Origin of the sequence: Angustibacter luteus (assembly GCF_039541115.1) — a bacterium.
In the GTDB taxonomy this organism is placed as follows: domain Bacteria; phylum Actinomycetota; class Actinomycetes; order Actinomycetales; family Angustibacteraceae; genus Angustibacter; species Angustibacter luteus.
The window spans coordinates 1,185,420-1,295,952 of record NZ_BAABFP010000002.1 but is presented as its reverse complement, the minus strand read 5'-3'; the positions used below and the strand labels follow the sequence as shown (position 1 = coordinate 1,295,952).

The 110,533-nt window shown below is 72.8% G+C and carries 107 protein-coding genes; 68 read left to right on the top strand and 39 right to left on the bottom strand.

What is annotated here, in order from left to right; translation table 11 throughout:
* Nucleotides 1–57 precede the first annotated feature (57 nt).
* Together ABEB17_RS06320 and ABEB17_RS06315 are read right to left on the bottom strand one after the other, a co-directional pair.
* The gene (locus ABEB17_RS06320; RefSeq protein WP_345715747.1) at nt 58–645 is read right to left on the bottom strand and encodes a pentapeptide repeat-containing protein; all 588 of its coding nucleotides are present in this window, start codon (nt 643–645) and stop codon (nt 58–60) included.
* Between the two features lies 1 nt (nt 646).
* A complete protein-coding gene (locus ABEB17_RS06315; protein WP_345715746.1) occupies nt 647–1,552 on the bottom strand; it encodes a coiled-coil domain-containing protein in 906 nt (301 codons plus the stop codon).
* A gap of 109 nt (nt 1,553–1,661) precedes the next feature.
* On the opposite strand from ABEB17_RS06315, the gene clpB reads away from it, so the two are divergent.
* Nucleotides 1,662–4,256 carry an ATP-dependent chaperone ClpB gene (clpB, locus tag ABEB17_RS06310; RefSeq protein ID WP_345715745.1) on the top strand — a complete coding sequence of 865 codons (2,595 nt, stop codon included), beginning with the start codon at nt 1,662–1,664 and terminating at the stop codon, nt 4,254–4,256.
* Between the two features lie 3 nt (nt 4,257–4,259).
* Here the strand turns inward: clpB and ABEB17_RS06305 are convergent, their stop codons facing one another.
* The 4 genes from ABEB17_RS06305 to ABEB17_RS06290 form a co-directional block, all read right to left on the bottom strand.
* Entirely contained in the window at nt 4,260–4,847 is a 588-nt protein-coding gene (locus tag ABEB17_RS06305; RefSeq protein WP_345715744.1) for a hypothetical protein, read from the bottom strand.
* 208 nt (nt 4,848–5,055) lie between these two features.
* The gene (locus ABEB17_RS06300; RefSeq protein WP_345715743.1) at nt 5,056–5,874 is read right to left on the bottom strand and encodes an SDR family NAD(P)-dependent oxidoreductase; all 819 of its coding nucleotides are present in this window, start codon (nt 5,872–5,874) and stop codon (nt 5,056–5,058) included.
* Nucleotides 5,871–7,427, bottom strand: a complete 1,557-nt coding sequence (locus tag ABEB17_RS06295) for a flavin-containing monooxygenase (protein WP_345715742.1) — start codon at nt 7,425–7,427, stop codon at nt 5,871–5,873. Before ABEB17_RS06295 ends, ABEB17_RS06300 begins: the two co-directional genes overlap by 4 nt.
* Nucleotides 7,424–8,320, bottom strand: coding sequence for an alpha/beta fold hydrolase (locus ABEB17_RS06290; RefSeq protein WP_345715741.1), 897 nt, complete (start codon nt 8,318–8,320; stop codon nt 7,424–7,426). Before ABEB17_RS06290 ends, ABEB17_RS06295 begins: the two co-directional genes overlap by 4 nt.
* A gap of 105 nt (nt 8,321–8,425) precedes the next feature.
* Between ABEB17_RS06290 and ABEB17_RS06285 the strand changes: the two genes are divergently transcribed.
* Entirely contained in the window at nt 8,426–9,046 is a 621-nt protein-coding gene (locus ABEB17_RS06285) for a TetR/AcrR family transcriptional regulator (protein ID WP_345715740.1), read from the top strand.
* Here ABEB17_RS06285 and ABEB17_RS06280 read toward each other — a convergent pair.
* Both ABEB17_RS06280 and ABEB17_RS06275 read right to left on the bottom strand, forming a co-directional pair.
* Nucleotides 9,043–9,951 carry a proline iminopeptidase-family hydrolase gene (locus ABEB17_RS06280; protein WP_345715739.1) on the bottom strand — a complete coding sequence of 303 codons (909 nt, stop codon included), beginning with the start codon at nt 9,949–9,951 and terminating at the stop codon, nt 9,043–9,045. The genes ABEB17_RS06285 and ABEB17_RS06280 overlap by 4 nt on opposite strands.
* Before the next feature lie 14 nt (nt 9,952–9,965).
* Nucleotides 9,966–10,748, bottom strand: coding sequence for an exodeoxyribonuclease III (locus ABEB17_RS06275; RefSeq protein WP_345715738.1), 783 nt, complete (start codon nt 10,746–10,748; stop codon nt 9,966–9,968).
* Nucleotides 10,749–10,823: 75 nt separating this feature from the next.
* On the opposite strand from ABEB17_RS06275, the gene ABEB17_RS06270 reads away from it, so the two are divergent.
* The 4 genes from ABEB17_RS06270 to ABEB17_RS06255 all read left to right on the top strand — a co-directional run bounded on the left by ABEB17_RS06270 (nt 10,824) and on the right by ABEB17_RS06255 (nt 13,754).
* Complete coding sequence (locus tag ABEB17_RS06270; protein WP_345715737.1) at nt 10,824–11,597, top strand: SDR family NAD(P)-dependent oxidoreductase; 774 nt, start codon at nt 10,824–10,826, stop codon at nt 11,595–11,597.
* A gap of 25 nt (nt 11,598–11,622) precedes the next feature.
* Nucleotides 11,623–12,165 (top strand): orotate phosphoribosyltransferase, encoded by a 543-nt coding sequence (gene pyrE / locus ABEB17_RS06265; protein ID WP_345715736.1) that lies wholly within the window; start codon nt 11,623–11,625, stop codon nt 12,163–12,165.
* Nucleotides 12,166–12,267: 102 nt separating this feature from the next.
* On the top strand, nt 12,268–12,999 hold the full coding sequence (locus tag ABEB17_RS06260) for a hypothetical protein (RefSeq protein ID WP_486304045.1): 732 nt from the start codon (nt 12,268–12,270) through the stop codon (nt 12,997–12,999).
* 86 nt (nt 13,000–13,085) lie between these two features.
* Nucleotides 13,086–13,754, top strand: a complete 669-nt coding sequence (locus tag ABEB17_RS06255) for a LemA family protein (protein ID WP_345715735.1) — start codon at nt 13,086–13,088, stop codon at nt 13,752–13,754.
* Between the two features lie 106 nt (nt 13,755–13,860).
* Here the strand turns inward: ABEB17_RS06255 and ABEB17_RS06250 are convergent, their stop codons facing one another.
* Together ABEB17_RS06250 and ABEB17_RS06245 are read right to left on the bottom strand one after the other, a co-directional pair.
* The gene (locus tag ABEB17_RS06250; protein ID WP_345715734.1) at nt 13,861–14,493 is read right to left on the bottom strand and encodes a DedA family protein; all 633 of its coding nucleotides are present in this window, start codon (nt 14,491–14,493) and stop codon (nt 13,861–13,863) included.
* A complete protein-coding gene (locus tag ABEB17_RS06245; RefSeq protein ID WP_345715733.1) occupies nt 14,490–15,131 on the bottom strand; it encodes an ArsR/SmtB family transcription factor in 642 nt (213 codons plus the stop codon). Before ABEB17_RS06245 ends, ABEB17_RS06250 begins: the two co-directional genes overlap by 4 nt.
* 53 nt (nt 15,132–15,184) lie before the next feature.
* On the opposite strand from ABEB17_RS06245, the gene ABEB17_RS06240 reads away from it, so the two are divergent.
* Together ABEB17_RS06240 and ABEB17_RS06235 are read left to right on the top strand one after the other, a co-directional pair.
* Nucleotides 15,185–16,465 carry an MFS transporter gene (locus ABEB17_RS06240; RefSeq protein ID WP_345715732.1) on the top strand — a complete coding sequence of 427 codons (1,281 nt, stop codon included), beginning with the start codon at nt 15,185–15,187 and terminating at the stop codon, nt 16,463–16,465.
* A 135-nt stretch (nt 16,466–16,600) separates the two neighbouring features.
* Entirely contained in the window at nt 16,601–17,857 is a 1,257-nt protein-coding gene (locus tag ABEB17_RS06235) for an LCP family protein (RefSeq protein WP_345715731.1), read from the top strand.
* 12 nt (nt 17,858–17,869) lie between these two features.
* Here the strand turns inward: ABEB17_RS06235 and ABEB17_RS06230 are convergent, their stop codons facing one another.
* Entirely contained in the window at nt 17,870–18,493 is a 624-nt protein-coding gene (locus ABEB17_RS06230; protein WP_345715824.1) for a DedA family protein, read from the bottom strand.
* 50 nt (nt 18,494–18,543) lie between these two features.
* On the opposite strand from ABEB17_RS06230, the gene ABEB17_RS06225 reads away from it, so the two are divergent.
* Nucleotides 18,544–19,173 (top strand): TrmH family RNA methyltransferase, encoded by a 630-nt coding sequence (locus ABEB17_RS06225; RefSeq protein WP_345715730.1) that lies wholly within the window; start codon nt 18,544–18,546, stop codon nt 19,171–19,173.
* An 83-nt stretch (nt 19,174–19,256) separates the two neighbouring features.
* Here ABEB17_RS06225 and ABEB17_RS06220 read toward each other — a convergent pair whose 3' ends face one another.
* From ABEB17_RS06220 to ABEB17_RS06205, 4 genes are read right to left on the bottom strand one after another with little or no spacing between them, the layout of a single operon-like run.
* A complete protein-coding gene (locus ABEB17_RS06220) occupies nt 19,257–20,216 on the bottom strand; it encodes a lysophospholipid acyltransferase family protein (protein ID WP_345715729.1) in 960 nt (319 codons plus the stop codon).
* Nucleotides 20,213–21,793, bottom strand: a complete 1,581-nt coding sequence (larAH, locus tag ABEB17_RS06215) for an NPN-dependent hydroxyacid isomerase, LarAH14/15/16 family (RefSeq protein ID WP_345715728.1) — start codon at nt 21,791–21,793, stop codon at nt 20,213–20,215. Before larAH ends, ABEB17_RS06220 begins: the two co-directional genes overlap by 4 nt.
* Nucleotides 21,794–21,830: 37 nt before the next feature.
* Nucleotides 21,831–23,039, bottom strand: coding sequence for a zinc-dependent alcohol dehydrogenase (locus ABEB17_RS06210; protein ID WP_345715726.1), 1,209 nt, complete (start codon nt 23,037–23,039; stop codon nt 21,831–21,833).
* Nucleotides 23,036–25,372: an HAD-IB family phosphatase gene (locus ABEB17_RS06205; protein WP_345715725.1), complete on the bottom strand. Its 2,337-nt coding sequence runs from the start codon at nt 25,370–25,372 to the stop codon at nt 23,036–23,038. The genes ABEB17_RS06210 and ABEB17_RS06205 overlap by 4 nt, the downstream gene beginning before the upstream one ends.
* A 96-nt stretch (nt 25,373–25,468) precedes the next feature.
* Between ABEB17_RS06205 and ABEB17_RS06200 the strand changes: the two genes are divergently transcribed.
* Together ABEB17_RS06200 and ABEB17_RS06195 are read left to right on the top strand one after the other, a co-directional pair.
* Complete coding sequence (locus ABEB17_RS06200) at nt 25,469–26,083, top strand: class I SAM-dependent methyltransferase (protein WP_345715724.1); 615 nt, start codon at nt 25,469–25,471, stop codon at nt 26,081–26,083.
* Nucleotides 26,084–26,112: 29 nt separating this feature from the next.
* Entirely contained in the window at nt 26,113–26,496 is a 384-nt protein-coding gene (locus ABEB17_RS06195; RefSeq protein WP_345715723.1) for a hypothetical protein, read from the top strand.
* Between the two features lies 1 nt (nt 26,497).
* Here ABEB17_RS06195 and ABEB17_RS06190 read toward each other — a convergent pair whose 3' ends face one another.
* A complete protein-coding gene (locus ABEB17_RS06190) occupies nt 26,498–27,304 on the bottom strand; it encodes an HAD-IIA family hydrolase (protein ID WP_345715722.1) in 807 nt (268 codons plus the stop codon).
* Between the two features lie 39 nt (nt 27,305–27,343).
* Between ABEB17_RS06190 and ABEB17_RS06185 the strand changes: the two genes are divergently transcribed.
* The 12 genes from ABEB17_RS06185 to ABEB17_RS06130 all read left to right on the top strand — a co-directional run bounded on the left by ABEB17_RS06185 (nt 27,344) and on the right by ABEB17_RS06130 (nt 40,404).
* Nucleotides 27,344–28,705: an FAD-dependent oxidoreductase gene (locus tag ABEB17_RS06185; protein ID WP_345715721.1), complete on the top strand. Its 1,362-nt coding sequence runs from the start codon at nt 27,344–27,346 to the stop codon at nt 28,703–28,705.
* An 80-nt stretch (nt 28,706–28,785) separates the two neighbouring features.
* Nucleotides 28,786–29,817, top strand: a complete 1,032-nt coding sequence (gene fbaA, locus ABEB17_RS06180; RefSeq protein WP_345715719.1) for a class II fructose-bisphosphate aldolase — start codon at nt 28,786–28,788, stop codon at nt 29,815–29,817.
* 28 nt (nt 29,818–29,845) lie between these two features.
* Nucleotides 29,846–30,532 (top strand): GAP family protein, encoded by a 687-nt coding sequence (locus ABEB17_RS06175; protein WP_345715718.1) that lies wholly within the window; start codon nt 29,846–29,848, stop codon nt 30,530–30,532.
* A 225-nt stretch (nt 30,533–30,757) separates the two neighbouring features.
* Nucleotides 30,758–31,723 (top strand): type IV toxin-antitoxin system AbiEi family antitoxin domain-containing protein, encoded by a 966-nt coding sequence (locus ABEB17_RS06170; protein WP_345715717.1) that lies wholly within the window; start codon nt 30,758–30,760, stop codon nt 31,721–31,723.
* Nucleotides 31,724–31,859: 136 nt separating this feature from the next.
* Complete coding sequence (locus ABEB17_RS06165; protein WP_345715716.1) at nt 31,860–32,267, top strand: DUF3151 domain-containing protein; 408 nt, start codon at nt 31,860–31,862, stop codon at nt 32,265–32,267.
* Nucleotides 32,268–32,618: 351 nt separating this feature from the next.
* Nucleotides 32,619–33,599, top strand: a complete 981-nt coding sequence (locus ABEB17_RS06160; RefSeq protein ID WP_345715715.1) for a helix-turn-helix transcriptional regulator — start codon at nt 32,619–32,621, stop codon at nt 33,597–33,599.
* A gap of 86 nt (nt 33,600–33,685) precedes the next feature.
* Nucleotides 33,686–34,975: an adenylosuccinate synthase gene (locus tag ABEB17_RS06155; protein WP_345715714.1), complete on the top strand. Its 1,290-nt coding sequence runs from the start codon at nt 33,686–33,688 to the stop codon at nt 34,973–34,975.
* Between the two features lie 6 nt (nt 34,976–34,981).
* Nucleotides 34,982–36,403, top strand: coding sequence for an FAD-dependent oxidoreductase (locus ABEB17_RS06150; RefSeq protein ID WP_345715713.1), 1,422 nt, complete (start codon nt 34,982–34,984; stop codon nt 36,401–36,403).
* A 51-nt stretch (nt 36,404–36,454) separates the two neighbouring features.
* Nucleotides 36,455–37,012, top strand: a complete 558-nt coding sequence (locus tag ABEB17_RS06145; protein WP_345715712.1) for an AMIN-like domain-containing (lipo)protein — start codon at nt 36,455–36,457, stop codon at nt 37,010–37,012.
* A 66-nt stretch (nt 37,013–37,078) separates the two neighbouring features.
* Nucleotides 37,079–37,798 (top strand): hypothetical protein, encoded by a 720-nt coding sequence (locus ABEB17_RS06140; RefSeq protein ID WP_345715711.1) that lies wholly within the window; start codon nt 37,079–37,081, stop codon nt 37,796–37,798.
* A 20-nt stretch (nt 37,799–37,818) separates the two neighbouring features.
* A complete protein-coding gene (locus ABEB17_RS06135) occupies nt 37,819–38,457 on the top strand; it encodes a GNAT family N-acetyltransferase (RefSeq protein ID WP_345715710.1) in 639 nt (212 codons plus the stop codon).
* 123 nt (nt 38,458–38,580) lie between these two features.
* On the top strand, nt 38,581–40,404 hold the full coding sequence (locus ABEB17_RS06130) for a DEAD/DEAH box helicase (protein WP_345715709.1): 1,824 nt from the start codon (nt 38,581–38,583) through the stop codon (nt 40,402–40,404).
* Here the strand turns inward: ABEB17_RS06130 and ABEB17_RS06125 are convergent.
* On the bottom strand, nt 40,401–41,144 hold the full coding sequence (locus ABEB17_RS06125) for a flavodoxin family protein (protein ID WP_345715708.1): 744 nt from the start codon (nt 41,142–41,144) through the stop codon (nt 40,401–40,403). The two genes, ABEB17_RS06130 and ABEB17_RS06125, sit on opposite strands and share 4 nt — an antisense overlap.
* Before the next feature lie 35 nt (nt 41,145–41,179).
* Here ABEB17_RS06125 and ABEB17_RS06120 point away from each other — a divergent pair, with 35 nt between their 5' ends.
* The 4 genes from ABEB17_RS06120 to ABEB17_RS06105 all read left to right on the top strand — a co-directional run bounded on the left by ABEB17_RS06120 (nt 41,180) and on the right by ABEB17_RS06105 (nt 46,378).
* Nucleotides 41,180–42,352, top strand: coding sequence for an acyl-CoA dehydrogenase family protein (locus ABEB17_RS06120; protein ID WP_345715707.1), 1,173 nt, complete (start codon nt 41,180–41,182; stop codon nt 42,350–42,352).
* Between the two features lie 201 nt (nt 42,353–42,553).
* Nucleotides 42,554–43,963 carry an aspartate aminotransferase family protein gene (locus tag ABEB17_RS06115; protein WP_345715706.1) on the top strand — a complete coding sequence of 470 codons (1,410 nt, stop codon included), beginning with the start codon at nt 42,554–42,556 and terminating at the stop codon, nt 43,961–43,963.
* A gap of 235 nt (nt 43,964–44,198) precedes the next feature.
* The gene (gene purD, locus ABEB17_RS06110; protein WP_345715705.1) at nt 44,199–45,488 is read left to right on the top strand and encodes a phosphoribosylamine--glycine ligase; all 1,290 of its coding nucleotides are present in this window, start codon (nt 44,199–44,201) and stop codon (nt 45,486–45,488) included.
* The gene (locus tag ABEB17_RS06105; RefSeq protein WP_345715704.1) at nt 45,485–46,378 is read left to right on the top strand and encodes a phosphoribosylaminoimidazolesuccinocarboxamide synthase; all 894 of its coding nucleotides are present in this window, start codon (nt 45,485–45,487) and stop codon (nt 46,376–46,378) included. Before purD ends, ABEB17_RS06105 begins: the two co-directional genes overlap by 4 nt.
* Nucleotides 46,379–46,471: 93 nt before the next feature.
* Here the strand turns inward: ABEB17_RS06105 and ABEB17_RS06100 are convergent, their stop codons facing one another.
* Together ABEB17_RS06100 and ABEB17_RS06095 are read right to left on the bottom strand one after the other, a co-directional pair.
* Nucleotides 46,472–47,137: an MBL fold metallo-hydrolase gene (locus ABEB17_RS06100; protein ID WP_345715703.1), complete on the bottom strand. Its 666-nt coding sequence runs from the start codon at nt 47,135–47,137 to the stop codon at nt 46,472–46,474.
* Nucleotides 47,138–47,156: 19 nt separating this feature from the next.
* A complete protein-coding gene (locus ABEB17_RS06095) occupies nt 47,157–48,560 on the bottom strand; it encodes an ATP-binding protein (protein WP_345715702.1) in 1,404 nt (467 codons plus the stop codon).
* A gap of 141 nt (nt 48,561–48,701) precedes the next feature.
* Here ABEB17_RS06095 and ABEB17_RS06090 point away from each other — a divergent pair, with 141 nt between their 5' ends.
* The 6 genes from ABEB17_RS06090 (at nt 48,702) to ABEB17_RS06065 (ending at nt 54,385) form a co-directional block, all read left to right on the top strand.
* Entirely contained in the window at nt 48,702–49,070 is a 369-nt protein-coding gene (locus tag ABEB17_RS06090; protein ID WP_345715701.1) for a YciI family protein, read from the top strand.
* A gap of 3 nt (nt 49,071–49,073) precedes the next feature.
* Nucleotides 49,074–50,306 carry an RNA polymerase sigma factor gene (locus ABEB17_RS06085; RefSeq protein ID WP_345715700.1) on the top strand — a complete coding sequence of 411 codons (1,233 nt, stop codon included), beginning with the start codon at nt 49,074–49,076 and terminating at the stop codon, nt 50,304–50,306.
* 200 nt (nt 50,307–50,506) lie between these two features.
* Nucleotides 50,507–50,812 (top strand): phosphoribosylformylglycinamidine synthase subunit PurS, encoded by a 306-nt coding sequence (gene purS / locus ABEB17_RS06080; RefSeq protein ID WP_345715699.1) that lies wholly within the window; start codon nt 50,507–50,509, stop codon nt 50,810–50,812.
* A complete protein-coding gene (purQ, locus tag ABEB17_RS06075; RefSeq protein ID WP_345715698.1) occupies nt 50,812–51,513 on the top strand; it encodes a phosphoribosylformylglycinamidine synthase subunit PurQ in 702 nt (233 codons plus the stop codon). Before purS ends, purQ begins: the two co-directional genes overlap by 1 nt.
* Entirely contained in the window at nt 51,510–53,795 is a 2,286-nt protein-coding gene (purL, locus tag ABEB17_RS06070; protein WP_345715696.1) for a phosphoribosylformylglycinamidine synthase subunit PurL, read from the top strand. The genes purQ and purL overlap by 4 nt, the downstream gene beginning before the upstream one ends.
* A 5-nt stretch (nt 53,796–53,800) precedes the next feature.
* Complete coding sequence (locus ABEB17_RS06065; RefSeq protein WP_345715695.1) at nt 53,801–54,385, top strand: ribonuclease H family protein; 585 nt, start codon at nt 53,801–53,803, stop codon at nt 54,383–54,385.
* Between the two features lie 29 nt (nt 54,386–54,414).
* Here the strand turns inward: ABEB17_RS06065 and ABEB17_RS06060 are convergent, their stop codons facing one another.
* Together ABEB17_RS06060 and ABEB17_RS06055 are read right to left on the bottom strand one after the other, a co-directional pair.
* On the bottom strand, nt 54,415–55,671 hold the full coding sequence (locus tag ABEB17_RS06060; protein ID WP_345715694.1) for a multidrug effflux MFS transporter: 1,257 nt from the start codon (nt 55,669–55,671) through the stop codon (nt 54,415–54,417).
* Nucleotides 55,672–55,829: 158 nt separating this feature from the next.
* Nucleotides 55,830–56,696, bottom strand: a complete 867-nt coding sequence (locus ABEB17_RS06055) for a thioesterase family protein (RefSeq protein WP_345715693.1) — start codon at nt 56,694–56,696, stop codon at nt 55,830–55,832.
* A 57-nt stretch (nt 56,697–56,753) separates the two neighbouring features.
* Between ABEB17_RS06055 and ABEB17_RS06050 the strand changes: the two genes are divergently transcribed.
* Complete coding sequence (locus ABEB17_RS06050; RefSeq protein ID WP_345715691.1) at nt 56,754–57,125, top strand: sterol carrier family protein; 372 nt, start codon at nt 56,754–56,756, stop codon at nt 57,123–57,125.
* Between the two features lie 48 nt (nt 57,126–57,173).
* On the opposite strand, the gene ABEB17_RS06045 is transcribed toward ABEB17_RS06050, so the two are convergent.
* Both ABEB17_RS06045 and ABEB17_RS06040 read right to left on the bottom strand, forming a co-directional pair.
* Complete coding sequence (locus tag ABEB17_RS06045) at nt 57,174–57,989, bottom strand: cache domain-containing protein (RefSeq protein WP_345715690.1); 816 nt, start codon at nt 57,987–57,989, stop codon at nt 57,174–57,176.
* A gap of 14 nt (nt 57,990–58,003) precedes the next feature.
* The gene (locus ABEB17_RS06040; protein WP_345715689.1) at nt 58,004–58,738 is read right to left on the bottom strand and encodes a FadR/GntR family transcriptional regulator; all 735 of its coding nucleotides are present in this window, start codon (nt 58,736–58,738) and stop codon (nt 58,004–58,006) included.
* A 138-nt stretch (nt 58,739–58,876) separates the two neighbouring features.
* On the opposite strand from ABEB17_RS06040, the gene ABEB17_RS06035 reads away from it, so the two are divergent.
* From ABEB17_RS06035 to ABEB17_RS06020, 4 genes are read left to right on the top strand one after another with little or no spacing between them, the layout of a single operon-like run.
* Nucleotides 58,877–59,935 (top strand): ABC transporter ATP-binding protein, encoded by a 1,059-nt coding sequence (locus ABEB17_RS06035; RefSeq protein WP_345715688.1) that lies wholly within the window; start codon nt 58,877–58,879, stop codon nt 59,933–59,935.
* Between the two features lie 36 nt (nt 59,936–59,971).
* Nucleotides 59,972–61,174, top strand: a complete 1,203-nt coding sequence (locus ABEB17_RS06030) for an extracellular solute-binding protein (protein ID WP_345715687.1) — start codon at nt 59,972–59,974, stop codon at nt 61,172–61,174.
* A gap of 47 nt (nt 61,175–61,221) precedes the next feature.
* On the top strand, nt 61,222–62,130 hold the full coding sequence (locus ABEB17_RS06025; protein WP_345715686.1) for an ABC transporter permease: 909 nt from the start codon (nt 61,222–61,224) through the stop codon (nt 62,128–62,130).
* Between the two features lie 10 nt (nt 62,131–62,140).
* Nucleotides 62,141–62,947 (top strand): ABC transporter permease, encoded by an 807-nt coding sequence (locus ABEB17_RS06020; protein WP_378227036.1) that lies wholly within the window; start codon nt 62,141–62,143, stop codon nt 62,945–62,947.
* Between the two features lie 21 nt (nt 62,948–62,968).
* Here the strand turns inward: ABEB17_RS06020 and ABEB17_RS06015 are convergent, their stop codons facing one another.
* On the bottom strand, nt 62,969–63,250 hold the full coding sequence (locus ABEB17_RS06015) for an excalibur calcium-binding domain-containing protein (protein WP_345715685.1): 282 nt from the start codon (nt 63,248–63,250) through the stop codon (nt 62,969–62,971).
* 133 nt (nt 63,251–63,383) lie between these two features.
* Here ABEB17_RS06015 and ABEB17_RS06010 point away from each other — a divergent pair, with 133 nt between their 5' ends.
* Nucleotides 63,384–63,716: a hypothetical protein gene (locus tag ABEB17_RS06010; RefSeq protein ID WP_345715684.1), complete on the top strand. Its 333-nt coding sequence runs from the start codon at nt 63,384–63,386 to the stop codon at nt 63,714–63,716.
* Here ABEB17_RS06010 and ABEB17_RS06005 read toward each other — a convergent pair.
* Nucleotides 63,694–65,616 carry a heparinase II/III domain-containing protein gene (locus tag ABEB17_RS06005; protein ID WP_345715683.1) on the bottom strand — a complete coding sequence of 641 codons (1,923 nt, stop codon included), beginning with the start codon at nt 65,614–65,616 and terminating at the stop codon, nt 63,694–63,696. The two genes, ABEB17_RS06010 and ABEB17_RS06005, sit on opposite strands and share 23 nt — an antisense overlap.
* Nucleotides 65,617–65,711: 95 nt before the next feature.
* Between ABEB17_RS06005 and purF the strand changes: the two genes are divergently transcribed.
* Both purF and purM read left to right on the top strand, forming a co-directional pair.
* Nucleotides 65,712–67,271 (top strand): amidophosphoribosyltransferase, encoded by a 1,560-nt coding sequence (purF, locus tag ABEB17_RS06000; RefSeq protein WP_345715682.1) that lies wholly within the window; start codon nt 65,712–65,714, stop codon nt 67,269–67,271.
* Complete coding sequence (gene purM, locus ABEB17_RS05995) at nt 67,268–68,410, top strand: phosphoribosylformylglycinamidine cyclo-ligase (RefSeq protein ID WP_345715681.1); 1,143 nt, start codon at nt 67,268–67,270, stop codon at nt 68,408–68,410. Before purF ends, purM begins: the two co-directional genes overlap by 4 nt.
* A 97-nt stretch (nt 68,411–68,507) precedes the next feature.
* Here purM and ABEB17_RS05990 read toward each other — a convergent pair whose 3' ends face one another.
* Both ABEB17_RS05990 and ABEB17_RS05985 read right to left on the bottom strand, forming a co-directional pair.
* Nucleotides 68,508–68,705, bottom strand: coding sequence for a DUF3073 domain-containing protein (locus ABEB17_RS05990; protein WP_345715680.1), 198 nt, complete (start codon nt 68,703–68,705; stop codon nt 68,508–68,510).
* A gap of 120 nt (nt 68,706–68,825) precedes the next feature.
* Entirely contained in the window at nt 68,826–69,926 is a 1,101-nt protein-coding gene (locus ABEB17_RS05985; protein ID WP_345715820.1) for a Glu/Leu/Phe/Val dehydrogenase dimerization domain-containing protein, read from the bottom strand.
* Between the two features lie 143 nt (nt 69,927–70,069).
* Here ABEB17_RS05985 and ABEB17_RS05980 point away from each other — a divergent pair, with 143 nt between their 5' ends.
* From ABEB17_RS05980 to ABEB17_RS05930, 11 genes are all read left to right on the top strand, one after another.
* Nucleotides 70,070–70,906, top strand: a complete 837-nt coding sequence (locus tag ABEB17_RS05980; protein ID WP_345715679.1) for a DUF8083 family protein — start codon at nt 70,070–70,072, stop codon at nt 70,904–70,906.
* A gap of 169 nt (nt 70,907–71,075) precedes the next feature.
* Nucleotides 71,076–71,276 carry a BldC family transcriptional regulator gene (locus ABEB17_RS05975; RefSeq protein ID WP_345715678.1) on the top strand — a complete coding sequence of 67 codons (201 nt, stop codon included), beginning with the start codon at nt 71,076–71,078 and terminating at the stop codon, nt 71,274–71,276.
* Between the two features lie 139 nt (nt 71,277–71,415).
* Nucleotides 71,416–72,399 carry a pirin family protein gene (locus ABEB17_RS05970; protein WP_345715677.1) on the top strand — a complete coding sequence of 328 codons (984 nt, stop codon included), beginning with the start codon at nt 71,416–71,418 and terminating at the stop codon, nt 72,397–72,399.
* Nucleotides 72,400–72,448: 49 nt separating this feature from the next.
* Nucleotides 72,449–73,462, top strand: coding sequence for a LacI family DNA-binding transcriptional regulator (locus tag ABEB17_RS05965; protein WP_345715676.1), 1,014 nt, complete (start codon nt 72,449–72,451; stop codon nt 73,460–73,462).
* A 324-nt stretch (nt 73,463–73,786) separates the two neighbouring features.
* Nucleotides 73,787–75,454 carry a glycoside hydrolase family 13 protein gene (locus ABEB17_RS05960; protein WP_345715819.1) on the top strand — a complete coding sequence of 556 codons (1,668 nt, stop codon included), beginning with the start codon at nt 73,787–73,789 and terminating at the stop codon, nt 75,452–75,454.
* A 93-nt stretch (nt 75,455–75,547) separates the two neighbouring features.
* Entirely contained in the window at nt 75,548–76,927 is a 1,380-nt protein-coding gene (locus ABEB17_RS05955) for an ABC transporter substrate-binding protein (RefSeq protein ID WP_345715675.1), read from the top strand.
* Nucleotides 76,928–76,942: 15 nt separating this feature from the next.
* Entirely contained in the window at nt 76,943–77,899 is a 957-nt protein-coding gene (locus ABEB17_RS05950) for a carbohydrate ABC transporter permease (protein WP_345715674.1), read from the top strand.
* On the top strand, nt 77,896–78,885 hold the full coding sequence (locus ABEB17_RS05945; protein WP_345715673.1) for a carbohydrate ABC transporter permease: 990 nt from the start codon (nt 77,896–77,898) through the stop codon (nt 78,883–78,885). The genes ABEB17_RS05950 and ABEB17_RS05945 overlap by 4 nt, the downstream gene beginning before the upstream one ends.
* A gap of 19 nt (nt 78,886–78,904) precedes the next feature.
* A complete protein-coding gene (locus tag ABEB17_RS05940; RefSeq protein ID WP_345715672.1) occupies nt 78,905–80,470 on the top strand; it encodes a Na+/H+ antiporter in 1,566 nt (521 codons plus the stop codon).
* Nucleotides 80,471–80,567: 97 nt separating this feature from the next.
* Nucleotides 80,568–81,386 (top strand): PP2C family protein-serine/threonine phosphatase, encoded by an 819-nt coding sequence (locus tag ABEB17_RS05935; protein WP_345715817.1) that lies wholly within the window; start codon nt 80,568–80,570, stop codon nt 81,384–81,386.
* 136 nt (nt 81,387–81,522) lie between these two features.
* On the top strand, nt 81,523–83,820 hold the full coding sequence (locus ABEB17_RS05930) for a putative bifunctional diguanylate cyclase/phosphodiesterase (RefSeq protein WP_345715671.1): 2,298 nt from the start codon (nt 81,523–81,525) through the stop codon (nt 83,818–83,820).
* Here the strand turns inward: ABEB17_RS05930 and ABEB17_RS05925 are convergent.
* The 5 genes from ABEB17_RS05925 to ABEB17_RS05905 all read right to left on the bottom strand — a co-directional run bounded on the left by ABEB17_RS05925 (nt 83,797) and on the right by ABEB17_RS05905 (nt 87,700).
* Nucleotides 83,797–84,567, bottom strand: a complete 771-nt coding sequence (locus ABEB17_RS05925) for a hypothetical protein (RefSeq protein ID WP_345715669.1) — start codon at nt 84,565–84,567, stop codon at nt 83,797–83,799. The two genes, ABEB17_RS05930 and ABEB17_RS05925, sit on opposite strands and share 24 nt — an antisense overlap.
* Nucleotides 84,567–84,908: an S-adenosylmethionine decarboxylase gene (locus ABEB17_RS05920; RefSeq protein WP_345715668.1), complete on the bottom strand. Its 342-nt coding sequence runs from the start codon at nt 84,906–84,908 to the stop codon at nt 84,567–84,569. Before ABEB17_RS05920 ends, ABEB17_RS05925 begins: the two co-directional genes overlap by 1 nt.
* Before the next feature lie 136 nt (nt 84,909–85,044).
* Entirely contained in the window at nt 85,045–85,809 is a 765-nt protein-coding gene (locus ABEB17_RS05915; protein WP_345715667.1) for a DUF4097 family beta strand repeat-containing protein, read from the bottom strand.
* Complete coding sequence (locus tag ABEB17_RS05910) at nt 85,809–86,456, bottom strand: response regulator (protein ID WP_345715666.1); 648 nt, start codon at nt 86,454–86,456, stop codon at nt 85,809–85,811. Before ABEB17_RS05910 ends, ABEB17_RS05915 begins: the two co-directional genes overlap by 1 nt.
* Complete coding sequence (locus ABEB17_RS05905; RefSeq protein WP_345715665.1) at nt 86,444–87,700, bottom strand: sensor histidine kinase; 1,257 nt, start codon at nt 87,698–87,700, stop codon at nt 86,444–86,446. The genes ABEB17_RS05910 and ABEB17_RS05905 overlap by 13 nt, the downstream gene beginning before the upstream one ends.
* A 187-nt stretch (nt 87,701–87,887) precedes the next feature.
* On the opposite strand from ABEB17_RS05905, the gene ABEB17_RS05900 reads away from it, so the two are divergent.
* Nucleotides 87,888–90,125 carry an MMPL family transporter gene (locus ABEB17_RS05900; protein ID WP_345715664.1) on the top strand — a complete coding sequence of 746 codons (2,238 nt, stop codon included), beginning with the start codon at nt 87,888–87,890 and terminating at the stop codon, nt 90,123–90,125.
* A 91-nt stretch (nt 90,126–90,216) separates the two neighbouring features.
* Here ABEB17_RS05900 and ABEB17_RS05895 read toward each other — a convergent pair whose 3' ends face one another.
* A complete protein-coding gene (locus tag ABEB17_RS05895; RefSeq protein ID WP_345715663.1) occupies nt 90,217–91,275 on the bottom strand; it encodes a hypothetical protein in 1,059 nt (352 codons plus the stop codon).
* Nucleotides 91,276–91,374: 99 nt separating this feature from the next.
* On the opposite strand from ABEB17_RS05895, the gene ABEB17_RS05890 reads away from it, so the two are divergent.
* Genes ABEB17_RS05890 through ABEB17_RS05880 form a run of 3 tightly spaced genes read left to right on the top strand, consistent with a single transcriptional unit; the run spans nt 91,375 to nt 93,066 of the window.
* Entirely contained in the window at nt 91,375–91,797 is a 423-nt protein-coding gene (locus ABEB17_RS05890; protein ID WP_345715662.1) for an MmcQ/YjbR family DNA-binding protein, read from the top strand.
* A gap of 52 nt (nt 91,798–91,849) precedes the next feature.
* Nucleotides 91,850–92,017, top strand: coding sequence for a hypothetical protein (locus tag ABEB17_RS05885; protein WP_345715661.1), 168 nt, complete (start codon nt 91,850–91,852; stop codon nt 92,015–92,017).
* Nucleotides 92,014–93,066 carry a UbiA family prenyltransferase gene (locus ABEB17_RS05880; protein ID WP_345715660.1) on the top strand — a complete coding sequence of 351 codons (1,053 nt, stop codon included), beginning with the start codon at nt 92,014–92,016 and terminating at the stop codon, nt 93,064–93,066. Before ABEB17_RS05885 ends, ABEB17_RS05880 begins: the two co-directional genes overlap by 4 nt.
* Here the strand turns inward: ABEB17_RS05880 and ABEB17_RS05875 are convergent.
* Nucleotides 93,063–94,253, bottom strand: a complete 1,191-nt coding sequence (locus ABEB17_RS05875) for an ABC transporter ATP-binding protein (RefSeq protein WP_345715659.1) — start codon at nt 94,251–94,253, stop codon at nt 93,063–93,065. The two genes, ABEB17_RS05880 and ABEB17_RS05875, sit on opposite strands and share 4 nt — an antisense overlap.
* 41 nt (nt 94,254–94,294) lie before the next feature.
* On the opposite strand from ABEB17_RS05875, the gene ABEB17_RS05870 reads away from it, so the two are divergent.
* From ABEB17_RS05870 to ABEB17_RS05860, 3 genes are all read left to right on the top strand, one after another.
* Nucleotides 94,295–94,978, top strand: coding sequence for an ABC transporter permease (locus ABEB17_RS05870; protein WP_345715816.1), 684 nt, complete (start codon nt 94,295–94,297; stop codon nt 94,976–94,978).
* Entirely contained in the window at nt 94,975–95,664 is a 690-nt protein-coding gene (locus ABEB17_RS05865) for an ABC transporter permease (protein ID WP_345715658.1), read from the top strand. Before ABEB17_RS05870 ends, ABEB17_RS05865 begins: the two co-directional genes overlap by 4 nt.
* A 128-nt stretch (nt 95,665–95,792) precedes the next feature.
* Nucleotides 95,793–96,791 (top strand): glycine betaine ABC transporter substrate-binding protein, encoded by a 999-nt coding sequence (locus ABEB17_RS05860; protein WP_345715656.1) that lies wholly within the window; start codon nt 95,793–95,795, stop codon nt 96,789–96,791.
* A 19-nt stretch (nt 96,792–96,810) separates the two neighbouring features.
* Here the strand turns inward: ABEB17_RS05860 and ABEB17_RS05855 are convergent, their stop codons facing one another.
* The gene (locus ABEB17_RS05855) at nt 96,811–97,467 is read right to left on the bottom strand and encodes a DUF1684 domain-containing protein (protein WP_345715655.1); all 657 of its coding nucleotides are present in this window, start codon (nt 97,465–97,467) and stop codon (nt 96,811–96,813) included.
* Between the two features lie 127 nt (nt 97,468–97,594).
* Here ABEB17_RS05855 and ABEB17_RS05850 point away from each other — a divergent pair, with 127 nt between their 5' ends.
* A complete protein-coding gene (locus tag ABEB17_RS05850) occupies nt 97,595–98,077 on the top strand; it encodes a hypothetical protein (RefSeq protein WP_345715654.1) in 483 nt (160 codons plus the stop codon).
* A gap of 101 nt (nt 98,078–98,178) precedes the next feature.
* Here ABEB17_RS05850 and ABEB17_RS05845 read toward each other — a convergent pair whose 3' ends face one another.
* Entirely contained in the window at nt 98,179–99,282 is a 1,104-nt protein-coding gene (locus ABEB17_RS05845; protein WP_345715815.1) for an NADH-quinone oxidoreductase subunit D, read from the bottom strand.
* 128 nt (nt 99,283–99,410) lie between these two features.
* Between ABEB17_RS05845 and ABEB17_RS05840 the strand changes: the two genes are divergently transcribed.
* From ABEB17_RS05840 to ABEB17_RS05830, 3 genes are read left to right on the top strand one after another with little or no spacing between them, the layout of a single operon-like run.
* Nucleotides 99,411–99,905: a PH domain-containing protein gene (locus ABEB17_RS05840; protein WP_345715653.1), complete on the top strand. Its 495-nt coding sequence runs from the start codon at nt 99,411–99,413 to the stop codon at nt 99,903–99,905.
* Nucleotides 99,902–101,326: a PH domain-containing protein gene (locus ABEB17_RS05835; protein ID WP_345715652.1), complete on the top strand. Its 1,425-nt coding sequence runs from the start codon at nt 99,902–99,904 to the stop codon at nt 101,324–101,326. Before ABEB17_RS05840 ends, ABEB17_RS05835 begins: the two co-directional genes overlap by 4 nt.
* Nucleotides 101,323–102,558, top strand: a complete 1,236-nt coding sequence (locus ABEB17_RS05830; protein WP_345715651.1) for a cytochrome P450 — start codon at nt 101,323–101,325, stop codon at nt 102,556–102,558. Before ABEB17_RS05835 ends, ABEB17_RS05830 begins: the two co-directional genes overlap by 4 nt.
* A gap of 20 nt (nt 102,559–102,578) precedes the next feature.
* Here the strand turns inward: ABEB17_RS05830 and ABEB17_RS05825 are convergent, their stop codons facing one another.
* The 3 genes from ABEB17_RS05825 to ABEB17_RS05815 are packed head-to-tail and all read right to left on the bottom strand — an operon-like array spanning nt 102,579 to nt 104,877.
* The gene (locus tag ABEB17_RS05825) at nt 102,579–103,157 is read right to left on the bottom strand and encodes a hypothetical protein (RefSeq protein WP_345715650.1); all 579 of its coding nucleotides are present in this window, start codon (nt 103,155–103,157) and stop codon (nt 102,579–102,581) included.
* Nucleotides 103,154–104,155 carry an SAM-dependent methyltransferase gene (locus ABEB17_RS05820; RefSeq protein WP_345715814.1) on the bottom strand — a complete coding sequence of 334 codons (1,002 nt, stop codon included), beginning with the start codon at nt 104,153–104,155 and terminating at the stop codon, nt 103,154–103,156. Before ABEB17_RS05820 ends, ABEB17_RS05825 begins: the two co-directional genes overlap by 4 nt.
* The gene (locus ABEB17_RS05815) at nt 104,155–104,877 is read right to left on the bottom strand and encodes a methyltransferase domain-containing protein (protein WP_345715649.1); all 723 of its coding nucleotides are present in this window, start codon (nt 104,875–104,877) and stop codon (nt 104,155–104,157) included. Before ABEB17_RS05815 ends, ABEB17_RS05820 begins: the two co-directional genes overlap by 1 nt.
* 64 nt (nt 104,878–104,941) lie before the next feature.
* On the opposite strand from ABEB17_RS05815, the gene ABEB17_RS05810 reads away from it, so the two are divergent.
* From ABEB17_RS05810 to ABEB17_RS05790, 5 genes are all read left to right on the top strand, one after another.
* The gene (locus tag ABEB17_RS05810) at nt 104,942–105,865 is read left to right on the top strand and encodes a Rossmann-like and DUF2520 domain-containing protein (protein WP_345715647.1); all 924 of its coding nucleotides are present in this window, start codon (nt 104,942–104,944) and stop codon (nt 105,863–105,865) included.
* Nucleotides 105,862–106,785 (top strand): pantoate--beta-alanine ligase, encoded by a 924-nt coding sequence (gene panC, locus ABEB17_RS05805; RefSeq protein ID WP_345715646.1) that lies wholly within the window; start codon nt 105,862–105,864, stop codon nt 106,783–106,785. Before ABEB17_RS05810 ends, panC begins: the two co-directional genes overlap by 4 nt.
* Entirely contained in the window at nt 106,782–108,455 is a 1,674-nt protein-coding gene (locus ABEB17_RS05800) for an L-aspartate oxidase (protein WP_345715645.1), read from the top strand. Before panC ends, ABEB17_RS05800 begins: the two co-directional genes overlap by 4 nt.
* The gene (gene nadC, locus ABEB17_RS05795) at nt 108,452–109,348 is read left to right on the top strand and encodes a carboxylating nicotinate-nucleotide diphosphorylase (RefSeq protein ID WP_345715643.1); all 897 of its coding nucleotides are present in this window, start codon (nt 108,452–108,454) and stop codon (nt 109,346–109,348) included. Before ABEB17_RS05800 ends, nadC begins: the two co-directional genes overlap by 4 nt.
* Nucleotides 109,349–109,510: 162 nt before the next feature.
* Nucleotides 109,511–110,533, top strand: a 1,023-nt coding sequence (locus tag ABEB17_RS05790; RefSeq protein WP_345715813.1) for a lysine--tRNA ligase, incomplete at its 3' end; no start/stop codon positions are given.

The window sequence follows — 110,533 nt, the reverse complement described above, 5'->3', positions numbered from 1 at the left end:
CGCACTCGGCGGCCAACCACCGGCCAGTCGCGTCCCCAACCTGTGTGGTCAGTACAGCTAGTCGGCGTCCGGCCGCACGTCGAGTCCCAGCGCCTCGGCGAGCTGCACCGCCTGGTCGATGGTGATCCGCGCGCCCCGCAGTTGCGCACCCACCGGGTCGAGCGTCGACAGGTCGCTACCCCGCAGGTCGCACCCGCTCACGTTCGCCCCGCGCCACGACGCCCCCGAGGTGTCGCACCCGCGCAGGCTCGCGTCGTCCAACCGCACCCGGGACAAGTCGGCCTCGCGCATCCGCACGCCGCTGAACGTGGCCGAGCGCAGGTCGGCACCGGCCAGCGTGACGAACGACCAGTCGCCCCGCTCGACCCGCACCGGCCCCCAGTCGCAGCCGTCGAAGGTGCTGCCGGTCAGCTTGCAGCCGGTGAACCGCGCGTCGAAGAACGAGCACCGCACGAACGTGCAGGACAGGAACGCGGAGTCGGTGTACTCGGACACGTTGAACCGCACGCCGCGGAAGGTGCAGCTGTCGAAGACGGCGCCCTGGCCGCGCGACTCGGTGAGGTCGACGTCCAGCAGCTGCTCGTTCTCGAATCGCTCGCCGGACAGGTCGCGGGCGTACCAGTCCTCGCCGCTGATCGGTGGCACGTCAGTCCTCCCCGAGGATGTCGCGCTGCCGCTTGGCCTTGTCCCGCGCCTTCTCGGCCGCGCTGACCGCGCGCTCGGCGGTGGCGCGGTCGCTGTGCGCGGTGGTGAGCTGCTGCTGCGCGGCGCGGACGGCGAACCGGGCCTGGGTGAGCTTCTCGCGCAGATCCTCGACCTCGCGCTCGGCCGTCTGCTGCGCCTGCTCAGCGTCCAGCTCGGCCTGCATCGACGCCTGGACGGCGCGCGCGGCCTCGCGGATGTCCTCCTCGGCCTGGCTCAGCCGCTCGTCCGCGGCCGTCCGGCGTTCGGCGAGCTGGTCCTCCTTGGACCGTCGCCGGGTCCCGTCACCGGACGCCGGCGCCGGGCTGGGCGGCGGCCCGCCGGACGTCGTCCGTGGGGCCGGGGAGGTCGAGCTGAGCGGCGTCGCGGTGGCCGCGGTGATGTCGACCTCGCCGAGGCCGGCGTACGACAGGGCGCGCGTCAGGGCGCCGGATACGACCGCCTGGCCGGCCGCCGGGTCGGCGACGGCGGCCAGCAAGGTGGCGTCGAGCTCCCCGCACACGGCCGGGCTGACCGGTCCGGCGGACAGCAGGACGGCGCGCTTCACCAGCGTGGCGGCGGCACGTTGGCGCTCCTGGCCGAGGCGGCGCAGGTCATCGCCGGACAGGTTGGCCTGGGCCTCGCGCAGCTGCTCGCCGAGCTCGAGGTAGTCGGCCAGGGAGTCGGATTCGTCGCGGGCCAGCTGGTTCATCAGCGCGGCCGAGGCGGTGGGACGGCGCAGCGCCTTGACCTGCTTGGCCAGTGCGGCGTCCCCGTCGGCCTTCGCGTCGGCGGCCAGCTCGTCGCGGCGTCCGGTGAACTCGTCGGGCGGTAGCCGGTACAGCTCGTCGACGACCGCCTCGATGTCCATCCGCCCATCCTGCCGGTTCTGCGCCGATCCCGATAAGGTTGAGCGGAACACACTCAACTTTGTGCGCGTTGACCAAGGTGACCACCGAAGCACGATCAGGAGATCACGCATGGAGCTTGCCCTCACCACCCGCAGCCAGGAGGCGCTCGGCGACGCCGTCCGGCGTGCTGCAGCGGCCGGACACCCGCACGTCGAGCCCGCCCACCTCGCGGTGGCCCTGCTCGGCCAGCGCGAGGGGACGACCCGCCCGCTGGTGCAGGCGATGGGCGTCAACCCGCAGAACCTGACCGCCGAGGCCGAGCGCATCGTCGCCGGACTGCCGTCGGCCAGCGGCGCCACGGTGAGTGCCCCGCAGCTGTCCCGCGGCGCCCTCACGGTGCTCGAGGCGGCCAAGGAGGAGGCGGACGCCCTCGGCGACCAGTACGTCTCCACCGAGCACCTGCTGCTCGGGCTGACCCGCGACTCAGGCGCGCTCGGCACGGCACTCAAGGCGGACGGCGTCACCCGCGAGGGCGTCCTCGACGCGCTGCCGCAGATCCGCGGCAGCGCGAAGGTCACCAGCCCCGACCCGGAGTCCACCTACGACGCCCTCACCAAGTACGGCGTCGACCTGACGACGGCCGCCGAGGAGGGCAAGCTCGACCCGGTGATCGGCCGCGACGCCGAGATCCGCCGGGTCATCCAGGTGCTGTCCCGCCGCACCAAGAACAACCCGGTGCTGATCGGCGAACCCGGCGTCGGCAAGACCGCCGTCGTCGAGGGCCTGGCCCAGCGCATCGTGGACGGCGACGTCCCGGAGTCGTTGCGCGGCAAGCGGTTGATCTCACTCGACCTCGGCGCGATGGTCGCCGGCGCGAAGTACCGCGGCGAGTTCGAGGAGCGGCTCAAGGCGGTGCTGGAGGAGATCAAGGGCTCCGACGGGCAGATCGTCACCTTCATCGACGAGCTGCACACCCTTGTCGGCGCCGGTGCGTCCGGCGAGGGCGCGATGGACGCCGGCAACATGCTCAAGCCCATGCTCGCCCGCGGCGAGCTCCGGCTGGTCGGCGCCACGACGCTCGACGAGTACCGCGAGCGCATCGAGAAGGACTCCGCGCTCGAGCGACGCTTCCAGCAGGTCTTCGTCGGCGAGCCCAGCGTCACCGACACCGTGGCAATCCTGCGTGGCCTCAAGGAGCGCTACGAGGCACACCACAAGGTCGCCATCGCCGACGCGGCCCTGGTCGCGGCCGCGACGCTGTCCGACCGCTACATCAGCGGCCGCCAGCTGCCCGACAAGGCGATCGACCTCGTCGACGAGGCGGCGTCCCGGCTGCGGATGGAGATCGACTCGTCCCCGGTCGAGATCGACGAGCTCCGCCGCGCCGTCGACCGGCTCAAGATGGAGGAGCTCGCCCTCGCTCGCGAGGACGACGCCGCCTCGCGTGAGCGGCTCGAGCGGCTGCGCAAGGACCTCGCCGACAAGAGCGAGCAGCTCGCGGCGCTGAACGCCCGCTGGGAGCACGAGAAGGCGGGCCTCAACCGGGTCGGCGACCTCAAGAGCCAGCTGGACGACGTCCGCTCGCAGGCCGAGCGCCTGCAGCGCGAGGGTGACCTCGGAGCGGCGTCCGCGCTGCTGTACGGGCAGATCCCCGACATCGAGCGCGAGCTCGCCCAGGCCCAGGTGGCCGAGGCGCAGACCGACGTCGAGGACCTGATGGTCAAGGACGAGGTCGGCCCGGACGACGTCGCCGACGTGGTCGCGGCCTGGACCGGCATCCCCGCCGGGCGCCTGCTCGAGGGCGAGACCGAGAAGCTGCTGCGCATGGAGGACGTGCTCGGCGGCCGGCTGATCGGTCAGCGCCGCGCCGTCGAGGCGGTCAGTGACGCCGTCCGGCGTTCTCGTGCCGGCATCTCCGACCCCGACCGGCCCACCGGATCGTTCCTGTTCCTCGGCCCGACCGGCGTCGGCAAGACCGAGCTGGCGAAGGCGCTCGCGGACTTCCTGTTCGACGACGAGCGCGCGATGGTGCGGATCGACATGAGCGAGTACGGCGAGAAGCACTCCGTCTCCCGGCTGGTCGGCGCCCCGCCCGGGTACGTCGGCTACGACGAGGGCGGCCAGCTGACCGAGGCCGTGCGCCGTCGTCCGTACTCGGTGGTGCTGCTCGACGAGGTCGAGAAGGCGCACCCGGACGTGTTCGACATCCTGCTGCAGGTGCTGGACGACGGTCGGCTGACCGACGGCCAGGGCCGCACCGTGGACTTCCGCAACGCGATCCTGGTGCTGACGTCGAACCTCGGCTCGGTGTACCTGGTCGACCCGTCGCTGGACGACGATGCCCGGCACGAGGCCGTGATGGGCGCGGTGCGGGCGGCGTTCAAACCGGAGTTCCTGAACCGGTTGGACGACGTGGTGATCTTCGACGCGCTGTCGCTCGACGAGCTGTCGCGCATCGTGAACCTGCAGGTGGACCGGCTGGGGCAGCGGCTGGCCGAGCGGCGGCTGACCCTCGTGGTGAGCGACGCGGCCCGGGAGTGGTTGGCGCTGACGGGGTACGACCCGGCCTACGGCGCCCGTCCCTTGCGGCGGCTGGTCGCCAAGGAGATCGGCGACCGGCTGGCGAAGGCGCTGCTGTCCGGCGAGGTGCGCGACGGCGACACCGTGCTCGTCGACCGCCCGGCCGACCAGCACGCGCCGGGCCTCACCGTCACCCGAGCCTGACGCTCAGGGCCGCCGCACGGCACAGGCGCTGGGCGGCAGGTGGAGGGCCGCACGCAGGCGCTGGCTGGCTGCGGAGCGATCGTTGTTGTACGCGTGCGCGACGGGCGCATTGCTCTGCCAGATCTTGTCGCCCTTCGAGATCGTGAGGACCTTGTCGTAGTTGGACACGGACCTGATGAGAGCCGTTGCCGCCTTGGCCAGCTCGGGGTCGGCCTTGATCGCCGCGAGCTTGATCGTGTCCAGCCGCAGCTGCTCGGCGCGCTCCGTGGCATCGGCCGGTCCGTCGTCGAGGGCCAGGGTGAGCAGCAGCTCCCCCGGCAGCGCACTGTTGGTGGCGTTCACGTAGGCGGCTACGGCGGGGCTCGCGTCAGGTGGCATGACGGTCCGGCACTCGCGGTACCTCAGCGTGAGGTCTACCGGGGTGAGGCCGAACTGCTCGACGGTGAACGGCGATCCGGTGGCCACCACGGGCGGCTCGCCGGCTGCAGCAGCCGCCTTGATCGGTGCGGACAACGCGCCGGCGGAGCAGCCGGCAGTCGCGCCGGCCAGGATCAAGGGAACACACAGCAGGCCGATGGGCGCGCGTCGCACGGACAGGTCCTCTCCAGGCGGGACGCGGGCACCGAGCGGGCCCGCGTGTGGCGCACATCGGCTCGAATCGGGCTCCGCTGAAGGGGCCGCTCGCGGCCTTCACCCACCTGCTTCCGCCCCTCAGGCCGGTCTTGTGACTCCAGAACCGGGTTGGGTGGCGGAAACCGGGTTGGGTGGCGGAAACCGGGCTGGGTGGCGGAAGCGAGGGTCAGGCGGGACGGCGGCGGGCGCGGTAGGCGCGGACCTCCTGGCCGATGAGCCGGTCCACCAGGCCCGGCGCCCAGCGCTGCGCGGCGACGACGCCCCACTGCGCGCGTGGGAACACGATCAGCGCCTTGTTCCGCGCCACCCCGGTCAGCACCGCCTCGGCCAGCTCGTCCGGCCCGGGCAGCCCGCCCGGCTGAAGGCGCGCGGCGGACGTCCGCACGCTGCGCGTCGCCTCGTTCTCGCCGAGCCCAGGGTTGAGGTTGTCCAGCAGGGGCGTCGCGATGAATGCCGGGCACACCGCACTGACCCGCACGCCGACCGGCGCCATCTCGGCGCGCAGCGCCCGGCTCAGCGCGACGACGGCGTGCTTGGTCGTCGTGTACGGCAGCATCATCGGCACGGTCATCAGTCCGGCCATGGACGCCGTGTTCACGATGTGCCCGCTGCCCTGCTCGGTCATGATCGGCACGGCCGCCTGCACCCCGTGCACCACCCCGTGCAGGTTGACGGCGAGACACCGGTCCCAGTGCTCGTCGCCGAGCTCGTCCACGAGTCCGCCGACGCCGATGCCCGCGTTGTTGAACAGCAGGTCCAGCGATCCGTGGTCGGCCACCACCTGCTTGGCCACCGCGGCGAACGCCGTCCGGTCCGTCACGTCGAGCGCGACGGCCTGGCCGCCGAGCGAGGCCGCGGCTCCCTGCGCCGCGGTCTCGTCGACGTCCGCGATCACCACCGTGTGCCCCCGTCTGGCCAGCGCCGCGGCCAACGACCGCCCGATCCCGGACGCGCCGCCGGTGACCAGCGCCACCTGGCGCTTCACGCCGACACCCCCTCTGTTGGGCTGGCTGCCGGGCTGGCCGCCGCGCGCCCCAGCTCGGGATCCAGGACGACGTGCCGCGGGTCGACGCGCCGGGTACGGCGCCAGAAGTTGACCGTGGACGCCGGCCACAGCACCCGGTTGTTTCCGAACCGGTCGATGTACCAGCTGTGGCAGCCGGACGCCCACACCGTGTGCTTGCTGCGCTTGGTCAGCTCGGCGTTGAACTCGTCCTGGACCTGCTGCGGGACGCCGATGGAGCGCGCTCCGGCCTTGTCCCGCAACGAGATGCACTGCGCCAGGTAGCGGGTCTGCGTCTCGATCATGAAGATCATCGAGTTGTGGCCCAGTCCGGAGTTCGGGCCGACCACGAAGAACAGGTTGGGGAAGCCGGCGACCGTGACCCCCAGGTGCGCCTGCATGCCCTCGGCCCAGGCCTCGCGCAGCGTGCGCCCGCCCGGACCGGTCACGGTCAGGTGCTGGAACGGCTCGGTGACGGCGAACCCGGTGCTGAGCACGAGCGTGTCGACCTCGTGCCGGACGCCCTCGACGGTCACCACCGCGTCGGGCTCGATACGCGCGATCGCGGCGGTTTCGAGGGTGACGTCCGGCCGGTTGTACGTCGGCAGGTAGTCGTTGCTCAGCAGGATCCGCTTGCAGCCCATCCGGTACTGCGGGGTGAGCTTCTCGCGCACGACCGGGTCGGTGACCGCCTTGCTCAGCGTCCGGCGGCTGAGCTTCTCCATCACCTTCATCACGCCGGGCTTGGAGGTGAACGCGATGACCTGGGACTCGTTGCGCCAGTAGATGCCCGAGCGCACCAGCCAGTTGAGTCCGGGCACCTTCTCCAGCCAGCGCTGCTCGCGCTCGCTCACCGGCCGGTCCGCCTTGGGCAGGATCCACGGCGGCGTGCGCTGCAGCACGGTCAGGTGCGCGGCGCGCGGGGCGAGCTGGGGCACCGCCTGCACGGCGCTGGCCCCCGTGCCCAGGACGGCGACCCGGCGTCCGTCGATCGCCGCGGTGTCGTCGTCCGGCCAGTTCGCGGTGTGGAAGATGGTGCCGCCGAACGAGTCCAGCCCCTCGATGGACGGCAGGGACGGCTCGTGCAGCGCGCCGGTCGCCAGCACGAGCGAGCGGGTGCGCAGCGACGTGCCGCGGGCCGTGGTCAGCTGCCAGGTGCCGTTGACGTACCGGGCGTCCACGAGCTCCTCGCCGTACCGGATCCGTTCTGCCACACCGAAGTCGGCGGCGACCGTGCGCAGGTACTCCCAGATCTCCGGCTGCCGCGCGAACGTCCGGGACCACTGGGAGGACGGTGCGAACGAGAACGAGTACAGGTGCGAGCGGACGTCGCAGGCACAGCCGGGGTAGCGGTTGTCCCGCCAGACGCCGCCGAGGTCGTCCGCCTTCTCCAGCAGGACGACGTCCTGGACCCCGGTGCGACGCAGCTCGATCGCCGCGGCGAGACCGCCGAAGCCGGTGCCCACGACGACCGCCTCGTGCACCACGTCCGCGGGAGTCGAGCCAGTCGCGAGGGTCGCGTCCTCGGTGCTCATCGTGGTCCCTCCAGCAGAGCGCACAGGTGGTCGGTGATCGTCTCGGGCGCCTCGTAGCCGAGCATGTGGCCGGCGCCGGGCAGCACGACCAGCTCGGCGCTCGGAATCCGCTCGGCCAACCGTCGCGCGTGCGAGACGGGTGTCAGCTTGTCGCGGTCGCCGACGAGCACGGTCGTCGGGATGTCGGTGAGCTCGTCGAGCGCGGCGTACTCGTCGTGTCGACCCAGGGCTGCGTAGTAGGCGCCCACGGACGACAGTCTGGTCCTGGCCACCATCGCGCGGGTAGCGGCGACGTCGGCCGGGTCGGCGACGTCCCCGAACAGCAGGGCGCGCTGGCCGCGGGCGGTGATCGCCCGGCCGCCGCGCAGCGCCGGGACGTGCGCGAGCGCCCGCATGAGCCCCGCCTCGCCGCGGCGTCCGAGGCCGGACAGGTCGCCTGCGGAGGTGCTCACCAGCAGAGCCCCCCGGACCCGGTCGCGGACGACGTCCGGATGGGTCCCGGCGAACGCCATCACGGTCATGCCGCCCATCGAGTGCCCGGCGAGCACGAGCGGCCCGTGCGGTGCGACGGCGCGGATGACGGCGTCGAGGTCATCCCCCAGGTCGTGCACGCTGGCCTCGTGCCGGCGCCCGTGCCGCCCGGACTCGCCGTGCCCCGGCTGGTCGTAGCTGACCACCCGGACGTCGCGGCGGTCCAGGAGCCGGTCGGTGACCCGGTCCCACGCGCCGTGGTTCAGGGTCCAGCCGTGCGCGAGCACGACGGTGGGTGCGTCGTGCGGCAGCGGATCGGCGGGCTGGCGAACCCACGTGGCCAGCCGCGTGCCATCCGGCGCGAGCACGGTGATCCGGCTGCTGACGGCGTGTTGCGTCGACCCGGCGTGTTGCGTCGACACCGTGTGGTCCGGCGGCGAGCCTGGTGCCCTTGCGGCCACGCGAACTCCGATCTTCGGCCCCCTGCCTACTTACCTGAGGTAAGTTACCCGAGGTAGAGTGCCGCTGTGAAGACCCCCACCCGGCGGCGCGTCCCCCGCGCCGAGCGTGAGCAGCAGATGCTCGAGGTGGCCGAAGCCGTCTTCGCCGAGCGCGGCTACCAGGCGACGTCGATGGACGAGATCGCCACCCGGGTCGGTGTCACCAAACCCATGCTCTACGAGTACTTCGGCAGCAAGGACGGCCTGCTCACCGCCTGCCTCGCGCGCAGCCGCCAGCAGCTGCACGACAAGACCATGGCCGCCGTCTCGGCCGGTGGCGAGCCTCGGGCGATCATGCTGAACGCCGTCCGCGCGTTCTTCGAGTTCGTCGACGACCACGCCGCCGCCTGGGCGGTGCTGCAGTCCGAGGCCATGCTGAACGCCGGACCCGGCGCGGCCGAGATCGAGGAGATCCGCCGCCAGCAGAGCGACTACACGCAGGCCCTGCTGGGGTCGATGCCCGGCGCGGCCCAGGTCAGCCCGCTGGCCCTGCAGGTGCGCGCCGAGCTCGTCACCGGCGCGTGCGAGCGGGTGGCGATCTGGCGCTCGGGGCAGGAGGCACAGGTCAGCGCCCAGCAGGCAGCCGACCTCGTCATGGCCGCGCTCTGGCCCGGCCTCGGCGGCGAGACGGGTCCCGGAGTCGGCTAGTCGCGCCGCCCGAGCCAGTCCTCGACGAGCGACCGGTACCGCTCGGGCTGCTCCCAGAACGGCAGGTGCGAGCAACCGTCCAGGACCACCTGCTCGACCTCGACGCCGTTCCCCCGGATGCCGTCGACGAGCGGAACCTGCAGGGCCGGCGTCGCCTCGTCGAACTCACCGCTCAGCACGAGCGTCGGGACGGCGATCCCGCCCAGCCGTGAGTGCGACTCCCAGTCGCGGATGGTGCCGATGACGTGGAACTCGGACGGCCCGTTCATCGTGTGGTAGACCGTCGGGTCCTCGTCGATCTTGGCGAAGCCGGCCGCGACGCCGTCCGGCCAGGGGTCGAGCCGGCAGACGTGGCGCAGGTAGAACACCATGCACGCCTCGGCGTACTCGGCGGTGTCCGTGGTCTCGTCGGCCTCGTGCCGGCGCAGCGTCGCCTCGACGTCCGGCGGCAGGTCCGCGCGCAGCCGGTTCGCCTCGGCGACGAAGTCCGGGAACGATGCCGCCGTGTTGGACAGCACCAGGGAGCGCAGCCCGGGCGGCGACGTCAGCGCGTGCTCCTGGGCCAGGAACCCGCCCCAGGACTGGCCGAGCACGTGGTAGCGGTCGCCGATCCCCAGGTGCTGCACCAGGTTCGCCAGCTCCCGGACGAACAGCTCGACCGTCCAGTAGTCCCCGCCCCGGTCGGGGTGGTGCGTCGAGTTGCCGTTGCCCGCCTGGTCGTAGAGCACGACGGCACGGCCGCCGCGCGCCAGCTCGGCGAGCGGCAGCAGGTAGTCGTGCGTCGCGCCCGGACCGCCGTGCAGCACCACCAGCGGCGCCGGCCCGTCGGCCGACGGCGGCCACTCGCCGTCGATCCGGTACCAGGTCTGCGAGCCCTCGAAGTCGGCGTAGCCCTCGGTCGTCATGACGGCAACCTAGGTCAGTCGAGCTCGACGACGACGGGCGCGTGGTCACTGGCGCCCTTGCCCTTGCGCTCCTCGCGGACGATCTCGGCCCCCGTGACGCGTCTCGCCAGCGCCGGCGAGGTGAGCGCGAAGTCGATCCGCATGCCCTCCTTGCGGGGGAACCGCAGCTGCGTGTAGTCCCAGTAGGTGAACTGGCCCTCGGTGTACGGCCGGACGACGTCCGCGTACCCGGCGTCCACGACGGCCTGGAAGGCGGCGCGCTCGGGCGGGGAGACGTGCGTGCTGGTCGCGAAGACCGCCATGTCCCAGACGTCCTCGTCGCGCGGGGCGACGTTCCAGTCGCCGCCCAGCAGCACCTGCGCGTCGGGGTCGTCCGCGAGCCAGCCCGCGCCCGCCTCGCGCAGCTTGGCCAGCCAGTCCAGCTTGTAGGTCAGGTGCGGGTCGTCCAGCGTCCGGCCGTTCGGCACGTACAGGCTCCACACCCGCACCCCGTCGCAGGTCGCGGCGATCGCGCGCGCCTCCGCCGCCACCGGGTCACCCCAGCCCGGCTGACCCGGGAAGCCGATCTCGACGTCCGCCAGCCCGACCCGGGACACCACGGCCACGCCGTTCCACTGCGAGTGCCCGACGTGCGCGACCTCGTACCCGAGCCCCACGAAGGGCAGGTCCGGGAACTGGTCGTCCCGGCACTTGGTCTCCTGCATGAGCAGGACGTCGATGTCGGCCCGCTCGAGCCAGTCCACGACTCGGTCGACCCGCGCTCGGATGGAGTTCACGTTCCAGGTGGCGATTCGCACGGTCCCGAACCTACCTGGCGGCTCCGACAGCGTGCGCAGGCCCGCGCAGCCCGGCGGCGACTAGGGTCGGCGTCCATGACGACCGCACTCGTGACCGGCGCGACCGCCGGGATCGGCCACTCCTTCGTCCGCCACCTCGCCGCCCAGGGCTACGACGTCGTCCTCGTCGCCCGCGGGCGGGAGCGGCTCGACGAGGTCGCCGAGGAGGTCCGCACCGTCTACGGGCGCGAGGCCGAGACGATCGCGGCCGACCTCACCGACCGCGCCGACGTGCAGCGGGTGGCCGACCGCCTCGCGGACTCCGGCCGGCCCGTCGACCTGCTCGTCAACAACGCCGGCTTCGGGCTCGGGCACGGGTTCCTGCGCGGTGACGTCGCGGCGCAGGAGCGGCTGCTCGACATCCACTGCCGCGCGGTGCTCGTCCTCAGCCACGCCGCGGCCGAGCCGATGGTCGAGCGCGGCCACGGTGCGATCGTCAACGTGTCCTCGGTCGCCGGGTTCGCGGCCATGGGGACCTACTCGGCGGTCAAGGCCTGGGAGACGACGTTCAGCGAGGCGCTGGCCGGCGAGCTCGGCCCGCGCGGGGTCCGCGTCATGGCGCTGTGCCCGGGCTTCGTGAAGACGGAGTTCCACGAGCGCGGCCGGATCAACATGTCCCGGCTGCCGGCCGCTGGCTGGCTGGACGTGGACGACGTCGTCTCGGCGGCGCTCGCCGACCTCGACCGTGGCCGGGTCGTCAGCATCCCGAGCCGGCGCTTCAAGACCCTCTCGTTCCTGTCCCGGCACGCGCCGCGGTCGTTGGTGCGCAAGGCGTCCAGCACGATCCAGTCCCGTCGCGCCGGCAACTGAGCCGCACCCGATAGGCTCGGGGCCTGTGACGACTCCTCGCGAAGCCCTCCTCGCCCACATCACCGACTCCGCGATCGTGCGCGGCAAGGTGACCCTGTCCAGCGGTAAGGAGGCCGACTACTACGTCGACCTGCGCCGCATCACCCTGGACGGCGCCGCCGCCCCGCTGGTCGGCGAGGTCATGCTCGACCTGGCGGCCGACCTCGAGTTCGACGCCGTCGGTGGCCTGACCATGGGCGCCGACCCGGTGGCCGCCGCGATGCTGCACGCCGCAGCCGCGCGCGGAGAGCGGCTGGACGCCTTCGTCGTCCGCAAGGAGGGCAAGGCGCACGGGCTGCAGAAGCAGATCGAGGGGCCGGACGTCTCCGGACGGCGCGTGCTGGCCGTCGAGGACACCTCGACCACCGGTGGCTCCGCGCTCACCGCCGTCGAGGCGCTGCGCGCGGCGGGCGCCGAGGTCGTCGCCGTCGCGGTGATCGTGGACCGGGACACCGGCGCGGCCGAGAAGGTGCGCGAGGCAGGCCTGGACTACCTGTTCGCCTACGGCAAGGACGAGCTCGGCCTGTAGCCGCCAAGGTGACGCGGTGCGCGAACAGGCCCCCTGGCGGCGGCTGACCCGGCAGACTGACCGTCAGACGTCCGGAGCGACCGGGCAGGTGGGGGTGTCGCCGTGAGCATGATGCTGTTCCCGCTGGTGGTGCTGATCGGCATCCTGATGGTCGGCGGTTTCGTCGTGGCCCTGGTGCTGGCCAGCAAGCGCGAGAAGGGGCGGAAGGCGGCGCTGCAGGCGTTCGCCCAGGCCGGCGGCTGGCTGCTGGCCGGGCGGGACGACCGCTGGGTCGGCGCCTTCCAGGGGGCCCCGTTCGGGCAGGGTTCGGACCGGCACGCGGACGACGTCTGCGACCGGGTCGTGGGCGGCCAGCGTCAGGTGGCCTTCACCCACCGCTTCACGACCTACGAGACCGTGACGAGCACCGACGCGAACGGTCGGACGGTCACCACCCAGCAGCGTCGCGACCACGCGTACCGGGTGCTCGCGGTGGCCTTGCCGGTCCCCCTGGGTCGGGTCGTGGTGAGCCGGGAACGGCTGGGAGACAGGCTGTTGCGGGCCTTCGGCGGTCAGGACATCGAGATCGAGCACGCCGACTTCAACCGCCGCTACCGGGTCCGGGCCGATGACGAGAAGCTCGCCGTGGACCTGCTGAACCCGCGCACCGTGGAGCGGCTGCTCGCGCGTGACGACGCGTCCCTGCGGGTGGACGGCGGCTGGGTGATCGTGGTCGACGCCGGGCAGCTCGTGCCGGAGTTCGTGGAGGACCGGCTCCGGCTGGTGGCCGACCTGCTGGCCGGGGTGCCCCGCTTCGTCTGGCTCGACCACGGCTACCAGCCCGAGCAGGTCTGACCCGTTCGGCGCCACGGGAACCGCAGCGCCGGTCCGCACGTCTGAACGACCGGTAGCATCGCGCTGCACCCTCGGGAGGGAACCCCATGACCGGTGGCATCATCGCCCTGATCGTCGTGATCGTGATCGTCGTCATCCTGGCGCTGTACTTCGTCAGCCAGTACAACGGCCTGATCCGGCTGCGCAACGTCGTCCAGGAGTCGTGGCGGCAGATCGACGTCGAGCTCAACCGGCGGCACGACCTGATCCCGAACCTCGTCGAGACGGTGAAGGGTTACGCCTCGCACGAGCGAGAGACTCTGCAGGCCGTCACGAACGCGCGGGCGGCCGCCGCGGCGCCGGGTGCGTCCCCGGCGCAGCAGGCCCAGCAGGAGAACGTGCTGACGGCGGCCCTCGGGCGGCTGTTCGCGGTGGCCGAGGCCTACCCGGACCTCAAGGCGAACACGAACTTCCTGCAGCTGCAGCGCGACCTCACCGACACCGAGGACCGGGTGGCGGCGTCCCGGCGCTTCTACAACGCCAACGTGCGCGCGCTGAACACCAAGGTCGAGACCGTGCCGTCGAACATCGTCGCCGGCATGTTCCACATCACGACCGCCGAGTACTTCGAGGTCGAGGACGCCGCGACCCGGGCGGCCCCGCAGGTCTCCTTCGGGACGTCGACCTCGGCCGCCGCGGCGCCCGCGACGACCGCCCCGCCCGCGGCGGCGCCCGCGCCGTCCGCGCCCCAGGACTCCCCGCCCGCGCCCTCCTGACCACCACGCCTCACGCCCCTTCGCTGTTGATCACGTTCAGTGGGTGAACACCCGCTTCTCGAGGCGAACGACCCTCGAGAAGCGGGTGCAGACCCACTGAACGTGATCAACGCCCGGGGGCGGTGGCGGCCTGTCGACGGCGGCGCCGGCGGACGACGAGCGGCCCGATGATCGACGCGAGCACGGACGCCAGCGCGATCCCGTACGCCACGTAGCGCACCCAGGGCACCGAGTAGGCGACGTACCCGATCAGCACGAGCCCCGACCCCCAGGCCAGCGCGCCCACGATGTTGGCCGACAGGAACCGCGGGTACGGCATGGCAGCGGTCCCGGCCACGATGGGGGTGAAGGTGCGCAGCCACGGGACGAACCGGGCCACCACGACGGCCGACCATCCCCAGCGCTCGAAGAACGCCTCCGTCCGCGGCAGGTGCGCGGCCAACCGCCCGGCCCGACGCTCGACCCACGGGCGGCCGAGCCGCCGTCCGCACCAGTAGCCCACGGCGTCGCCGAGCACTGCGGCGGCGGCCACCCCCACCGCCAGCACCACCAGCGACAGCGGCGACGACGGGTGGGCGGCGAGCAGGCCGGCGGTGAAGAGGACCGTGTCGCCCGGGAGGAAGAACCCGACGAGCAGCCCGGTCTCGATGAAGACCAGCCCGAACAGGACGGCGTACAGACCGGCCGCCGTGTACTGCGCCAGGTCCGGGTGCAGCAGCTGGCTGAGCCACTCGCTCACGGGCCGTCGTCCGAGCCGCTCGGTTCGGCGTCCTCGACGAGCGGCGCGGTCGCGAAGAGGTAGGCGACCCGGCGGCCGCCCTCCGGGTGGTTCGTCGCATCCCGGACGAAGTACGGCTCGAAGACGGCCATGACCGCAGCGTTGACCTCGCGCAGCTCGTCGGCGGTCAGCCACGGGAAACCGCGGCTCACCTGCGAGGTGTCCGACCACTCGCCTTGCGTGGGCTCGGCGCGCCGCCACGTGGCCAGGTCGCGCCCGAGCCGGTCCAGGTAGAGCCCGACGACGGTGTCGGTCGCTGCCTGGGCGGCGTCGCGCCCCGACAGCGAGAACCCCTTGGCGGCTGCGGCCCACGGCCGCTCCCGACCGTCCACCGACTCGGCCCGGACGACGATCCCCCACTTCTCGAGGGCCCGCAGGTGGTAGCTCATGGCGCTGGGGGTGAGCCCGGTGAGCTCGGCCAGCTGGCTCGAGGTGCGCACCTTGCCCTGGTACAGCTCGTCCAGGACGGCGGTGCGCGCCGGGTGCGCCAGGGCGCGCAGGGCGCGGGGGTCGGTCAGGACGATCCGGTCGCCCTCCCGCTGCGGCTCGTGCGGGTCGTCGGACGGGTCGTCCTCGGACGGGGCGGGGACGTCGGGCACGACCCCAGCGTAAGGGGTTGCCAATCCAGATGTGAAACAGTACCTTCAGAAGTATGAAGCGACTGTTTCAGACCTCGACCGAGTCCGTGTGGCGGCACCGCGACCTGCGCATCGCTGCCCCGGCTCGGGCCCTCAGCATCCTCGGTGACGAGATCGCACTGGTGGCCCTCATGCTGCACGTGCACGACCTCGGCGCCGGCGCTCGCGGCGTCATGCTGCTGCTGATCAGCGCCGCCGTCCCCACCGTGCTGCTGGCCCCGCTCGCCGGTAGCCTCGCCGACCGGGTCGACTCGCGGCTGCTGCTCGTCACGGCCTCCCTGCTCCAGGTCGTCGTCTGCGTGGCGCTCGCCTTCACAGCGCCGCTGTGGGGCGTGTACCTGCTGGTCATGGCCCTCCAGGCCGGCCAGGCCGTGGTGAACCCAACCTGGCAGGCGCTCGTGCCGCGCATCGTCGGCGAGGCCGAGCTCGGCCAGGCGATGGGCGCCACCCAGGCGCTGTCCACCCTCGCGGCCGTCGCCGGAGCGCCCCTCGGTGGGCTCCTCAGCGGGCTCGGCGGCCAGCGCCTCCCGCTGCTCGTGGACGCCGGGACCTTCCTCGCCCTCGTCGCCGCTGCCCTGCTCGTCCGGACCCGGCGCGCCGGCCGCCACGACGCCGCGCTGCGCACCGCCGACCGCCCCAGGGCGCTGGACGGTCTGCGGGTGATCCGCGCCGACCGGCTCCTCTGGCCGATCTTCGTCGCGCTGTTCGCCTACATCGTGGTCGGCGAGGCCACCAACGTCGTCGAGGTCTTCCTGATCCGCGACCACCTGCACGGGACGTCGGTCCAGTACGGGCTCGTCGGTGCCGTGACCACTGCCGGGATCGTGGTCGGCTCGCTGCTCGCCGGGCGCATCCGCCGGACGCCGCGCCGGGTCGTCGTGGTCGTCGTCGGGGCGGCCGTGCAGAGCCTCGCGCTGCTGCTGGCCGGGCTGGTGCCGTCGGTGCTGGCGCTCGCGGTCGTCTACAGCACGCTCGGCGTCGCCAACGGGGCGCTCAACACCAGCACCGGCACGCTCGTGTTCACCCGGGTGCCCGACGCCGTGCGCGGCCGGGTCGGCGCCGCGCTCAACGGGGGGTCCCGCGCCTGCTCGATCGTGGCGCTCGCGCTCGGCGGGCTCGCCGGGTCCGAGCTGGGGGCGGCGCCGTCGTTCGTGCTCTTCGGCTCCCTCGCGCTCGTCGTCGTCGGGTGGTTGGCGCTGCGGGTGCTGCCGCTGCGGGACGTCGCGCCGCCGGAGCCGGCCGAGTCCACCGCGCCCGCCGAGCGTGCACCGGTGGGTGCGGCGAACGGGTCGTGATCACGACCACCTCGCCGCACCCACCCCCGCACCCACCCACCCCGCACCCACCCGCGCACGCTCACCCCCGGTTCACCACGCCGCCTTCACATCGATGGCCGAGCCCGTGCTCGCCGATCGCCTAACCTGTCGGACATGGCGGACCAGCGACCCGGCGACGACCCGACCCGGGTGATCCGCACCCCTCCCAGCCCGAACGGGCCCTCGCGCCCGTCCTCGGGCGGCTCGGGCCGCGCGCCCGACGCGCCGCCCGGTTTCGGCGTCCACGCCCCCGGCGCCCAGCCGCCCGCTCAGCCGCCGTACGGGCGCCGCCCCAGCCAGCCGCTGGCTCCGAAGGGCCCCGGTGGACCGTCCGGACCCACCGGCCCAGCCGGCCCCGGTCCCCAGCCGCCCGCGCAGCCGGCGAAGGCCCGTCGCGGCTTCCGGCCCGGCTGGAAGGCGATCGTGCTGATCGTCGTCCTGGCCCTGATCGTCTACCCGGTCGCGCTGTTCTTCGTCGCGTGGCGGCACCTGGGGCGCGTCGACGCCCTGCCCGCCAACACCGCCGCCACACCCGGCCGCACCTATCTCGTGGTCGGCTCGGACTCGCGCAAGGGACTCACCAAGGCCCAGCGCAAGAAGCTGCACACCGGCGGCGACTTCGGCCAGCGCACCGACACGATCATGCTGCTGCACCTGCCGGCCAACGGTGGGCCCAACGTCCTGATGAGCATCCCGCGCGACAGCTACGTCTCGATCCCCGGGCACGGCAAGAACAAGATCAACGCGGCGTACGCGTACGGCGGCCCCAAGCTGCTCGCGCGGACCATCGAGCAGGCCACCGGCGTGCAGATCGACGACTACGCCGAGATCGGGTTGGGCGGCTTCGCCTCGATGGTGGACGCCGTCGGCGGCGTGCAGATCTGCCCCAAGCGCAACATGAAGGACAAGGACGCCGGACTCAACGTCAAGAAGGGTTGCCAGCAGGCGGACGGGGCCACCGCGCTCGGGTACGCCCGGGCCCGCCACTCCGACCCGCGTGGCGACCTCGGCCGGGTGGAGCGTCAGCGTGAGGTGCTCGGCGCCATCGTGGCCAAGGCCAGCACCCCGACCACGCTGATCAACCCGTTCAAGGCGTTCCCGCTGGCCTCCAGCGGCGCCGCGACGCTCACCATCGACGAGCACACCGGGCCGGTCGCGCTGCTGAAGTTCCTGCTGGGCATGAAGTCGGCGGCCGGCGGTGGGGGACTGTCCATCACCGTGCCGGTGTCGGGCACCGGCAACCGGCCGGGTGCGGGGTCGGTCGTGCTGTGGGACAAGGAGCAGGCCAACATCGTCTTCAAGGCCCTGCGCGAGAGCGACACCCGCCCGATCATCCCGATCGCCGCCGAGCAGAAGAAGCTCATCGGCTAGCTCCGTGCGGGCTCAGCCCTGCGAGGACCGCTCGGCGCGCCGGTGCCGCAGGTACTCGAAACCGATCGGGATGACGGAGACGAACACGATCAGGATCGCGATCGCCTCGACGTTCTTGGCGACGAAGTCGATCGTGCCGAGGAAGTAGCCGGCGAGCGTCATCGTCGTCACCCAGAGCACGGCACCGATGGCGCTGTAGACGTAGAACTGCCGCCGGTCCATCCGGCTGACGCCCGCGATCAACGTGATGAAGGTCCGGACGATCGGCACGAAGCGGCCGAGGATCAGGGCGCGGGCGCCGTACCGCTCGAAGAAGGCGTGGGTCTGGTCCACGTGCTTCTGCCTGATGAGCCTGGAGTTCGGCCCGGTGATCCTCGGCCCCATCGCCCGGCCGATCTCGTAGCCCGCGATGCTGCCCGCGAACGCTGCCACGATGAGCAGCGGGATCACGTACGCCAGCGAGTGGTGCAGCGTGCCCTGGGAGATCAGCAGTCCGAGGGTGAACAGCAGCGAGTCGCCGGGCAGCAGGAAGAAGAAGAGCCCGCACTCGATGAACACCACCAGCAGCGTGCCGGGCAGCGCGTAGGTGTCGATCAGGTGCTGGGGGTCGAGCCACGACGGGCCGAGTGCATGCATCACGCGCACCAGCGTAGGTGTCCGCGAGGTGTGCGCCCTACGCTCGCTGCGTGGATGCGGTGGAGATCGGGTGGGAGAACGGGTCGGAGATCGGCGTGGGTCCGTGGGTCGGGCCGTGGCCGGACGACGCGCGGTACGACCCGGAGCTGCTGGCCGAGGGTGACGCGCGCAACGTCGTGGACCGCTACCGCTACTGGCGGATGGCGGCCATCGTGGCGGACCTGGACACCCGCCGGCACCCGTTCCACGTGGCCGTCGAGAACTGGCAGCACGACTTCAACATCGGGTCGGTGGTGCGGACGGCGAACGCGTTCCTCGCCGCGCAGGTGCACGTCGTCGGGCGCCGCCGGTGGAACCGTCGCGGCGCGATGGTCACCGACCGCTACCAGCACCTGTCGCACCACGACGACGTGGCCGCGCTGATCGCGTGGGCGCACGAGCGGTCGCTGCCGCTGATCGGCGTCGACAACCTGCCGGGTGCCGTCCCGCTGGAGGGCTACCGGCTGCCGCGAGCGTGCGTGCTGCTGTTCGGCCAGGAAGGGCCAGGACTGTCGCCGGCGGCGCACGAGGCCTGCGACGACGTCCTGTCGATCGCCCAGTTCGGCTCGACCCGCTCGATCAACGCCGGCGCTGCCGCGGCGATCGCCATGCACACCTGGATCACCCAGCACGCGACCTAGCCCGTGCCCCCCACCCGCACCATTCGCGCTAGACGTGGTTCTTCGGCCCGAATAGCCACACCAAGCGCGATTGGTGCGGGGGGTCAGCGGGACCAGACGCGGCGGTGCGACCGGACGTCGGGCGACGCGGTCTGCGTCCACACCCGGCGCCAGCGGGCGACGTCCGGGCCGGACGTCGTCGGCGTGACCCCCTGGGCGGCCCGCCGGGTCGCGTCCCACCAGGAGGTCTCGTCCTCGTCCATGAGCTGCGCGACGGCGCCCTCGAGCCGCGCGCCGAGCTCGCGCGCGCCCTCGCCCTCGCGGGCCTTGATCGGGTCGCCGAACCGCATCGTGACCGGCGGGCGGCCGGGGACCGGCCAGCCACGACCACGGGGCATCGCGGCGAACGAGCCGCGGATCGCGATCGGGACCACCGGGACGTCGTGCTGCACCGAGAGGAAGGCCGCACCGTGCCGGAACTGCCGGGTCCAACCGTCGGGGGAGCGGGTGCCCTCGGGGAACACGACGATGGACCAGCCGTCCTCCAGCAGGTCGCCCGGCGTCGACGACAGCGATCCCGAGCGCCGCTCGATCGGGAAGGTGTTGAACACCATCGCCGAGCTCGTCGCCCGCCACCAGGTGTCGAAGAAGTAGTCGGCGGCTGCGGCGACGGCGGTGCGCCGCCGCCAGCGGTCCGGCAGCGAGCAGAGGATCAGCGGGGTGTCCAGGTGCGAGGTGTGGTTGGCCACGAAGATGACCGGACCGCCGACCCGGTCGAGCACGTCCAGCCCGTGCACGGTCGGCTTGATCTCGTGGCGCAGCAACGGTCCCAGGCCGAAGCGCTGGATCCCGTCGCGGACCGCGATGGCGGCCGGCCCACGCGCCCAGGACGTCGGGAAGGGCTCGCTCTGCTTCGGCGGCACGAACGGCTCCGCCGAGCGCGGCACCATGGAGCGACGACCCCAGCGCCAGCCCTTCGACACCATCTTGATGTCCTGCCGGGCGCCGCGCAGCAGCTGCCCGGACAGCACGTGCCGGGTCACGTGCACGACGGGGCCGGTCATCGCACGTCCGCGATCAGGTGCGGTGGGTTGCGCAGGTAGGTGATGGACGGCGAGCGACCGACGGTGCCGGACGCCATCTCGAGCGCGTCCTGCAGCGAGGACGCCGCCCGGAACCCCATGCGCTCCACCGCTCGCCGGTTCGCGCCGACCCAGATCACGTCGCCCACGTGGTCCATGGCGTGCGCCGCCCAGTACCACATGTAGAACGGGTGGACGCCGTGGTAGGCGTGCGACGTCCGGTACAGGTGGATGTACCAGGGGTCGGTCGCGTACTGCTCCTCGAACTTCGCCTCGATCACCGACGGCTCGGTGGACGTCGTGAGGACCTCCTCGTAGAAGTCCACGTACGACGGGTGGTGCAGCTGGTTGAAGTCCTCTTCGACCGGGTGGTAGAGGATCACCGCGCCGCCCTTGCGGACGACGGGCTGGCCCCGGTAGCTGTTGAAGTAGTAGCCGAGCCCCATGCAGGTCGCGAGGATCGGGTTCATCACGGAGTTCACGTTGTACGGGCCGAGGTACGGCACGCCGAGCACCAGCACGTCGCTCTGCCCCTGCACCTCGACCATCTGCTGCTCGTGCACCTTCGCGACGGTCAGCTCGTGCACGGCCTCGGTCTCGCCGGCATTCACCCCGGTCAGCCCGTACGGCGCGCGCATGCCCTGGAAGATGTTGTGCCGCAGGCCCTTCGGGGCCACCGCCAGCCCGCGGCGGGCGGCCAGCATGGACGCCTGGTCCTTGACGCCCCACTCCCACTCGCGCTTCATCAGGAACTTGTAGTTGGTGGGGAAGACGTCGTTGTTGAGCGTCGTCTCGATGGTGAAGATCTTCAGGTGGTCGGCCAGCATCCGGCCCATCCGCCAGGCGCTGTGGTGCATGGCCGACTTGGTGTGGTCCATGAACGAGCGCGAGTGCACCATCGTGTGGCTGTTGTGGTGGTGCCGCAGCGACTTGTACGACGCGAGCCCGATCGGCACGGACTTGTGGCCGCCGTCCATCGCCACCAGGTTGACGTTGACGTAGATCAGCAGGTCGGACTCGGCCGCCCGCCGGTTGATCTCGACGTCCTCACCGCGGTCGGTCTGCCCGACGTGCAGCAGGTTCGCCTTGTCCTCGGCGTCGTGGTTGTAGAGCGCGCCCTGCGGGAAGAACGAGCGGAAGACCCGCTCGCCCACGATGTCCTTGAGCTCGGCCGGTGTGAGCCGGCGGTGCAACGCGTTGGCGGACACGATCTCGACGTCGTCCACGCCGGAGGCGGCGGCCATCGTGAGGACCTGCTCGATGATCCGCTGGCGGATGTCCGGCTTCACCATGGGCGGCAAAGGCAGCGAGATGTCGTCGAAGGCGATGGTCAGGCGCATGCCGGAGAACAGCAGCGCGGGCAGCGGGTCGCTGCCGACCGGCTCGAGCAGCGCGCGGCGGATCGCGCCGTCGACGTCCCGGATGCCCGGCATCGCCTCCGGCGGGTAGACGACGCGGGTGCCGCGCGGGAAGGTCTCCAGCCGGAAGCCCTCCCCCTCGTGGACGACGAGCGGCGGGGTGCGGTCGTCGACCTCCAGGACGAAACCGGGGCGGGTCACGAGCTTCTCCTTGCCTGGGAACGGAACTGTCCGGTGCTCATGCGCGGCTCCGGACGTCGAAGCAGACCTTGACGGCACCGAGCCGGCCCGCGGACTGGGCGTGGTCCAGCGCCTCGCGCCAGCGGTGCAGCGGGTAGCGACCGGCCACCACGTCGTCCATCGGCGCCTGCTCGGCCAGCCGCATCGCGACGTCGAAGGCGTCGCCGGACGACGCGTACGTGCCGGCCACCTCGAGCTCGCGGAACCACGCGGGGGACAGGTCGGCGCCGGCCGGCATGCCGGACAGCACCGCCCGCCCGCCGGCCTTCGTGGAGCGCAGCACCGTGTCCAGCGACGACGTCGAGCCGACGGCGTCGACCGCGACGTCCACGCCGCCGAGCAGCATCTCGCTGGCGCCGGTGAGCCGGGCGGCGGGAGCCGGAAGTCCTTGCGGCGCAACGCGCAGCGCCCGGGTGGTCCGCCGCACGGCGCGCATCGCCTCGTCCGGTGCGGCGACGTCGCTGGCGCCGAACCGGCGGGCCAGGTCGGCCTGCCGTCCGTGCTTGGCGATCACGGTGATCCGCCCCGCGTCGGTCAGCTCGCGCAGCGCCAGCACCGCGAACAGGCCGACGGCGCCGGCTCCGGAGACGAGTACCGAGCCACCCGCCGGCACCTGCGCCCGCCGGGCCAGCTGCACGGCGCAGGCCAGCGGCTCGACCAGCACCGCGCGCTCGTCGGTCAGCGAGTCCGGCACCGCGTGCAGCTGCGAGCGGTGCACCGTCAGCCGCTCGCCCCAGCCGCCGCCGGTGTCCTGGCAGAAGCCGGTCTGCAGCCCGGGCGAGATGTGTCCGACGGTCACGTGGTTGCACAGGTTGGTGCGGCCCTGCTGGCACGGCTCGCACGGGTCGACGCCGCGGGCGGCGCAGGCCAGCACGGGGTCGACCACCACGCGGGTGCCGCGGGGCAGGTCCTCGCAGTCCTCGGCCAGCTCGCCGACCACCTCGTGGCCGGGCACGAACGGCATCGAGACCAGCGCCGAGAAGTACAGGGACGTCTGCCCGGTGATGGCGCCCAGGTCCGACCCGCAGATCCCGGAGAGCAACGGCTTGACCTGCGCCCAGCCCGGACGGCGGACGGCCGGCTCGTCGCGGGTGACCAGGCGCAGCGGCGCCATCGGGCCCACGAGCAGCCCGGGCATCCGCCCGCCGCTCACCTTCGCGGCGGCGAACCGCGGGATCGAGCGGAACATCTCCAGCGCCAGCATCACGGCAGGCTCACCCCCGTGGTGTCGTGCCGGACGTCGGGCACCCGGCCGCGTGAGGTCGCGGGCGGCGTCCGCCACGTCTCGACGGGCCAGCGCGCGGCCCGGGCGGCCCGGTACAGCGGGACGTCGGGCGAGACCGCGGTGGGACGGCCGACCGCGCGCAGCAGCGGCAGGTCGGAGTGGCTGTCCGCGTAGCCGAACGAGCGCGACAGGTCGTAGCCGTTCACCTCGGCGTACCGGACCAGCCAGGCGGCCCGCGACTCACCGACGAGCGGGGGCGAGGCGAGGTAGCCGGTGGCCCGGCCGCGCTCGTCCACGGCCAGCTCGGCGGCGACGACGTGGTCGAACAGGGGCGCCAGCGGGCGGGTGAGCGGCCGGATCGCTCCGGTGAGCAGCACCGTGTGGTGGCCGGCCGCGCGGTGCTCGCGCACCCGGCGCATCGCCGCGCCCGACACCCGCTCCAGCACGTGCGGTGCGATGACCTCGTCCACGAGGGAGTCCAGCTCGTGCAGGTCGGCGCCGGCGTAGCGGCGGTAGACGGCGCGCAGGAACCCGCCGCGGTCGCGGCGCTCGGCCCCGACGTACGACGGCATGCGGCGCAGCAGCCGGCCGATCTCGCGGGCCCGCCCGGCGCCGTCCAGCTCGGGCAGCCGCAGCCACAGGTACGTCTCGATCACGTTGCTGGACAACAGGGTGCCGTCCATGTCGAAGACCGCCAGCACCTTCTGGCCGGGCTCGCCCGCGTCGCCGTCGATCTTGCGTCGCCCCGGGTCGCCGGCCGCCTGGCGCTTGCGCCGGATGACGTCGTACTTGCGCATCGGCTCGGTGACGCTGGGGCAGTGCACGTCGCGGATGTAGTGCGTCCAGTCCACGACCGCGGTGTCGAAGCCGAACAGCTCGAGGTCCGCCGGGTCGAGCGCACGGTGCAGCGCCAGGGTGTGGTCGTCCATGAACTGCAGCTCGACCTGGGTGTACGAGCGGTACAGGTCCAGGTAGCGGCGCAGGAACTCCAGCCGGCGCCGGGTGCGGTCCAGGTCGCGGGAGAACTCGCGAGCCCGGTCGCTGCGCGGCAGCAGGCCGAGCGCGCGGTCGGCCAGCCGGTGCACGGCCTCGCCCTGGGTGAGCAGTCGTTCGGCCTGGTGCGAGCCGGGGAAGTGCCACGTCGCCAGCGGCACCGCGCCGCGCTCGCCGAGGTCGAACGGGTGGTGCTCGAAGTACTCGCGGACCAGCTCGTAGAGCAGCCGGAAGGTCAACGGGTTGCGCGCGCCCGACGAGACGTGGAAGTAGTCGGGCCTGCCCGGCTCGGGGCTCGTCGCGCACACCGCCAGCAGCGCGTTGACGACGTGGTCGACCGGCACGATGTCGACGATCGAGTCCGGTGCGGCGGGCATGTCCGGCAGCTCGCCGCGGCCGTACGCCAGGATGATGGGCTCGGCCATCTTGAAGCCCTCGATCCAGCCGGGGTGCGGCCAGACCAGCGCGGACTCGATGATGGATGGCCGCACGATGCTCACCGGGATCGCGGGCGCACCGGGCGCGTCGACCGACGTCCCGCTGGTGAGCTCCTCGACGACCCGCTCACCCATCGCCTTGGTGAAGGTGTAGACGTCCGTCCAGCCGAGGCTGCGGGCGCGCTCGCCACCAGCCTTGAGCTGCTCCTTCTTGACCCACTCGCGGCGGCGCCGCTCGGCGTCCTGCGCGGCGGTGATGGGGCCGGCGCGACCGTGCTCCTTCTCGGCCTCGGTGCTCAGCCGCTTCAGCACGTCGCCGCGCCGCGAGTCGTCCTCGATCTGCTGGGCGAGCCGCAGGCCGGCGTCCCGCTCCGCACGCCAGTCGACCTCGTGCGCCACCGAGCGCTCGGGGATGGCGCCGCGGCGACGTCCACCGACGTAGGCGGTCGAGACGTGCACGTAGTGCACCGGGTGGTCCGCGCTGGCCTCCAGCACCCGCTGCAGCAGCGAGTGCGTGCCGACCACGTTGGTGGTGAACGCCTCCTGGATCGGCGGGTCGAACGAGACGTCGCCCGCGCAGTGGATGACGACGTCGAGGTCCGTGGGCAGGACGGGCAGGTTGCGCAGGTCACCCTCGATGACCTCGACGCGGTCGAGCAGGGCGTCGACGCCGCCCGCGCGCTCGGCGGCGGTCTGGAAGGTCGGCTTGGCGAGCAGGCCGGCGATGCGGTCGCGTCCCGGTTGGCCCGACTTCGGTCGGACGAGGACCACGGGCTGGGTGCCGGGCAGCTCGGTCAGCATGCGCTGGAGCAGCGCCTCGCCGACGAAGCCCGTCACGCCGGTGACCAGGATCCGCCGGCCGTCGAGCTGGTCCTGCAGTCGCACTGACCCCTCCTCGCCCGGAACACCTGTCCGACGCATCCAACCACTTCGGCGCGCCGGGGCGCCCGGATGGGTGCCGATCCGGCGTACGGTCGGCCGATGGTGACGACGCAGGCGGGCGCGACCGAGCCGGATTGGTCCGGGTACTACGCACGCCGGGCCGACCGCCCGCCGCGCGAGCTGCTGCTGCGGGCGCACGCGACGTACGAGCAGGGTGGTCGCGGCCCGGGCGAGGCGGTCGACCTGGGCTGCGGGGACGGCGCGGACACCGGCTGGCTGCTGCGGCACGGCTGGTCGGTCACGGCCGTGGACGCCTCCCCGGCCTGCGAGCCCTACGTGCGGTTGAATGCCGGCGACTACACCGACCGCCTCGACCTCGTCGTCGCGGACGTCGCGGACGTGGACCTGCCGGACGCCGACCTGGTGGTGGCGTTCTTCAGCCTGCCGTTCGTCGCGCCGGAGCGGTTCGACGACGTGTGGGAGCGGGTGCGGGCCGCGGTGCAGCCGGGTGGGGTGCTCGCGGTGGTGCTGTTCGGCGACCGCGACTCGTGGGCGGCCGAGCACCCGGAGATGACCTTCCACACCCGCGCGGCGGTCGAGTCCCGGCTCACCGGGCTGGACGTCGTCGAGCTGACCGAGGACGAGCGGGACGGCGCCAGCGACGTCGGACCCAAGCACTGGCACGTCTTCGAGGTCGTCGCCCGGGCCTTGTGAGCGGGGCCGCGCGGCTCTAGTTTCGCGCCATGACGCAGACCGGCGCCCGGCTCGCGCTGGTGGTCGGTGTGGGCCTGGCTCTGCTGGCCGTGCTCGCCTTCGGGTGGGCCACCGGACTGGCTGCAGTCGGTGGGGTGGCAGTCGGGCTCGCGGCGCTCGCGCTCGCGATCGGCTGGCAGGTCCCCAACGACCCGGACGACGGCCTCGCCCAGCGTGTGCTGCGGGGGGCGATCATCGGGTTCGGTGTGGCGGTGCTTGCGAACGGCACGCTTGAACTGGTCGACCGCCTGCAGTACGGCGCCGACGAGGAGTGGCTGACGTCGTTCCTGTTCTGGGACGTGCCCAGCACCCTGCTCTGCGCCGGGGTCGGCGCCGTCGTCCCGGTCGTCCGGTCGGCTGCGCGACGGGCCTGACTCAGCCCTGGTCCACGGGCTGGAACTGCCCCACCAGCGGGACGACGTCCGCTATCGAGTCGACGACGCGCGTCGGGCGGTACGGGAAACGGTCCACCGCCTCGGCCTTCGTCGACCCGGTCAGCACCAGGATCGTCCGCAGCCCGGCCTCGAGCCCGCTGATCACGTCGGTGTCCATCCGGTCGCCGATCATCACCGTCGACTCCGAGTGCGCGTCGATCCGGTTCAGCGCGCTGCGCATCATCAGCGGGTTCGGCTTGCCGACGTAGTACGGCTCGACGCCGGTCGCCCGGGTGATCAGCGCGGCGACCGAGCCGGTGGCCGGCAGCGAGCCCTCGGTGGACGGCCCGCTGGCGTCCGGGTTGGTGGCGATGAACCGCGCCCCCGCCTCGATCAGCCGGATCGCCCGGGTGATGCCCTCGAACGAGTAGGTGCGCGTCTCGCCGAGCACCACGTAGTCCGGGTCGCGCTCGGTCAGCGTGTAACCGACGTCGTGCAGCGCCGTGGTCAGCCCGGCCTCGCCGATCACGTACGCGCTGCCGCCCGGCCGCTGGCCGTCCAGGAACTGCGCGGTCGCCAGCGCCGACGTCCAGATCGACTCCTCGGGCAGGTCGATCCCGCTCCGCAGCAGCCGCGCCTTGAGGTCGCGCGGGGTGTAGATCGAGTTGTTGGTCAGCACCAGGAAGCGCCGCCCGGACGTCTGCAGCGCCGCGATGAACTCGGGCGCACCGGGGATCACGTGCTCCTCGTGCACCAGCACGCCGTCCATGTCGGTGAGCCAGCACTCGACCGGCTTCGGGCTCGTCATGGGCCCATGGTGACAGCACCGCCGGATAGCGTCGCGGGCATGACGAGACGACTGGTCGTGATCGGGGCCGACGCCGCCGGCATGAGTGCGGCGAGCCAGGCCCTGCGGGTGGCGGCCAAGCGCGGGCAGGAGCTCGAGGTGATCGCCCTCGAGTCCACCGACCACGTGTCGTACAGCCAGTGCGGGATCCCCTACTGGGTCGCCGGGGACGTCGAGAGCGCCGACGCGCTCGTCGCGCGCACGGCGGACCAGCACCGGGCCAACGGCATCGACCTGCGGCTCGGCTCGACGGTGACCGAGCTCGACCTGGACGCGCGGGCCGTCGTCGTGCGCACCGACGCCGGCAGCGAGCGGGTCGGCTTCGACGAGCTGATGATCGGTACCGGCGCCGAGCCGATCGTGCCGGACTGGGCCCGCGGCGTCCCCGCGGTGATGCAGCTGAAGACGCTGGACGACGGCACCGCCTGGCGCCGGCTGCTGGCCGCGACCGACGGCAAGGCACCGGAGCGGGTGCTCGTGGTCGGCGGCGGGTTCATCGGCGTCGAGGCCGCCGAGTCCTTCGCCAAACGCGGAGTGCGCACGCTCCTCGTCACCCGCAGCGACGAGCCGATGGCGCACTCGCTCGACCCGGCGATGGGCGCCCTGGTGCGCCGCGGGCTCGAGGACCTCGGCGTCGAGGTGGTCACCGGGGTCGAGGTGTCCGGCCTCGAGCAGCGCGACGGCGGGATCAGCGCGGCCTGCGTGAGCGGCGTGGAGCACCAGGCGGACGCGGTGGCGCTCGCGATCGGCGTCCGGCCGCGGGTGGCCCTGGCCCGAGCGGCCGGGCTGCCCCTCGGCGAGCACGACGGGCTGGTGCCGGACGACACGCAGCGCGTGGCCGACGGCGTGTGGGCGGCCGGGGACTGCTGCGAGGTCTGGGACCGGGTGCTCGAGCAGCACTGGTACACGCCGCTGGGCACCCACGCGAACAAGGCCGGGAAGGTGGCCGGTACCAACATCGGTGGCGGCTCGGCCCGCTTCGCCGGCTCGGTCGGCACCGCGATCACCCGCGCCGGCGCGGCCGAGGTGGCGCGGACCGGCGTCCTGGCGTCGTGGGCCCGCGAGCGCGGCTGGGACGTCGACGAGGTGAGCGTCGAGTCCACCACCGCGGCGGGCTACATGCCCGAGGCCGACCCGATCACGGTGCGCGTCGTCGGCGAGCGGGGTACCGGACGGCTGCTCGGTGGCCAGATCGTCGGCGGACGCGGCGCGGGCAAGCGGATCGACGTCCTCGCGATGGCGCTGTGGTCCGGGCTCACGGCGGCGGACGTCGCCGAGGCCGACCTCGCCTACTGCCCGCCGTTCTCACCCACCTGGGACCCGGTCGCCATCGCCTGCAAGAAGCTCGCCGCCACCCTCTAGCACTCGACCTGCGCTCGCGCCGTCCAATAGGTTCTAGCCAGGCCGCACCGTGACCGTGCCACGACCCTCCAGGAGCCTTGATGCCCATCGCAACGCCCGAGTCGTACGCCGAGATGCTCGACCGCGCCAAGTCTGGCGGTTTCGCCTACCCGGCGATCAACGTCAGCTCGTCGCAGACGCTGATCGCGGCGATCCAGGGCTTCGCGGAGGCGGAGAGCGACGGCATCGTGCAGGTCTCGACCGGTGGTGCCGAGTACCTGTCCGGCTCGACGGTGAAGGACATGGTGACCGGCTCGGTCGCGCTCGCCGCGTACGCCTACGAGGTGGCCAAGAACTACGACGTGCAGATCGCCCTGCACACGGACCACTGCCCGAAGGACAAGCTCGACGGGTTCGTCCGGCCGCTGCTGGCGATCTCGCGCGAGCGCGTCGCGCGCGGCGAGCTGCCGCTGTTCCAGTCGCACATGTGGGACGGGTCCGCCGTGCCGGTGGAGGAGAACCTGCAGATCGCCCGCGAGCTGCTCGAGGCCGCGCACGCCGCGCACATCATCCTGGAGATCGAGGTGGGCGTGGTCGGCGGCGAGGAGGACGGCGTCGTCGGCGCGATCGACGACAAGCTGTACTCCACGCCCGAGGACGCGATCGCCACCGTCGAGGCGCTCGGCCTGGGCGAGAACGGCCGCTACATGACGGCCCTGACGTTCGGGAACGTGCACGGCGTCTACAAGCCGGGCAACGTGAAGCTGCGCCCCGAGATCCTCAAGCAGGCGCAGGACGCGGTCGCGTCCGCCAAGGGCCTGGACGCCGGGTCCAAGCCGTTCGACCTGGTCTTCCACGGCGGGTCCGGATCGCTCCCGTCCGAGATCTCGGACGCGGTCGACTACGGCGTCGTGAAGATGAACGTCGACACGGACACCCAGTACGCCTTCACCCGCCCGGCGGCCGCGCACATGTTCCAGAACTACGACGGCGTGCTGAAGGTGGACGGCGAGGTCGGCAACAAGAAGGCCTACGACCCGCGCGCCTGGGGCAAGGCCGCCGAGGGCGGCATGGCCGCGCGCGTCGTGGAGGCCTGCCAGAACCTGCGCAGCGCCGGCCAGCGGCAGCGCTGACCCCCGACGTACGGCGGATGGAGGCGGGGTGTTCAGTCTCTGGGGCACGCTCATCCCGCTGATCCTCGGCTGCGCCCTCGTCCCGGTGCAGAGCGTGGTCACGATCCTGCTGCTGCGCGCCGAGAACGGCCGTCCGAAGGCGTTCGCGTGGGTCCTGGGCATGACGGGCGCGCGCGTCTTCCAGGGTCTGATCTTCGCGTTGCTGCTGCACACCAGCAGCGCCATCGCCGAGGACGCCGACGACGGGCCGGGCGCGGTGGCGTCGTTCATCTTGCTGCTGGTGTCCCTGACGATGCTGCTGTCGGCGCTCGGGGCCGCCCTCAAGCACGGTGACCCCGATGGGCCCCCGCCGCGGTGGCTCAGCGTCGTCGACCGGATCTCGCCGGCGAACGCGTTCGGCATCGGCATCGCGATGATCCTGCTCAGCGTGAAGTTCTGGGTCTTCACCGTCGGCGCCGTCTCGGCCATCGCCGGCGCTGGCCTGCCCCTCGCCGAGCGCGTGCTCTCGTTCGCGCTGTTCATCGCCCTCGGCGAGTCGACCCTGCTGGCGCTGCTGGCGATCGGCTTCGTCTCGCCCGTCCGCTCCGCGGCGCTGCTGGACAAGATCGTCGGCTGGCTGGTCGCCAAGAACCGCATCCTCGTCATGACGCTGGGCCTGGTGTTCGGGCTGTGGTTCCTGGTCAAGGCCCTGCACGGGCTGGGCGTCCCCTCCTGACACCTGCCCCCCGGCGTGCTCCGCCCCCGCTGTTGATCACGTTCAGTGGGTCTAGACCCGCTTCTCGAGGTGAACAACCCTCGAGAAGTGACAGCAGCCCTTGGGGTCCTCGTCGCTGGCGGCCGGGGGCGGTGCCGTCGTCCACAGGAAGCCCGGCCCGTCCCGTCGTCCACAGATGCCGGTAGAGGCCTACGCGACCGCGCTCTGGGCGGCGACCCTGTCCGGATGACCGGACTGCCTTACCCCCGCCTCGATGCCGTCGTCGCCGCGCAGCGCGGTGTCTTCACCACGGCCCAGGCACTGGACGTCGGGATGCACCCGCGCGAGATCCAGCGCGGTCTGGCGGACGGTCACTGGGTCCGCCTGCGGCGTGGAGTGTTCGCACCCAGCCGGTTCGTGACAGAGGCGGACGCCGCGGGCCGCCACGTCCTGCAGGCCCGCGCGGCGCACCTGACGCTGCGCAGTCCCATCGCGTTCTCGCACACGAGTGCAGCGATGGTGCACGGGCTGCCGGCGTACGACCTGGACCTGAGCGAGGTGCACGTCACCCACCCGGACGGGGCGTCATCCGGGCGTCACGAGGGGGGCGTGTGGCACCACGTCGGGGCGCTGACCACCGAACGCGTGCGAACGGTGGACGGCCTGCCGGTGTCGGACCTGGCGCGCACGAGCCTGGACGTCGCCCGCGTCGCCTCGCCGGCCAGTGCGCTGGTGATCGCGGACGCCGCCTGCGCGCGAGGCGTCACCCAGGAGCAGGTGCGTCGTGACCTCGAGGCCTGCATGGACTGGCCCGGTGCGCGGCGGGCGTCCCGGGTCCTGCCACTGGCGGACGGCCGAGCGGAGTCGCCGGGCGAGAGCCTGGCGCGCTGGGCCCTGCACCAGCTCGACCTGGCACCCGACGAGCTCCAGCTCGAGATCCGCACCGACGAAGGGGTCGTCCGAGTCGACTTCGCCTGGATCCGGTGGCGGTTGGTGGGCGAGTTCGACGGGAAGATCAAGTACGGACGCCTAGTGAAGCCGGGCGAGACCGCGTCGGACGTCGCCTGGCGGGAGCGGCGACGCGAGCTGGCGATCGAGCGGGCGAGCTGGGGCGTCGTCCGGTTCGGCTGGGCCGACGTCCATGATCTGCCGCGGTTGGGTCGGCTCGTCGTCGGCGGCCGGGGGCGTGCCGAGCGGCGGTGGGTGAGGTAGGCGCACTTCTCGAGGGTTGCGTCCACTTCGCAAGGGTTCTTCGCCTCGAGAAGCAGGTCTGGACCCACTGAACGTGATCAACATCGGCGCGCTTGGCGGGTGGGGGAGGGGTGGAGGCTCCTGACAGGATGGCGGGATGGACAACCTGCTGGGCATCCCCCCGACCAGGCTCGCCGACGAGCCGGAGCTGACCGTTGCCCGCGAGCTCGCCGCCGGCCGAACCCCCACCAACCTCGCCGCCGAGTACCCGGCGTCCAGCCTGCCCTGGGCGGTGCTGGCCGAGCAGGCGCTCGACGGCGGCCGGACGATCGAGGCGTACGCCTACGCGCGCACCGGCTACCACCGCGGGCTGGATGCGTTGCGGCGCAGCGGCTGGCGCGGTCAGGGCCCGGTGCCGTGGTCGCACGAGCCGAACCGTGGCTTCCTGCGCGCGCTGCACGCCCTCGGGGTCGCGGCGGGCGAGATCGACGAGACGGCCGAGCACGAGCGTTGCGTGACGTTCCTGGCGGACTGCGACCCGCAGGCCGCCCGCGAGCTGGGCTGAGTCGACGCCAACGGCAGAGCGCCAACGGCAGAGCGCCGACCCCGGATGATCCGGGGCCGGCGCTCCAGCGTCCCCAGATGGGACCCCTGATCGCATCTGCCCCCAGCGAGTACGGTCCCTGATGGTCTGGAAAGGACTGCCCGGTCCCGTCCGACCCCGTGGTCGCCATGCTGACTGCGATCCGAGTTCGCGGCCGACCCCTGCACCGGCCGCGCTCTCGCCACCACGATGATGCATCCCCGATAGGCATTCTGTCTGTCCCTTACCTGCCAATGGCACTAAGATGCCAAATATGACAATCGGTGGGCTGTGTGTCACGCCTAGCGATCACATCGGCGAAGGGCCCACCCGATGAGCACCGTCCTCACGACGTTCGGCATCGGCGACGAGTCGGACCGGCTCTACCGACGTGTCCTGCGCCAGGACGGGCTGCGCCTCGAGCAGCACGCGGAGGCGCTCGACTGGCCGCTGGAGCGGGCCCGGTCCGCGCTGCTGCCGCTCATCGAGCTCCGCCTGATCCGGCAGGACCTCGACGCCTCGCTGATCGCCCCGCACCCCCGCGCCGCCCTCACCCGGCTCGTGGACCGCGAGAACGCCCGGCTCAACCTGCGCCGGCGCGAGCTCGAGGAGGTCGCCGCGGCGATGAGCGAGTTCTCGGCCGACCACCTGGCCGGCCGCAGTGACGTCCTCGACCCCACCTCGCTCGACGTCATCCCCGCCGACTCCTTGGCCGGCACGGTGGAGGAGATGCTGCGGACGACGTCCGGCCCGATCCGCAGCTTCCACCTCGACGTGGCCGCCGGCGCCGCGGCGGACTCCGGCGTCGACAGCCGGGCCCGCGAGGACCTGGCCCGCGGCCGCGAGCAGCGGTCCATCTACCCGATCTCGGTCCTGGATGACCCGCAGCACCTGGCCTGGGTGCGGGACTGGGCCAGTCTCGGCGAGCGCCAGCGGCTGGTCGACAAGGTGCCCTCGGAGTACGCGGTGCTCGGTGACGCCTGCGTCATCTCGGCCCCGACCTGGGGTGGCACCGCGTCGTCCGCCGTGCTGATCCGGCTGCCGCTGCTGGTCGCCGCGTTCACCGCGGTCTTCGACGACGCCTGGGCCAGCGGCATCACGGTCCCGGACGAGTACATCGAGCAGGACGCCGACACGCGCCTGCTCTCGTTGCTGGCCAGCGGTTTCAAGGACGAGGCGATCGCCCGGTACCTGGGGATCGGGGTGCGCACGGTGCGCCGCCGGGTCGCCAACCTGATGGACGACCTCAGCGTGCACTCGCGCTTCCAGCTCGGCGTCGTGGCCGAGCGGCGGGGTCTGCTCGGTCGCCGCTGAACGCGCTCGGCCGAGGTTCGGTAACCTCGCTGCGTCCGGGCGCACTGCGCGGGCGTCCGGCCCCGGTGAAGGAAGTTGGTGTCAGCATGCCCGCGATCGTGCTCGTCGGTGCCCAGTGGGGCGACGAGGGCAAGGGCAAGGCGACGGACCTGCTCGGCAGCCGCGTCGACTACGTGGTCAAGTTCAACGGTGGCAACAACGCCGGCCACACCGTGGTCATCGAAGGCGAGAAGTACGCGCTGCACCTGCTGCCCTCCGGCATCCTCACGCCCACCTGCACCCCCGTCATCGGCAACGGCGTCGTCGTCGACCTGTCCGTGCTGTTCGAGGAGCTCGAGGGCCTGAACGCGCGCGGCATCGACACCACCAAGCTGGTGATCAGCGCGGACGCCCACGTCATCGCGCCGTACAACCGCACGCTCGACAAGGTGACCGAGCGCTTCCTGGGCAGCCGCAAGATCGGCACCACCGGGCGCGGCATCGGCCCGACGTACGCGGACAAGATGAACCGCATCGGCATCCGCGTCCAGGACCTGTTCGACGAAGGCATCCTGCGGCAGAAGGTCGAGGGTGCCCTCGAGCTCAAGAACCAGGTGCTGGCCAAGATCTACAACCGGCGGGCCATCACCGTCGACGAGGTCGTCGAGGAGCTCACCGAGCACCGGGACGCGCTGCGGCCCATGGTCGCCGACACCGGGCTGCTGCTGGGCCAGGCGCTGGACGCCGGCAAGACCGTGCTGCTCGAGGCCGGCCAGGCCACCTTGCTGGACGTCGACCACGGCACCTACCCGTTCGTGACGTCGTCCAACGCGACGTCCGGCGGCGCGTGCACCGGGTCCGGCATCCCGCCGAACCGGATCGACCGCGTCGTGGCCATCCTCAAGGCCTACACGACCCGCGTCGGCGAGGGCCCGTTCCCCACCGAGCTGCTCGACGACATGGGCGAGCACCTGCGCAAGACCGGCGGCGAGTACGGGACGACGACGGGCCGCCCGCGCCGCTGCGGCTGGCTGGACGTCGTGATCGGCCGGTACGCCAACCGCGTCAACGGCGTGACCGACTTCGTCATCACCAAGCTGGACACCCTCAGCGGTATCGAGACGCTGAAGATCTGCGTCGCGTACGACGTGGACGGCGTCCGGCACGACGAGATGCCGATGACCCAGAGCGACTTCCACCACGCCACGCCGATCTACGAGGACCTGCCCGGCTGGTGGGAGGACATCAGCGGGTGCCGCACCTTCGAGGAGCTGCCGGTCAACGCGCAGCGCTACGTCGAGACCGTCGAGCAGATGATCGGCCAGCGGGTGTCGGCCATCGGAGTCGGCCCCGGGCGCGACGAGATCATCAGCCGGCACGACCTGCTCGAGGAGTGACCCACCATGGCGGCGGTCGGCGCGGGCACCAGCGCGATCGTCGTCGGCGCGAGCATCGCCGGGATGCTGACCGCCCGGGCGCTCGCCGACCGGGTGGACGACGTCCTGGTCCTCGAGCGTGAGCGGCTGACCGACGCGGCGGACGAGCCGCCGCACCCGCGCGGCCACGTGCCGCAGGGACGCCACCTGCACCTGCTGCTCGCGGCCGGGCTGGACCAGCTCTGCGCGTGGTTCCCCGGCATCGACGCCGAGCTCGAGGCGGCCGGGGCGGTGCGGGTCGACGGCACCCGGGCCTGGTTCTTCCAGCAGGGTGCCTACCGGGCGCGGGGCGACTGGGGCACGGTGCTGATGAGCATGACCCGACCGCTGCTGGAGCAGACCGTCCGGCGACGGCTGGCCGACGTGCCGAACGTGCGGATCGAGGACGGCGTCCGGGTCGACCGGGTGCACCGGCAGGGACGGCGGGTGGCCGGCGTCGAGGTGGCTGCCGGGTCCGGCGTCGAGGTACGCCCGGCCGACCTGGTCGCGGACTGCTCGGGGCGGAGCTCGCGGATCGCGCACGACCTGGAGTCGTCCGGGGTGCTGGCGCCCCCGGTCTCGCTGGTGAGCATCGACTGCGCGTACGCGTCGTGCCTGCTCGCCCGCGGCCCGGACGACCTGGACGGCGGGTTCCTCGTGTGCGGGCCGACCCCGCCGCGCAGCTACCGGATCGGCGCGGTCCTGCCGGTCGAGGGCGACCGGTGGATGGTCACGCTGGCGGGGGTGCACGGCGACCCGCCGCCGACGGACGACGAGGGCTTCCGCGCGTTCACCCGCACCCTGCTCAGCCCGGGCGTCGCCCAGGTCGTCGAACGGTGCGAGCGGGTCTCGCCGGTCGCGCACTACCGGTTCCCGGCCAGCCGTCGCCGGCACTACGAGAAGGTGCCGGACCTGCTGCCGGGGCTCGTCGTCGTGGGCGATGCGGCCTGCAGCTTCGATCCGGTCTACGGGCAGGGCATGGCTTGCGCTGCGTTGCAGGCCGCGTCGTTGGGCGAGCTGCTGCGGACGCTGCCGCCGGGTTCGCCGGAGCTGCCGCGGAGGTTCCACCGGCGGGCGGCGAAGATCCTGGACGCGCCGTGGTCCATCGCGGTCGGCGCCGACTTCCTGCACCCGCTGACCCAGGGTCCGAAGGCGCCGGGAACCGACCTGGTCAACCGCTACGTCCTGCGGGTCCTGCTGGCCAGCCACACCGACGTGGCCGTGGCCCGGCGGTTCAACCGGGTCCTGCAGCTGGTGGAGCCGCCGTCCGCGCTGATGCGGCCGTCGACGGTCGCCCGGGTGCTGCGCGCCGCCCGGCGCTCGCCCGTCCGCACCGGGCGGGCGCTCGTCCACCCTCGGGTCGGGCCGGTTGCCGGCCCGACCGACCGGTCGGCCGACCCGCGGGGCTGACAACCGGAAGGCGTGCTGGCGCGTTCCAGAGGTGTCCGAGAGGAGGACACCATGAAGCTGACCCGCACCCGCGCGTTGCTCGCCGTCCCGTTCCTCGCCGCCGCGGCGGCCCTGACCGTCGTCGCCGCCCCGACGTCCGCCAGCGCCGCGACGTGCAGCACGGCCTGGGGCTCGCTCGCGAAGAGCCACCCCGCCGGCAGCCACAAGTACGTCACCGGGGTGCGCGCCGGACGCCACGCCTGCTACGACCGGGTCGTCGTGGACCTGGCCGGCCGGGCACCGGGGTACAACGTCCGCTACGTCAGCGCGGTGACCATGGACGGCAGCGGCAAGCCGGTCCCGCTGCGCGGTGGCGCGCGGTTGCAGGTCACGGTCGTCGCGCCGTCCTACGACACCGCCGGGCACCCGACCTACCGTCCGGCGAACCAGCGGGAGCTCGTGGACGCGGCCGGCTACCGCACGCTGCGGCAGGTGGCCTGGGCCGGCACCTTCGAGGGCTACACCACGCTCGGGGTCGGCGTGCGGGCGCGGCTGCCGTTCCGGGTGTTCACCCTGGCCGGTCCCGGCAGCGGCTCACGGCTGGTGATCGACGTCGCGCACACCTGGTGATGTATCAGCGCACCCCTGGCACGGCTCGGTTCAGGTGACCCTGGCCGACCTGCCGAGGAGAGCGTCATGCCGGTCCCGCCGATCCCACCGCCGATCCCACCGCCGATCCGGCCGCCGAACCGGCCGCCGATCCACCTGGCGACCGCGGTGCACACGGCCACGTTCGAGCAGGGTGTCGAGCCGCAGCGCTGGGCGCCGGGGGACTTCCTGCTCACCCGTGGGCACGGGCCGGTCAGCCGGATGATCCGGTTCGGCGAGCGGCTGCGCATCCACGGTGAGGACCGGCGCTATGCCTGGTTCAACCACGCGGCGCTGGTCGTCTCGGTGGACGGCGACCTGGTCGAGGCGCTCGGCAGCGGGGTGGTCCGCAGCCACGCGTCGAAGTACCGGGAGCGCGACTACGTCGTGGTCCGCACCCACGCCAGCGCGCATGACGTCCGGCAGGTGCTGGCCTTCGCCGAGTGGGTCGTGCAGCGCCGCGCCAAGTACGGGTTCGTGACCCTGGCGAGCCTGGCGCTGACGATGCTGACCGGCTCGAAGCTGACGTTCTTCGTGGACGGCCGGTACATCTGCAGCGGGTTCGTGGCCAGGGCGATGGAACGCACCGGCACGCTCTTCGACCGCGACCCGGTGCACATCACGCCGGCCGACCTCGCCAAGTACTACGGCGCGTGCCCGCCGGCCGAGGTGCTCGCTGCGGCACAACGAGACCCGCAGCCGGTCGCCCCGGTCGAACCGCCCCCCGTCGTCCACGTGCTGGACCTCCCGCGGCAACGCGCGTCGTAGCCGGGCCCTAGCGTGTGGCCATGAGTGCCACCGCTCCCGACGCCCGGCCGCTGGTCGGGCGCGTCGTCCGGCTCGACCCGATGGTGGCCGGCGACGCACCTGCCTTGTTCGAGGCCCTGGACGACGAACGGGTGTACGCCGCGGGGTACGGCGGTGGGCCTGCCGGTCGTCCCGCCGACGCGGACGGCATGCAGGCGACGACCGCGTCGGCGGTGCGCGACCGCGAGCTCCGGCCGGGGCACCCCTCGTACCGGGTGGCGTACACCGTCCGGCTCGTCGCGGACGGTGACCTCGGTGCAGCGGGCACCGTCGTCGGGACGACGTCCCTCGGCGACGTCGTGGTGGGGGACGAGAAGGCGCACATCGGCTGGACCGGGTACGGCCCGCGCTGGTGGGCCACGGCGGTGAACCCCGAGTGCAAGCTGTTGCTGCTGGGGCACGCGTTCGACGACTGCCGGCTCGGCCGGGTCAAGCTGCAGACGGACGTGATCAACACCCGCTCGCAGGCCGCCATCGCCAAGCTCGGCGCGACCCGCGAGGGGGTGCTGCGACGGCACAAGCGCCGCGCGGACGGGACGTTCCGCGACACCGTCGTCTTCTCCATCCTGCGGGACGAGTGGCCCGACGTCCGCGACGGCCTGCTCGCCCGCCTCCCCTGACGACGTTGATCACGTTCAGTGGGTGCAGACCCGCTTCTCGAGGCGAAGGACCCTCGAGAAGCGGCAGCAACCCTCGAGAGGTCCCCCAGTGCGGGACCCGGCCGGGTGCCCCTCGGCTCCGCCATGCGCGACGATGGTCGGGTGAGCGACGACGAGAGCACGGACGGTCCGGCGGACGACGGCACCGAGTCCAGCGCGGGCGCGCCCCCTGAGCCGGCGCGCACGTTCGCGGACCTCGGCCTGCGCCCAGAGCTGCTGGACGCGCTCGCCGCCCTGGGCTATGAGGAGCCGACGCCGATCCAGTGGGCAGCGATCCCCAAGCTCGTCGATGGCCACGACCTGCTCGGCCAGGCCGCGACCGGCACCGGCAAGACCGCCGCGTTCGCGCTGCCGATCCTGCAGCAGCTGCGCTCCGGCGACCGCGGCAAGGCGCCGAGCGCGATGGTGCTGGTGCCGACCCGCGAGCTCTGCATGCAGGTCTCGGAGGCGTTGCACCGCTACGGCCGCGGCCTCGGCGCACGGGTGCTGCCGATCTACGGCGGCCAGCCGATCGGCCGTCAGCTGCGCGAGCTGGAGCGGGGCGTGGACGTCGTCGTCGCCACCCCCGGCCGCGCCATCGACCACATCAACCGCGGCACGCTCGACCTCACCTCGATCGCCGTCGTGGTGCTGGACGAGGCGGACGAGATGCTCGACATGGGCTTCGCGGAGGACCTCGAGACGATCCTCGCCGCGACCCCCGAGGCCCGTCAGACCGTGCTCTTCTCCGCCACGATGCCGAGCCGGATCAACGGCATCGCCCGCCGGCACCTGCGCGAGCCGGTGCGGATCGAGATCGAGCGGGCGGTGCCGTCGTCCGGGCAGGCGCTGGTCCGGCAGACCGCGTACGTCGTGGCGCGGGCGCACAAGGCGGCCGCTCTCGGGCGGGTGCTGGACGTCGAGTCCCCGACCGCGGCGATCGTGTTCTGCCGCACCCGCGAGCAGGTCGACGAGCTCACCGAGACCCTGAACGGGCGCGGCTACCGGGCCGAGGCGCTGCACGGCGGGATGAACCAGGAGCAGCGCGACCGGGTGATGGGTCGGCTGCGCGCGCAGACCGCGGACCTGCTGGTCGCCACGGACGTCGCCGCGCGCGGCCTGGACATCGACCACCTCACGCACGTCGTCAACTACGAGGTGCCCGCGGCCGCCGAGTCGTACGTGCACCGGATCGGCCGGGTCGGGCGTGGCGGTCGCGAGGGGGTGGCGATCACGCTGGCCGAGCCGCGCGAGCACCGCATGCTCAAGACCATCGAGCGAGCCACCCGCCAGAAGATCTCGATGGAGAAGGTGCCCACGACCGCGGACCTGCGGGCCCGCCGCCTCGAGCTCACCCGCGCCGCGCTCTACGAGAGCCTCCTGGAGGACGACCTCGACCGGTTCCGGGTCGTCGTCGAGACGCTGACCGACGACTTCGACGTCATGCAGGTCGCGCTCGCCGCGGTGAAGCTGGCCCACGAGGCGACCTCGGGCGGCTCGGACGATGACGAGCCCGAGATCCCGGAGGCAAGCGTCCCAGCGGGCGATGCCGGACGTCGGCCGGCGGGCCGAGCGGGCGCCGCCGGCGCGTCCGGCGGCGCGGGCTCCAGCGGCCCACGCGGTCGCAGTGCACCCGGCGAGGGTCGGGCCCGGCTCTACATCTCGCTGGGCCGGGCGGCCGGCATCCGTCCCGCGGACCTCGTCGGTGCGATCGCCGGCGAGTCCCGGCTGACCGGACGCGACGTCGGCTCGATCGAGATCACCGAGCGGTTCTCGCTGGTCGAGGTACCGGCGTCGGCGGCAGACGAGGTGCTGGAGGCGTTGCGCGCCACCAGGATCAAGGGCCGCAAGGTGACCGCGCGGCGCGACCGGGACGCCCCGGGTGGGGTCCGTTCGGCAGGCCGTCCGCCGCGCAAGCCGCGCGACTAGCGGTACTCAGGATTGGCGAAGCCGAACCGCTCGCCCTCGAACCACTGGGGCCGCTGGTTGCCGTACGCCGGGATCCCGCCGGCGTCCTTCAGGATCCGCGCCAGGTGCAGCAGGTTCCACGTCATGAACGTGGTGTTGCGGTTGGTGAAGTCGTTGTCGAACCCGATCGGCGGTCCGCCGTCCTCGCTCGGATCGCCGTAGCTGGCGCCCGGTCCGACCTCACCGATCCAGCCGGCGTCGGCCTGCGGTGGGATGACGAAACCCAGGTGCTGCAACGAGTACAGCAGGTTCATGGCGCAGTGCTTCACGCCGTCCTCGTTGCCGGTGACCAGGACGCCGCCGACCCGGCCGTAGTAGGCGTACTGGCCGTCCGGGGTGAGCTCACCGGAGAAGGAGTAGAGCCGCTCGACGACCCTCGTGGCCACGGATGACTTCTCTCCCAACCAGATCGGCGTCCCGATCACGAGGATGTCGGCGTCCATCACCTGGCGTTGGATGGCCGGCCAGTCGTCGCGGTCGAAGCCGTGCTCGGTCATGTCGGGCTGCACGCCGGGCGCGATGTCGTGGTCGACGGCCCGCACGTTCGTGACGGCGACGCCGACGGACCGCATCAGCTCGACGGACAGGTTCATCAGCGTCTGGGTGTGCGAGAGACCCGGGGACCGGGTGAGGGTGCAGTTGAGGAACACCGCCGACAGGTCGTCGTACCTGGCGGGAGGTCGGGTGACAGGTTGCGACATGAGCCGATCATGCTCCTCGTGCGAGCATGTCCGCCATGAGCGCACGCATCGCACCGCTGGAGCTGCTGAAGCTGTCCGACCTGCTCACCGACGACGAGCGCGACATCCAGTCGTCCGTCCGGGCGATGGTCGCCGAGCACGTCAGCCCGCACGTGGCCGAGTGGTTCGAGGCGGGCACGCTGCCGGCCCGCGAGCTCGCCCTGGAGTTCGGCAAGCTCGGCGTGCTGGGCATGCACCTCGAGGGCTACGGCTGCGCCGGGCTGAACGCGACGTCCTACGGCGTGGCCGCGATGGAGATCGAGGCTGCTGACTCCGGGATCAGGTCGATGGTGTCGGTGCAGGGCAGCCTGGCCATGTTCGCGATCCACGCCTACGGCAGCGAGGAGCAGAAGCAGGAGTGGCTGCCCCGGATGGCTGCGGGCGAGGCGATCGGCTGCTTCGGCCTGACCGAGCCGGACCACGGCAGCGACCCCGGCAACATGCGCACCCGCGCGAAGCGGGACGGCGACGACTGGGTGCTGGACGGCGCCAAGATGTGGATCACCAACGGCTCGGTCGCCGACGTGGCCATTGTCTGGGCGAGCACGGATGACGGGGTGCGCGGTTTCGTCGTCCCGACGGATGCGCCGGGGTTCAGCGCCCCGCTGATCAAGCACAAGCTCTCGATGCGGGCGTCCGTGACCAGCGAGCTGGTGCTGGACGGCGTGCGGCTGCCGGGCTCGGCGGTGCTGCCCGGCGTCAAGGGCCTGCGCGGTCCGCTGTCGTGCCTGACCGAGGCCCGCTTCGGCATCGTCTGGGGGGTCATCGGGTCGGCTCGCGACTGCCTCGAGACGGCGATCGACTACGCGGTGAACCGCGTGCAGTTCGGCAAGCCCATCGCGGGCTTCCAGCTCACCCAGGAGAAGCTGGCGAACATGGCGCTCGAGCTGGACAAGGCGTTCCTGCTCGCGCACCACCTAGGCCGCGCCAAGGAGGCCGGCACCGCGACGCCGCAGATGGTGAGCGTCGCGAAGCTCAACAACGTGCGTGAGGCCATCAAGATCGCCCGCGAGTGCCGCACCATCCTGGGCGCGAACGGCATCTCGCTGGAGTACCCGGTGCTGCGGCACGCCAACAACCTGGAGTCCGTGCTCACGTACGAGGGCACGTCCGAGGTGCACACCCTCGTCGTCGGCCAGGCCCTGACGGGCATCGACGCCTTCCGCTGACCCGCCCCACACCCTCCCCCGGCTTCCGCCATCCAGGCCCCTTTCCGACGCTCAGGCCGGTTTCGACGTCCGGAAACCGGGTTGGACGGCGGAAACCGGCCTGAGCGGCGGAACCGTGGGTGACGGGGTGGAAGGGGCCGGGCGCGATCGGCGTACACAGTGTTCGACACGGGACGGCGTGGCCGACCTAGGCTGGCCGTCATGAGCACCGTGACCGTGGAGTCCCTCGCGCCCGCCGCCCCGCCCCTCGACCTGGACGGCGCCCAGCGCACCCACGACCTGGACCGCGCGCACGTGTTCCACTCCTGGTCCGCCCAGGGCGCGCTGGACCCGATGGTGATCACCGGCGCCCAGGGCAGCTGGATCTGGGACGGCAGCGGCCGCCCGCTGCTGGACTTCAGCAGCCAGCTCGTCAACACGAACATCGGCCACCAGCACCCGGCGGTCGTGCGCGGCATCCAGGAGCAGGCGGCGAAGATCTGCACGGTCGCGCCGCAGCACGCGAACGCCGCCCGCAGCGAGGCCGCGCGGCTGATCGTCGAGCGCGCCCCGGGCGACGACCTGAACCACGTGTTCTTCACCAACGGCGGCGCGGAGGCCATCGAGAACGCCGTCCGGATGGCTCGCCTGCACACCGGCCGCCGCAAGGTGCTCACCCGCTACCGCAGCTACCACGGGCACACCCAGGCGGCGATCCACATGACGGGCGACCCGCGCCGCTGGCCGAACGACACCGGCGCCGAGGGCGTCGTGCACTTCTTCGGCCCGTACACGTACCGGTCGGCCTTCCACGCCAGCACGGACGACGAGGAGTGCGCCCGCGCGCTCGAGCACCTCGAGGCCGTCGTCCAGATGGAGGGCCCGGCGACCATCGCGGCGATCGTGCTGGAGACCATCCCCGGCACCGCCGGGATCATGGTGCCGCCGCCGGGCTACCTGGCCGGCGTCCGGGAGATCTGCGACCGCTACGGCATCCTGTGGATCGCCGACGAGGTGATGGCCGGCTTCGGGCGCAGCGGTGCCTGGTTCAGCGTCGAACACTTCCAGGCGACCGGCGGCGGGACGCTGGCGCCGGACCTCATCACGTTCGCCAAGGGGGTCAACTCCGGCTACGTGCCGCTCGGCGGCGTGCTGATCAACGGCCCCGTCTACGAGACGTTCCGCGAGCGCCCGTACCCCGGTGGGCTGACCTACTCGGGGCACCCGTTGGCCTGTGCGGCCGCGGTGGCCACGATCACCGCCATGACGGACGAGGGGATCATCGAGAACGCCGCCCGGATCGGCGCCGAGGTCATCGGACCGCGGTTGGCCGAGCTCCAGGGCAAGCACGAGGTGATCGGTGAGGTCCGCGGTCTGGGCGTGTTCTGGGCGCTCGAGCTGGTGAAGGACCGTGCGACGCGCGAGCCGCTGGTGCCGTACAACGCGTCGGGGGCCGCGGCGGCGCCCATGAACGCGCTGGTCGGGGCGTGCAAGAAGCGTGGCCTGCTGCCGTTCGTGAACATGAACCGGCTGCACGTGGTGCCGCCGTGCACTGTGACGGAGGGTGAGGCGCGCCTTGGCCTCGACTTGCTCGACGACGCGCTGACCGAGGTCGTGAGCACGCTCTCATAGTCGAAGTTGATCACCGTCCGTAGTGGGACGAATTCGGACATCGGATAATTGTCCCCAGGGGGTAGCGCGCAGGCGGTTGATCTGACAATCTTCCGTCCAGCCGGTTCGCCGGCGCCGAGAACGGCACCGTCACCACCCCCCCAATGACGGTCCTGCCTCGGACGAGGCCCCCGTGAGAAACCCCCCTGCCTCCCGGGGGCTTCGTGCTGCCCGGGCCTGGATAGGCTCGCGGCCCATGAAGGTCCTCGTCCTCGGAACCGGCGCCCGCGAGCACGCCCTGGTGCAGGCGCTGGCCCGCGATCCGGAGGTCTCCGCCATCGCCGCGGCCCCGGGCAACCCGGGCATGGCCGACCAGGCTGAGCTGCTCGCCGTCGACCCGATGGACGGCCCGGCCGTGGCCGCGCTGGCCACCACCTGGGGGGCCGACCTGGTCGTCGTCGGGCCCGAGGCTCCGCTCGTGGCCGGGGTCGCCGACGCGGTCCGGGCCGCCGGCATCGACTGCTTCGGCCCGACCGGCCCGGCGGCCCAGCTGGAAGGCAGCAAGGCATTCGCCAAGGACGTCATGGCCGAGGCCGACGTGCCGACCGCGCTGGCGCACGTCTGCCGGACCGACGCCGAGGTCGAGCAGGCGCTGGACGCCCTCGGTGCCCCGCACGTCGTCAAGGACGACGGCCTCGCCGCCGGCAAGGGCGTCGTGGTCACCGACGACCGGGCGGAGGCGCTCGCGCACGCCCGGGCCTGCCTGGCGCACGGCGCCGCCGCCGGCCAGGTGGCCCAGGTCGTGGTCGAGGAGTTCCTGGACGGCCCCGAGGTGTCGCTGTTCTGCGTCACGGACGGCGTGAGCGTCGTCCCGCTCGAACCCGCCCAGGACTTCAAGCGCCTGCTGGACGGCGACGCCGGCCCGAACACCGGCGGGATGGGGGCGTACACCCCGTTGCCCTGGGCCGAGCCGACCCTGGTCGAGGACGTCCTGGCGCGGGTCGCGCAGCCGACGGTCGACGCCATGGCCCGCCGCGGTACCCCGTTCGCCGGACTGCTCTACGTGGGCCTCGCGATGACCTCGCGCGGCCCGCGGGTGGTGGAGTTCAACGCCCGCTTCGGTGACCCGGAGACGCAGGTGGTGCTGGCTCGGCTCGAGTCCCCGCTCGGCGCGCTGCTGCGTGCGGCCGCCACCGGCACGCTCGCCGACCACCCGCCGCTGCGCTGGTCCGACCAGGCGGCCGTGACCGTCGTCCTGGCCAGCCCCGGCTACCCGGTCGCGCCGACGACGGGCGGGGTGTTGCAGGGGCTCGACGCGGCGGCGGCCGTACCGGGGGCGTCCGTCCTGCACGCCGGCACGGCGCGGCGCGGCGACGACGTCGTCTCGTCCGGGGGACGGGTGCTGTCGGTCGTCGGGGTGGGGACGACCCTGGACGACGCCCGCGCCGTCGCGTACGACGCGCTGGGTCGGGTCGAGCTGGACGGTGGGCAGCACCGCACCGACATCGCGGCCGCGGCCGCCCTCGCTCAGGAGGTCCGCGCGTGATCGCCAACATCCCCGTGGCGCCACCGCTGCCGGGCTACCGGCACATCTACTCGGGCAAGGTCCGCGACCTCTACGAGCCGGACGACGAGGCCGGGCACCTGCTCGTCGTCGCCAGCGACCGCATCTCGGCCTACGACCACGTGCTGTCCTCGACCATCCCCGACAAGGGCAAGATCCTCACCGCCATGTCGTCGTGGTGGTTCGACCAGCTCGCCGACCTGGTGCCGAACCACCTGGTCGACGGTCCGGTGCCGGCCGAGGTCGAGGGTCGCGCGGTGCTGGCCCAGAAGCTGACGATGTACCCGGTGGAGTGCGTGGCGCGCGGCTACCTCACCGGCTCCGGCCTGGTCGAGTACCGCGCGGGTCAGGCGGTCTGCGGCGTGCCGCTGCCGGCGGGGCTGGTCGACGGGTCGCCCCTGCCGGAGCCGATCTTCACCCCGGCGACCAAGGCCGAGCTGGGCGAGCACGACGAGAACGTCACCTTCGAGCGGGTCGCGGACACGGTGGGCGCCGAGGTGGCCGCGACGCTGCGTGACCTGACGCTGGCCGTCTACGCCCGGGCCGAGGGCATCGCGCGCGAGCGGGGCGTCGTCCTGGCGGACACCAAGCTCGAGTTCGGCGTCGACGCCGCGGGCGCCGTGGTGCTCGCCGACGAGGTGCTCACCCCGGACTCGTCGCGGTTCTGGCCGCTCGAGCTGTGGTCGCCCGGCGGCTCGCAGCCCTCGTTCGACAAGCAGGGCGTGCGGGACTGGCTGACCTCCCCGGCGTCCGGCTGGGACCGCGGTTCCGACCTCCCGCCGCCGGCGCTGCCCGACGGGGTCGTCGCCCGGACCCGCGAGGCCTACCTGGAGGCCTACCGCCGCCTCACCGGCACCGACTTCCCGCACTGAACGCCCACCGCACTTAGCGGGCTATCCGGGGTCATCCGGCGCCCATAACCCCGAATAGCGGGCTTTCCGGTGGGGGTGCGGCGGGAGGTCGGGTCAGGGGACGTCGAGGGGCTGGCCGCCGCTCCAGTCGGTGACGGACGTCGACTCCGGGGCGAGCCGGGTGCAGTGCCCCAGGTACATGGCGCGGGCCATCGGCTGGACCAGCGCGTCGTGGATCGGCACAGCGACAGCCGGCGCGACGGCGCGCAGGTAGTCGATCGTCTCGGACACCTTCGCCCAGGGCGCATTCAGCGGCAGCGCGAGCACGTCGACGTCCGCTGGCACGACGTCGTACGCGTCGCCGGGGTGCAGGAGCAGGCCCTGCCCACCGTCCGCCCGCGAGGTGCCGATGAGCAGCCCGACGTTGCCGACCCGCGGCACGTCCGGGTGGATCACCGCGTGCCGCCCACCGGCCCCGCGCACCGGCACGCCGGCGATCTCGAGCTCGTCCCCGGCGTGCAGCGGCTGCGCCTCGATCCCGGCCTGGCGCAGCTCGGCCGCCGTCTCCGGCTCGGCGACCAGCAGCGCGCCGTCGTTGGCCTCGAGCAGCGCGGGCAGCCGCTCGACGTCCACGTGGTCGGCGTGCTGGTGGGTGATCAGGACCGCGTCGAGGCCGCCGAGCTCCTCGAAGCCCTGGCTGAAGGCGCCGGGGTCGACCAGCAGGCGGGCGCCGTCGACCTCGACGAGCAGGCAGGAGTGTCCGAGATGGGTCAGTCGCATGGGTCCCAGCCTGGCACGGTCAGCCGCGCAACGGCACCGGGACGTCGGAGCCGCCCTGGTGCGTGCGACGCCCGCCGATCTGGACGAACGTGGGCACCGGCGTGAACCCGCCGGCCATCAGGCACTCGCCCTGCCGGAAGAACGGCGCCGCCGCGAGCATCTCGGCCGGCACGAAGCCGAACGTCTCCTGCAGCTGGGCGAGGTCGGCCCGCGAGTTCATCCGCATCAGCGCCAGGTTGTCGCACTGGGACAGCACCGCCGGGTTGATCCTGGACGGCCGCTGCGTGCACAGCAGCAGCCACAGCCCGTACTTGCGGCCCTCGTTGGCGATCTGCACGAGTCGCTCGGACGTCGCCCGCTCCAGCTGGGTGACCGGCTCGGCGGGGCACACGTTGTGCGCCTCGTCGATCACGATGAGCGTCGGCTGGCGGCTGGACCGGTTCTCCCACAGGTTGTCCAGCAGCTCCAGGGCGACCACCAGCCGCTCCTCGGCGAGCTCGAAGCCGCCGAGGTCGAGGACGGTCACCCGGGCCTGGTCGGCCAGCCGGTCGGTCAGCGTGGTGCCCTCGAAGGCCCAGACCTCCCAGGTCAGCACGCCGAGGTTCTTCATCCGCTCGGCCAGCAGGATCGCGCCGGGCTCGGCGGAGGCCAGGAGGTCCGCGACGACGTCCGTGCCGCGCCGGGTGTGCAGCTGCTCGGCCGCATCGAGCAGCGCGTTGTACTCCTCCCGGTCGGCCAGCGGGTCCAGCCGCAGCACGGCCGCCTTCGCCTGGGTGCTGAGCTCGTCGAACCGGATGCACAGGCGGTCGGTGGCGGCGGCATCGGTGCGGGCCGTGAGCACGTCGAACCGGGTGTCGGCCAACCGGTCGACCACCTCCGGCGGGGCCTGCTCCGTGGGCTCGCCGAGCCGGACGAAGTCCGCGTTGGGATCGAGGATCACCAGCGGCAGCTCGGTGTCCAGGATGATCTGCTCGAGCAGCACGCCGAGCGCGTAGGACTTGCCCGAGCCGCTCTGGCCGCAGAGGAACGTGTGCCGGTTGACGCCGGCCGGGCGCAGGTACGCGTGGCCCGCCCGCGCCGACCCGACGGGCATGGTCGCCCCCGCCCCGCGCTGCACCGCTTCCCACAGGGGGGCCGGCGCTCCGGAGATGGTCGCGCTCGCGAACGGCTCGATCACCCCGCCCCGCAGGACGTCGTCCTCGATCGTGCCCAGCACGGCACCCGTGCCGACGGCCTCGCCCGGGGCGCCCAGCCGCTTGTCGTGCAGCTGACCGCACAGTCGGCGCTCGTCCACGGTGGCCAGCACGACGAGGTCGCCGCTGATCAGCTCCGCGTCCGAGGGCATCGAGAAGGTGAACGACCGACCGTCGAGCGACGCCGCCTGCGCGGTCCCCGGGGTGGTCCAGCTGGTCGTGGACGTCATGTCGCCTCCGTTGTCCGGACGGGCCAGGTGGGTCGGGCCCCCGCCGAGTCTGCCGTGCGGGCGATGTTCTTGGCGACGGGTGTCGAGAAGGGCTGGTCCTGTTCGTCATGGGGGTGTCAGTCTTCGACCGAGGAGGAAACCATGAAGTACGTCATCATGTTCACGTCAGAGCCGGCCCAGCTCGCCGACGTCCCCGCCGAGCGCCTCGAGGCGATCTACGGCGAGGTCTACACCTGGTTCGACAAGTACGGTCCGTCCTTCGCGGACGGCGGCGCCGAGCTCCAGCCCGTCACCACCGCCACCACCGTCAAGGCCGGCCGGGACGGCGGGGAGCCGGTCGTCGTGGACGGACCGTTCTCCGAGGCCAAGGAGGTCGTCGGCGGGTTCTCCATCCTGGACGTCGAGGACCTGGACGCCGCGATCGCCATCGCCCGGACCTGGCCGTACCTGGTGCTGCCCGGGATCAGCGTGGAGGTCCGGCCGATCGTCGACCACTCGGGCGACATGTAGGTCATGGCGGACGTCGGCGCCGACCTGGCGCTGGAGACCGTCGTCCGGGCCGAGTCCGGGCGCCTGGTCGGCCTGCTGCACCGCAGCCTCGGTGACCTGGACGTCGCCGAGGAGGCGGTGGCCGACGCCGTCGCGGAGGCGCTGACCGCGTGGCGGCGGGACGGGATCCCGGACCGTCCGGCGGCCTGGCTGCACACCGCGGCCCGTCGCAACGCGCTGGACCGGCTCCGCCGCGACGCCCGGCTGCGGGCCCGGCTGCCGTCCCTGGGGGAGTGGGCGGCCGGGTCGCGCGCGGTGCAGGCGGAGCCGGTGGACGGGGTCGTGCCCGGGGACGACGAGCGGCTGGCACTGCTCTTCGGCTGCTGCCACCCGGCGCTGGCTCCGGCGTCCCGCCTCGTGCTGACCCTGCGCGCCGTCCTGGGCCTGACGACCGCTGAGATCGCCCGGGCCACCTTCGAACCCGAGGCCACCGTCGCGCAGCGGATCAGCCGGGCCAAGCGCAAGATCGGTGCGGCGGCGATCCCGCTGCGGGTGCCCTCGGTCGGTGAGCTGCCCGAGCGCCTGGACGTGGTGCTCACCGTCGTCGCCACCGCCTACAACGAGGCGTACCTGGCCACCGGCGGCCCCGACCCGACCCGCCGCGACCTGGCCGAGGACGCGACCTGGCTCGCCGGCGTGATCGCCACCGCGCTGCCCGACGAGCCCGAGGCCCTGGGCCTGCTCGTGCTGCTCCGGCTGCACCAGGCGCGGGCTGCCGCCCGGTTCGACGGTGGTCGCCTGGTGCTGCTGGCCGACCAGGACCGGTCGCTGTGGCGCCACGGCGAGGTGGCCGCGGCGATCGAGCTGCTGGAGCGGGCGGCGGCGATGCGTCGTCCGGGGCGCTACCAGCTGCAGGCGGCGATCGCCGCCTGCCACTGCGAGGCCAAGACCTGGGACGAGACCGACTGGTTGCAGATCCTCACCCTGTACGACCTGCTGCTGCGGCACGACCCGTCCCCCGTGGTGCGGCTCAACCGGGCGGTCGCGACGGCGAGGGTCGAGGGGCCGGACGTGGCGCTCGCCGAGGTGGACGCACTGGCCCGCCCGCTGCGCCGGTTCCACCTGCTGCACGCCACCCGCGCCCAGCTGCTGCGCGACCTCGGCCGGCTCGACGAGGCGCGGGCCGCCGACCGGCTGGCGCTCGCCGCGACCGGCAACGTCGCCGAGCAGGCCCTGCTCACCGATCGCCTCCGCTGACCCGGCCCGCCCGCCTTCGCCGCGGGGGCACCCTGCTCCATTCGCGGCACGTCACTGGGTGCCCCTGCTCCAAGAGGTTCGTTGCTGGGTGCCCCCGCGCCACTCGGAGGCCCGGTGGCGGGGGGAGGGCCCGGCGGTCGGTACGCTGAGCGGACCGCTGCTCGCCCGGCCGCAAGGCCGCCGTCATCTGGAGCGCCTGCATGGGACGCGTCGTCGTCGACGTCATGCTCAAGCCCGAGATCCTCGACCCGCAGGGCCAGGCCGTCGCCGGCGCCCTGCCGCGGCTGGGCTTCACGGGGTTCACATCCGTCCGCCAGGGCAAGCGGTTCGAGCTCGAGGTGGACGGCGAGGTCACCCCCGAGGTGCTCGCCGCCGCCCGCGAGGCCGCCGCCACGCTGCTGTCGAACCCGGTGATCGAGGACGTCGTCCGGGTGGCGGCCGCCGACGAGCACCACTCGGCCGACCACCACGACGACGACCCGGACGCCTCGGGCGCGGTGGCCTGATGCGGATCGGGGTCGTCACCTTCCCTGGCTCCCTCGACGACAAGGACGCCGCCCGGGCGGCCCGGCTGGCCGGCGCCGAATCGGTCTCGCTGTGGCACGGCGACGCGGACCTGCACGGTGTCGACGCGATCGTCATCCCGGGTGGCTTCAGCTACGGCGACTACCTGCGCTGCGGCGCGATCGCCCGGTTCGCCCCGGTGATGGAGCCCCTGGTGGACGCCGCCCGCGGCGGGCTGCCCGTGCTCGGCATCTGCAACGGCTTCCAGGTGCTCTGCGAGGCGCACCTGCTGCCCGGCGCGCTGGTCCGCAACGACCACCGCAAGTTCGTGTGCCGCGACCAGGCGCTGGCCATCGAGCGGGTCGACACGGCCTGGACGAGCGCCTACCAGCGCGGCCAGCAGATCGTCGTCCCGCTGAAGAACGGTGAGGGGGGGTTCGTCGCCGACGACCGCACCCTCGACGAGCTCGAGGGGGAGGGCCGCGTGGTCGCCCGCTACCTGGGCGACAACCCGAACGGCTCCTACCGGGCGATCGCGGGCATCTCCAACGCCGCCGGCAACGTCGTCGGCCTGATGCCGCACCCCGAGCACGCGACGGAGCCCGGCTACGGCCCCGACCCGCGCAGCGGCACCGCCGGGCTGGACGGTCTGGGCTTCTTCACCTCTGCCGTGGCGACGTTGGAGGGGCTGGTGCGCGCGTGAGCGTCGACACGGTGACGGCGGCGCTGACCAGCCCGGACGTCGAGCAGCCCTGGGCCGAGCTCGGTCTCAAACCCGATGAGTACCAGCGGATCCGGGAGATCCTGGACCGCCGTCCGACGTCGTCCGAGCTGGCGATGTACAGCGTCATGTGGAGCGAGCACTGCTCCTACAAGTCGAGCAAGGTGCACCTGCGCCAGTTCGGCGACAAGACCACGGATGCCATGCGCGAGAAGCTGATGGTCGGCATCGGCGAGAACGCCGGCGTCGTCGACATCGGCGACGGCTGGGCCGTCACGTTCAAGGTGGAGAGCCACAACCACCCCTCGTACGTCGAGCCGTACCAGGGCGCGGCGACCGGGGTCGGCGGCATCGTGCGCGACATCATGAGCATGGGCGCGCGCCCGATCGCGGTGATGGACCCGTTGCGGTTCGGCGCGATCGACCACCCGGACACCCACCGCGTCGTCCCCGGAATCGTTGCGGGAGTGGGGGGTTACGGCAACTGCCTGGGGCTGCCGAACATCGGCGGCGAGGTCGTCTTCGACCCCTGCTACCAGGGCAACCCGCTGGTCAACGCCCTGTGCGTCGGGTCGATGCGGCACGAGGACATCCACCTCGCGAACGCCTCCGGCGCGGGCAACCTGGTCATCCTGTTCGGCGCCAAGACCGGCGGCGACGGCATCGGCGGGGTCTCGGTGCTGGCCTCCGAGACGTTCGACTCCACCGGGCCCAGCAAGCGCCCGGCTGTGCAGGTCGGCGACCCGTTCGCCGAGAAGGTGCTCATCGAGTGCTGCCTGGACCTGTTCGCGGCCCGCGTGGTCGAGGGCATCCAGGACCTCGGCGGTGCCGGGCTGTCCTGCGCGACCAGCGAGCTGGCCAGCAACGGTGACGGCGGCATGCAGGTCTGGCTGGACCGGGTCCCGTTGCGGGACAACACGTTGGCGCCCGAAGAGATCCTGATGAGCGAGTCGCAGGAGCGGATGATGGCGGTCGTCACGCCCGCCCACCTGGACGAGTTCATGGCCATCACGAACCGCTGGGACGTCGAGGCCACCGTGGTCGGCGAGGTGACCACGACGGGCCGGCTGGTCATCGACTGGCACGGGGAGACCGTCGTCGACGTGCCGCCGCGCACGGTGGCGCACGACGGACCGGTCTACGAGCGCCCGTACGCGCGGCCGGCGACCCTGGACGCCCTGCAGGCCGACGTCCCGACCCCCGAGCGGCTGGCCCGCCCGGCGTCCGGGGACGAGCTGCGCGCGACCCTGCTGCAGCTGGCGTCCTCACCGAACCTCAGCAGCCGCGCCTGGGTCACCGACCAGTACGACCGGTACGTCATGGGCAACACCGCCCTGGCGATGCCGGACGACGCGGGCGTGGTCCGGGTGGACGAGGAGTCCGGTCTCGGCGTCGCGATCTCGACCGACTGCAACGCCCGCTTCGCCGCGCTCGACCCGTACTCGGGGGCCCAGCTGGCGCTGGCCGAGGCCTACCGCAACGTGGCGACCTCTGGCGCCGTCCCGCTGGCCGTCACCGACTGCCTGAACTTCGGCTCACCAGAGGACCCGGGCGTGATGTGGCAGTTCGCCCAGGCCGTCACCGGCCTGGCCGACGGCTGCCAGGAGCTCGGCGTCCCGGTCACCGGCGGCAACGTCAGCCTCTACAACCAGACCGGGGACGTCGCGATCCACCCGACCCCGGTCGTGGGCGTCCTCGGGGTGCTGGACGACGTCGCGCGGCGGACGCCGTCCGGCTGGCGCGAGCCGGGCCAGGTCATCTACCTGGTCGGGTCCACCCGCGACGAGTTCGGGGGGTCGTCCTGGGCGGACGTCGTGCACGGCCACCTCGGTGGGCTGCCGCCGACCGTCGACCTGGCCGCCGAGCAGGTGCTCGGCGAGATCCTGGTCGCCGCCTCGCGGGACGGCATGGTGGACGCCGCGCACGACCTGTCCGACGGCGGCCTGGCGATCGCGCTGGCCGAGGGCTGCCTGCGGTACGGCGTCGGTGCCCGGGTCTGGCTGGACGAGCTGTGCGAGCGCGACGGCATCGACCCGTTCGTGGCGCTGTTCAGCGAGTCCACGGCGCGGGTGATCGTGTCCGTGCCGCGTTCGGAGGAGGTGCGGTTCACCGACATGTGCACCGCCCGCGGCGTCGCGCACCTGCGTATCGGGGTGGTGGACGACGAGAGCCAGGCCCTCGACGTCCAGGGTCAGTTCGTGCTGCCGCTGGACGAGCTGCAGACCGCGCACGAGGCCACCCTGCCCGCCGTCTTCGAGAACTGACCCGGATGCCCGAGCAGTTCTCGCTGTTCGACCTCGAGCCAACCGTCGAGGCCCCTCTCGAGCCTGCCCCCCAGCCGATCCAGCAGCGCGAGCCCGCCACCGACGTCCAGCAGTACGAGGTCGCGGTGGACGGCTCGGCCGTCGGGTCGAACCCCGGGTTCGCCGGCTGGGGCTGGTACCTGGGGCCGGACTGCTGGGCGGCCGGGTCACCCGAGGGCGGGGTGGACACGAACAACCGGATGGAGCTGATGGCCCTGCTGCGGTTCTTGCGGGCCACCGCGCACCGGCCGGACGACCGGGTCACGATCTTCCTGGACAGCCAGTACGCGCTGCAGTGCACGACCACCTGGTGCCGCGGCTGGGCGCGCAACGGCTGGAAGACCAAGGACCGCCAGGACGTGAAGAACGTCGACCTGATCAAGCCGGTCGTCGAGCTGCTGGCCACCCGCAGCGCCACCGAGCTGGTCTGGACCAAGGCGCACGTCGGCCACGTCCTGAACGAGGGTGCCGACACCGCGGCCCGCGGCGCCGCCGAGGCGACCAAGGTGGGCTCGCCCGTCCCCACCGGGCCCGGCTGGACCCGCGACTAGAACCCGCGACGAGAACCCGTGCCAGCCCTTCAGGCCAGCGCGAGCTCGCGGCGCCGGCTGCCGGACAGCGCGGCGCCGACGGAAGCCACGGTCACGACGGCGATCACCACGGCCATCGTGAGCGAGGCGTCCGGGCCGAGCCCGACCAGCGGCGCGGCCACCGCGCCGGCCAGGAACTGACCGGTCCCGAGCAGCGCGGACGCCGAACCCGCCGTGTCGCCGTGGTCGGCGAGGGCGAGCGCGGTGGCGTTGGGGAAGACGAAGCCCATCCCCGAGACCACGAGGAAGAGCGCGGGCACGATGGCCAGCAGCCCGGCACCGGCCAGGGTGGCGGCCAGCAGCCCCAGGCCGCCGACGGCACAGATCGACGTCCCGGCCAGCAGCAGCACCCGCGGACCCGTGCGGTGCACGATCCGTCCGCTGAGCTGGCTGAGCCCGGTCAGGCCGATGGTGTTGACCGCGAACAGCGCGCTGTAGGCCTGCGCCGAGAGCCCGTGCACGTCCTGCAGCAGGAACGGCGAGCCGGCCAGGTAACCGAACAGACCCGCGCAGGACAGCACCATCGCCAGCAGCGGGGTCCGGAACCCCGGGTCGCGCACCAACCGGCGGAACGTGGACACGGTCTCGCCGAAGCCGCCCACCCGGCGCCGCTCGACCGGCAGCGTCTCAGGCACCCGGAACGTCGCGGTGAGCAGCAGCAGCACGCCCGCCACGGCCAGCAGCCCGAAGATGCCGCGCCAGGACGTGACCAGCAGCAGCTGGCCACCGAGCACGGGAGCGATGACCGGCGCCGCCCCGGTCACCAGCATCAGCGCCGCGAACAGTCGGGCCATCGCGGCGCCGTTCGAGACGTCCCGGGCGATCGCCATCGCGCTGACCATCCCGGCCGCGGCCGTGAAGCCCTGCAGCGTGCGGCCGGCGATCAGCAGGCCGATGTTCGGCGCGACCGCGCACAGCAGCGACGCCACCACGTAGACCGCGAGACCCACGATGAGCGGACGACGACGTCCGAGCCGGTCGCTCATCGGCCCGAAGAACAGCTGTCCCACGGCCAGCCCGGCCAGCGTCGCGGTCAGCGTGAGCTGCGTCGCCGACGTCGAGGCGGACAGGTCGTGCGCGATGTCGGGCAGCGCGGGGAGGTAGGTGTCCAGCGAGAGCGGGCCGATGCCCTGCAGGGCGCCGAGCACCACGACGAGCCCGATCGGCACCCCGAGCCGGCCGACGCGGGAGGTCGGCGCGGCGACCGCGGGTGCGGTCGTGGTGTCGGGTGGGCAGGCGGTCGTCACGGCGAGAGCTCCTCGAACAAGGACATGGCGGGGCGGCCCTCAACGGGGCGGGGACGGGCAGGGGTTTCCAAGCGGTCGGACGACGTCGTCCACCAGGTGCAAGATCCAGGCTCTCGCAGGTGTTCCCGCCCGCGCCAACCGTTTCGCTGGGCGGACGCTCAGGCCCGCGGCACCCGGATCCCGGCCAGCTGGTGCCCGGTGGCGACCAGCCGGCCGCGCGAGTCCCAGATGTCGCAGGTCTCGTCGAACAGCGACCCCTCGATCAACCGGGCGTGCTGGCGGACGACGACCGGCCCGGGCGCGGGCACGGCGCGCACCCAGGCAGACAGCTGCATCGTCGGCACCCAGCCGGTCAGGCCGACGTCGAACGTGGCGGGCGGCAGCGAGTCGACCGCCAGCAGCAGGCCGAGCGGGTCCATCGCGCGACCGTCCGCGAAGCTGAGGTAGCCGCGCAGCTCGCCCACCCCGGACGGCTTGCCCTGCGCCCATCCCAGGCAGGCCGGGTCCAGCCGTTCGTCCAGCACCTCCATGATCGGCACCTGGAAGCCCGGGCCCTCGACGGGCAGCCGGAAGCACCCCTCGATGGGCGGCAAGGTGGCGGGCAGCACGCCGTCGTGCACCGGCTCGGAGTCGGTGGCCAGCTCGGCGCAGGTCACCAGCGCCTCGGCCCGCAGCTCGCCGTCCGGCGTCCGCAGCGTGACCCGGGTCGCCGACTGCGTGCGGCCGGCCCGGAGCACCGTGACGTCCAGCAGCACGCGGCCGACCGGGACGGGGGACAGGTACGTCGCGCTCGCGGCGATCGGATGCGGTAGCGGCGGCCGCCCGGCGGCCTCGCGCTCGGCGGCCACCCCGAGCACCGCCGCCCGTCCCATCAGTGCCAGCACGTACCCGCCGTTCGTCCGGCCGGCGATGGACCACTGCGGGTCGATCGTCGCCTCCAGCCGACCGGGCTCCCCGTCAGGCTCGCCGTCGGGCTCGCGGGAGGTGCGGGTCACCGCGGTGACCTCGTCGAAGCGCGCCGTCATGGGCCCCATCCTGCCGGGACCGTTCCGGTCGTCGGCGGCGGGTGCGAGCATCGGGGGATGGCCACCCGACGACGCATCGACCCGCTCGACGGCGCGGCCGCCGTCCGGCGGTGGCTCGACGGCGCCATCGACGGCGGTGACGTCGACCGCCCGACGGTGGCGACCGCCGTCCGGTACACGCTCGAGGAGCTGGCCGCCCGGGCGCCCGGGCACACCGTCGAGGTCCGCGTCCCGCCGTTCGGGGTCACCCAGTGCCTGGCCGGTCCGCGGCACACTCGCGGCACCCCGCCGAACGTCGTCGAGACGGACGCCGAGACCTGGCTCGCGCTGGCCACCGGCAGGCTGTCCTGGGCGGACGCGCGGGCCACCGCCCGCGTCCTGGCCAGCGGCGATCGCGCCGACCTGGCCGACGTCCTCCCCCTCACCTGACCCACAACCTTCACCGCGCCGCTCCCGCAGATGTCCCGCTATCGGGGGTTATGGCCCGCGGATGGCCCCGGATAGCGGAACATCTGCGGGGTCAGGGTCGCAGGTCAGGGGGGGGGTGGCCTGCAGGACGGCGAGCGGCACGGTGGTGCAGCGGTGCAGCTCCCACGCGTCGTCGCCGTCCGTGCCCTCGCGCATCCAGCGGCTGACGGGCACGTCGCGGACCAGGTCGCCGGTGACCCAGCCGGTGCCGGACGCGGTGACGACCCGCCCGGTGGCGTTCACCAGGGCCGCCGGGCTGTCGAGCCGGGCCAGCGCGGGCAGCACCCGCGCCTCGAGCGCGCGCACGTACAGGTCGGCGCCGACGACGCCGACCAGTCCTACCGCGGTCTCGACGGGCTGGGTGAACGTCAGCGTGTACTCGTCGGTGCACAGGTAGTCCACGTACGGGCCGGTCAGGCACGGCTCGCCGGTGTCCCGCGGTCCGGTGAACCAGGCGAGGCCGGTGTAGTCGCGGAAGTCCTCGGCGGCCGGGTCGGTCTGCACCTGGAGCCGCTGGACGACGGGCTGCGCGGCGTCCGGGTCGGTCGTCCACCACTGCAACCAGTACGGGACGTCGGCCAGCGCGTCCTGCGCGGCGACGAAGCCCGCGCCGGCCAGCGGCAGGTCGGGCAGCCGCAGCATGGCCGCGGCGAGGTCGTCGATGCCCAGCTCGGACTGCGTCGGACGTCGGCGGCCGTCGAACCGCGAGGCCACCTGGCTGCGCAGCCCGTCGAGCAGCCCGTGCACCTGCCCGCCGACCGTGTCGACCGCGGCGACGACGTCCACGGCGACCAGCGGCGTCGCGACGCGGGAGGGTCCGGTCATGAGTCCATGATGCGTCACCCGCGGCTGACCTCGCGGTGAAGATCGCGAACCGCGGTGAACATCTGTGCGACGTGGTCCTCGGCGGCGGCCCTTGCTGCGGCCCCGTCGCCCGCCGCGACGGCCTGGTGCAGGCGCCGGTGCACCTCGCAGGCGGCATGCATCGTCGCGTCCTGCGAGTAGGGCAGCCAGAGCACCGGACCCACCGCGCTCTGCAGGGCGATCTCCTCGCGGGTCAGTCGCGGGGACTGCGCGCCGGCCGCGAGCTCGAGGTGGTACTGGCCCTCGGCCCGTCGCCGCGCCCCGGCGTCCGCCGCGCCGGCCAGTCGCTCGGTGGCCGCCTCGAGCCGGGCCAGGTCCTGCTCGTCCGCGCGGTCCGCGGCGAGCCTGGCGCACGCCCCGCTGATCGCGGCGTAGTGGTCGGCGAGGTCGCGCAGCTCGCCCAGCCCAAAGCCGCGCAGCCGGGCCCGCAGTACGGAGGTGGCGGCGTCGTCCGGGGCGCAGACGAAGGAGCCTCCGCCCCGCCCGCGCCGGGTGCGCACCAGCCCCTGCTCGCGCAGCGCGGTGAGCGCCTCGCGAACGGTGACGGTGGAGACGCCGAGCCGGTCGGCGAGGTCGGTCTCACTGGGCAGCTGCTGGGTGTCGGGCAACAGGCCGAGCGCGATGGCATCGGACAGGCGCCGGGTGACCGCCTCGGCGCGTCCGCTCGGCTCGAGCGGGGAGAAGACGCCGGCCAGGGCGCGGGGGGACATGCGTGAGGAAGTGGACGGCGTGCTGCCGGTCGCGGTCACGTCGCCTCCTGCCTGGGTTCGGTCACGAAACGGTCCCGGTCGGAGTCGAGTTCCCGGGACCCCTTGCGCGTTGACCTATGAAGTCATAGGTTCTCGCCCGTGTCCAGCCCCCAGCAGCACCCGGACGCCGCCCTCGCGGTGCGTCTGCGCGGCCTGCGCAAGGAGTTCCCCGGCCGCCCGGCGGTCGTCGCGGTCGATGGCGTGGACCTCGACATCGTGGACGGCGAGTTCCTCACCCTGCTCGGCCCCTCAGGCTCGGGCAAGACGACCGTGCTGCGGATGATCTCGGGCTTCGAGCTGCCCACCGAGGGGTCGATCGAGCTGGCCGGCCGCGACGTCACGCGGGTCCCGCCCTTCGAGCGCAACGTCAACACGGTCTTCCAGGACTACGCGCTCTTCCCGCACATGAACGTGCTGCAGAACGTCGAGTACGGCCTCCGGGTCAAGGGGGTCGGCAAGGCCGAGCGGCGCCGGCGCGCAGGCGAGGCGTTGGACGGCGTCCGGCTCGGCCAGTACGGCGAGCGCAAGCCCGCGCAGCTGTCGGGCGGCCAGCGCCAGCGCGTGGCCCTGGCCCGCGCCCTGGTGAACCGGCCGAAGGTGCTGCTGCTGGACGAGCCGCTCGGTGCCCTCGACCTCAAGCTCCGCGAGGAGATGCAGGTCGAGCTCAAGGCCATCCAGCGCCAGGTGGGTCTGACGTTCGTCTTCGTCACCCACGACCAGGAGGAGGCGCTGACCATGTCCGACCGGATCGCGGTGTTCAACGCCGGCCGGATCGAGCAGGTCGGCAGCCCGGCGGAGATCTACGAGCGCCCGGCCACGGAGTTCGTGGCCGGCTTCGTCGGGACGTCGAACCTGCTCGGACCCGTTGCGGCGCAGTCGATCCTGGGCAAGGACGGGCTGTGGTCGGTCCGGCCGGAGAAGATCCGGCTGGCTGGCGCGGCGGAGTCCGCCGGCCCCGACGAGCACTCGGCCGACGGCACCATCGCCGAGGTGGTCTACGCCGGCGCGGCGACCCGCTTCCTGGTGGACCTGGACGCGGGGGCACGACTGACGGTCACGCAGCAGAACCTGCGGACGTCGTCGATGGACGTCGACACGCTGCGCGGCACCCGGGCGCGGCTGGTCTGGCGTCGAGAGCACGAGCTCCGGCTCGACTGATCGCACGTGATGCACGAACTGAGAAGGAGCAAGCAGATGGCGACGAAGCGACTCACGGCCGGCGTGGCGGTGGCGGCAGTCCTCGCTCTCGCGGTGGCCGGGTGCGGCAGCGACAGCGACAGCAGCAGCAGCGGCGGGACGCGGGCGAAGCCGCCGAGCCTGAAGGCCCTGCAGACCCTGGGCGCCGGTGAGGGTGCGATCAACATCCTGGCCTGGGCCGGGTACGCGGAGAACGGCACGACCGACCCGAGCGTCGACTGGGTGACGCCGTTCGAGAAGGCGACGGGCTGCAAGGCCAACGTGCAGGTCGCCAACACCTCGGACGAGATGTTCGAGAAGATGGGCACCGGCGACTTCGACGTCGTCTCGGCCTCGGGCGACTCCTCGCTGCGGATGATCTACGCGGGCAAGGTCGCGCCGGTCAACACCTCCCTGCTCACCAACTGGGCCGACATCGCGCCGTTCCAGAAGGGCCAGCAGTGGAACTCGGTGGACGGCGTCGACTACGGCATCCCGCACGGCTGGGGCGCCAACCTGCTGTCCTGGCGGACCGACAAGGTGACCCCGGCGCCCGACTCGTGGAGCGTCGTCTGGGACCAGAACTCGCCGTACAAGGGCAAGATCGGCGCCTACGACTCGCCGACCTACCTGGCGGACGCGGCGCTGTACCTGATGGCCACCAAGCCCGAGCTGGGCATCAAGAACCCGTACGCGCTGGACAAGAAGCAGTTCGACGCGGCCGTCGAGCTGGCCACCCAGCAGAAGTCGATCCTGGCCGGCTACTGGGCGTCGTACACCGATGCGCAGAAGGCGTTCACCAACGGGACGTACGTGCTGGGCACCTCGTGGCAGATCATCGTCAACCTCGCCCAGGCCGACAAGGCCAAGGTCGACGCGACGCTGCCCAAGGAGGGCTCGACGGGCTGGGCCGACACCTGGATGGTCGACGCCAAGTCCCCGCACCCGAACTGCTCGTACCTGTGGATGAACCACATCACCACCCCGTCGGTGCAGGCCCAGGTGGCCGAGTGGTTCGGTGAGGCGCCGGCCAACCTGAAGGCGTGCACCGAGACCGCGGACGCCGGGCACTGCAAGGTGTTCCACGCGGACGACGAGCCGTACTTCAAGAAGATCTGGTTCTGGGCGACGCCGCAGTCCGACTGCCTGGACGGGCGGTCCGACACCAAGTGCATCCCCTACTCGGAGTGGACGAAGGCCTGGAGCACCCTGCGCAGCTGACGGCTCGCCGGCGTCACCACCGAACCACCCGCACGAAGTGAGGAAGCGTGGCCAGCATCACCGACGTCGACCGCACCGACCGGGCCCACCGGTCGGTGCGGCGGCGGCTGTCCGCGCACCTGTTCCGCAGCGACCGCACCCGGCTCGCCGGTCTGGTCGGGCCGCCCGTGGCGTGGATGGCGGTCATCTACTTCGCCGCCGTGTTCTCGCTGCTGTCCACCGCGTTCTTCAGCGTCGACGAGTTCACCAACGCCGTCGTCCGCACGTTCACCACGGCCAACCTGGTCGACGTCTTCACCGAACCCGCCTACCTGCGCGCCACGCTGCTGACGGTGGGGATCGCCGCGTCGGTCACGGTGCTGTGCATCGTGATCGGGTTGCCGATGGCGTTCTTCATGGCCAAGGTCGCCCGGCGGCGTTCCCGCGGCCTGCTGCTCGCCCTGGTCATCACGCCGCTGTGGGCGTCGTACCTGGTCAAGGTCTACGCCTGGCAGGCGATGGTGCAACCCGGGCGGGGGGTCATCGCGTGGATGCTGCAGCCGTTCGGGCTGGACGGCCCCGGCTTCGGCCGGGTCGCCATCGTGCTGACGCTGACCTACCTGTGGCTGCCGTACATGATCCTGCCCGTGTTCGCCGGCCTCGAGCGGCTGCCGGACTCGTTGCTGGACGCGTCCGGCGACCTGGGCGCCCGTCCGTGGCGGACGTTCCGCAGCGTCGTCCTGCCGTTGGTCTACCCGTCGATCATCGCGGGCACCATCTTCACGTTCTCGCTGAGCCTGGGCGACTACATCACGGCGCAGATCGTCGGCGGCAAGGTCCAGATGCTCGGCAACATCGTCTACCAGAACTACGCGGCCAACCTGCCGTTCGCGGCGACCATCGCGCTCATCCCGATCGCGATCATGCTGGTCTACCTGGCCGTGATCCGTCGTTCCGGCGCGCTGGACAACCTGTGAGGGGGCGGTCGTGAGCTTCTCGGGACGGGGACGCTGGGCGCTGCGGCTGGCCATGGCCCTCGGGCTGGCCTTCATCTACGTGCCGCTGGCCGTGGTGGTCATCAACTCGTTCAACGCCAGCACCGTCTTCGCCTGGCCGCCCAGGAGCTACACGACGCACTGGTGGACGAGCGTGTGGGGCAATCCCGGGGTCCGGGACGCCATCTGGACGTCGGTCCGCATCGGCCTGATCGCGACCGGCATCGCGATGGTGCTCGGCGCGATGATGGCGTTCGCGCTGAGCCGCTACTCGTTCTTCGGCCGGCAGACCCTGTCGCTGCTGGTGATCCTGCCGATCGCGCTGCCCGGCATCGTGACGGCGCTGGCCCTGCGGACGGCGTTCCGCACCATCCTGCAGGTCGAGCTGTCCATCTGGTCGGTCGTGGTCGCGCACGCGACGTTCTGCATCGTGGTGATCTACAACAACGTCATCGCCCGGTTGCGGCGCCTCGGCACCTCACTGGAGGAAGCCTCGATGGATCTCGGCGCGGACACCTTCACGACGTTCGCCCGGATCACCTTCCCGAACCTGCGTGGGGCGTTCTTCGCCGGCGGGCTGCTCGCCTTCGGCCTCAGCTTCGACGAGATCGTGGTGACCCTGTTCACCGCGCCGCCCGGCGTGACGACCCTGCCGATCTGGATCTTCCAGAACCTGTCCCGGCCGAACCAGGCGCCCGTGGTCAACGTCGTCGCCGCGGCGCTGGTGATCCTGTCGATCGTGCCGATCTACATCAGCCAGCGACTGTCCGGCGAGTCCACTGCGGGCGGTCGCATCTAGCGCCGCGCGTCGGGAGCCGGGTCAGCGCTTCTCGCAGGCGATGCCGTCCTTGTCGCGGTCCAGGCCCTTGTTCGCCTTGATGGCTGCCTGGTAGAGGCTGTCGCTGCGCTTGAACGTGGTGACCGGCTTGCCGGACGTCTTGTCCTTCGCCTTCACCTTGCCGACGCCGTGCTTGTACGTCTTGTTCACGGCCGTGCAGTTCTTCCACTTCGCCGGGACGGCGGCCTGCGCCGGCAGGGCCGTGCCGGCCACGAGCAGGCCGACGGTGGCGAGGGTGGCGGCGGCGGGGCGAAGTGAGCGCATGGTCTGTGCATCGGCACCGTCGGCACCCGGCTGAACGTGACGCCGCCCACCCCGCACCCTTCGCGCTAGACGTGGTGGTGAGGGGCGGATAGCCACGTCAAGCGCGAATGGTGCGCTGGGTTACCGTCGGGGCGTGAGCGAGCCCCACGTCGACCAGCCCGCCGAGAGCGCGCCGTCCCCGGAGAGCGCGCCGTCCCCGGAGAGCGCGCAGCCCCCGGAGAGCGCGCAGCCCCCGGAGAGCGGGCCGCGCCGCCTGCCGGTGCGCCGAGCCCCGCGGTACGGCGCGTTCCTGCTCACCGGCGCGGCGATCGGCGTCCTGCTCGCCGTCGTGCTCGCCCTCAGCGGCTCGGCCGACGCCGACACCGGCCGCGGACAGCTCCTGGGCTACCTGGCCCTGCTGCTCGGCCTGCTCGGTGGCGTGCTGGGTGGCGCGTTCGCCGTGCTCATCGAGCGACTGCGCCGCTGACCTCGCTCACGCTGGCGGCGGAGCGGGTCAGCACGACGCGCTCGGAGCGCCCGCTCGCCGTCCGGACCGTGACCTCCAACCGTGAGCTCGTCAGCGACTGCGCGCTCGCCGCGACCGCGGACGGCGCGGTGCCGGCGGGGCGCGGCAGCACCACCGTGACCCAGCCCGCGACGGTGGCCGGGCCGAGGCTCGCGCGCACCGCGGGCGCCGGCGTCAGCTTCCCGTAGCTGGGGGAGACCCAGCCGCGGCGGGGGCTGGTCGACCCCGTGCTCACCGTCACCCGCGGGCGCGTGCCGAGCCAGACCAGCGTGGTGTTGGCGCCGGGTCCGCTGGTGCTGACCTGGCCGGCCGACGTGAGGGTGGACTGCCCGGGACCAAGCTGCCAGTGCTGCGCGAACTGCCGCGGCACGACGTGGCCCTTGGCGTCCTTCAGGGCGCTGACCGCGCGGTCCCACACGACCAGGTACTCCCCGCTCCGGGAGTAGAGCACGGTGCGGGTGAGGGTGATCTTGTTCTTGCGGTACCCGGTGTCGACGATCGTGACGAGGTCGCGGTGGGCGTCGCTGAGCACGGCCGTGACGGCGGCCGCCCGGGTCGTGCTGTAGCCCCCGCCGGACGCCGAGACCACGTTGTGCGCGTCGCGTCCCGTGACGAAGGTGCGCGTCGCGCCGTACTGGTACCGCCACTGCCCGGTGTCGTGCAGCAGCTCGCTGCCGTTCGCGTAGAAGGTCAGGGCGCCGGCGTCCGCGTGCGCGTGGAAGATCCCGGCCCCCGGCCCGGCCCCGAAGCGCAGGGAGTAGAAGCTCTGCTGGGTGAAGGGGCGGGTCGCCGTGCCCCAGCCCGAGCGGCCGAACGCGTAGCCACCGCTGCGGAAGATCGCGAACGGAGACACGGGTCGCGTGCCGCCGGCGCCGAGCCGGGCGGACCACTCCGCCGCCGTCCCGGTGTACGTGGACACGCTGGGGCGCTGCGGGCTGGTGTCACCGAGCGCCTCGTAGCTGCCGTCGGGCCGGATCGCGTTGCCGACGAACCGCGCGATGGCGTCCACCCGGGACCACCCGCTCGGCACGCTCGTGCCGCACCGGCGCAGCCGCTGGCCCGCGAGCCGGAACCAGGCGTAGTCCGACGTCGCGTACGAGACCGCGCCCTCCCGGGTGGACCCGTCGGCGTACACCAGGTGGGTCACCAGGCGACTCAGCCGGCCCCGGGCGGCGTTGCGCCAGCTCGCGTGCCCCATCGAGCAGCCGAGCACGTACTGCCCCATGGCCAGCTGGATGCCGGTGTTGTTGGAGGCCAGCGTGGACGTGTAGGTCGTCACGTAGTTCGCGTGCACGGCGGCCAGCCTTCGCAGCCAGGGCTCGCGGCCGCGCGGTCCGGCCAGCGCGCAGCCGATCACCTGCATCCTGTAGCCGGTGTAGATGGGCTGCCAGCCGTAGCCGTTCGGGCGCTTCTTCAGGGTGAGCCGGTTGTCCGTCCCCCAGTCCCGCAGCAGTCCGTAGAACCGGTCGACCATGGCGCGGTTCCCGGTCCGCACCCCTTCACGCAGCAGCGGGACGAGGTAGTGCAGCGAGTTCATGTGGCCGTCGCCGGAGCTGTCCAGGCCGGCCTGCGGACGCCACGTCGGGTTCCGCGGGATCAGTACCGTGCCGTACTTCTCGATCGGTACCCGACCGGCCATGATCTGCCCCGCCCGGGCGGCGTCGTCCGGCCGGGCCGCCGTGACCCCCAGGTCGCACTGCGCCTGCGCCCGGGCCACGTTGGCGATCGCGGCCGAGCCCGCGACGCTGGGGACGGGGGTCGCCGCCCCCGCATCGCCGGCGGTCGCCGTCGAGGCCACCGCCACGGCACCGAGGACGACGACGAGGCCCACAGTCGTCGTGAGCCGACCTCGTCGGTGCATGCCGGTCCCCCGTCGTCGCGCGCTGTTCGTCCCGGTCAGCCCATCGGCCGGCCCGCCGGGTTCATGAGCGCGCCGGGCTGTGCGACACTCGACCAGTGGCACGAGGCGACGGGCTGTTGTCCCATGACCTGCTCCCCGGTGAGAAGTCCCCGCAGGACGCCTGTGGCGTCCTGGGGATCTGGGCCCCCGGCGAGGAGGTCGCCAAGCTCACCTTCTACGGGCTGTACGCGCTGCAGCACCGAGGTCAGGAGTCGGCCGGCATCGCGACCAGCGACGGCCACCGCCTGCTGGTCTACAAGGACATGGGCCTGGTCTCGCAGGTCTTCGACGAGACGGCGCTGAACTCGCTCGCCGGCCACCTCGCGATCGGCCACACGCGGTACTCCACGACCGGCGGGAGCGTGTGGGAGAACGCCCAGCCGACCCTGGGCAACACCGCCGGTGGCACGGTGGCGCTCGCGCACAACGGAAACCTGACGAACTCCGCCGAGCTGCGGGACGTCGTCCAGCAGCGGTACGGGGCGCAGGCGGCGGGCGAGCTGTCCCGCGGGAACACGACGGACACCGCGCTGATCACCGCGCTGCTGGCCGGCGACCCGGACCACAGCCTGGAGTCCACCGCCCTCGAGATCCTGCCCGAGCTGCGCGGCGCGTTCTCCCTCGTGTTCATGGACGAGCACACGCTGTACGCCGCTCGGGACCGCAACGGCGTCCGCCCCCTGGTGCTCGGCCGCCTCGAGCGCGGCTGGGTCGTCGCCAGCGAGACCCCGGCGCTGGCCACGATCGGCGCCAGCTACATCCGTGAGATCGAGCCCGGTGAGCTGGTGGTGATCGACGCGGACGGCCTGCGCTCCAGCCACTTCGCCGAGCCGGACCCCAAGGGCTGCGTCTTCGAGTTCGTGTACCTGGCCCGCCCGGACACCACGATCAGCGGCCGGGTGGTGCACGAGGCGCGGGTCGAGATGGGCCGCCGCCTGGCCGTCGAGCACCCCGCGGTGGCCGACCTGGTGATCGGCGTCCCGGAGTCGGGCACCCCGGCGGCGATCGGCTACGCGGAGGCCAGCGGCATCCCGTTCGGCCAGGGCTTCGTGAAGAACTCGTACGTGGGCCGCACGTTCATCCAGCCCAGCCAGACGATCCGCCAGCTCGGCATCCGGCTCAAGCTGAACCCGCTGACCGACGTCATCCGCGGCAAGCGGCTGGTCGTCGTCGACGACTCGATCGTGCGCGGCAACACCCAGCGGGCCCAGGTCCGGATGCTGCGTGAGGCCGGTGCCGCCGAGGTGCACGTGCGGATCTCCTCGCCGCCAATCAGCTGGCCGTGCTTCTACGGCATCGACTTCGCGACCCGGGCCGAGCTCATCGCGACCGGCCTGGGGGTCGAGGAGGTGCGCGCCAGCATCGGCGCCGACAGCCTCGGCTACATCAGCGAGGACGGCATGATCGCCGCGACGAACCAGCCGAAGGACCGGCTCTGCCGGGCCTGCTTCACCGGTCAGTACCCGATCGAGCTGCCGCACGCCGACCAGCTCGGCAAGAACGTGCTCGAGACCCTGCCCGGCCTCGAGGTGGACGCCGCTCGACCTCGGCGGGACGCGGACGGCGTCCCGACCGGCCTGTCCGGCGGGGCGACCGACGCCCTGGCCCGCCCGTGACCACCCGGCCGAACGACCCGGAGCCGGTCACCTACGCCGGTGCCGGCGTCGACACCGAGGCCGGCGACCGCGCCGTCGAGCTGATGAAGGCGTGGGTCGCCAAGACCCGGCGCCCCGAGGTGGTCGGCGGCATCGGCGGCTTCGCCGGGCTGTTCGACGTGAGCGCCCTGAAGACCTACAAGCGACCCCTGCTGGCCACCAGCACGGACGGGGTGGGCACGAAGGTGCAGATCGCCCAGCGCCTCGACATCCACGACACGATCGGCTTCGACCTGGTCGGCATGGTCGTCGACGACATCGTGGTGGCCGGCGCCGAGCCGCTGTTCATGACCGACTACATCGCCTGCGGGTCCGTCGTCCCGGAGCGGATCGCGGCCGTGGTGCGCGGGATCGCCGAGGCGTGCGTGGTCGCCGGCTGCGCGCTCGCCGGCGGCGAGACGGCCGAGCACCCGGGCCTGCTGGACCCGGACGAGTACGACGTGGCCGGTGCGGTCACCGGCGTGGTCGAGGCGGACGACGTCCTCGGCCCCGAGCGGGTGCGCGACGGTGACGTGCTGGTCGCGATGGCGTCGTCCGGGCTGCACTCCAACGGCTACTCGCTGGTGCGCCGGGTGCTCGAGGTGTCCGGCTGGGGCCTGGAGCGGCACGTCGACGAGCTCGGGCGGACCGTCGGCGAGGAGCTGCTCGAGCCGACCCGGGTCTACGCCCAGGACGTGCTCGACCTGGTGCGCGGTGGCCGGGCCGGCGGTCGGGACGACGGCGTCGACGTGCACGCCGTGAGCCACGTGACGGGCGGCGGACTGGCCGCGAACCTGGCCCGGGTGCTGCCGCGCGGGCTGGAGGCGGTCGTCGACCGCGCCAGCTGGACGCCGGCCCCGGTGTTCGGGCTGGTCCGCCGGCTCGGTCAGGTGCCGGTGGACGACCTCGAGCGCACGCTCAACCTCGGGGTCGGCATGGTCGCCGTGGTGGCGCCGCAGAGCGTGGACGCCGCACTGGCCCGGCTGCAGGCCCGCGGGTTGCCCGCCTGGGTGCTCGGCACGGTCGGTGCCCCGGGGGCCCGCTCGGACGGCGACGTGACCCAGGGGGCCAAGGGCGTGGACGGCGGCGCCGTCCGGATGGTCGGCAGCCAGCCGCTCTGAGCGAGCCGGCTCCGACGGCGGGCTCGATCACGCGAACACGGGGTTCTGGACGGGCCAGAACCCCGTGTGCACGAGACGGTGTGGCAGGACGAGCGCGTCAGCGCTCGCCGGACGCCCACTGCTGGTAGTCGCCCTCGTCCTCGTCGTCGGAGGGCGCGAGGCGCTCCGGCTTCGAGTACAACGGCGTGTCAGCGTGGAGCTCACGCTGGAGGGCAGTCAGGTCCGTGTCGGGGCTGTAGTACTTCAGCTCCCGGGCGACCTTGGTCTGCTTGGCCTTGGCGCGGCCGCGACCCATAGCGTCGACCCCCTCATGCGTCGACCGGGGCGGCGAGAAGCGGCCCCGGAATCAAGTGATCTCGTCGTAGGCCCAACGGTACATTGTCCCGGCGGGTTCCACCTAGCGGGGCCGGTGCCCTCATCGGCGCCCAGGCAGGAAGAGCCGCTCGTTCGGCGCAACGCCGGCGATCCGTCGCTCGGCCAGCCGGTCGGCCGCGACCGATGGGGCCACGTGCTCGGCGTCCGCCTCCGCGAGCACGGCAGCCGTGGCGTCGAAGATCTTCAGGGTGCGCTCACGCGCCCGCTCGAACGAGAAGCCGTGCAGCTCGTCGGCGACCTGGATCACCCCGCCGGAGTTGACCAGGTAGTCGGGCGTGTAGGTGATCGCGCGGGCCATCAGCTGGTCGGCCACCGCCGGTTCGGCGAGCTGGTTGTTCGCGGCGCCGCACACGATGCTCGCCCGCAGGCCGTCGACGACCTCCGGGGTGAGGGCGTCGCCCAGGGCGCACGGGGCGTACACGTCCAGGTCGGCGACCACCAGCTCCGCCGTCGAGCCGACGGTCGTGACCTCCGGGTGCTCGGCGCGCACCCGCGCGAGCGCCGCCTCCGACACGTCGGTCACGACGACGTCCGCGCCGTCCTGGAGCAGCAGCCCGGCCAGCAGGTGACCGACCTTGCCGACCCCGGCGACCCCGACCCGGCGGCCGGCCAGCGTGGGCTCGCCCCAGCGGTGCGCGGCCGCGGCCCGCATGCCCTGGAAGACGCCCAGCGCGGTCAGCACGGAGGAGTCGCCCGCCCCGCCGTCCGCCTCGCTGCGCCCGGTGACGAAGTCGCAGGTCTGCGCGACGACGTCCATGTCGGCGACGTACGTGCCGACGTCGCACGCCGTGACGTACCGACCGCCGAGGCTCTGCACGAACCGGCCGTAGGCGCGCAGCAGCTCGGGGGTCTTGTCCCGGGCCGGGTCGCCGATGATCACGGCCTTGCCGCCGCCGTGGTCCAGCCCGGCGACGGCGTTCTTGTAGGTCATGCCGCGGGATAGGTGCAGGACGTCGGCGAGCGCCTCACGGGTGCTGGCGTACGGGTAGAAGCGGGTGCCGCCGAGACCGGGGCCGAGCGCGGTGCTGTGCAGCGCGATGATCGCGCGCAGCCCGGACTCGACGTCGTGGCAGAAGACCACCTGCTCGTGGTCGCCGGCGAAGACGTCGCTGCCGTCCTCGCTCGGCGGGTGGGTGGTCAGGCCAGTCGCGGTGCTGGTCACGGTGGTGACTCCTCAGGGGTGCCGGGGCGGGGCCCTCGTGAGGCCACCACCCGCCGTCCGGGGGCGTCGTCGACCCCGTGGTCCCCAGCGTAGAACGCTCCAGAGGTGACACCCTGGGGGGCGTGCCCACCGTCACCCGCCGCCCGCCGTACCAGGCGCAGCTGCGCGTGTACGAGCCGGTGGCCCACCTGGCCCCGGAGCAGCGCCGGCGCTGGACCCAGTACGCGGTGGACGCGCCGTCGGCGACGGAGGTGGAGGCGGAGCTGTACGCCGAGTCCGTGCGGCGGCTCGCCGGACGCCCGCCGGCGCCGGTCCCGGCGGCCGAGAGCCGGCACGGCCTGGTGATCGAGCAGGACGGCGAGCTGTACGTCTGCCCGATGCAGCCACGCCTGCAGGTCTGGCAGCGGCTGGGCGGTCCCGACGAGGACGGTGACCTGCTCCCCGGCGAGGCCGCGGTGCCCGTCGCGCTGCGCGAGCAGGCTGCCGCGGACCTCGCGGCGTTCACCCGAGCGGGTGGTGAGGTCCGGCTGTTCTCGCGGACCGCGGCGTGGCACGTGCCGGTGTCCTGGTTCGTTCCGTTCGCCGGCGAGGAGCGCAGGCTGACCGTCGACCCGGAGCCCTCGCTGCGCTACCGGACGGCCATGTCGTCCGCCAGAAGGCGTGCGGCAGTAGGGCTCCGGGCCGCCCGCGAAGGGCTCGGCGACGTGGACGTGGTGGACGAGATCGAGCAGGTCGCCCGCTGGCTGGAGGAGTTCGACTCGCGCAGCCTGGTCGAGCTGGACTACGGCGGGCTCGCGCACCTGCTGGACGCCGCGCACCTGAGCAGCGATGATTCGGCGTCCGACGTCGCGGACGGGCTGGCCGCGCTGGCCGAGGGGGACGCGACGTCGGCGGCCGCGGCGTATCGCCGATGGACTACGCGGTGGCAGCGGGTGCGGCTCCTGTCGAGGGCCTGCTGAGCCGGAAGATCCGCGGACTAGTCATCCGTGCACGGGATGGGCTACCTAACTAGTCCCAGCGGAGCGGAACACAATGATCCGTCCTGAATGTTCCCTAACGGCACCCATAGGGGGCATCCTTGTACAAGCAACCGCGTCGTCCGACGCGGATCATGTGAAGGAGTAAGTCATGGCCACCAAGAGCCCCGACGCGCAGTCGCTGCTGACGCCGGCGGAGGTCGCGGCCCTGTTCCGCGTCGACCCGAAGACCGTCACGCGCTGGGCCAAGGCCGGCAAGCTCACCTCCATCCGCACCCTGGGTGGGCACCGCCGCTACCCCGAGGACGAGGTGCGTCAGCTGCTCGCGGGCATCCCGCAGCAGCGCAGCTGAGCTTCCGAACACGCGACCAACGGCACCGCCCCGCACTGGGGGGCGGTGCCGTTGCGCTGTTCCGGTCCCCCGCCGGCACGGGCGGGTGATGTGACCTGAATGCGCCCTGAATGTCGGCTGGGGGTCGTAGGGTGATTGCATGAGCAACCGGGAGGCGCACCCGACGGAGACCGTCTCCGTCTCGGACGCCCCGCGCGGGCCGGTCACCGAGCTGATCGAGGGCCGCGACGTCCCGATCAGCAAGACCAACCTGGTGAACCGCACGCTGCCGCACCGGGACCGCCGGATGATCGGTGCCTGGTGCTTCGTGGACACCTTCGGTCCCGACGCGGTGATCGCCCTGCCCGGCATGCGGGTGCCCCCGCACCCGCACGTGGGACTGCAGACGGTGTCCTGGCTGGTCGACGGAGCCGTCGACCACCGGGACAGCCTGGGCACGCACCAGCTGGTGCGCCCCGGCCAGCTCAACCTGATGACCGCCGGCCGCGGCATCTCGCACTCGGAGGAGTCACCCGTCGACCGGCCGCCGTGGCTGCACGGGGCGCAGCTGTGGATCGCGCTGCCGGACGACGCCCGCGGTGTGGAGCCGTCCTTCCAGCACGTCGCCGAGCTGCCGCAGGTCCAGCTGGACGGGGTGCGCGCGACGGTGCTGGTGGGCGAGCTGGCCGGGGTCGTGAGCCCGGCCACCGTCTACTCGCCGGTCGTCGGCGCGGAGCTGGAGGTGACGTCGTCCGGGCTGCTGCCCCTGGACCCGCAGTACGAGTACGGCGTGCTGGCCCTGCGCGGCGCGGCCGTCGTGGCCGACGAGCCGCTGTCCCCCGGCCGGCTGCTGTACCTGGGGACGGACCGGGAGTCCCTGCCGGTCTCCACCCGGGACGGCGCCCGGCTGCTGCTGCTCGGCGGCGTGCCGTTCGAGGAGCCGATCGTCATGTGGTGGAACTTCGTGGCCCGCACGCACGCCGAGATCGTCGAGGCGAGGCAGACCTGGATGGACGGGTTGGACGGCGGCGCCGGACCGCTCGGCGGGACCCGCTTCGGGCAGGTGGCGGGCTACGACGGGCCGCCGCTGCCCGCGCCCCCGCTGCCGAACGCCGAGCTGCGGCCACGCGGGCGGCACCCCTAGCCCGCAGGTCGCGCAACCGCTTGCACGAATCGGTCCTACACTTGCGCCCGTGTCCAGGAGACTTGCTGAGGTCGCGCGCCGCGTCGGAGTGAGTGAGGCGACGGTCAGCCGCGTGCTCAACGGCAAGCCCGGCGTCTCGGACGCCACCCGCGAGAGCGTCCTCACCGCGCTCGACGTGCTGGGCTACGAGCGACCGTCGAAGCTGCGCGGGGAGCGGGCCCGGCTCGTCGGGCTGGTCATCCCCGAGCTGCAGAACCCGATCTTCCCGGCCTTCGCCGAGGTGCTGGGCGCGAGCCTGGCGCAGAACGGCCTGACCCCGGTGCTGTGCATCCAGACCGCCGGCGGCGTCTCGGAGTCCGACTTCGTCGACCTGCTGATGCAGCAGCGGGTGGCCGGGGTCGTGTTCGCGGGCGGCCTGTACTCCCAGCGGGACGCCGACCACGAGCACTACGAGCGCATCCTCGAACGCAACCTGCCCGCCGTCCTGCTCAATGCCGCGATCGACGACCTGGGCATGCCGCAGATCGTCTGCGACGACGCCAGCGCCGTCGAGCAGGCCATGGGGCACCTGATCGCCTTGGGGCACAACAGGATCGGGCTCGTGCTGGGGCCGGAGGACCACGTGCCCTCGGAGCGCAAGCTGAGCACTGCCCGGATGCTCGCGCGGGAGGCCGGGATCGAGCTCGGCGCCGACCAGGTCGTGCGCAGCCAGTACTCGCTGCAGGCCGGTCAGGCTGCGGCCAGCAAGCTCATCGACCGCGGCGTCACGGGCGTGATCTGTGCGAGCGACCCGCTGGCGCTGGGGGCGATCCGGGCCGTGCGGCGAGCGCGGCTGTCGGTGCCGGAGGACATCTCCGTCGTCGGCTACGACGACTCGGCCTTCATGAGCTGCACCGAGCCGCCGCTGACCACCGTCCGGCAGCCGATCGAGGCCATGGGGCGGGCCGCCGTGGACCTGCTGATGCGCCAGATCGGTGGCGAGGACGCGTCCAGCGACGAGCTCTTCTTCGAGCCCGAGCTCGTCGTCCGGCGTTCGACCGGCCCGGCGCGTCACCCCGCCTGACCCAGCGCCACCTCCACCCCACCCCCCCGCCCCATCCCACCCCCACCCCACCCCAGCCCCGCTGGCCCCACTTGTCCCGCTTAGTGGGGTCATTTCGGCGTTCTGGGCCCGGATAGCGCGCTATGTGCGGTGACGGCGGCGCGGCGGGTGGAGCAGTTAGTCGGGTTTCAAAAGTATTTCTGTCAAGTTCTTGCGTGATCTAGTCCACTATGAATAGCCTCCTCGTTCAGATCAGCCAACCGCCGATGTCGCCGGATCTGGGAGGAACGCGTGGCCGTGCAGGACGCCGCACCCCGCCCGCTGGCCACCCCGCCGGCCCCGCCGCTGACCGACCCGCCGACGACCGGCGACGACGAGTGGTGGCGCTCGGCCGCGATCTACCAGGTCTACCCGCGCAGCTTCGCGGACGGGGACGGCGACGGAACCGGGGACCTGCTGGGCGTCCTGGACCGACTGCCCTACCTGCGCGACCTCGGGGTGGACGCCATGTGGTTCACCCCCTGGTACCCCTCGCCGATGGCCGACGGCGGCTACGACGTCGCCGACTACCGGGCCATCGACCCCGCGTTCGGCGACCTCGCGCTGGCCGAGGAGCTGATCGCCACCGCGGCGCGGCTGGGCCTGCGCACGATCGTGGACGTCGTCCCGAACCACGTGTCCGACCAGCACCGCTGGTTCCAGGAGGCGTTGGCCGCCGGGCCGGGCTCGCCCGAGCGCGCGCGCTTCTGGTTCCGGCCCGGCCGCGGTGAGCACGGCGAGCTGGCGCCCAACGGGTGGCAGTCCAACTTCGGCGGACCGGCGTGGAGCCGGCTGGTCGAGGCCGACGGCACCCCCGGCGACTGGTACCTGCACCTGTTCGCGCCCGGCCAGCCCGACCTCAACTGGGACAGCCCGGAGGTGCGCGCGGAGTTCGAGGACGTCCTGCGGTTCTGGTTCGAGCGGGGCGTGGCCGGCGTCCGGATCGACTCCGCGGCCCTGCTGGTCAAGGACCCGACCCTGCCCGAGCTGGACGACGAGCCCGGCCCGGGTGAGCACCCGTACGTCGACCGGGACGAGCTGCAGGACGTCTACCGGGCCTGGCGCCGCATCGCGGACGAGTACGGCGGCCGCGCGCTCGTCGGCGAGATCTGGCTGCCGGACGTCGAGCGCTTCGGTCGCTACCTGCGCCCGGACGTGCTGCACACCGCCTTCAACTTCGACTTCCTGGCCTGCCCGTGGCAGGTCGACGACCTGCGCCGCTCGATCGACACCACGACCGAGATGCACCGCGCGGTCGGGGCGCCGGCCACCTGGGTGCTGGCCAACCACGACGTGACCCGCACCGTCACCCGGTACGGCCGGGCCGACACCTCGTTCGCCTTCGAGCGCAAGCGGTTCGGCACCCCCACCGACCTCGAGCTCGGACGCCGCCGGGCCCGGGCCGCCGCGCTGCTGACCATGGCGCTGCCGGGCAGCCTGTACCTGTACCAGGGTGAGGAGCTCGGACTCCCCGAGGTCGAGGACCTCCCGCTGGAGCGCCTCGAGGACCCCATGCACGAGCGGTCCGGTGGCGTCGACCCGGGCCGCGACGGCTGCCGGGTGCCGCTGCCGTGGAACGGACAGCAGGCGCCGTACGGCTTCAGCGCGGTGCCGAACGGCGGTGCGGTGGCGCCGTCCTGGCTGCCCCAGCCCGCCGACTGGGCGGGCCTGACGGTGCAGGCCCAGGCCAGCGACCTCGGTTCGATGCTCTCGCTGTACCGCACCGCGTTGCGGCTGCGCCGGGAGCACCCCGACCTCGGTGACGGGAGCCTGACCTGGCTGACCGGCGACGAGATGGACCTCGAGGGCGTGCTCGCGTTCCGCCGCGGGCCGTCCCTGGTCAGCGTCACGAACCTGCGAGACGTCCCGATCGACCTCCCACGGCACGACCGCGTGCTGCTCAGCAGCGCCCCCCTGGAAGGAGGTCGGCTACCGGCGGACACCACCGTCTGGCTCGACGTCCCCACGCCCTGAGCCACCGCGCACCACCAGCGACACCACCAGAGACACCACCGAAGTTCGACGACGAGCCGGCAGCGCCGGCCGCATCACCAAGGAGCGACGACGATGTCCTCACGACGACGGACCACAGCCTCGGCGAGCGCGCTCGCCGGTGTGCTCGCGGTGAGCCTGCTCGCGGCCTGCGGCAGCTCAGCGGGCAACGACGAGGCCAAGGACAGCAAGGACGGCAAGGTCACCATCTCGGTCGAGGGCTGGCGCCCCGGTTCGGAGCAGGCGACCATCGACACCTTCAAGGCCCAGGCCGCCGAGTTCACGAAGGCGAACCCGAACATCACCATCGACCCCAAGGAGTGGGAGTGGAAGGGTGAGACCTTCGCGGCCCAGCTCGCCGGCGGCACGCTGCCCACGACCTTCCGGGTGCCGTTCACCGATGGGCGTGGCCTGATCGAGCGCGGCCAGATCCTCGACGTCAGCAAGCAGGTCAAGGCGCTGCCGTACGCCAGCAAGTTCAACCCGAGCGTGCTGGCCGCGGTGCAGAGCCCGGACGGCAAGATCTACGGCCTGCCCACCGGGGTCTACGGCATGGGGCTGCACTACAACCGCGACCTGTTCAAGGCCGCCGGGCTGGACCCGGACAAGCCCCCGACGACCTGGGACGACCTGCGGGCCGACGCCAAGGCCATCCACGACAAGACCGGCCAGCCGGGCTTCGTGACGATGAGCAAGGGCAACACCGGCGGCTGGGACCTCACCACGTTCACCTACACCCTGGGTGGCCGGATGGAGTCCGAGGACGGCAAGACCGCCACGATCAACAACGACGCGACCAAGCAGGTGCTCAACACCCTGAAGGCGATGCGCTGGGAGGACAACTCCGTGGGGTCGGGTGCGCTGCTCGACTGGGGCGGCATCAACCAGGCGTTCGCGGCGGGCAAGGCCGGCATGTACATCAGCGGCTCGGACGTCTACAACGCCCTGGTGCAGCAGAACAAGGTCAAGGCCGACTCGTACGGACTGGGCCTGGTGCCGCTGGGATCCGGCGACGCCGGCGTCCTCGGTGGCGGCTCCATCGCCGCCGTCAGCGCCAAGGCCACCCCGGCCCAGGCGGACGCGGCGGTCAAGTGGAACGACTGGTACTACATGCGAAAGCTGAGCGAGCAGAGCGCCGCCGAGGCGGACGCGAAGACGCTCAACGAGGGCAAGCAGCCCGTCGGCACCCCGCAGCTGCCGGTCTTCGACGCGGCGACGCTGACGTCCTACAACGGCTGGATCAAGCCGTACGTCAACGTCCCGATCGACCAGATGGCGAACTTCACCAACGGCATCAACAGCCAGAAGTTCCTGGCCGAGCCCGTCTCGCACACCCAGGAGGTCTACGCCCTGCTCGACACCGTGGTGCAGAAGGTGCTCACGGACAAGAACGCGGACGTCGACCAGGTGCTGGACAAGGCCAACACCCAGGCCCAGGCGCTGCTCTCCAAGTAAGGACCGCTGCACCTGATGTCGAGCACGACTGAGCACCTGCGCCGCCGCCCGCCCCGCCCTGCGGCCGGGCGGCGGCGCAGGACACCCGTGACGTGGGTCAAGGACGGCGGGCTGACCACCCTGGCGTTCGCCGCCCCGCTGATCATCGTCTTCGCCTACTTCTCCTGGTTCCCGATCGTGCGCGCGGTCGTGATGAGCCTGCAGGCGACGAACCTGGTCACCGACCCGGTCTTCGTCGGGCTGGACAACTTCCGGCAGGTGCTCACCGACCCGCTGCTGCCGACGGCGGTGAGGAACACCGCGTACTTCGCGCTGCTGGCGCTGGTCTTCGGCTACCCGATCCCGCTGTTCCTCGCGGTGCTGATGAGCGACCTGCGCCGGCACCGTGGCCTGTTCACCGCGCTGGCCTACCTGCCGGTGGTGATCCCGCCGGTCGTCGCCGTCCTGCTGTGGCGCTTCTTCTACGACTCCAGCCCGGACGGGGTGTTCAACACGATCCTGGGCTGGGTCCACCTCGGGCCGTTCACCTGGTTGGACTCGCCGACGACCGCCATGCCGTCCCTGGTGCTGGAAGCCACCTGGGCCGCGGCGGGCGCGACGGTCATCATCTACCTCGCGGCGCTCGTCTCGGTGCCCGCGGAGCTGTACGACGCGGCGGACGTGGACGGCGCGAGCACCTGGCGGAAGGTGTGGCACGTGACGGTGCCCCAGCTGCGCGGCGTCATGCTCATCACGTTGATCCTGCAGATCATCGGGACGGCGCAGGTGTTCCTCGAGCCGTACCTGTTCACCCGCGGTGGCCCGGACAACGCCACCACCACGGTGCTCCTGATGATCTACGACTACGCGTTCGGCAACAGCCTGGGCGGCGACTACGGCGCCGCGGCCGCGCTGAGCCTGATGCTCGCGGTGTTCCTGGCGCTGTTCTCCCTCCTGTTCTTCCGCCTCACCCGGTCCTGGAGCGACTCATGACGCTCGGGCTGGACACCCGGCGGGACGCCGACCCCACCGTCGGGGCCCTCGCCGAGCCCGCGGTGCGTCGCGGGCTCCGGCGCCGTCGTCCGCCGGTCGTCGAGGACGCGACCGCGCGCGGCATCACCACCAGCCGGGACGCCCGCGGGCCGGTCGCGCGCGCCGTCCGGCGGGTGGTCTACACCCTGCTGCTGGTCGGGCTCGTGCTCGCCTCGCTCGGCCCGCTCCTGTGGCTCGCCAAGTCGGCGATCACCCCGACCCAGGACACCCTGCGGCACCCGATGGCGTTGTGGCCCAACGGAACCGACTGGTCGAACCTCAAGACCGCCTGGGTCGACGTCCAGCTGGACCGGTACTTCCTGAACACGATCATCATCGCCGCGGGTTCCTGGGCGTGCCAGATGGTGGTGGCCACGACCGGTGGCTACGTGCTCTCGGTGCTGCGGCCGCGGTACGCGCGGGTGCTGAACGCGGCGGTCCTGGTCACGCTGTTCGTCCCCGCCGTGGTCCTGCTGGTGCCGTTGTACCTGACGGTGCTGGACGTCCCGCTGGTGCACCGCAACCTGATCAACAGCTGGTGGGGGGTCGTGCTGCCGGCCGGGGCCAGCGCCTTCAACGTCATCCTGATGAAGCGGTTCTTCGACAGCCTGCCCCGCGAGGTGTTCGAGGCGGCGACGGTGGACGGCGCCGGCCCCTGGCGACTCTTCTGGTCCGTGACGCTGCCGATGTCACGGCCCGTGCTGGGGGTGGTTTCGGTGTTCGCGGTGCTCGCGGCCTGGAAGGACTTCATCTGGCCGTTGCTGGTCCTGCCCGACCCGGCCAAGCAGCCGTTGTCGGTGCGGCTGCCGACGCTGCAGCCGATCATCGAGCTCGACGTGTTCCTCGCCGCGCTGCTCATCTCCACGGCCTTGCCGATCATCATCTTCCTGGTCTTCCAGCGGCTGTTCCTGCGCAGCGGAGAGCTCAGCGGGGCCATCAAGGGCTGATCCGCGAGAGGATGCGGCCATGTCCGATGCGCTCGTCGCGGGGGTGCTGGTCGCCGGCGTGGTGGTGCTGACCCCGCTGTCCGACCGGCTCCGGGTGCCGTCACCGGTGCTGCTCACGATCTTCGGGCTCGGGGTGGCCCTCGTCCCGCGGGTGCCGCAGGTCGCGCTCGAGCCGGACCTGATCCTGCCGATCGTGCTGCCGCCGTTGCTGTTCGCGGCGACGCAGCGCGCCACGGCTCGAGAGTTCCGGGACAACGCGCGACCCATCCTGCTGCTCGCGGTCGGGCTGACCCTGGCCAGCGCCGCCCTGGCGGCCTGGATCGCCCACCTGGCCGGCCTCGGCTGGGGTGCGGCCTGGGTGCTCGGCGCGGTGGTGGCACCGCCTGACCCGGTCGCCGCCAGCGCCGTGGCCCGCCGGCTGCGGCTGCCGGACCGGGTGGTGACGGTTCTCGAGGGCGAGGGGATGTTCAACGACGCGGCCGCCCTGGTGCTCTACGGGCTCGCCGTCACCTCGGTGGTCAGCGGACGGGTCGGTCCGGGGGAGGCCACACTGCGGCTCGTGCTGTCGGTCGGCGTCGGCGTCGGCGTCGGGCTGGCGCTGGGGTGGCTGACCCGCCTGGCGCTCAAGGCGTTGCACGACGACACCGCCGAGACGACCGTGACCGTGGCCATGCCGTTCGCGGCCTACCTGCTGGCCGAGCAGCTGTGGGGGTCCGGCGTCCTGGCGGTGCTGGCGCTCGGCCTGTTCCTGCGCAGCTATGGGACTCCCGCGATCACCTCCGGCGGGTGGTTGCTCGGCCGTGCGGTGTGGCGCTTCGCCGACTACCTGATCACCAGCCTGGTCTTCGTGCTGATCGGCTTCGAGCTGACGGACGTGCTGCAGTCCAACGGTTTCGACGGCGCGACGGTGTGGTTGGGGGTGAGCGTGGTGGGCGCCCTGATCGTGGGCCGGATCGTCTGGATGTTCCCCGCGGTGGCGCTCGCGCGCCTGCCGCAGCTCCCCGACGCGATCCGGCCCTCGTACGGCACCCGGGAGACCGTCGTCGTCGCCTGGGCCGGCATGCGCGGCGTGGTGACCATCGCGACGGCCCTGGCTCTGCCCATGGTCACGGACGCCGGCTCGCCGTTCCCGGACCGCAGTCAGATCGTGTTCGTCGGGCTCTTCTGCGTGCTGGTCACGCTGGTGCTGCAGGGCCTGACGCTCGGGCCGCTGGTCAAGCTGCTCGGCGTCGGTGGCGAGGGCGATGCCGCCCACGAGGTCGTGCTGCTCCGGCGTCAGGCCATCGAGGCAGCGCTCGACAGCGCCCGGAGCCTGCCGGACGAGGTCCCCGCGCCGGTCCGCACCGCCGTGGTGCTCCAGTACGAGGGGTACCTGGCCGCCCAGGAGGCCCTGCACGACGCCCGTTTCGGTGCTAGCGCGCAGGAGCGCGACTACGCCCCCGAGCTGCGCCTGGCGCTGGCCAGGACGAGCGAGGTCGAACGGGATCTGGTGCTGCAGGCGCGACGCAGCGGTCAGGTGAGTGGCGAGGTGGCGGACGAGGTCATGCAGGACGTCGAGGCCCGGGCCGTGCGCGAGATGCTGTAGCCCGCGCGCATGGTGGTTGACACCCGTCGCCCGCGCTGTAGCAGGATGGGTGTCGCCCGAGGCCAAGCAGTGCGCGGAAGGGGTTGCTGTGACGTCCATGTGGGCCGTGGGACGCACCCACCCCGGCCTACGACGTCCGAGCAACGAGGACTCCGCTTTTGTCGGGCACCGCCTCGCGCTGGTCGCCGACGGCATGGGTGGTCACGACTTCGGCGAGGTGGCGAGCACGATCGCCACCGGAGCCGTCGTCGGGCTGGACGACCCAAACCCTGGCGGGGAGGAACCGCGCACGCTGTCGGCCGCCGTCGTCGCCGCGGACGAGCAGCTGCGCGAGGCCATCGCGCGCACGCCCGCACTGCGCGGCATGGGCACCACCATGACGGCGCTGCTGGTGCAGGACGACGAGGTCACGGTCGCGCACGTCGGCGACTCGCGGGCCTACCTCCTGCACGACGGTGAGCTCAGCCAGGTCACCTCGGACCACACGGTCGTCCAGCTGCTCGTCGACCGTGGCATCCTCACCCCGGAGCAGGCGGTCTCGCACCCGCGCGGCAACCTGATCACCAACGCCCTGCAGGGCGAACCCGAGGGCGTGCACGTCGAGTCGGTGGTCCGCCCCGCCCACCCCGGTGACCGCTACCTGCTGTGCAGCGACGGGTTGTCCGACGTCGTCGCCGACCCGGCCATCCGTGAGGCGCTGCTCGTCAGCGACCCGGACACGGCCCTCGACCGGTTGGTGGCCCTCGCCCTGGACGCCGGCGCGCCGGACAACATCACCTGCGTGGTGGTCGACCTGCGCGCCGACCCGCCCGACCCGCCCGACCCGCCCGACCCGGCTGAGCGCGCCGCGCCGTACCTGCTGGGCGCGGCCCGTGACGTCGCCGACGACCACGCCAGCCGCGGCACTGCCGTTTAGCGACCGGCTCTCCCGCCGAGCGGCGCGATCCGGGCGATTGGCTCAAGACGAGCGTCGTCCCGCCGATGATCAAGAAGGCGCCTCTTGACCCGCAGGTCAGGGCGGGCATCCCTGGATCGAGCGACGTGGAGGAGCGGTGGCAGACGGCCGCGCGACCACGCCCCGGGCCGACGTGACCCAACGGCGGCTCGGCGCCGCCGCGCTCACGGTCGCGGCGCTCGGGACCGGATCCACCCTGGTACTCCCCGGATCCGCCGACGGCCCGGCGATCCGCGCGGCCCTGGTGGTCACCCTGACGGTGTTCTTCCTGCTGCAGCTCACCCGGCTGCTCGTCGTCGCCGGGAACGACCCCCGCCGCCGCACCGCCCTGCTCGTGCTGGTGGCCGGCGTCACGCTGTGGGCTGCCGGCTCGGCCATGGTGAGCGCCAGCCAGGCCGTCTCCGTCTCCGTCGTGACCTTCCCGGCGCCGGGAGAGATCTTCTACCTCACCTCCTACCTGGGGATGGCCGCCTTCCTCCTGCTGGACGTGCCGCGGCCGCGACTTCCTGCCCTCGCACTCGGGCTCGATGCCGCGGTCGTCTGCGGTGCGGCGGTCTGCGTCGCGAGCTTCTTCGTGCTCAAGCCGCTCGCCGGAACCTTCGACCGGGGCGGGCTCACCCTGCTGCTGGCGATCCTGTACCCGTTGATCGACCTGGTCCTGGCCACCGTCGTGCTGGCGCAGATGATGCTGCGGCACCGCACCCGGTCCCGGCGCACGGTCGGCCTGGCGGTGGCCTTCCTCGCGCTCGCCGCCGCGGACTCCAGCTTCATGCTGTCCCTGAAGGCCGACTCGTACTCCTCGAGCGTGCTGCTGGACGTGCTCTGGGGCGGGGCCTTCGCGCTGCTGGTCGGTTCGGCCTGCCGTCGCGAGCGCGCCGAGCTCGCCCCCAAGCCCGACCTGCAGCGCTCGCGGATGCTGATCGCGGCGGCGTCCGTCGCGCTGCTGGCCCTCGTCCTGCACCCCGGGGGCACGATCGGCTGGTACATCACCGTCCCGGCCATCGTCACCCTGGTGTGCGCCGGGGGTCGCATGACGCTCGCCCTCAAGGAGGCCCGAGGCGCAGCGGAGTCGCTCCGGCTATCCATGACCGACGAGCTGACCGGGCTGCCCAACCGGCGGGCCGTGCTCACCGCGACCGACGAGGGTCTGGCCCGCCAGGACCCGCTGGCCTTCATGCTGCTCGACCTGGACGGCTTCAAGGACATCAACGACAGCCTGGGTCACGGCACCGGCGACGCGGTGCTGCGCACCGTCGCGCACCGCATGCAGTCGACGCTGCCGCACGACGTGCTGGTCGCGCGCCTCGGCGGCGACGAGTTCGCCGTGCTGGCGCAGGGGGACGACGAGCTCGCGCTGCTCGAGCTCGCCCAGGAGCTGCGCCAGGTGCTGCTCGCGGCGGTGCACATCGACAACCTCGACCTGGCCATCCGGGCCTCGATCGGCATCACCGTGCGCCGGGACGGGGACCGCTCCGCGACCGACCTGCTCCGCCGCGCGGACGTGGCGATGTACGAGGCGAAGCAGGCCCGGGCGGGGGCGTTGCTGTACGACCCCTCCCAGGAGGTCTTCACCCGGCAGCGGTTGCAGCGCAGCGAGGAGCTGCGGGCCGCGATCACGCAGGGCCAGCTGGTGCTGTGGTACCAGCCGCAGGTCGACGCGTTGACGCGGCGGCTCATCGCGATGGAGGCGCTCGTGCGCTGGCAGCATCCCAGCGAGGGGCTGCTCGGGCCGATGGAGTTCCTGCCGGACGCGCGCCGCGCGGGCCTGATGCCGATGCTGTCCGAGTGGGTCGCCCGACAGGCCGTCCGCGACGCCCGGGCCTTCGCCGCCAGCGGCTGGACCTTCCGGGTGGCGATGAACTGCGCGCCGGTGGAGCTGCTGGGTGGCCAGCTGCTGCCGCACCTGTTCCTCGCCCTAGAGGAGGCGGGGCTGCCGGGGGACCGGCTGCTGATCGAGGTGACCGAGGACTCGTTCCTGTCCGATCCCGAGCGCGCCCGGGACGCCCTCTACGAGCTGCGAGAGCACCAGGTCCAGGTCGCCATCGACGACTACGGCACGGGGTTCTCCTCGCTGGCGTACCTGCGCGACCTGCCGGTCCAGGAGCTCAAGATGGACCGCTCGTTCGTCGCGACCCTGCTGACCGACGAACGGACCCGGCTCATCGTCGAGACGACGACCAACATGGCGCACGCCATGGGGATGCGGCTGGTCGCCGAGGGGGTCGAGGACGAGGCGACGGCGCTCGCCCTCGTCGAGATGGGCGTCGACGTCCTGCAGGGGTACCACGTCGCTCGGCCCATGCCGCTGAGCGACGTGGATCCCTGGGTGCGCCGGTGGGCGACGCAGGTGCCGCCCACCCGTGGCAAGGTCCTACCCGCGCCGCGGATCGGGTAGCTGCTCGCTGACGAGCCGGTCCGCGTCCAGGGCCTCGCCGGCCTCCAGCGGTGCCAGGTCCAGCACGAGCTCGGGTTGGCGTCGGCGGAACGACTCGCGGTCGGGGACGACGATGCCGTCCAGCCCGATGCCGAGGGTGACCAGCCGGTAGGCGTCGGGCAGGTCCCGGCGCTGGGCGTCCAGCATGGCGGCGAAGTGCGAGTAGACCGGCGTGCTCCGGGCCGAGCCGAGGTAGGGGGCGGTGCTCGTCCCCGGCAGCGCTCGCGTGGTGATGCCGACCGAGGCCAGGAGCCGGCGGACCCGTTCGTCCAGCACCGCGATGAACGAGGTCATGCCGTTGACCTGGGCCACCACCATGAGGCCGTGGTACAGCGCGAGCGAGAGGCGGCTGCTGCCGGCCACACCGGGACGGACGCAGAGGGTGCCGACCTCCCAGGTGCGGGACAGGTCGAGCCCCGCCGCTGCGGCCGAGCGGACGCCGTCCACCTGCCACGGGGCTCGGGCGACGTCGTCCAGGGTCTTGAAGCCGGAGGGGCCGGGGGCGATGAGGCGGACGGCGGCCACCACCTCGTCCGCCTCGTCGGCCAGGACGAGGAAGATCGAGTCACCCTCGTAGCTGCCGTACTCCTCGTCGAGCTCGGCGCGGGTGTTGCCGAACCACCGGTGGAACACCTCGGCCTCGCACTGGCGCGCCGACTCCAGCAGGTCGCCCCGCGCGTCGAAGTGCATCCAGTACCGAGCCGCCATCAGAACTCCTTGTGCACGAGGTCGTAGGCGTCGAACGAGGCCTGCGTCAGGTCCAGCACGGTCTGGGCGGAGAAGGGCTTGCAGGCGTAGATGTCGACGCTGAAGAACAGGCGCGGCACGTCCCAGGCGTAGAAGTGCGCGCCGGAGGTCTCCCAGTGGATCCAGCCGGCCCAGCCGTAGAGCGGGGACTGGTGGGTCACCGGCTCCATCAGCGAGACCATGTCGATCGCCGACGAGAGCTCAGAGAGGTACTTGCGGATCTCCGGCGCGTCGATGGGGGCATGGCACAACCCCTCGACGACGAGGCGTTGCCGACAGATCTCAGGGGCGAGGTCGCGCACGTTCACTCCATGACAAGGGCCCGGGCATTGCCCCGAGCCGGTAATGAGATCTTGTCAGCAAAACGCCTCTGAGTAGAAGGTTCGTTACGAAGAGTGCTCAATCGATGCAAAATCCGACCACCATGCACACAAGTGATCACTCAGAGTAAGAAACCTCGACCGAGCCAGCGCTGGAGTGGGCGACGATCCGCCGCGACGAGTCCGGGTCGGTCCGCACCGACACCTCGCTGGAGCCGGCGCTGGAACCCGCGTCGACCCGGTACGCCTCGTCCCCGGGTGGCAGCAGCACCTCGACCGAGCCGGCGCTGCCCGTGGCCTTCACGTCGGTGGGCGCGACCGCGAAGGTCAGCGACACCGACCCGGCCGACGAGTCGGCCTCGACGGTGGCGGACGCCAGCCGGACGCCCTCCACGTGCCCGGCGCTGGACGAGAGGTCCAGCGGGCCGGACAGCCCGGTGGCCCCGACGTAACCACCCGAGCTGTGCGCGTGCACCTGGACGTCGGCCGGCACGACGAGGCGCACCTTGCCGGAGCAGCCGCGGCCGAACGTGATCCCGCAGCTCGAGCGGATGACCAGCCGGTCACCCTCCTGCCGCTCGCTGAAGCTCGGCTTCTGCAGGGACCAGCCGATGGTGCGGTCGAGCCGGGTGACGTCGTCCGGGCCGGCGACGATCTGCACCGACTCGGCCGACACGTCGACGTCGACCACCCGGATGCCCTGGTAGCTGGCCTGGCGCTGCACCGAGTCCCGCCCGATGGAGCCGATCACGTTCAGCGTGCCCGCGACGATCGAGAGCACCGCGAACGCGATGCCCAGACCGATCAGCAGCGGTCGGGCGCTGCCGCCGGCCGGTGGCGGGTCGGCGGGTTGGGTCAGCTGCGGGGCGTCGTGGACCGTCATCACGAACCTTCCAGGTAGCGCAGGACCGCCAGCACGCGGCGGTGGTCCTGGTCGGCCGGCGGCAGCGCGAGCTTCAGGAAGATCGAGCTGACGTGCTTCTCGACGGCTCCCTCGCTGACCACCAGCTCCGCCGCGATCCCTTGGTTGGAGCGGCCTTCGGCCATCAGCCGGATCACGTCGCCCTCGCGCGGGGTCAACCCACCGAGCGGGTCGGTGCGCCGGCTGCGGACCAGCAGCTGGGAGACCACCTCGGGGTCCAGTGCGGTGCCGCCCTCGCCGACCCGCCGGACGGCGTCCACGAACTCGCGCACGTCCGCCACCCGGTCCTTGAGCAGGTAGCCGACCCCGCGGGTGTCCGAGGCGATCAGGTCGGTGGCGTAGCGCTCCTCGACGTACTGGCTCAGCACCAGCACCGCGACGTCCGGGTGCTGCGCGCGGATCACCAGCGCGGCCCGGATGCCCTCGTCGGTGTGCGTCGGCGGCATCCGGATGTCGACGATGCAGATGTCCGGCAGCAGCTCGTCCACGCTGCGCAGCAACGCCTCCGGCTCGTCGACGGCGCCGACGACGTCGAGCCCGGCGTCCGTCAGCAGCCGGATGATGCCTTCACGAAGCAGCACCGAGTCCTCGGCGATCACGACTCGCACGGCACCTCCACGGCAATCGTCGTGCCGACGCCCTGGGGGCTGATCAGCTGGAACGTCCCGTCCACGGCGCGGACGCGGTCCCGCAGGCCGGTCAGGCCGCTGCCGGCCCCCTCCGTGGCGCCGCCGTGACCATCGTCCACGACCGCGACCTGCAGGCGGTCGCGGCCGGTGGCGTCCTCGCGCAGCTCGACGTGCACCGACGCCTGCTTGGCGCCGGAGTGCCGGGCCACGTTGGTGAGCGCCTCGGAGACCACGAAGTAGGCGATGGCCTCGGCGGTCGGTCCGGGGCGACGCGAGAGGCGGACGTCGAGCCGCACCGGGACCGGGGAGCGCGCGGCCAGCGCGGACAGCGCGGCGTCCAGCCCGCGGTCCGTCAGCACGGCCGGGTAGACACCGCGGATCACGTTGCGCAGCTCGGTGATCGAGTCCTTGGCCTCCTGGTGCGCGCGGGTCACCAGCTCGCGGGCCGCCTCGGGGTCGGAGTCCATCTTCTCCTTGGCCATCCCCAGGTTCATCGCCAACGACACCAGGTGCTGCTGCGCGCCGTCGTGCAGGTCCCGCTCGATCCGGCGGCGTTCGGCGTCCGCCGCATCGACCACCCGGGCGCGGGACTCGGTGAGCGAGGAGACCTTCGCCTGCAGCACCTCGGCGCCGCTGGGCGCTAGCAGCGATCGGACCAGCGCCAGCTGCGCGTCGGCCAGCGCCACGGTCAGCAGCGGCGCGAGCTGCAGCGCCAGCAGGCCGATCCCGAAGCCCGCCAGGACCTCGAGCCACGGCGTCCAGTGCAGCCAGGTCACGACCTCGCCCCCGGGCAGCGCGAACCCGTAGGCGGGGAGCAGGACGCCGGCCAGCCCGATCGCCCAGACCGACACGGCCAGGCTGTAGAACACCGTGCCGATCGGCAGCATCAGCAGGCAGTAGGCGATCTCCTTCCACGATGCGCGCGAGGAGATCAGCGCCCACGCCCGGCGTCCGGCGTTCGCACCTTCCGGCGAGAGCCGCGGGCGGTCGGGCAGGTGTACGCCGAGGAACATCGTCGCCCGGCCACGCTCGAAGGCCGCCATCCCGCGCGCCGTGTAGACGGTCGCGACCAGCACGACCACCCCGGTGCCGAAGAGCGGCAGCAGGCCGATGCCGAGCGCGAGGCCGACCAGCACGACCGTGAAGGTCACGATGCCGACGGGCAGGCCGAGCGTGACGTAGGCCAGTGCCAGCCACGTCCTCGACCCCCAGGAATTGCGCATGGACCCACCGTAGGGAGCCGCGACCCTGAGCCGCCATGACGCTGGCCGCCACATCGAACCGGGGGTTACCCCTACCCCCATTGGGGCGCTTCCCGGACAGACGCGCAGGGGTCGCGGCGGCCACGGTGGTGGTGTCCGAAAACGACTGCGCCGCTGAGCAATCGAGGCGCGAGCTAGGGGAACCACGATGACGCTCACCGCAGCACCCGCAGAGACCCAACCGTCCGACCCCACCCCGCGACCGGCGTCCGCCGGCGTGGTCCTGACCCTCGCTCGGTGGAGCACCCGGCACAAGGCCAAGGCCCTGATCGGCTGGTTCCTGTTCGTCGCCGTCGTGTTCGTCGGCGGCCAGCTGGCCGGCACCCGCCTGCTGGAAGGCGCCGAGACCGGCACGGGGGAGTCCGGCAAGGCCGACAAGATCGTCGAGCAGGCCGGCTACCCGGCCACCCCGACCGAGCGGATCCTCGTCCAGGCGCGCAGTGGGAGCCTGGACGCCGCGACCGCGACCGCGGTCGGCACCGAGCTGCGCAGCAAGCTCACCGGGATGCCGCAGGTGTCCCAGGTCGGCGACCTGGTGCGCTCGGCGGACGGCCGTTCCGCGCTGCTGCCGGTGGTGCTGAACGTGAACGGCAAGACCGGCAACGCGGCGTACGACGTCGCCGCCGACCAGGTGCCCGCGGTGCAGGCGGTGACCGCCGGCGTGGCCGGGGCGCACCCGGACCTGCGCGTCGACCAGGTCGGTGACGCCTCGCTCGACAAGGCGATCGGCGGCCAGGTGTCCAAGGACTTCTCGCGCGCCGAGAAGCTCAGCCTGCCGATCACCCTGGGCATCCTCATCCTGACCTTCGGCGCCCTCATCGCCGCAGGGGTGCCGGTGATCCTGGCGCTGTCGGCCGTGATGGCGGGGATCGGCCTGAGCGCCCTGGTCTCGCACGTGGTGCCGGTGATGGACTCGCTGAACAGCGTGATCCTGCTGATCGGCATGGCCGTGGGGGTCGACTACTCGCTGTTCTACGTGCGCCGAGCTCGTGAGGAGCGCGCGAAGGGTGCCGGTCGTCGGGACGCCATCGAGATCGCCGCGCAGACCAGCGGCCGCGCCGTCGTGGTCTCCGGGCTGGCCGTGTTCATCGCGATGTCGGGGCTGCTGCTGTCCGGCGACGCCACGTTCGTCTCGATGGCCGTCGGCACGATGCTGGTCGTCGCGGTGGCCGTGCTCGGCTCGCTGACCGCGTTGCCGGCCATGCTCGCCGCGTTCGGCGACAAGGTCGACCGGCCGCGGATCCCGCTCGTGCACCGGCTGCGCCGCCCCGACGGCGAGGGCCGCTTCTGGCCCGCCGTGATGCGGGTCGTGCTGCACCGCCCGGCCATCTCGCTGGTGCTGGCCGGCGCGGCCATGGTGGCGCTCGCCCTGCCCGCGCTGGGCATGCGCACCGGCGAGGCCGGCGCGGACTCGCTGCCCCGCTCCATCCCGATCATGAAGACGTACGACGCGATGACGGCGGCCTTCCCGCAGACCGGCTTCGCGCACACCGTGGTCGTGCACTCCGACCAGCCGCTGGACGCCAAGGCGCTGGACGCCGGGGTGGCCGGCCTGGTCGCCGACGCCCGGGCCACCGGGCAGTTCACCGGGCTGGACGACGTCCACCCCGTGCTGGCACCGGACGGCCGGACGGCGACGATCGACGTCCCGATGACCGGGGACTTCAGCGGGAAGCCGGCGCAGGCGTCCCTCACCACGTTGCGGGACACGCTGGTTCCGCCGTTCGCGGCGGCCGTGTCGGTCCCGGGCACGCAGGTCCTGGTGACCGGTCCGACCGCGGGCTCGGCGGACTTCGCCTCGTCGATGCGCGCTCACCTGCCGTGGGTCATGGCGTTCGTCCTCGGCCTGACCTTCGTGGTGCTGGTGTTCGCGTTCCGCTCGGTCGTCGTGGCGGCCACCGCGGTGGTGCTGAACCTGCTGTCCGTCGGTGCGGCCTACGGGGTCCTGGTGCTGGTCTTCCAGCACGGGCTCGGCCACCAGCTGCTGGGCTTCCAGTCCGGTGGCGTGGTGATCGACTGGTTGCCGCTGTTCCTGTTCGTGGTGCTGTTCGGCCTGTCCATGGACTACCACGTGTTCGTCGTCAGCCGGATCCGCGAGGCGCACGACTCCGGCCTGCCGACCAAGGTGGCGGTGGCCCGCGGGGTGACGTCGTCCGCCGGGGTCGTGACCAGTGCGGCGGCCGTCATGGTCGGGGTGTTCAGCATCTTCGGGACGCTGTCGCTGCTGGAGTTCAAGCAGCTCGGCGTCGGCCTGGCGGTGGCGGTGCTGATCGACGCGACCGTCGTGCGGGCCGTGCTGCTGCCCTCGGCGATGACGCTGCTCGGACGGCGCAACTGGTGGATGCCCGCGGCGCTCGAGCGGCGGTTGCCCGCGCAGCAGCACTGATCGCCGCGCGCATCCAGCGCTAAGACGTCACAGATGGGGCACTCCTGTTCGCCGGAGTGCCCCATCTCCGTCATCTCACCGAGGCGGGTGCTCAGCCGCAGGCGCGAGCCTGCTCGGAGCCCAGCAGCGCGGTCAGGTCGACCGCGGCGGACGACGTCTCCGGCACGGTGTGCTGGACGGCAATGGGCACGCCCAGCAGCAGCAGGTACCCCTGGTGCTGCAGGGTGGCCAGCGGCTGGCAGCCGCGCAGCCGCAGCTGCACCACCAGCGTGATGTCCGTCTGCGCTGGCAGCACGACCGGTAGTCCCGGCACGGTGGTCAGGGTGACCGGCGGCCCCACCGCGCCGACCCGGGTGGACTGCTGCACCTTCCCGCGGACGTCGAGTGCGGGCTGGACGGGGGAGTCGGTGGACACCGTGATGGCGACGTCGTGGTGGGACCCGTTGCGCACCACTAGCATCGGCGTGCGGACCGTGCCGGCAACCCTCGCGGTGAGGTCCGCCTCGTCGGGGTTGCCGCAGACGGCGCGAGCGTTGACCCGGTAGGTGTCCAGGTTGATGTCGCGCACCGTCACGGGCTGCGTCCGGCCGTCCGGGCCCTTGATGGACAGCCGCGGTGTCACGGCCGTCGAGCGCACGCAGGAGATCCCCACCAGGGCGACGACCTGGCGCGCCTCGCCCGGCGCGATCCGTGGTGACCCGCCATTGGCCAGCCCGATCAGCGTCGCGCCCTGCACCGGCCGGATCTGCGCGGGCGAGACCACGACGTCCACGGGCACCTGGCCGGTGTTGACCACGCTGATCCGCAGGCTGGCCGCCATCGTCGGCCCGACCATCGCCAGCTCGGCGGGCTGCGCCACGGCGAGGACGCGGGTGCCGCCCGTCGCCGCGGTCTGCGAGTCGTCGGGGCGGTGCGCGGACCAGTAGGCCGCGCCGGCGGCGCCGACGGACACGGCGACGGCCGCCAGCAGCGCGGTCCGGCGCGGTTGCCGCAGCCGACTCGTCGTCGGTGCTCCCGGCTCGGGCCGCTCGGGCGGGCTGGTCAGGTCGAGGACGTCGGGCTCGCCCGCGGGCGCTCCACCGGGCCCAGCGCCGGGCGGGCCGCGGTCGGGCTCACGTCCGCCACCGACGTCCAGGACCTCGTAGCCCATGGGCGGTCACGGTCTCGTTCTGCGCGGTCCGGGTGCCACCGCCCCAGCATGCGCGTCGGTGACCGCGGCGGCAATGCGTCGACTCGCTACGGTCGGGTGGTGGCCCATCCGCTCCGCTACGACGCGCGCGACCCGCAGCTGGCCCGGCTGCGCGAGCTCTGCCTGCAGTTCCCCGAGGCCAGCGAGAAGGTCTCGCACGGCCGGCCGACGTTCCGCGCCCGGGTGATGTTCGCGGGGTACTCGGGCATGATCAAGGCTCCCGTCGCCGGCCAGCCGATGCAGCAGCTGCCGCACGCGGTGCTGTTCGTGGTCGCGGCGTCCGAACGCCCTGCGCTGGAACAAGATCCGCGGTTCTTCCTGCCCGCCTACTACGGCGCGTACGGCTGGCTCGGGCTCGACCTCGACGCCGCCGACGTCGACTGGCAGGAGGTCGCCGAGCTGGTCGACGCGAGCTACCGCGAGGTGTCCGGGCCGCGGCTGGTCCGGTTGCTCGACGAGCGCGGGTCACCTGCAGATCGCTAGGCAGCGCGGTTTCGCGGGTAGGGTGCGCGGATCGTGAGCAGAAGGGTTTGAGGTGTCGCAGAACGTCGTGCCGGATCCGCCGCAGGGTCGTCGGCCACGCAGCGGGTGGCAGATCGCCGGCCTCGTGCTGGCCGTGGTGCTGGGCGTGACCGGACTGGTCGTGGTCGCCGGCGCCGTGCTGTTCATGGTCGCGATCAACAGCTGGGCGGACAACAAGTGAGCGGCTGGGTGGCCGCTCGGGTGCGGCTCGTCGTCCTCATGGCCCGGCCCGCGCTGGTCCTGCTGCTGGGCAGCTACGCCTGCATCGGCCTGGCCCAGCACGGCAACGCGCAGCGACTCTGGCTGGTGGCCGGTGCGCTCGTGGTCGTCGTCGGCTACCTCCTCGTCTCCGTGGTGCTCAACGACCTGGCCGACGCCGAGGTCGACCGGATCAACCTGCCCGGTGACCGCCGCCGTCCGCTCGCCTCCGGCTCCGCGCCGGCCGACCTCGTGGTCGTCGCCGTCGTGGGCGGCGTCCTGGCGCTGGGTGCTGCCGCCGCGCTGGGCTGGCGGGTGCTCGCGGTGCTGCTGGTCGGGCTGCTGGTGGGCGCCGCGTACTCGCTGCCGCCGCTGCGGCTGTCGAAGCGGGGCGCCGTCGCGTCGTTGTTGCTGCCGCTGAACGTGGTCGGCGTCCCGTACCTGGTGGGGCTGCTCGCGGGCGGCGGGGACGTCCGGCGCACCGACCTGGTGCTGCTCGGCGGCCTCTACGCAGCGGTGATCGGCCGGCTGCTCCTGAAGGACTTCCGGGACGTTCGCGGCGACGCGCTGCTCGGCAAGCGGACGTTCCTGGTCCGGCACGGCCGCGTCGTCACCTGCCGGGTGAGCGCGGCGCTCAGCGTCCTCGGCGGCGGGCTGCTGATGGCCGCGGTGCCGGACCGCACGCCGGCCCTGGTCGGCCTGTACGTCGTCGGGTTGGCGGCCGTCGTGGCGCTGCTGCGGCGGCTGTCCCGGACGACGAGCCCGCGCGACGACACGGTGCTCGTCGGAGCCATCGCGGTGGTCGGCCGGGGCCTGGTCGCCGGCCTGCTGGCGCACCTGGCCATGCGGCCGCTCGGCTGGACGGCGTGGCAGCAGGCGCTGACCCTGCTCGCCTTGGGCGTGCTCACCGCCGGCTTGGCCAGCGACCTGCTGCGGCACGGCCCGCAGGTGCGCGGCACCGCCCCCGCTGCCCCCGCCGAGGCCGACGAGGCTGACGAGTCCGACGAGGCCGCCCGCCGCACCACTCGCTAGGCGGTGACGTCCTCGGCGGTTTCCTGGGTGGCCTCCGGGGTGGCCTCCGGGGTGGCAGCGCCCTCCGGCAGGTGCCGGCGCAACGCGGTGTAGACGGACGTCGGGGTGAGCACGCCCTGGTAGCGCTCGTCGCCGTCCAGCACCGGCAGCCAGCCGGCGTCGTGCTGGACGATCTCGGCCAGCGCCCGGCGCAACGTGTCGCCGACCTCCACCGTCTCGTCGAACCGGCGCATCCGGTCGGCCACGGTGCCGTCGCCGACGCACTCGCGCACGCCCACCCAGCCGCGCAGCCGGCCCTCGTCGTCCACGACCACGGCGTACGGCTCGGGTGCCCGGTCGATGACGGCGCGCGCCTGCGCGAGCGGCTGCTGCGGGCTCACGGTGGGCGGGTGCTCCAGGTCGTCCGGCTCGATGGGGGTCACCGCCAGGCGGCGCAGCCCGCGGTCCGAGCCCACGAAGTCGGCGACGAACGCGGTCGCCGGCGCCCCCAGCACAGTGGCCGGGTCGGCGAACTGCTCGAGCCGGCCGCCCACGCTGAACACCGCGATCCGATCGGCCAGCCGCACCGCCTCGTCGATGTCGTGCGTCACGAACAGCACCGTCTTGCCGAGCTGGGCCTGGATGGACCGGAACTGCGCCTGGAGCCGGTCGCGGGCGATCGGGTCGACGGCGCCGAACGGCTCGTCCATCAGCAGCACCGGCGGGTCCGCGGCCAGCGCGCGAGCGACGCCGACGCGCTGGCGCTGGCCGCCCGACAGCTCGTGCGGGTACCGCCCGGCGTAGGTGTCCGGGTCGAGCCCGACGAGCTCCAGCATCTCCGTCACCCGGTCGGCGGTCCGCGCCTTGTTCCAGCCCACCAGCCGCGGCACGGTCGCGATGTTGTCCCGCACCGTCTGGTGCGGGAACAGGCCGACCTGCTGGATCACGTACCCCATGTCCCGCCGGGCGACGACCGGGTCGGTGCGGGTCACGTCGGTGTCGCCCACCACGATCCGGCCCGCCGTCGGCTCGATCAACCGGTTCACCATGCGCAGCGTCGTCGACTTGCCGCAGCCGCTCGGACCGACCAGCGCGACCAGCTCACCCGGCTCGACGGCCAGGTCCAGCTCCTGCACGGCCTGGGTCCCGTCGGCGTACGTCTTGCTCACGCCCTCGAGCCGGATGGCCACACCTCGGGTACCGTCCACGCGTGCTCTCCTTCGGCTCCTCGCCAGGCGCGCACCCTGTCGTGCACGCGCTCGCGGCGGCCGACGAGCCGCCCAATCCGTGGTTCTCCCTGCAGTTCGCTCGGGAGAACACTTCCGCCATCATGACCGCTCTGCAAGAGCACGTCCTGCTGACGGTCGTCGCCGTGCTGCTCGCCTGCCTGGTCGCGTTCCCGCTCGCCGTGCTCGCCGCCCGCCGTCCGAGGCTGGCCGGACCGGTGCTGGGCATCAGCGGCGTCATCTACACCATCCCCTCCCTGGCTCTGTTCGCGATCCTCGCGCCGTTCACCGGCGCCTCCAAGACGACCGTGCTGATCGGGCTGGTGCTGTACGCGCTGCTCGTGCTCGTCCGCAACACGCTGGTCGGGCTGCGCGCGGTGCCCGACGAGGTCCGGGACGCCGCCCGCGGCATGGGGTACGGACCGCGGCAGATGCTCTGGCGGGTCGAGGTCCCCGTCGCGCTGCCGACGATCATGGTCGGCGTGCGGGTGGCGACCGTGTCGACCGTCGCGCTGGTCACGGTCGGGGTGATCGTCGGGTACGGCGGCCTCGGCCAGCTCCTGCTCGCCGGCTTCCAGAACAACTTCTACCGGGCCGAGATCATGACGGCGACCGTGCTCACCGTGGCGCTCGCGCTGTTCCTGGACCTGCTGCTCCTGCTCATCACCCGCTGGCTCACCCCCTGGACCCGTCGGAGCGCGTCGTGAACGCCGACGGCGGGGTGGTCACGGACACGGTCCGCTGGTTCAACGACCCGCTGAACTGGCAGGGCCCGGACGGCGTGTGGCACCTGACCGCCGTGCACCTGTGGATCACCTTCGCCGCGGTGCTGCTCGCGGCGGTCGTGTCCCTGCCGCTCGGCGTCTGGATGGGGCACCGGTCCCGCGGTGGCGGCATCGTCGTGGTGATCGCGAACCTCTCCCGGGCCGTGCCCACCCTGGCCCTGCTGACCCTGTTCGCGGTCGCGAACCTCGGCTTCGGGAACCGGCCGACAATCCTGGCGCTCGCGGTCTTCGCCGTGCCCCCGCTGCTCGCGAACGCCTACATCGGGGTCGCCGAGGTGGACCGGGACGCCAAGGACGCCGCGCGCGGGATGGGCATGAGCGGGATGCAGGTGCTGCGGGTGGTCGAGCTGCCGCTGGCCGTCCCGCTGATCGCGGCCGGGCTGCGGACGGCGGTCGTGCAGGTGTGCGCGACGGCCTCCCTGGCGGCGCTGGTCGCCGGCGGCGGTCTGGGCGTGCTGATCAACCTGGGCTTCAGCCAACGCCGGTTCGAGCAGGTGCTGGCCGGCGGGCTCCTCATCGCCCTGCTTTGTCTCGTTCTGGAAGGGTTGCTGGCCCTGCTCCAGCGGGCCGTGACCCCGGAGGCCTTCCGCCGTTCGTCCGCATCCTGAACGTGATGTTCCTGCGCTCGCGCCCCGGCTGTCGGTGGGGGAGGCTTGACTCACCCCCGTGGGCCGGTCCTGGCCCCCCGGACACGCGTGCCCGCCGTGGGCACGGGACACAGAAGGCGGAGTAACCCATGCGCAGGCCCATTCTCATCAGCGGCGTGATCCTCGCCGCGACCATCGCCTTGTCCGGCTGTGGCGACGCCGGCTCCTCAGGCACCGAGGCGGCGCCGTCCGGCAGCGCCAGCGGTGGCGCCAAGCAGGCTTGCGCGGCCGTCGCCGGAACGGACCTCGTGGTCCTGGACGACGACAAGAAGCTGCAGACGGTCGACAACCTCATCCCGGCGGTGAACGGCGACAAGGGCTCGCCGGCCCTGGTCGCGGCGCTCGACAAGGTGTCGGCCGTCCTGACCACGGACGACCTGGTGGGGCTCAACAAGCAGGCTGACGTCGACCGCAAGTCGCCGGCGTCGGTGGCCAAGGAGTACGCGAACAGCAAGGGCCTGCTGACCCCGTCGTCCGGCGGCAGCGGCAAGGTCACCGTCGGCGCGGCGAACTTCAGCGAGAACCAGATCGTGGCCAACCTCTACGCGTCCGCGCTGAACGCGGCCGGCTTCGAGGCGACCGTGCGCACCGTGGGCAACCGCGAGGTGTACCTGCCCGAGCTGCAGAAGGGGAACCTGACGGTCGTCCCGGAGTACGTGGGCACGCTCACCGAGTTCCTGAACAAGAAGGAGAACGGCGCGAACGCCGAGGCCAAGGCCTCGAGCGACCTCGACGCCACCGTGAAGGCGCTGGCTGCGCTGGGCCTGAAGTCCGGACTGGTGTTCGGCAAGCCCGCCGAGGCGGCCGACCAGAACGCGTTCGCCGTCACGAAGGCCTTCGCCGACAAGAACGGCGTCAAGACGCTGTCCGACCTCGGGTCCAAGTGCGGCGCCCTCGTGCTCGGCGGCCCGCCGGAGTGCCCGCAGCGCCCGTTCTGCCAGCCCGGTCTCGAGAAGACCTACGGCCTGCAGTTCGGCAGCTTCAAGGCGCTGGATGCCGGCGGCCCGCTCACCAAGAGCGCGCTGAAGTCCGGTGCCATCGCCATCGGCCTGGTGTTCAGCTCCGACGGCTCGCTGGCCGCTGGCTGACCGCTGAGCCACTCACCGCTCAGTAGTCCACCCACGCACCGCGGTGCTGCTCCCCGACCGGGAGCGGCACCGCGGTCCGGTTGCCTTGCTGGGGCAGCGGGCAGGCCCACTCCGGGTCGTAGGCGCACGACGGGTTGTACGCGAAGTTCAGGTCCACCACGAGGGTGACGGTGCCGTCGTCCGCGCGGGTCGTGCCCAGGTCTGAGCCCTTGATGGTGTCGAGCACGTAGCGCCCGCCGCCGTAGCTGTCCGGGGCGGCATCCTTGACCGGCAGGAAGATCCCCCCGCCGTAGCTGGCCAGGCGCCAGACGTCGAGGCGCACCTCGCCCTCCGGGGCGGGCAGGACGACGGTGCCGAGCCGCGCGAACGGCACGTCGCCGTCCGTGGCCGTGCTGGCCTTGAAGGCGGACGGCAGGCTGGGGTCCGGCTCGGTCACGGCGACCTCGAAGCGGTAGCGCTCGTCGTACTCGGCCACCGCGAGGCCGCTGAAGCCGGCCCGGTGCTCACCGAGCAGCGGGGACGCCGGGTGGCTGGCCAGCAGCTGGTCGCGCCCTCGCCGCCACGCCTCGTGCGCCTGGCGCGGTTCGGCGGTCTCTCGGACGGCGCGGTAGAGCGCGTGCACCCGGCGGCGCCAGTCGACGACGTCCGCGGCCGTGCTCAGCTCGGTAGAGGTCACCTCGGCAGGATCGCACGGACGACTCAGCGTGACCTCCCGGGTGGCGGTGGGGCCCAGCCGAGTGATCGTGCGCGACACGCCGACCAGAGTGACGCGTGTGACTCCTGTGACGGCCTACCATCGGCCCGTGACCGGTATGCATCGTGGCAGGCGTGGCCTGCGTTGGCGGCTCGTCGTCGCCGTGCTGTCCAGCGCCGTCGGGCGTGGCTACGCCGGTCGGCACCGTCTCGCCGACGTTGCCCTCGGCGTCCAGGAGTCGGTGTCCGCTCCCGTGCTGCCGGCCGTCGGGACCGTCGAGGCGGACGAGAGCAGTCGCGTCCTCGTCGCGGAGGCCGCTCCGGATGCTCTCGTGAGCGCCCGCCAGCTGCCAGCGGCACCGATGGTGGTGCAGGGGGCCCGGCTCGCCGTCGTCCAGGTCGCGTCCAGCCCGGACCCGCTCGTCGACACCATGCCGCACCCGGTGGTCAAGCTCTTCCCGATGGCCGTGGAGGAGATCCACGACGCGGTGTTCGCCGGTGAGGACGCCGAGCGCGAGCAGGCCGCCGTGGTCGACCTCGCCGCCGCTGAGGGTGCTGGGGTTCACGAGTACCACGGCCGCCACACCGCCTGACCCACCCCAGTCCCACCTCCGCCGCTCAAGCCGCTTTCGCATGCCCGAGACCGGCCTGAGTGGCGGAAACCGGCCTGAGTGGCGGAAGCGTGGGGTCGGGGCTACTTGTCGACGTCGCCGACGACGAAGAACATCGAGCCCAGGACGGCGACCATGTCGGAGATCAGGCACCCGGGCAGCAGCCGCGAGAGCACCTGCACGTTGCCGAACGACGCCGAGCGCAGCTTGAGCCGGTACGGCACCTTGTCGCCGCGCGAGACCAGGTAGTAGCCGTTCAGCCCCAGGGGGTTCTCGGTCCAGGTGTAGGCGTGTCCCTCGGGGACCCGCAGCACCTTGGGCAGCCGCTGGTTCACCGGACCGGCCGGCAGCGAGCGCAACCGCTCGACGCACGCCACGACCAGGTCGAGCGACACGTGCACCTGCTCCAGCAGGCACTCCAGCCGGGCCAGCGCGTCACCGGCCGTCCGGGTCACCACCCGACCCGGCCCACCCGGCCCGAACAGCTCCCCGTACGCCAGGTAGGGCTCGTCGCGCCGCAGGTCCAGGTCGAGCCCGCCGGCCCGCGCGATCGGACCGCTCACCCCGTACGACGCCGCCACCTCGTGCTGCAGCACGCCCACCCCCACCGTGCGGGCGCGCAGGATCTCGTTGCCGACGATCATCCCCTCGAGGTCCGGCATCCGCCGGCGCACCGCGGCGACCGACGCCAGCACCCGAGTCAGCCAGCCGGCCGGCAGGTCCTCCTTCAGCCCGCCGACCCGGTTGAACATGTAGTGCATCCGGCCGCCGCTGATCTCCTCCATCACCGCCTGCAGCTCCTCGCGCTCGCGGAACGCGTAGAAGATCGGGGTGATCGCGCCGAGCTCGAGCGGGTAGGCGCCGAGGAACATCAGGTGGTTGAGCACCCGGTTCAGCTCGGCGAGCAAGGTGCGGGCCCAGACCGCCCGTTCGGGCACCTCCATGCCGAGCATCTTCTCGACGCCCAGGACGACGCCCAGCTCGTTGGAGAAGGCGGACAGCCAGTCGTGCCGGTTCGCCAGGACGACGATCTGCCGGTAGTCGCGCACCTCGAAGAGCTTCTCGGCGCCGCGGTGCATGTAGCCGACGACCGGGTCGGCCGAGACGATCCGCTCGCCGTCCACGACCAGCCGCAGCCGCAGCACGCCGTGCGTCGCCGGGTGCTGCGGGCCGATGTTGAGCACCATGTCCGCGGTGGCGAGCCCGCCCGCGCCCACCCCGACGGTCAGCTCGCGCCCCGGCTGCGCGGTGGTCGGCGTCGTCACGGGACCGAGTCTGCCACTCCGGGTGGCGCGCAGTGTGCCAGCATGACGAGGTGCCCCTGCATGACGAGCCCTTCACCCCGGACGACGTGGAATGGCGACCGGTCTCGGACCGCCTCGCCACCGGACGGCGGCTGATCGCGGCCGCCTGCTGCCTCGTGGTCGCGATCGTGGTCGCGCTGGTCGCGGTCCTGACCAGCACGGCCTGGGTGTACGCGCTGCTCCTCCTGCCGGTCGTCGCCCTCGGCTGGTCGTCCTGGCTGTTCGGGCGCCAGGTCCGGGCCACCGGCTACGCCGAGCGCGAGGACGACCTGCTGGTCCGGCGGGGCGTGATGTTCCGCAGCATCGTCGTCGTCCCCTACGGGCGCATGCAGTTCGTGGACGTCCAGGCCGGCCCGCTCGCGCGCCTGCTGGGCTACTCCGCCGTCCAGCTGCACACCGCCTCACCGGGAACGGACGCGCACATCGACGGGTTGGTGCCGGACGAGGCGGCGCGGCTGCGCGACCGCCTCGCCAGCCGCGGCGAGGCCCGGCTGGCCGGCTTGTGAGCGATCCGCGCAGTCCCCTCGACCCGGACGACGGGTGGCGGCGGCTGCACCCGCTGACTCCGTTGGCGCGCGGCTGGAAGGTCGTCGCCGTCGTCCTCGCCCTGGTCGCCCAGCAACGCGGCGAGGTGCTGTTCTCCGGGAACCTGCCGTCGCGGCAGGAGGCGTTGGTCACCCTGGGTGGCTTGGTGGTCATCGCCCTCGTCGCGGCCCTCTACGGCTTCGTCGCGTGGCGGCGGGCGGCCTACCAGGTCGACGAGGACACCCTGCGGCTGCACTACGGCGTGCTGTTCCGCCAGCAACGGCACGCCCGGCTGGACCGCCTGCAGGCGGTCGACGTGGTCCGGCCGCTGCTCGGGCGGTTCCTCGGGCTGGCCGAGCTGCGGCTCGAGGTGGCCGGCGGCAAGGACTCGGCGATCGTGCTGACCCTGCTGCGCGAGTCCGATGCCGAGGAGCTGCGCAACGTGCTGCTCGCCCGCGCGGCAGGCGTCCGGTACGAGGGCGAGGTCGCGCCGGTCGCGCCGGAGCACGAGCTCATCGCCGTGCCGGTCGGCCGGGTGATCGCCTCGCTGGCGCTGACCTACTCGACCGGCTTCCTGGTCATCGCGATCCTGGCCGGCGCCGTCCTCGTGGCGGTCACCGGACGGATCAGCGTGCTCGCGATCATCGCGTCCGCGTTCATCGGTCTGGTCGGCGCGCAGTGGACCCGGTTCAGCTCCACGTTCGGGTTCCGGGTCGCGACGTCGCCCGACGGGATCCGGCTGCACCACGGGCTGCTCACCACCCGCGCCCAGACGGTTCCGCCGGGTCGGGTGCAGGCGATCCAGATGCGCCAGCCCTTGCTGTGGCGGCGCCTGGACTGGTGGAGCCTCACGGTGAACGTTGCCGGGTACGGCGACTCCGGGCACGACTCCGCCGAGCAGGAGAACGTGCTGCTGGTCGTCGGTTCGCGCGCCGAGGCGCTCCTGGTGCTGCGGCTGGCCGTGCCGGCGCTGGACCCGCACGACGAGGACGGCCCGACGCCGCAGGCGCTCTCGGCGGGCCTGACCGGGACGACGACCGAGGCCGGTTTCGTCGTCGCACCACGCGCGGCTCGCTGGCTGGACCCGGTGAGCTGGCGGCGGCACGGGGTCAACGTGCTCGACGACGTCGTGCTGCTGCGCCGTGGCCGCTGGCACCGCGAGCTGGACGTCGTCCCGCACGCCCGCACGCAGAGCCTCGGCGTGAGCCAGGGACCCCTGCAGCGCCGGCTCGGGGTCGCCTCGTTCCACATGCACTCGACGAGCGGGCCGGTGCACCCCGCGGTCGCCCACCTCGAGTCCCAGGACGCCGCGGACCTGCTGGTCGCCCAGGCGGCCCGGGCGCGGCTCGCGCGGGCCGCCGCGGGGGACGGCGACCAGGGTCGCTGGATGGAGGCCCCGTGAGCCGGATCCCGTTGCTGGACAGGTCCTTCGACCTCTCCGACCCCAACTTCGTCCGCGACCCCTACCCCGGCTTCGCCCGCGCTCGGGAGCAGGCGCCGCTGGCCTGGCACGAGCCGCTCGGCGTCGCGGTGGCCACCTCGCACCGGGCCTGCGACGTGGTGCTGCGCGACCGCCGGCTGGGCCGGATCTTCCGTCCGCGCGCGCCCGAGGGTGACTGGGCGACGTTCAACTGGCTGCACGCGGACTCGATCCTGGACAGCGAACCGCCCAAGCACACGCGGCTGCGCCGGCTGGTCGCCGGCGCGTTCGGGCGTGGGCACGTGGAGCGGCTGCGGCCGCGGGTGCTCGAGCTCGCCGAGGGCCTGCTCGACGAGTGCGAGCAGACGCAGTCCGCAGGCGGGTCGTTCGACGTGCTCGCCGACTACGCCGAGCCCCTGCCGGTGCTGGTGATCGCCGAGCTGCTCGGCTGGCCCGCCGCGGACCAGCACCTGCTGCGGCCCTGGTCGCAGGCCATCGTGAAGATGTACGAGGTGGACCGCACGGCCGAGCAGGAGCAGCAGGCCCGGACGGCCAGCGCCGAGTTTGCCGACTACGTCGGGGAGCTGGCGGCCGCCCGGCGCGCGCACCCCACGGACGACCTGGTGACCCACCTCGTGCAGGCACGGGACGGTGGGGACCGGCTGGACGACCACGAGCTCGTGGCGACCGTCGTCCTGCTGCTGAACGCCGGCCACGAGGCGAGCGTCAACGGTTTCGGCAACGGGATCGTGTCCCTGCTCGAAGCGCCGGACCAGCTGGACCTGGTGCGCCGCAACGTCTCCGATGACGCCCTGGTCGCCCTGGCAGTGGAGGAGATGCTCCGGCACGACTCCCCGCTGCACCTGTTCGAGCGCACCGCGACGCAGGACGTCGACCTGCCGCTGGGCCCGGGCGGCTCCCCGCTGCGAATCGCCGCGGGTGCGAAGGTTGCGGCCCTGCTGGGCGCGGCGAACCGCGACCCCGAGGTGTTCGAGGAGCCGGACCGGTTCGTCGCCGACCGGTCCCCGAACCCGCACCTGGCCTTCGGTGCCGGCATCCACTTCTGCCTCGGCGCGCCGCTGGCCCGGGTCGAGCTGCAGGCGTCGCTCCCGGCGCTGCTGCGCCGCTTCCCCGCGCTGCACGCGGTCGGGGAGCCGGTCCGGCGTCCGACCTTCGTCCTGCGCGGCTACGAGCACGTCCGGCTCGCCGGCTGACCCGGCGACTGACCGGCGGGTCAGCCGGGGCAGCGCGGGTCGGTGTCCATCCGGGTGATCGCGCCCGTGCTGTCGTAGTGGACCAGCAGGACGGCTGAGGTGTCCGGCTTCGCCAGCCAGGCGCTGGCGCTGAGCGGCTGGGACGTCAGGCCGAGGTCGCCCGACCCGTCCACCACGCACGCGTTCACCACGATCCGCGCCCCGGGCGCGACGGGTGCCGTGTAGGTCTTGGCCGTGTTCTGGTTGGTGTACCGCGACCCCTTGTGCGGTGCGATCTTCACGCCCTGCTTGGCGAGCGTCGAATCACTGGTGCCGTCCAGCGTCCAGCGGTCGAGCTCGATGACCTTCACGGAGCCGATCGTCGTGACGGCCGTGACGGTGCCGATGTCGAACGTGCGTCCCTTGACGTCGGACGTCGCGGTGGGGCTGGCCGAGGACGTGCCGCTCGGCGTGCTCGTCGTGGTCACGGTGACGGTCGGCGAGGCGGCGCCCTGCCCGTCCGCCGAGCACCCGGTCAGCGAGGCGGCCATCGGCGCCGCCACCAGCAGCGCGAGCAGGGTCGGCGCCGGGCGTCGTCCGGTCGGTTCCTCGTCGATCACCCACCCACCATGTCCAACAGGGCGTCGGCCTGTCCACCCGGCGTCGTCTGCAGCAGCCAGCCGAAGCCGCCGAGCCCGGCCGGGTCGAGCAGCTCCGCGGCCTGGCTGGCGCGGGTGACGCCCTCGAGGTACCCGAGGGCATCGGTGCCGGCCAGGGCGTGGTCGGGCAGTCGACCGTCGATCCCCAGGGCGCGCAGCGTGGTGCGCTGGTCGACGAGCACGGTGCGGGCGGCGCCAGCGGCGGTCCCGGCGGCCGCGACAGCGTCCAGCGCGACGTGCGCGGTGACGTCGCAGGCCCCGTCCGGCACGGGCGGGCAGGCCGCGCCGTCGCGGTAGCCGATCAGGGAGCCGCCGGGTGGGCGGTCGGTCCGGTGGTGCGTGTAGTCGACGGCGACGAGCAGGCTGGCGGGCGCGGCCCGCACCAGCTCGGCCCAGGCCCGGTCGCGCGCCAGACCCACCTCCGCGCGCTCGCCCGGTTCGCCGCCACCCGGTGGCACCGGCCACCAGCGGTGCAGCCACTCCAGCTCGGCCGGCGAGGGTGCGGCGCCGAGGGTGCGCGACCAGCTCCCGGGCTCGACCAGGACCGTCCGCCACCGCCCGTCCTCGTCGCGCTCGACGACCGGGCACGGGACGTCGTCCAGCCACTCGTGCGCGAGCACCAGGGCGCCGTCGAGCGGCAGCCCGGCGGGCAGCGCCGCGCCGCCGGGGGACTGCACCCACTCGATGCGGTCCGGCAGCGCGGCCGGGCGCGGGACGACGTCCACCCCGACCAGGTCGAGCCCGGGCGCCAGCGCGTGCAGGTCGGCCAGCAGTGCCCCGCGCCCGCTACCGACGTCCACGACCCGGTGCAGGCCAGCGCCCTCGGCCAGTCGCGCCACCGCCGATGCCAGCAACCGCCCCGCGCCGACCGACGTCCGGAAGTGCTCGGCCGGTTCGGCGCGCCGGTAGAACCCGGCAGGGCCGTAGAGCGCCTGCTGCCACGCGGTCTCGAACGTGATCACGGTCGACGCAGGACGACGACGACGTCCGTGACGGCGAACAGGAACCGGCCCTCGTCGGCCAGCCGCCGCACGGACCCGATCCACGCCGCGGCGCGCCCCGACAGGTCTGGGTCGTCGGCCGCCGCCGCCACCATCCCCATCGCGATCTTCCAGGCCAGCGAGCCCTCGTCGAAGCGGCGGTGCGCGTCCGCCCAGGAGTGCACACCCAGCAGCTCGAACGGCGAGTCGGTGGCGAGCCAGAGGAGCTTGCGGCCCATGAAGCCGTCGGCGCGCACCTGCCAGTCCGGGACGACAGCCACGAAGCGGTCCACCAGCAGGCGGGTGAGCGCGTCGTCGTCGCTGGTGAACAGCGCGGTGTCGAAGTCGGTGTGCCCGATCACGGCGAGGCCGCCCGGTCGCAGCACCCGGGCGCACTCGCGCAGGAACTGCGCCGGATCGGCCAGGCTCTCGGCCACGTTCATCGACACGATCCGGTCCACCGCGGCGTCCGCGAACGGCAGCGGCTCGTCGAGGTCGGCGACGCGCGACACGACCCGCGGGTCGGCCAGCAGGTCGTCGTCCAGGTCGACCGCCTGGTCCACCGCGTGCACGGTGGCCGGCACGTGCTCCCCGGCCAGCAGCCGCCGCACCGTGCGGCCCGTGCCGCAGCCGAGGTCGGCGACCACGAGCCCGTCCGAGTCGACGTCCGCGAGGTCGACCAACCGCTCGTGGCGTCCCATGGCGCGAGCCTAGCGAGCACGGCGCCGCGAGTCCGTCGAACGTCGCGCGCTAGCGTTCCTGCCTGTGAACGGGCTCGACGGCGACGCCGCGCGGCCGGCAGGTCAACGACCCGCCCGGCTGGACGTCGGCGTGGTCGGTGCCGGGCGCGTCGGCGCGGTGCTGGGCGCCGCCCTGGCCCGCGCCGGGCACCGGGTGGTCGCGGCCAGCGCGGTCAGCCGCGCCTCGACCGAGCGGGCCGCCGCCCTGCTGCCCGGCGTGCCGCTGCGCCAGGTCCCCGACGTCGTCCGCGCCGCCGACCTGGTGCTGCTGACCGTCCCGGACGACGAGCTCCCCGCCCTGGTGCGCGGTCTGGCCGACACGGGTGCCTGGCCGGCGGGTCAGATCGTGGTGCACACCAGCGGCCGGTACGGGGTCGCGGTCCTCGACCCGGCCGCCGAGCAGCACGCGATCCCGCTGGCCCTGCACCCGGCGATGACGTTCACCGGCACCGCGATCGACCTGGAGCGGCTGAGCGGCTGCTGCTTCGGGGTGACCGCCGCCGACCCGGTCCGCCCGATGGCCGAGGCCCTCGTCGTCGAGATGGGCGCCGAGCCGGTCTGGGTCGCCGAGGCCGACCGGGCCCGCTACCACGCGGCGCTCGCACACGGGTCGAACCACCTGGTCACGCTGGTGGCGCAGGCCCTGCAGGTGTTGCGGCACACCGGGATCGAGGCGCCGGACCGCGTGCTCGCCCCGCTCCTGTCGGCCGCCCTGGACGGCGCGCTGCGCTCCGGCGACGCCGCCGTCACCGGCCCCGTCTCGCGCGGTGACGCCGGCACCGTCGCGGCGCACCTGGCCGAGCTGGCCACCGAGACCCCCGACGTGCTCGCCAGCTACGTCGCCATGGCCCGCGCGACCGCCGTGCGCGCCCTGGCGGACGACCGGCTCGGTGCCGTCGCCGCCGCCAACCTGCTCGACGTCCTGGCCAGCCCGAAGGAGACCTCGTGAACCAGCCCGCCGTCGTGCACACCCGCGCCGGGCTCGGCCCGGCGCGCGCCGCCCTCGACGACGGCGAGGTGGCCGTCGTGATGACGATGGGCGCGCTGCACGAGGGGCACGCTGCCCTCATCCGCGAGGCCCGCCGGCGGGCCCGGCACGTCGTCGTGACGATCTTCCTGAACCCGTTGCAGTTCGGGCCGCGCGAGGACCTGTCCCGCTACCCGCGCACCGTGGACAGCGACCTGGAGATCTGCGCCCGCGAGGGGGTCGACCTGGTCTTCATGCCCACCCCGGACGTCGTCTACCCGGACGGCGACCCCGGCGTCCGGGTCAGCGCCGGTCCGTTGGGCGACGTGCTCGAGGGCCAGGCCCGGGCGGGTCACTTCGACGGGGTGCTCACCGTCGTCGGCAAGCTGCTGCACCTGATCCGCCCTGACCTCGCCTACTACGGGCAGAAGGACGCCCAGCAGCTGCTGCTGATCCGGCGCATGGTGCGGGACCTCGACTTCCCGGTCGAGGTGGTCGCGGTGCCGACCGTGCGCGAGCCCGACGACCTGGCCATGAGCAGCCGCAACATCTACCTGACGGACAGCGACCGCGAGGTGGCGCTGGCGCTGTCCCGCGCGCTGCGGGCGGGGGCGGCGATCGCGGCCGAGGGTCCCAGCGCGGTACGCCGGGCCGCCCGCACCGAGCTGGTGGCCGAGCCGCTGGCCCTGGTCGACTACCTGGTGCTGGTCCACCCGGAGAACCTGCTCGACGTCCCGGAGTGGTACCGCGGTGAGGCACTGCTCGCGGTCGCCGCGCGGGTCGGCACGACCCGGCTCATCGACAACCTACCGGTGCGGTTGGGGCCGGGCGGCGGACCGCTGGAGTCGTTCTCCGGCAACGGTCTCGTGCCCGCCGACGAGCCTGCGACGGGCGACGCATGACCCTGACCCTGGCCCGGCGCCTGGTCGCGCCGCCACCCGGCTGGACGACGCACGCCGACGTGGTCGTGGTCGGCTCGGGCATCGCCGGCCTCACCTGCGCGCTGCGGCTGCGGCAGCGCGTGGAGCGCGTGCTGCTGGTCACCAAGACGGTGCTGGACGAGGGCTCGACCCGGTGGGCGCAAGGTGGCATCGCGGCCGCGCTGGACCCGGCCGACTCACCCGCCGAGCACCTGGAGGACACCTTGGTGGCCGGGGCCGGGGTGTGCGACGTGGCTGCGGTCACGGCGCTGGTCACCGAGGGGCCCGCCCGGGTGCGTGAGCTCGTGGCCCTGGGCGCGGAGTTCGACCGGACGCCGGACGGCGAGATCGCGCTGACCCGTGAGGGCGGCCACCACCGGGACCGGATCGCGCACGCCGGCGGCGACGCCACCGGCAAGGAGATCAGCCGTGCGCTGATCGCCGCGCTCGACGCGGTGCGGCACGACCCGGGCATCGAGGTCGTGGAGCACGCCATGGTCGTGGACCTGCTGCAGTCGGCCACCGGTCGGGTCTGCGGGGTCACCCTGCACGTGCTCGGCGAGGGCCAGCGGGACGGCGTCGGCGCGGCCACCGCGCGGGCCGTCGTCCTGGCCACCGGCGGTCTGGGGCAGGTGTACTCCTCGACGACCAACCCGTCCGTGGCGACCGGTGACGGGGTCGCGGCGGCGCTGCGCTCCGGCGCGCAGGTGCGCGACCTGGAGTTCGTCCAGTTCCACCCGACCGTGCTGTGGCTGGGGCCAGGAGCGATCGGCCAGCAGCCGCTGATCAGCGAGGCCGTGCGGGGCGAGGGCGCGTTCCTGGTCGACAGCGCCGGGCGCCGGTTCATGACCGATGTGCACGAGCTCGCCGACCTGGCGCCGCGCGACGTGGTGTCCCGGGCCATCGTGGAGCGGATGCGCGCCGACGGCACCCAGCACGTCTACCTGGACGCCCGGCACCTCGGCGCGGACTTCCTGGAGCACCGCTTCCCGTCGATCGTCGAGCGCTGCCGCTCGCTCGGGTTCGATCCCGCGACCGACCTGCTACCCGTCGCGCCTGCGCAGCACTACGCCAGCGGTGGGGTGGCCACGGACCTGCGCGGCCGTTCGAGCCTGGAGGGCCTGTACGCCTGCGGCGAGGTGGCCTGCTCCGGGGTGCACGGCGCCAACCGGCTGGCTTCGAACTCCCTGCTGGAGGGGCTGGTCTTCGCGCACCGCATCGCCGACGACCTGACCGACCGGCTCGCCGACGGCGACCTGGCGCCGGTCGACCCGGTCGAGGTCGACACCCCGCGGACGCTGCTCGACGCGGCCCGGCGGGTCGACGTCCAGCAGGCGATGACGTCCGGGGCCGGCGCGCTGCGCAGCGCGGAGTCGTTGCGGCGCACCGCGTCCGAGCTCGCCGCGCTGGCCGGTGAGGCGACGTCCGAGCCCACCGCGCCGGCCTGGGAGAGCACCAACCTGCACCAGGTGGGCTCGCTGCTCACCGAACTGGCGTCGCTGCGCACGGAGACCCGCGGGGGGCACCTGCGGTCGGACTTCCCCGAGCGCGACCCGGCCTGGCGCGGTCACCTCACTGCGCGGCTGGACGAGGACGGCGCCCTGCAGACCGAGTACGAGGCAGTCGCCGAGACGCAGGGAGTGGGCTCATGAGAGGGGACGACACGTTGCAGGCGACCGGGTTGGACCCGGCGGCGGTGCGGGACGTCGTCCGGCGCGCTCTGGACGAGGACCTCGGCGGGCCCGACGGGGTGGACGTGACGTCGTCCGCCACTATCGCCCTCAGCCAGCAGTCGACGGCCCACGTCGTCGCCCGGGCCGATGGGGTGGTGGCCGGGCTGGCGCTGTTCGGCCTGGTCTGGGACGACGTCGCCGCGCGGCTCGGTGTGGCGGCGGCTCACGTCGTGGTGCGGGCGGCGGACGGCGACCGGGTGCGGCGCGGGGACGTGCTGGTCGAGGTCAGCGGCGCCACCCAGGTGCTGCTGGTCGGGGAGCGGACGGCGCTGAACCTGGTGTGCCGCATGTCCGGCGTGGCGACGCACACCCGGCTCTGGGCCGACGAGCTGGCGGGCACCGGCGCCACCGTGCTGGACACCCGCAAGACCACACCGGGGCTGCGCGCCCTCGAGAAGTACGCGGTGCGCTGCGGTGGCGGGACGAACAAGCGGATGGGCCTGTACGACGTCGCGATGGTCAAGGACAACCACAAGCTCGCGGCCGGTTCGGTGCGCGCGGCGTACGAGGCGGTGCGGGCGCGCTACCCGGACGTCGAGGTGCAGGTCGAGGTCACCACCCTGGACGAGGCGCTCGAGGCGATCGCTGCCGGGGCGCGGTTCCTGTTGTGCGACAACATGTCCGTGCCGTTGCTCGCCGAGACCGTGGCGGCGGTGCGGGCGGCGACGCCGGACCGGGTCGAGATCGAGGGGACCGGCGGGCTGACGCTGGAGCACGCCCGTGACTACGGGGAGACCGGTGTCGACTACCTGTCCGTCGGTGGGCTCACCCACTCCAGCCCGATCCTCGACCTCGCGCTCGACCTGACCTGACCCGACCCACCACGCACCATTCGCGCTTGAGGTGCTTTTCGGGCCCCCATAGCCCCGTGAAGCGCGAATGGTGTGGGAACGCGGTGGCGGCGGGTCGGTAGGGTTGTGGACGTGAACGACCAGCCCCCGCCGCCCGCGCCAGCCGACGACGTCCCCGAGCAGATGCAGGTGCGGCGGGCCAAGCGTGAGCGGCTGCTGGCGTCCGGGGTCGAGCCCTACCCCGTCGGCGTGCCGCGCACGCACACGCTCGCCGAGGTCCGCGCGGCGCACCCCGACCTGGAGCCCGGCGCCGAGACGGATGACGTCGTAGGCGTCACCGGCCGGGTGGTCTTCGTGCGCAACACCGGCAAGCTCTGCTTCGCGACCCTGCAGGAGGGTGACGGCACGCGGCTCCAGGCGATGCTCAGCCTCGCGGAGGTCGGCGAGGAGCGTCTGGCGGAGTGGAAGTCGGACGTCGACCTGGGCGACCACGTGTTCGTGCACGGCAAGGTCATCTCGAGCCGGCGCGGCGAGCTCAGCATCATGGCCGACGCCTGGCAGCTGGCCGCGAAGGCGTTGCGGCCGTTGCCGAACCTGCACGAGGGCGCCGAGCTGAACGAGGAGGTGCGGGTCCGGCAGCGCTACGCGGACCTCATCGTCCGCCCGGCGGCCCGCGAGATGGTGCGCAACCGCGCTGCCGTCGTTCGGTCGCTGCGCGACACGTTCCACGCCCGGGGCTTCATCGAGGTCGAGACCCCGATGCTGCAGACCCAGCACGGCGGTGCCGCGGCGCGCCCGTTCAGCACCCACATGAACGCGTACGACATGGAGCTCTTCCTGCGGATCGCACCCGAGCTCTTCCTCAAGCGCGCTGCCGTCGGCGGGCTCGAGAAGGTCTTCGAGATCAACCGGAACTTCCGCAACGAGGGCGCCGACTCCACGCACAGCCCCGAGTTCGCGATGCTCGAGTTCTACGAGGCGTACGGCGACTACAACACGGTCGCGGACCTGACCCAGGTCCTCGTGCAGAACGCCTGTGAGGTGGTGCACGGCTCGCAGACCGCGGTGCTGCACGACGGAACGGAGTACGACTTCTCCGGCGACTGGACGTCGCTGACGATGTACGGCTCGCTGTCCGAGGCGCTCGGCGAGCAGGTCACCGCGCAGACCTCGGTGACCCAGCTGCGCGAGTACGCGGACAAGCTC

Bases quoted from the DNA above. Each gene is read 5' to 3' on its own strand.
- ABEB17_RS06315 (WP_345715746.1), bottom strand. From the start codon at position 1,552: ATGGACATCGAGGCGGTCGTCGACGAGCTGTACCGGCTACCGCCCGAC.
- clpB (WP_345715745.1), top strand. From the start codon at position 1,662: ATGGAGCTTGCCCTCACCACCCGCAGCCAGGAGGCGCTCGGCGACGCC.
- ABEB17_RS06295 (WP_345715742.1), bottom strand. From the start codon at position 7,427: ATGAGCACCGAGGACGCGACCCTCGCGACTGGCTCGACTCCCGCGGAC.
- ABEB17_RS06280 (WP_345715739.1), bottom strand. From the start codon at position 9,951: ATGACGACCGAGGGCTACGCCGACTTCGAGGGCTCGCAGACCTGGTAC.
- ABEB17_RS06270 (WP_345715737.1), top strand. From the start codon at position 10,824: ATGACGACCGCACTCGTGACCGGCGCGACCGCCGGGATCGGCCACTCC.
- ABEB17_RS06255 (WP_345715735.1), top strand. From the start codon at position 13,086: ATGACCGGTGGCATCATCGCCCTGATCGTCGTGATCGTGATCGTCGTC.
- ABEB17_RS06240 (WP_345715732.1), top strand. From the start codon at position 15,185: ATGAAGCGACTGTTTCAGACCTCGACCGAGTCCGTGTGGCGGCACCGC.
- ABEB17_RS06235 (WP_345715731.1), top strand. From the start codon at position 16,601: ATGGCGGACCAGCGACCCGGCGACGACCCGACCCGGGTGATCCGCACC.
- ABEB17_RS06230 (WP_345715824.1), bottom strand. From the start codon at position 18,493: ATGCATGCACTCGGCCCGTCGTGGCTCGACCCCCAGCACCTGATCGAC.
- ABEB17_RS06220 (WP_345715729.1), bottom strand. From the start codon at position 20,216: ATGACCGGCCCCGTCGTGCACGTGACCCGGCACGTGCTGTCCGGGCAG.
- ABEB17_RS06200 (WP_345715724.1), top strand. From the start codon at position 25,469: ATGGTGACGACGCAGGCGGGCGCGACCGAGCCGGATTGGTCCGGGTAC.
- ABEB17_RS06195 (WP_345715723.1), top strand. From the start codon at position 26,113: ATGACGCAGACCGGCGCCCGGCTCGCGCTGGTGGTCGGTGTGGGCCTG.
- ABEB17_RS06190 (WP_345715722.1), bottom strand. From the start codon at position 27,304: ATGACGAGCCCGAAGCCGGTCGAGTGCTGGCTCACCGACATGGACGGC.
- ABEB17_RS06185 (WP_345715721.1), top strand. From the start codon at position 27,344: ATGACGAGACGACTGGTCGTGATCGGGGCCGACGCCGCCGGCATGAGT.
- fbaA (WP_345715719.1), top strand. From the start codon at position 28,786: ATGCCCATCGCAACGCCCGAGTCGTACGCCGAGATGCTCGACCGCGCC.
- ABEB17_RS06170 (WP_345715717.1), top strand. From the start codon at position 30,758: ATGACCGGACTGCCTTACCCCCGCCTCGATGCCGTCGTCGCCGCGCAG.
- ABEB17_RS06165 (WP_345715716.1), top strand. From the start codon at position 31,860: ATGGACAACCTGCTGGGCATCCCCCCGACCAGGCTCGCCGACGAGCCG.
- ABEB17_RS06160 (WP_345715715.1), top strand. From the start codon at position 32,619: ATGAGCACCGTCCTCACGACGTTCGGCATCGGCGACGAGTCGGACCGG.
- ABEB17_RS06155 (WP_345715714.1), top strand. From the start codon at position 33,686: ATGCCCGCGATCGTGCTCGTCGGTGCCCAGTGGGGCGACGAGGGCAAG.
- ABEB17_RS06150 (WP_345715713.1), top strand. From the start codon at position 34,982: ATGGCGGCGGTCGGCGCGGGCACCAGCGCGATCGTCGTCGGCGCGAGC.
- ABEB17_RS06145 (WP_345715712.1), top strand. From the start codon at position 36,455: ATGAAGCTGACCCGCACCCGCGCGTTGCTCGCCGTCCCGTTCCTCGCC.
- ABEB17_RS06140 (WP_345715711.1), top strand. From the start codon at position 37,079: ATGCCGGTCCCGCCGATCCCACCGCCGATCCCACCGCCGATCCGGCCG.
- ABEB17_RS06135 (WP_345715710.1), top strand. From the start codon at position 37,819: ATGAGTGCCACCGCTCCCGACGCCCGGCCGCTGGTCGGGCGCGTCGTC.
- ABEB17_RS06130 (WP_345715709.1), top strand. From the start codon at position 38,581: ATGCGCGACGATGGTCGGGTGAGCGACGACGAGAGCACGGACGGTCCG.
- ABEB17_RS06125 (WP_345715708.1), bottom strand. From the start codon at position 41,144: ATGTCGCAACCTGTCACCCGACCTCCCGCCAGGTACGACGACCTGTCG.
- ABEB17_RS06120 (WP_345715707.1), top strand. From the start codon at position 41,180: ATGAGCGCACGCATCGCACCGCTGGAGCTGCTGAAGCTGTCCGACCTG.
- ABEB17_RS06115 (WP_345715706.1), top strand. From the start codon at position 42,554: ATGAGCACCGTGACCGTGGAGTCCCTCGCGCCCGCCGCCCCGCCCCTC.
- purD (WP_345715705.1), top strand. From the start codon at position 44,199: ATGAAGGTCCTCGTCCTCGGAACCGGCGCCCGCGAGCACGCCCTGGTG.
- ABEB17_RS06100 (WP_345715703.1), bottom strand. From the start codon at position 47,137: ATGCGACTGACCCATCTCGGACACTCCTGCCTGCTCGTCGAGGTCGAC.
- ABEB17_RS06095 (WP_345715702.1), bottom strand. From the start codon at position 48,560: ATGACGTCCACGACCAGCTGGACCACCCCGGGGACCGCGCAGGCGGCG.
- ABEB17_RS06090 (WP_345715701.1), top strand. From the start codon at position 48,702: ATGAAGTACGTCATCATGTTCACGTCAGAGCCGGCCCAGCTCGCCGAC.
- ABEB17_RS06085 (WP_345715700.1), top strand. From the start codon at position 49,074: ATGGCGGACGTCGGCGCCGACCTGGCGCTGGAGACCGTCGTCCGGGCC.
- purS (WP_345715699.1), top strand. From the start codon at position 50,507: ATGGGACGCGTCGTCGTCGACGTCATGCTCAAGCCCGAGATCCTCGAC.
- purQ (WP_345715698.1), top strand. From the start codon at position 50,812: ATGCGGATCGGGGTCGTCACCTTCCCTGGCTCCCTCGACGACAAGGAC.
- ABEB17_RS06065 (WP_345715695.1), top strand. From the start codon at position 53,801: ATGCCCGAGCAGTTCTCGCTGTTCGACCTCGAGCCAACCGTCGAGGCC.
- ABEB17_RS06055 (WP_345715693.1), bottom strand. From the start codon at position 56,696: ATGACGGCGCGCTTCGACGAGGTCACCGCGGTGACCCGCACCTCCCGC.
- ABEB17_RS06050 (WP_345715691.1), top strand. From the start codon at position 56,754: ATGGCCACCCGACGACGCATCGACCCGCTCGACGGCGCGGCCGCCGTC.
- ABEB17_RS06045 (WP_345715690.1), bottom strand. From the start codon at position 57,989: ATGACCGGACCCTCCCGCGTCGCGACGCCGCTGGTCGCCGTGGACGTC.
- ABEB17_RS06040 (WP_345715689.1), bottom strand. From the start codon at position 58,738: ATGTCCCCCCGCGCCCTGGCCGGCGTCTTCTCCCCGCTCGAGCCGAGC.
- ABEB17_RS06030 (WP_345715687.1), top strand. From the start codon at position 59,972: ATGGCGACGAAGCGACTCACGGCCGGCGTGGCGGTGGCGGCAGTCCTC.
- ABEB17_RS06015 (WP_345715685.1), bottom strand. From the start codon at position 63,250: ATGCGCTCACTTCGCCCCGCCGCCGCCACCCTCGCCACCGTCGGCCTG.
- ABEB17_RS06005 (WP_345715683.1), bottom strand. From the start codon at position 65,616: ATGCACCGACGAGGTCGGCTCACGACGACTGTGGGCCTCGTCGTCGTC.
- ABEB17_RS05990 (WP_345715680.1), bottom strand. From the start codon at position 68,705: ATGGGTCGCGGCCGCGCCAAGGCCAAGCAGACCAAGGTCGCCCGGGAG.
- ABEB17_RS05975 (WP_345715678.1), top strand. From the start codon at position 71,076: ATGGCCACCAAGAGCCCCGACGCGCAGTCGCTGCTGACGCCGGCGGAG.
- ABEB17_RS05970 (WP_345715677.1), top strand. From the start codon at position 71,416: ATGAGCAACCGGGAGGCGCACCCGACGGAGACCGTCTCCGTCTCGGAC.
- ABEB17_RS05955 (WP_345715675.1), top strand. From the start codon at position 75,548: ATGTCCTCACGACGACGGACCACAGCCTCGGCGAGCGCGCTCGCCGGT.
- ABEB17_RS05950 (WP_345715674.1), top strand. From the start codon at position 76,943: ATGTCGAGCACGACTGAGCACCTGCGCCGCCGCCCGCCCCGCCCTGCG.
- ABEB17_RS05945 (WP_345715673.1), top strand. From the start codon at position 77,896: ATGACGCTCGGGCTGGACACCCGGCGGGACGCCGACCCCACCGTCGGG.
- ABEB17_RS05940 (WP_345715672.1), top strand. From the start codon at position 78,905: ATGTCCGATGCGCTCGTCGCGGGGGTGCTGGTCGCCGGCGTGGTGGTG.
- ABEB17_RS05935 (WP_345715817.1), top strand. From the start codon at position 80,568: ATGTGGGCCGTGGGACGCACCCACCCCGGCCTACGACGTCCGAGCAAC.
- ABEB17_RS05925 (WP_345715669.1), bottom strand. From the start codon at position 84,567: ATGGCGGCTCGGTACTGGATGCACTTCGACGCGCGGGGCGACCTGCTG.
- ABEB17_RS05915 (WP_345715667.1), bottom strand. From the start codon at position 85,809: ATGACGGTCCACGACGCCCCGCAGCTGACCCAACCCGCCGACCCGCCA.
- ABEB17_RS05905 (WP_345715665.1), bottom strand. From the start codon at position 87,700: ATGCGCAATTCCTGGGGGTCGAGGACGTGGCTGGCACTGGCCTACGTC.
- ABEB17_RS05900 (WP_345715664.1), top strand. From the start codon at position 87,888: ATGACGCTCACCGCAGCACCCGCAGAGACCCAACCGTCCGACCCCACC.
- ABEB17_RS05895 (WP_345715663.1), bottom strand. From the start codon at position 91,275: ATGGGCTACGAGGTCCTGGACGTCGGTGGCGGACGTGAGCCCGACCGC.
- ABEB17_RS05860 (WP_345715656.1), top strand. From the start codon at position 95,793: ATGCGCAGGCCCATTCTCATCAGCGGCGTGATCCTCGCCGCGACCATC.
- ABEB17_RS05845 (WP_345715815.1), bottom strand. From the start codon at position 99,282: ATGGTGCTCAACATCGGCCCGCAGCACCCGGCGACGCACGGCGTGCTG.
- ABEB17_RS05815 (WP_345715649.1), bottom strand. From the start codon at position 104,877: ATGGGACGCCACGAGCGGTTGGTCGACCTCGCGGACGTCGACTCGGAC.
- ABEB17_RS05800 (WP_345715645.1), top strand. From the start codon at position 106,782: ATGACCCTGACCCTGGCCCGGCGCCTGGTCGCGCCGCCACCCGGCTGG.
- nadC (WP_345715643.1), top strand. From the start codon at position 108,452: ATGAGAGGGGACGACACGTTGCAGGCGACCGGGTTGGACCCGGCGGCG.